The following is a 115,343-nucleotide window of genomic DNA, read 5'->3' as shown; positions in this document are numbered from 1 at the left end:
TCCTGATGGACGCTCCGTCTCCGGTGGACACGGTCCAACTGGAGCAGCTGCACATCAAGCTTGCGCCGAAGCCGCAAAAGGTCGGCAAGTAAGACGACAATCGATCACTAACAGGGCGGCCGCCGGCCGCCCTGTAAACCTCTAAAGGAGGCATAACGTTATGCTGCATCAATTCTCCCGCACGGAGCTCGCGATTGGGCCGGAAGGGCTGGACATCCTCAAGAACAGTACGGTAGCGGTGCTCGGCATCGGCGGCGTCGGCGCGATGGCTGTTGAAGCCTTGGCCCGTACCGGCATCGGCCGCATTATCCTGATCGATAAGGATGCGGTGGACATTACCAATATCAACCGCCAGATTCATGCCTTGACGACAACCGTCGGCCAGAAAAAAGCGGATTTGATGGTAGATCGGGTCAAACTGATTAACCCGGACATCGAAGCGGTCGCGCTGAACATGTTTTATACGGAAGAAACGTACGAGGAGCTGTTCAAGCATAAGCTCGACTACGTCATCGACGCTTCCGACACCATCATCTACAAGATTCATCTTATCAAGGAATGCCTTGCCCGGAAGATCCCGATGATCTCCAGCATGGGGGCGGCCAACAAAATGGATCCGACCCGCTTCAAGGTAGCAGACATCTCCAAAACGGAAATGGACCCGATTGCCCGGGTTATCCGGCAGAAGCTGCGCAAGGATGGCATCAAAAAGGGCGTCAAGGTCGTGTTCTCGACCGAACAGCCGGTCAAGCCGCGCGTGGATGTGACGGAGCAGATTGTTCCGGCCGACGCACCCGACCGCCGCAAGGCGAAGCAGCCGCCGGCGAGCAACTCGTATGTGCCGCCCGTGGTCGGTCTGATCATGGTCAGCGCATGCGTCAAGGATCTGCTGGCCGCCGGAGGCATTACGTACTAACCGGCATCCAATCATTACATTTCAGATGGCAGGGCGGACAGCCGTGAACGCGGCAGGTTCCGTCCTGTTGTCCTTAAGTAAGAGATTCTGGTCTAACAACAATGCAAGGCCCCACGCCGTGGGGTTATTTTCTGCTGTTACCGCCGAGGGCATAAATGCCCAAGGGTGTAGGGATACTGATTACGAAACCGGGGCAGCGGGTAATTTCACCCGGGCGCACTCTTTTATATAAATTACAGGAAAGTTTGAGGTTAATACATGAATATGACATTTTGGCGAAACCGGCTGGGGCTCGCCCCCGAGGACAATTGGAAACGGGAATGGGCGGCGGGCATCCTGTCGTATTTCGCTTCGGTATATATCGTGATGGTCAACGCGGCCATCCTGCATGATGCGGGCATGCCGCTGCGGGCGGCGATGGTCGGCACGCTGCTGACCGCGATCGCGGGCTGCATGCTGATGGCATTCGGCGGCAAATCGCCGATCATCGTCGTGCCGGGCATGGGCATCAACGCCTTTTTCACCTATACGCTGGTGCATAACATGAAGCTGGACTGGCGCGAAGCGCTGGCGGTCGTCGTCGTGACCGGCATCCTGTTTGCCATTGTGGCGTTTACGTCGCTGTACCGCATCTTGAGCGAAGCGATTCCCCATAATTTGCAGCATGCCATCACGGTCGGCATCGGGCTTTTTCTAACCTTTATCGGTTTGCAAAAAAGCGGGATTGTCATCGCACATAAAACGACGTTTGTCGCTATCGGTCATTTCAGTGATCCGAAGGTCATCACTTCCTGCGTGACGCTGATTCTGGCGCTCGTGTTTTTCCTGCGCGGGACGCGCGGGGGGATGCTGATCAGCATGATTGCCGGCACGATCCTGGCTTATGTCCTGGGAGCCGGCCATTCCGCCGATTCCATGGACAGCGGACCGATCTTCAGCGGATACGGCAGCGTGTTCGCAAGCATGGATTTCGGCAGCGTGATCGGCCTGGTCTTCTGGATCGCCGTATTCCTGCTGCTGTTGATCGTCGTCTTTGAAAATATCGGGCTGATCGCCTCGCAGACGATGATGGCCGGCCGGCCCGAACGCTTCAAGAGCAGCCTGCGGGCGCTCTCGCTCGGGAACATCGCCGCCGGGCTGTTCGGCAGCAGCCCGGTCGTGGCGGCCGCGGAGTCGAGCGCCGGGATCGCCGCAGGCGGCAAGTCCGGCCTGACTCCGTTCGTCACGGGCCTGCTGTTCGCGGCCACGTTCCTGTTCATCCCGCTGCTGGCCTACGTACCGGACAGCGCGATTGCCCCGATCCTGATCGTGATCGGCGGCCTGATGGTGCAGAGCATCCGGGACATGGATCTCGGTGATTTGTCGGAGCTGTTCCCTTCGTTTCTGATCATGGTGATGATCCCGTTCACGTACAGCATCGTCGACGGCATGGCCTTCGGCTTTATCGCGTATCCGATCGTGAAGCTGGCGCTGGGTCGGGGCAAGGAAGTGCCGACGGCGCTGTACGGCATCGCCATCCTGTTCGTGGCGAATTTTGTGGTGCACGCCTTGATGGGGTGAATTGAACACGAAAACCGGCTGGGTGATCCCGGCCGGTTTTTATTAATATTAAAGATGGTTTCAGTTCAGGAAGCCCTCCAGCGCAGCCGTCGGCTTGCCGTCCGAGCCCCAGGCGCCCAGATTATAACCTCCGTTATAGCCCGGCGGCGACTCGGGTTCCCAATAGAACACGCCAAGGCCTTTGCCGCCCGAAATATTGCGGACCTTCGTTTTGATCGTGCTGACGAAGTTTTTGGCGACGGCCGGCTGGCTGTAGTCCAGCCCGATCTCGCAGATCATGACGCTTTTGCCGTAGCGGGAGATGAGGTCGTTCGCATTGCTGATCGTCTGATCGACCTTTGTCGACCAGTCCGAAGTGGACGGGTAAAGCGACATGCCGATGTAATCGAAGGTAGCCCCATTGGCGATCAGCCCGCCGATATTCCAGACGAACAGCGCATTGTCGTTGCCGCCGGCAATATGGACGATCGTTTTGGTTGAGGAAAAGACGCTTTTCACCGCATTGTTGCCGGTATTGATGAGCCAGGCGTAATTTTTCATGTTCACGGATGCCTTGCCGTCTTCCCACAGCATGCCGTTGTTCGTTTCATTGCCGATCTGCACCCAGTCCGGTGTAACCCCGGCGCTCTTCATCGTGTTCATGACGTAGACCGTGTGGCTCCAGACGGCGTCCATCAACTGCGTAAAATTGAAGCTCTGCCAGGCGTACGGCTTGGTCTGCTGGCCGGGATCCGCCCAGGAATCGCTGTAATGGAGCGTCAGCATGATGCTCATGCCCGCCGCTTTGGCCCGTTTGGCCAGCGCAGCCGCTTTGTCTGCATTCATATACCCGTTTGCGTAATCGCTCATGTTCGGATTGACCCACACCCGGATGCGCGCCGAGTTGATCTGGTAATCGTTTTTCAGAATGTCGAAAATATCGCGGACCTTTCCGTTTTTGTCCTTCCAGGTGTAGCCCTGCGCCTCCAGCCCGGCCACCCAGCTGATATCTGCCCCTTTGGCAAACGCCGGCGCCGCCTCCGCCCGCTTCGTTCCCGCCCCGGAGAGCGTGGAGAGCACCAATACCAGAGCCAGCAGCGCGAGCCATACCGCGCCTTTGCGACTTGCAGTCTTTATCATTCCTTTACCTCCCATGGATTTGATCGGCGTTACCCCTATAATGTAAACGCTTTATTCGATCGATTGCAGGGAGGCGTTCAATGGTTTTGTATATTTTTCCAACGAAAAAAGAGCGGATTTATAGTTTTCTGGAGTAGTAAGCCAGCAAAGCGAAGAAGACGATGATTACAAAGAATAAGGCGCCAAGCAAGCTGAAGAAAACGACGGAGTCGAAAAAGCCGGCTACGACCGCGGCCAGTGCCAGCCCTACAAGAATGACGGCCAGACCGAGAGTAGCGGCATTCTGGAAAATTTGTCCCGACCGCTCGTCGGTTTCTTTGATATACAGCCGTTTGAGCGCGGCTTCGTCTTTGCGGGCTTTCATATACTTGCCGATATAAAGGATCACGAACAGCTCAAGACCGACAAAGACGCCCGTGTGGAAGCCCTTGATGAAACTCGGCAGATCCGGGAGCAGGTTTCGGGTGAGCAGGAGCGCCAGATAGATCATGGCGGAGCCTATGGCCAAGAGAGACAGGTTGTTCGTGCGGTTGCGCAATTTCATTTTGTATTTCTCCATTTACATTTCCTCCAGTTCGCTGAAATCAAAGACCTCTTCGATGGTCAATCCGAAATACTTGGCGATTTTGTAGGCAAGCACCAGGGAAGCAGTGTATTTGCCCACTTCAAGCGATGTGATGGTCTGCCGGGTAACGCCTACGGCAAGCCCAAGCTCCTCCTGGGACAGCTTGTGCTGCTTGCGCAGCTCGGGGATACGGGTCTTCAAGCGATCACTCCTTGCAATGTTTGCTTTGCATATTTAGCATAATTCGCTTTGCATTAATTGTCAAGCACACTTTGCATTTCGGATGCTATATGGCATTATTTGTCTTGTTGTGATATGATGGATTTCCTTTGTTTTACGAGGACGATTCAGGCAACCGGATTAAAACTTTGGCGATTGATTGAATTTGAAATTTGAATAGAAGAATCGAGCAACGAAGGGGAAGTTTGGAACTGTAGGAGCGCCAGCGTCCGCCTTTGTTTCCGGATGTCTACCGCGAGCAGCGGGTAATCCAGGAAATCTGGAAACAACAGCGGCCGGAAGTCCAAACATTCACCGCGGTTGCGACAGACTGATTACTTCAAATTGATTTTTCAATCTTTTAAAGAGTTTTGCTGCGAAGCCAATTCAGGAAGCGGATGCTTCACAAAACTTTTAGGAGGTAACTGAAATTGGACAACAACTTTCAAAGTGCCTATCAAGAGGAGAAGGAACGACTAGCCGGTACGCTGAGGGAGATTGACAGTGTGCTGGAGAGGCTCCGCGGCATTCCCGTTTATACGGGCCATGATTACACAGAACAGGTGCTGGAGGATGCCCGCGAGCAGCGGCGCAAAGATCTGGCCAAACTGAAGCCGCAGCCGTATTTCGGCCGGCTGGATTTTCAGGAGAACGGCGAAGAAGAGCCGAAGGCGCTGTATATCGGCAAAATCGGCGTCGACAGTGAACAGGTAAGCGACCGTCCGCTGGTGATCGACTGGCGTGCTCCGGTAGCGAGCCTGTTTTATTCGTTTACGGGCGGGCTGGATGCCGCCGCCTACGAGGCGCCGGAAGGGCTGGTCGAAGGGCTGGTGTACCTCAAGCGCAACGTGGTGATCCGCCAGGAGATTCTCGAACGCGTCGCCGACACGTTTAACCGCGACAGCGATGCGCCGGCGGTATCCGACGAATTTCTGGTATACCGTCTTGGCGAGAATAAGGACAACAAGCTGCGCGACATCGTCTCCACCATTCAGGAGGAGCAGGATAAAATCATCCGTGCCGCCAAAAATACCGCACTGATCATTCAGGGCGTTGCCGGCAGCGGAAAAACGACCGTTGCGCTGCATCGGCTTGCTTTTTTGCTGTACCAATACAAGGAACAGGTGACGGCGGAGAAAATGATCATTTTCGCCCCGAACCGGATGTTCCTGGACTATATTTCCGATGTGCTGCCCGAGCTCGGCGTCGGCAACATCGCGCAAAGCACGTTCCCGGACTGGGCCGCCGGGGTGCTGGAGGTCGAGCTGCCTGAACAGGATACGCAGCAGACCCTCAATGCCTGGTTCGAGACGGAGGGCGGCATGCCCGAGATTACGGACGAAACGCCGGGCCGCTTTAAAGGCTCTACGGCGCTTATGGGCGTCATCGAGGACGCGGTTAAGGGGCTGGAAGCGGAAGCGGTGCCACCGGGCGATTTCAGCCCCTGGGACGGCGCCTTGCTGCGCCGCTCCATGATCCTGAAATGGCATAATGAGGAATACCGCCCGTATCCACCAGCCAAACGCAAGGAGCGCGTCATGGCGCGGCTGCACCGCTGGATCGAGATGGAGCTGAAGAAAAGCCCGTCGCTGGCGGCGCTCAAGGACCGCAAGAAAAAAGCGGCGGCCCGGGAGAAGCAATATGCCGCCAAGTGGCCGAAATACGAACCGCTGACGATCTACAAGCAGATGTTCGGCGCGGTCAAGGCGCCGGAAGGTATAGCGGAGGCGGCTTCAGCCGTCATCCCGAAGGCGGTGCAGAAAGAGACCGCTGCAGCGCTTAAGAAGGGGCAGATCCGCGAAGAGGATTTGCCGCCGCTGCTGTACATCCATTACCTGCTCAACGGCGGTGAAGGCACGTTGCGCTTCGACCATATCGTCATCGACGAAGCGCAGGACTTTTCGCCGTTCCAGATTGCGGTGCTCGATCTGTATGTTAAAGGCCATTCCTTCACGATTCTCGGCGACCTGTCGCAGGGCATCCATGCCTACAAAGGCGTTCATGCCTGGGAAGAGATGCAGGCGCTATTCGCGCCGGAGCATACGGCGTACCATGCGCTGACCCGCAGCTACCGCTCGACGATGGAGATCATCGACTTCGCCAATGTCATCCTGGCGGAAGGCGTGCACAGCCCGCTGCTGGCGGTGCCGGTGTTCCGCAGCGGCAACCCGGTGCGGGTGCTTTCCTTCGCGGAAGCCGCCCCGGCCGGGGCGGAAGAGACGCGGCTTGCGGCCGTACGCGGGGCGCTGGCCGAGCTGTCGGGCGACGGGCGGGAATACCGCACCGTCGCCGTCTTGACGCGCACGCTTCGCGAAGCTGAGGCTCTGCATGCGGGGCTGGCCGACCAGTACGCCGGCCTAAATCTGATCGACGGCCGGATGACCGAATACCGCGGCGGCTTGTCTGTGTTGCCGGTTTACCTGTCCAAAGGCCTTGAATTCGATGCGGTCATTCTGGCGGACGCCGACAAAGGCCATTACGGCGAAGCCGCCTGGGACGCCAAGCTGCTGTATGTCGGATGCACCCGCGCGCTGCATGAATTGTGGCTGCTGCACAGCGGGAATTTGCCGTCTTATGTACGCCCGCCTTCCGGTGAAGAACGATTATAACTGTTCTTGATCTTGTAACCCCGTCGTGGCTATGGCTTAATATAAAGTGTCCGGCCGGGCAAGATTACTTCTGGAAGGAGGCTGAGTGAAATGATTTCAGTATATGAGGTGGTTTCCGCCTAACAGCGGAAATCCTGTGTTATGAGGAGGCCGCAAGGCCTCCTTACTTTAAAATAAGCTGCGGACATGAAGCCGCCGGAGCAAGGTCGCATTTCTGGTGTAGACGCTTGCGCTGGGGTTTAATATAATGATTGTATAGGTTTTCCAAAATCCAATTCGAAGAAAGGAGGCAGGTGACATGATTAACATGAACAGCGGAGTGTCGAACGAACCCGGAACACACCTGTTGAAGGAGGATTCACTACGTGAGTTACGTAAACGGAAGGGATGTGCTCCCCCCTGGCCTTCTGGAAGAACTGCAAGGCTACATACAAGGTGAGCTGCTTTACATCCCGAAAAAAAGTGAACAAAGAGTCAAATGGGGCGAAAACAGCGGCACGCGCCGGGAGATCGCGGTCCGCAACGAAGAAATTTTCTGCAGCCACAAGAGCGGCTGCTCGGTGAACGAACTGCAGAAACGCTACCATTTATCAGAAGAAAGCATTCGTAAGATCATCTCAAAAATGCGGCTGGCGATGAACCGCTAGCCCTTCCTTTTGAACAAAGAGCATGACTCCGCCGGTGGGGGCGAGGCCATGCTCTTTATTCATTCGCGGGATACAGAAAGCAAGCCGGCTCAACCCCGGCTTGCTTTCTGCCATTTTTGCAGCCACTCCAGCTGGTCGTCGACGAAACGTTCATCCACGCAGTCCAGCCCGTAAATCTCGATGATGGTGGCCTGAAGCTGGTAATGCATCAGCGCAATCAGGTCGAAGATGGCCGCCCGCATCCGCGCGGAGATCTCACGGTGCTGCGTATATCCGCTCAGAAAACGCTCCAGAATGTCGCGGGTCTCCGCATAATCCTTTTCCTCAAAGCGGAAATAGTCAGTGCAGTTGCAGACCAGTGCAATGTCGTAGAGCGGGAACGACCGGCACGAGGTGTCGAGGTCCAGCAAATAAATATCGCCGGAAGCCGTCTGCAGCAGATTGCCGCGGTTTAAATCCCCATGGCAGTAGCCGTAAGGCAGATGCTTCACCCGCGCCCAAAGCTCGTTTCCGTAGTTGGCATATGCCTGCCATTTAGGTTCGGGATAATTCTTTTTCTTCAAAATCCCGAGGTACCGGTCCAGGAAAAAATCTTTGCCCCGCTCTGTCAGCGGACCGCTGTACCCCTGCATCAGCGCATGAAAAACGCCCGTCAGGCTGCCGATGCTTTCGGCATGCTGATGAATATCCGGCTCTGCGCCCTCCAAATATTCGTAGACCACGAACAGATAACGCCCTTGCGCCGTCTCCGCAATGCTATACGGGCTCCCCGTTCGTCCGGGAATGATGGCCGGTACCGGAAATTGATGACGCCGAAGGTACAGATGAATGCCGATCGACTGGATTGCGGTTTCCAGCATTTGCGGGCGGATGATTTTGAGAAAATAACGCTGATCTCCGGACCGGATAAGATAGGACAGGCTGCCGCCGTCGCGGAACCAAACCATATCATGAAACCCGGAACGATGCTCCCGGTTCAAGTGCTCCAATATTTGCGTCTCTGTAAACATCGTATCCCCCATCATTCCCCAGCGTTATGCGGTGCGTTTTATAGCTGTTGCAGGGAACTATTCGCTGCGGGAACTGCCAGTTCCTTCCTGCGGGTCTGGGCAAGCTGCTCGCATTCGCTGAAGGCAAAATGCCGGCAGCCGGCGCATTTCGTTTCGTTCAGCTTCGTCAGGGCAAGCGTGATGGCTTCCCCGGTTTTTGAGAAAAAGTACTCCGGCCCGATAAAGGCTTCAAGCCCGGTTTTGCGCAGCATCTCCAGCGGCTGATTCTGGATTTCCGAAATGAGCACTCGTCCGCCGTGTTTGGTGAATGATTTGACCACGCCTGCAAAATAGGATTCTGCCGTCGTATCCATATACGGAACATTGCTCATCCGCAGAATGAGCACCTTCGGTTTGCTGCGGAGCTCAGCCTTGATCGATTGCTCGAACATCTCGGCCACGCCGAAGAACAAGGCGCCTTCTATCGTATAAATGCTGATCTGCGGGCAGTTATGCTGCTCATGGACCATGCCGGCGGAGACGCGCTTGTCGGCAGGATCCGGCAGGCCTTTGGCTGTGACGAGGAACCCGCTCATATTTTTGATAAAAACGGCTGCGGACAGCAGCAGGCCGATCTCGACGGCGGTGGTCAGATCCAGCAGCACGGTGAGCAGGAAGGTGCAGACGAGAACGACGGATTCGGCATTCTTCATCCCGAGGATATGGGCGAATTCCTTGCGTTCGCTCATGTTCCAAGCGACCATCATCAGGATCGGGGCCATACTGGCCAGCGGAATTTGCGAAGCGTATGGCGCGAAAATCATCAGCACCAGCAGCACGACGACGCCGTGGATGACGCCCGAGAGCGGCGAGGCCGCGCCGTTCTTGATATTGGTCGCCGTACGGGCAATCGCTCCGGTGGCCGGGATGCCGCCGAACAGCGGCGTGACGAGATTGGCGATGCCTTGGCCGACCAGCTCTTTGTTGCTGTTGTGGCGCGTGCCGGCCATCCCGTCGGCGACGACGGCGGACAGCAGCGACTCGATGCCGCCGAGCATGGCGATAATGCACGCCGGTCCGAACAGCCGGCGGATATTATCGAAGGACAAATCCGGCAGATGCAGTCCTGGCAGGGAGCTGGAGATGGCCCCGTACGCCGAGCCGATGGTGGCGACCCGGTCGGGGAAAAATACCGTTGCCGCCACGGTAGAGACCAGCAGCCCCACCAGCGATGGCGGGAACTTCGGCAGTACTTTCGGCATCAGCAGCAGGACGGCAAGGCAAATGCCGGCGGTCAGGACGCTGTATACGCTCGTCGTTCCCAAATGCTGACCGATTTCTTTCATATTCGGTAAAAACTTTTCATGCTTTTCAAGATTGCGCAGCCCAAGAAAATTGGCGATCTGCCCCGAGGCGATGGTCACGGCGATGCCGGTGGTGAAGCCGATCGTGACCGGACGCGGGATGAAGCGGATCAAGCCGCCGACTTTGAACAGCCCCATCAGCACGAGCAGAATTCCGGCAAGAAAACCGGCCGTCAGCAGGCTTTCATAGCCGTATTGCATGACGATTGCGAAGAGAATCGGCACAAACGCGCCGGTCGGCCCGCCGATCTGGAATTTGGAGCCACCGAACAAGGAGATCAGGATGCCGGCTACGATGACGGTGTACAGCCCGTATTCCGGCTTTACGCCGGAAGCAATGGCAAACGCCATCCCCAGCGGGATGGCGACGATGCCTACGATCAGGCCCGATATGATGTCTTTCCGTAAAGCGCGGGCGTCGTAGCCCGAAAATCTGCTGTCTAGTTTCATTCTCCATCCCCACAATTTCAAATATCTGATTATTTGAATATATACAACATGAATATTAAGGTCATCGCCCTCCGCTGTCAACGGTTTAACGTATATTTTTACATTTAAATGCGGAATCTTTCGTGCAGAAAAAAAGGGCGGATGATCCGGCTTACGCTGGTCATCGCCCCTTCTAGGTCATGTCTTGATTCTTGATATTCTCCAATAGCGAAATGGCATTAATGAGATGATTGTCGAAAATTTTCTTCGCCACCGTCAGCAGATCCTTGATCAGCGGATCCCTCAGCGAATAGATGACCGAAGTACCGTCCTTCGTGCCGACGACAACGTTTTTGCTGCGGAGCACCGCAAGCTGTTGGGAGACGGCCGAGCCTTCGCTGCCGAGAATGGTCTGCAGCTCGTTGACGTTTTTATCGCCCTCAGACAATAATTCAAGGATGCGGATTCGCAGCGGATGGGCCAGCGCTTTGAAGAAATCGGCTTTGAATTGCTGTATTTCCTGCAACATGTAGTTCTCCTCTGACCTTTGAAGATTTAAATATATGGTGTTAAGTATAATGGCTGCCCCCCATAATATCAATCTTTAACACTAGCCGCTTCTGGGGCGGAACCGCGCATTGTGGTATGATAGAGGAAGGGCCGTTTTGCCCGGATACCAAGTTTCGGCAAGGAAGTGACTGGCATGGATTTGTTTTCATTCGGCGAAGATACGGGCGGCGGGCGTCTGCTGGCAGACCGGATGCGCCCGGAGAATCTTGATGAATATATCGGACAGGAGCAGATCGTAGGCAAGGGAAAACTGCTGCGTAGGGCCATCGAAGCGGACCAGGTCTCTTCGATTTTGCTGTATGGCCCCCCGGGCTGCGGCAAAACGACGCTGGCTCATATTATTTCCCATCATACGCGCGGCGAGTTTGTCCGGCTGAACGCGGTCGAAGCTTCGGTCAAAGATGTACGCGAGGTTATCGAGCGTGCGGAGACCAACAAGGCGCTGTACGGGAGCAAGACGATTCTGTTCCTGGACGAGGTGCACCGTTTTAACAGCTCGCGCCAGGATGCGCTGTTGCCCGCCGTCGAGAAGGGGACGATCATCTTTATCGGCGCGACGACGGAGAACCCGTTCCACTATGTGAACGGGGCGCTGCTCAGCCGCTCCACGCTGTTCCAGTTGGAGCCGCTGACGAGCGAACACAGCATGGCCGCCATGCGCCGGGCGCTGGCCGACGAGCAGCGCGGCCTCGGCTTCATGCAGCTTGAAGCCGATGACGAGGCGTTGGCGCATATCGCCGCCATGGCCAACGGAGACATCCGCCGCGCGCTGAACGCCCTGGAGCTGGCGGCGATGACAACGCCGCCGCGTCCGGACGGCAGCGTGCACATCACGCTGGCCGTGGCGGAGGAGTCGATCCGCCGGCCGATCGTCAAAGCCGACGAGTCCACGCAATACGACGTGCTGTCGGCTTTCCATAAATGCATCCGCGGCTCCAGTGACGCCGCGTTGTTCTGGTTTCTCTACGCCGTCGAGAAGCTCGGCATGGACCCGATGACGTTCATCCGCCGGCTGATCGCGGCCAGCAGCGAGGACATCGGGTTGGCGAACCCGCAGGCGATGATCCAGGCGGTCGGCGCGCTGGACGCGTACCGCAACAACGGCTGGCCGGAGGCGCGGCTGAATATCGCGCAGGCGATCCTGTTCGCGGTGGAAAGCCCGAAATCCAACGCGGTCGCCATGGCGATCGATAATGCGCTGGGCACCATCGAGGAGCTGAAGTCGGCCGAGGTTCCGCTGCACCTGCGGGACACGCACTATAAAGGCGCGGTGAAGCTTGGCCATGAAGGTTATTTATATCCGCATAATTTTCCGGGACATTATGTAAAGCAGGAGTATTTGCCCAAGGCCATTTCCGGGCGCAAGTTCTATGAAGCGACCGAACAGGGCAACGAAGCGAAAATCCGCCATAACCAGCAGCTGCGCCGCGGCTTGTAGCAAGCTAACACCCAATAACAACCAGCTCACTTCCGATGGAAGCAAGGGCTGGTTATTTTATTTTCTTCATTTCTTATTATTTTCTCGATTACTAATTTCAGGCATTTAAACAGAGTGAATTAATAGGAATAATCCTATACAAATGCTTATTCTTAAAATATAATGGGAGGTAATTACAAAAAAAGGATGAAGTTTAAAAGTGTAATTTCCTTGAATTCTCAGCATATATCTTTGGATGACAACTAGCGTAATGTAAAAGAATGTATTGACGTAAGAATTATTAACATGTAATATAAACGATAATTTAGACAGTAAGGCTTGGCGGGCTTTGAAAAATGCAGGAAAGGCGGCTTCTAATTGACCTTAGGTTAATTATCTCGGATTTTGTCGGTTTCTGTAGAAGGATTACGGTACCATCATCAAGTTATATTATGTTACATAATCAGTGAGACCCAGCCGTAAGCAAATCCTGCACGATCAAAGCTTTAGGAAAGCCAACCTTCTTGCACCGCCTAAACCACAAACTCTTCGACTTCTTCAAGGGGGGGACATCCACTTACCACGAGAGAAAAGCAATGCCACTGGATGCCGCGCAGCTTAGAACTCTTCATGATCATGTCCAGTATACCGGAGTTGCAATCCGTAACTACTAAGGAGGAGTAATAGGAATGGTAAAAAAGAGAAACTGGTGGTCTATTCTACTTATCGTATCGCTTATTGGAATCCTGTTTACAGGCTGCAGTACCAACAACAATGCCTCTAACGGCAATACTCCAGCCGAAAGCGCCGCACCGACCGAAAGCGCAGCGCCGGAAGCCACCGAAGCCCCTGCTGCCGATGCACCGGTAGACGGCGGATCGATCGTCCTGAGTTCCTTCTCCGACATTGTCAACATTAATCCTCTTCTTATCGGCGATACTTCTTCGGGAGACGTTGCCAACTTCCTGTTTGCCAGCATTTACGATATTGACCGTTCCGGTAATATTGCCGCCGAACCTTGGTCGCTGGCCGCGGAACTGCCGCAAATTTCCGAAGACGGATTGACTTACACCGTAAAATTGAAAGATACGATCAAATGGAGTGACGGCCAGCCGATCACTGCCGATGACATTGTTTATACCGTTCAAACCGCGATCAATCCGGAAACCGGATCGCCGCTGATCAGCTCGCTGGATAAAGTGAAGAAGGTTGAGAAGGTAGACGAACACACGGTGAAGTTCACCTTGTCGCAAGTCTACGCGCCTTTCCTGTACTCACTTAGCATGACTCCGGTGCCTGCGCACATCCTGAAGGATGTCGCTCCGAAAGAAATTCAAACGAACGCTTACGGTACCGATCCTGCGAAAACCGTAACCAGCGGCCCATGGAAATGGACGGCCTGGAAGCAAGGCGAAAGCCACACGCTGGATGCCGATCCGAACTATTGGGGTGAAGTAAAGCCTCATATCGCGCAAATCGTGTATAAAATTTATGCCGACCAAAATACCGAAGTTCAAGCGCTGCTGAAAGGCGACGTCGACCAAGTGAGCGCCGTTCCAGTAACGCAAGTGGATGCAGTCAAAGCTAACGACTCTATTCATGTGATCCAAAAACCGGGTCCAACCTATGAATACCTTGGCTTTAACTTTGACGCCAACAACTTCCCTGACAAATATGGCTTATTCGCCGGACAAAAGACCAGACAGGCGATTGCATACGCTCTGAACCGCCAAGGCATGGTCGACAACATCCTGAAGGGCGTAGGTGCTCTGATGAATGCTCCGTTCCTGCCGGATACCTGGGCTGACCCGGGCGATGCTGCCGTAAACTACGAATACAGCGCCGATAAAGCGAAACAGCTCCTGGCTGAAGACGGATGGGTTGCCGGCAAAGACGGCATCCTGACGAAAGACGGACACCGTTTCTCCTTCGAGCTTCAATACAACGCCGGCAACAGCCGCCGCGAGCAAGTGGCCGCCGTTATCCAGCAAAACCTGAAAGACGTAGGCATTGAAGCGACGCCAAAAGCGATCGACTTCTCGGCCTGGATCGACCAAAACGTAACGCCGGGTAAATATCAAGCCATCCTCCTGGCCTGGTCCCTGAACAACCCGGATCCTGACGCAGAAAGCATATTCTCTTCCAAATACTTCCCGCCGGCCGGCCAAAACAGCGGCTGGTACAAAAACGAGAAGCTGGATCAGCTCTGGATCGACGGCTACTCGACGGTTGACCAAGAGAAACGCAAAGAAGTGTACAAAGAGCTGGGCAAAGAAATTTCCACTGACTTGCCATACGTATTCCTCTACCAATACGGATCCGCTATCGGCACAGGCCCTAGAGTTCACTGGGCGGAAGAAGACGCGCCGGAGCCATCCCTTGGCTATGGCCAGTACTTCCATGCTATCAAATGGTGGGTAACGGACTAAGACCAAACCAGCAGAGAAATAGAATGACGGGAGGGGAAAGAGTAATCTCTTTCCTCTTCTCCTTTTCTCACTCAAGGAGAGAATTCTTATGCTAAGCCTGCGATCTCTAGGAGGAAGTTTATGACAGAATATTTAATCCGCCGCGTGCTGCAATCGGTATTGGTCATCTTTTTGATTACCGTACTGACCTTTTTGCTCATCCACGCTGCTCCGGGAGGGCCAACCAAGGTGATGCTGTCGCCGGGCATGTCTCCCGAAACCTTTGAGCAGCAAGCCAAAAACCTGGGTCTCGACAAGCCGGTCCCGGTACAGTATGTCCGCTGGATTAGCGGTTTGCTGAAAGGCGATCTCGGTTATACCTTCAAGAACCATCTGGCCATTTCCGATCTGCTCTGGCCGCGCATCGCGAATACCTTTATTCTGATGGGAGCCGCCTGGCTCGTATCGCTCATTATCGCGATTCCATGGGGAATCTACAATAGTACCAAGGTTTACGGATTGTCCGACCAGACGGCCTCGTTCATCTCTTATCTCGGATTCGCGATGCCGACGTTCTGGTTCGGGATTCTGCTCCAGCAGTGGCTCTCGCTGAAGCTTAACTGGTTCCCGTTATCGGATATGCATGCCAGGGGCAAGGAAGGAAACCTAAGCGACTTGTTCATGCATTTGGTGCTTCCTGTAACCGTGCTGTCGCTCGGTTTTCTTGCTTCCTATATGAAATATGCCCGGGCAAGCATGCTGGAGGTGTTGGATCAGGATTATATCCGGACCGCCCGCGCAAAAGGCGTAAAGGAACGCAAAGTGGTGTTCCGCCATGCGCTTCGCAATGCGCTTATTCCTATTATCACGATTCTGGGTCTCGACCTGCCGATTCTGGTAGCCGGCGCGGCCCTTACCGAAAATGTGTTCAACTGGCCGGGTATGGGCCGCTGGTTCGTAGAAATGGCGACTGCACGCGAATATTCCGCATTGATGGCGGTTACCATCGTGACTTCGGTTGTGGTCGTCATCGGCAATCTGCTGGCGGATATTCTCTATGCCGTGGTGGATCCGCGCGTGAAGCTGGGCAAGCAAGGAGGTAAGGCCGCATGAGTGCTGACAATACACAACTTACCGGCGGTTTTGCCAATCCGCAGGTCGGCGCGCCGGAACCGGTCTCCGGAAGCAAGCTGGAAACGGCAGATCCCGGAAGACCTCCGGGTCCATGGAAGACGTTATGGAAGAAGTTTTCGCGCAATCCTTATGCGATGAGCGGCCTTGCGGTTCTGCTGTTCTTCGTCATAATAGGAATTCTTGCACCGGTTCTTACCAAATATGATCCGGCGGCCATTGATCTGATGTTTGCCAACCTGAAACCGGGCGCTGCAGGGCATTTGCTTGGCACGGATGAGTTGGGCCGTGACATTCTGACCCGGCTTCTCTATAGCGCCAGAATTTCCTTGTCCATCGGCTTTTCCGTAGCCTTGGCTTCGGTGGCAATCGGCTCGGTCATCGGCGCCATCTCCGGGTACTTCGGCGGTTGGGTGGATACGGTATTTATGCGGATCGTTGACGTGATGAACTCGGTCCCTACCCTGTTCCTAAACATTCTGGTGCTTGCGATCTTCGGCTCCAAGATGGAATATATGATCATGATTCTCGCGTTTACGAGCTGGATGAGCATTGCCCGACTTGTACGGGGCAACTTCCTGCAGCTCCGTGAAATGCAGTATGTGGAGGCTGCGAAGGCCATCGGCGTTTCGAGCTGGGGCATTATTTTCCGCCATCTACTGCGTAACGCCAGCTTTCCGATTATCGTCAACGCCACGCTGATGGTCGGCGGCGCGATTTTAAGCGAGTCGGCGCTCTCCTATCTGGGTTTGGGCGTACAAACGCCGGCGACCAGTTGGGGCCTCATGCTCAGCAACGCCCAGGAGTTCATGCTGGTTGATCCGATGCAGGCCGTTTATCCGGGGCTTTGCATCCTGCTCGTCGTGCTTGCGGTTAACTTCATCGGCGACGGCATCCGCGATGCGCTGGATCCAAGACAGCAAGTGACCAAATCCCGGAGGAGGCTCGACCAATGGCGGAAAAACTACTTGAAATCCGGAAAATGACCGTCGGTTTCGTAACCGATAAAGGACTCGTTAAAGCAACCGATCAAATCTCCATCGCGGTGGACAAAGGCCAAACCGTGTGCCTTGTCGGCGAATCCGGCAGCGGAAAGAGCGTCACCTCGCTCGCGATCATGCGGCTGATCGAATATGCCGGCGGCATCGTGGTGGAAGGGAACATCAAGTTCAATGGCCAGGACCTCGCTGCAGCGAAGCAGGAGGAGATGCGCAAAATCCGCGGCGACCGGATCGCCATGATTTTTCAGGATCCGATGTCTGCGCTCAATCCGGTATTTACCGTAGGCGAGCAGATTGCCGAAAGCCTGCGGCTGCACCAGAACAAAAGCCCGCAGGAAGCCATGAAGATGGCGATTGAGCTGCTGAAGCTGGTAGGGATTCCGGCGCCGGAAATCCGCGTTAAACAGTACCCGCACGAATTGTCCGGCGGGATGTGCCAACGTATCGTCATCGCGATTGCGCTCGCCTGCAACCCGGAGCTGCTGATTGCCGACGAGCCGACCACGGCGCTCGACGTGACCGTACAAGCGCAAATTCTCGACCTGCTGCGCAAGCTCCAGGCGGAGCTGGGCATGTCCATTCTGCTCATCACCCATGACATGGGGGTTGCCGCCGAAATGGCCGACCGGATTGCCGTCATGTATGCCGGAGCCATCGTCGAGGAAGGCAGCGTGGAAGAAATTTTCGACCATCCGAGCCATCCGTATACGGTGGGGCTGCTTCAGTCGATCCCGGGCTTTGAGGGGGAACGGGGCGGGGAGCTGCATACGATCCGCGGAAGCATCCCGCCGATCGGGCAGCTCCCGACGGGCTGCCGGTTTAACCCGCGTTGTCCGCATGCCATGGATATTTGCCGCTCACAGGAGCCGCCAAGCTTCATGGTAGCGGATGATCATCCTGCGGCCTGCTGGCTTTTTCAGGATAAGCCGGTTCAGGCTGATGACAAAGACGAGGTGAGACAAGCATGAGCAATGTAGCGGCAAATGAAACGGTCTCTGCCGAAACGCTGGTAGAGGTTAAGGATATCAAGAAGTATTTTCCGATCCACAAAGGGCTTTTGAACCGCGTGGTCGGCCAGGTGAAGGCGGTGGACGGGGTATCGTTGTCCATACGCAAAGGCGAAACCTTTGGGCTTGTCGGCGAATCCGGCTGCGGCAAATCCACCTTCGGACGCGTGCTGCTGCGGCTGCAAAGCGCCACCGAAGGAGAAGTGTTGTTCAAGGGCCGCGACATTCACGCGCTGAAGGGCCGGGAGATGCAGAAGCTGCGCGAAGAGATGCAGATTATTTTCCAGGACCCGTTCGGTTCCCTGAATCCGCGCTTCCTCGTCAAAGACATCATCGGCGAGCCGCTGCGCATTCATCAGAATCTGTCCGCCAAGTGGATCGACGCCCGGGTGGTTGAACTGATGGAGCTGGTCGGCCTGGATGCCAGCCGCCGGAACCGCTACCCGCATGAATTCTCGGGCGGCCAGCGCCAGCGGATCGGCATCGCGCGCGCGATTGCGCTGAATCCGCAGTTCATCGTTGCGGACGAAGCGGTATCCGCGCTGGACGTATCGGTGCAATCCCAGGTCATCAATCTGCTGATGAAGCTGCAGAAGGAGCTCGGCCTCACCTTCCTGTTCATCGCGCACGGTCTGAATGTCGTCCGGCATATTTCGGACCGGGTCGGCGTGATGTACCTGGGAAAAATGGTCGAGGTTGCCGTGACCGAGGAGCTGTTCCGCGCGCCGCTGCATCCGTATACGGCGGCACTGCTGTCGGCGATTCCGAAGCCGTCGCCAAGACGCGGCTCGGAGCGAATCGTGCTGCAGGGAGATGTGCCGTCGCCGGCTAACCCGCCGTCCGGCTGCCGCTTCCATACCCGCTGTCCTTTCGTGCAGGAGAAGTGCCGCTCGCAGGAGCCGGCGCTGGAAGAAAAGTTGCCGGGACGGATGGCCGCCTGCCACTTCCCCCTGGTCTAATCCATCGCTATATGAAGAGAGCCGCTCCAAGCCGTTTCCGGCCGGGGGCGGTTTTTTTTGCCCCGGATCAACGCAGAAGTCTCCCGTAGATGAAATTTGGATGCTTCCCCGGGCATTTGCCCCCTGCCGATTGGGGCTAATTGTACGTTCAGCGGCGCAGATGTACCTACCCAAGGGCTGGAAAAAACACTAAGATCGACTCGTGTAGAAAGCGCTGTCACACCGTTAGTCGGCCTTTGATTTGTAAACGTTTCCCGGGAAATGAAGCGGATAGGCCAAACGTAAGAGTACGACCTCAAAACCAATAACCAGGGGGCGGGAGTATTTGAAGCGGACGAGGAGAAAGCTGGGTTACACGCTGTTGATTTTCATTACCGTAGTTGCGCAATTCGGGTTTGCGGGAACCGGCCGCCATGTAGCGGAAGCGGCGGATAAAGCGCTGGCCCAGAAGCCTTATATGGGCTGGAGCAGTTACAGCATGCAGGTATATGACGGGCCGCAGGGCAACTGGATTTCCGAGCAGAAGCTCAAGGCGATGTCCGATGCCATGCACGAAAAGCTGCAGTCGCACGGCTATGAATACATCAATATCGATGCGGGCTGGAACGGCAGCATGGACGAGTATGCCCGGCCGATTCCAAGCACGACGCTATATCCGAACGGGTTCGAGAATCTTATCGATTACATTCATAATAACGGCCAGAAAGTCGGGATCTATCTGATTCCGGGCATGTCCAAGGAAGCCTATGCGAAGAATCTGCCGATTTACGGTACGAAGTACCATATGCAGGACATCGCTTATCTGCCTTTGCAGAAGGCTGACTATTGGGATATCGGCTACAAAATCGACTTTTCAAAACCCGGCGCGCAGGAGTACGTCGATTCCATCGCCGACCTGATTGCTTCTTGGGGCGTCGACTTTGTTAAATTCGACAGCGTTACGCCGGGCTCCGGCTACAACAACACCTCGATCGACGCCCGGGGCGATGTCGCCGCCTGGTCGAAGGCACTGGCCAGACACGGCATCTGGTTCGAGCTGTCTTGGGCACTCGACCACAACTACGTCGACTACTGGAAGCAATACGCGAACGGCTGGCGGATCCAGTGGGATGTGGAAGCCTATAATCCGGAGGTCGGGTTGACCCAGTGGGCCAACATCGCCCGGTTGTTCCCGGACGCCGCGCTGTGGTGGCGGGATGCCGGTCCCGGCGGCTGGAACGACTTCGATTCCCTGAACGTCGGGAACGGCGCCATGGATGGTCTGACCAAAGACGAGCGGCAGACCGCAATGACGTTGTGGGCGATTTCCGCCGCCCAGCTGTATGTCGGCAACGACCTGACGCGGCTGGACGATTACGGGCTGAAACTGCTCACCAATGACGAAGTCATTGCAGTGAACCAGGCTGGACGCCCCGCGCATCCGGTATCAACCGAAACGCAGCAGCAGGTATGGTATGCCAACAACGGCGACGGTACTTACAATGTAGCGTTGTTTAACCTGGGCAGCCGCAGCGCGGAAGCGAAGGTGAACTGGAGCGACATCGGGCTTGACGGTCCGGCGTCTGTCCGTGACTTGTGGAGCCACACGGAACTCGGCACGTTTAATGATAGCTTCAGCGGCGGGATTCTGGAGCCGCATGCCTCGCGCATGCTAAAGGTAACGGCCAAAGGCGGCGTTTCCGCCGTCAATAACGACGACACCGGCATGCGTTATACCGGCGCTTGGTCGCGAGGCGGCGGCAAAGAGCAGACGGAAGCGAAACAGGACCTTGGCGTAACCATCACCGATACCTCAGCACAGGTTCCAACGGAGCCGGAACAACCCGGGAACGGCAACGGAGGAACGACGGTTACCCGTTCGGTCTACGTCAATGACACCGACAGCCGGATTCAATATTACGGTTCAAGCTGGAATTCGCAGTCAGGCCGCCCGACCGGCGATTACAAAAACGATGTTCATTATGCCGAGCAGGACGGCGATTATTTTAAATACACCTTTAATGGGACGGGAATCGACCTGCTGACGGAAAAGGATTCCTCGCAGGGCGATATTGAAGTCTATCTGGATGACGCGGTCACGCCGGTAACGGTCAATACCCATACTTCCGGCGAACGCGAAGTGCAGCAGGCGGTGTTCAGCGTCTCCGGCCTGCCGGACGGCGAGCATACCCTGAAGGCCGTCAAGGCGTCAGGCTCCTACATGCTGCTCGACGCGCTTAAGGTCACGGCGGATAAGCTGATCGTGCCGGCCGGCAGCAGCTTTGACAAAGAAATCAGCCGGCAGGCCGATTTGCAGGCGGAGCTGGTCCTCGGCGGCGGTTCCTTCCTTGGCCTTCGCAATGGCGATACGCCGCTGGTCCAAGGCACCGATTATGAATTAAGCGGCAGCAACGTTAAGGTTCTGAAAAATTACCTCTTGAAGCAGCCTTTCGGCGAAACGACGCTGGTCTTTGATTTCGAAGGGGGCGGCGGCGAGCTCTGGCCGATCGAGATCAAGACGAGCGCGACGGCGAGCAGTTCGATCACGCCAGGGGCTGGCAGCTTCGACAAAGCGGCTTCGCTGCAGCAGGACATTGCCATTGCCGTGGACTTGAACGGAAATACGCTGACGGCCATCGAGCATAACGGCTCGCCATTAAGCGAAGGCGATGATTATACGTTTGAAGACGGTACCGTTATCTTGAAAAAGGCGTATCTTGCCGCACAGCCCGTCGGCCAGACCGCTTTGACCTTCGTGTTCAGCGCCGGTGACCCGCAGATACTGACGCTGCAGATCACCAACACGAACACGGTGCGGTACATCGTGCTCAACAATGACGATTCGTCGATCAAATACACCGGCTCCTGGTCGCGCAACAGCGGCAGAACATTCGGCGATTACATGGATGACGTGCATTTTACGGAACAGAACGGTGACTTCTTCGAGTATACGTTCCGCGGCACGGGGATTCAGATGTATACGGAGCTGGATAACTCGATGGGCGATGTCGATATCTACGTCGACGGACATTTTGAACAGACGGTCAATACCTACAGCAGCTCCCGGAAAGTGCAGCAGAACGTATTCAGCGTATCCGGTCTGCCGGAAGGACTGCACACCTTGAAAGCGGTAAAGAAGAACGGCACTTACATGCTGCTCGATATGCTGAAGGTCGAGGTGCCGGACCTGATCAACCCGGTTGCCGCAAGCTTTGATAAAAACGCCTCCTTGCAAGAAGATGTGGAAGTGCTTCTGCTCCAGGAGCCGGGCATGTTCAAAGGCATCTCCAGCGGCGGCACTCCGCTCCTCGCGGGCACCGATTACACGCTCTCGGGGAACAAAGTAACGTTGAGTAAAACCTATCTTGCGGGCCAGCCGACGGGAACGCTGAAGCTGTCGTTCCTTTTCGGCGGGGACTATCAGAACGATGTGCAGTGGACGGCCGACAACGGCGATTTTGTCCAGTACACCTTCAAGGGTACCGGGGTTCAGCTCATCGGACCAAAGGGCCCGGCGCTCGGCGAGATGGAGGTTTATATCGACGGCACGCTGAAAGCGACGGTTGACGCGAATCACGCCGGCCGGCAAATCCTGCAGAACCTCTACAGCATTTCCGGGCTTGCGGATGGCCTGCACACGATTAAGGTGGCGAAAAAATCGGGCGAACTGCTGCTGATCGACCAATTGAAATATACGGTAGGTGCAAGCGGCAGTTCGCCGGGTACCCCGGATCCGGGCACATCGAACCCGGGCGGCCCGGCCGCCACGCCGGCACCATCGGCCACGCCGACGCCGACGGCCACACTGGCGCCAGGCGGCAACCCGCCAAGCGTAACGCCGGCTGCATCGCCCTACCTGAAAGGCTACGCGGACGGCCAGTTCAAGCCGGACCGGAACATTACGCGCGCCGAGATCGCTTCGATTCTAGCGAACGCCTTTGCAGGCAAAGAAGGCGGCAATGAAACCTCGTTCGGCGACGTGAGCTCCGGTTCCTGGGCGGCGGAAGCGATTGCCAAAGTAACCAAACTGGGGCTGATGCAAGGGTATCCGGACGGCTCCTTCCAGCCGGACCGGCCGCTGACCCGGGCGGAGCTGGCTTCGCTGATCGTTTCGCTGCTGCCTGAAGCCTCCGGCCAGGGCCAAGGCTTCACCGACATTACCGGAAGCTGGGCAAAGGCGGCCATCCTGAAAGCCCAGGCGGCGGGCATTTTGAAGGGGTACCCGGACGGAACCTTCCGGCCGGACCAGCCGCTCACCCGCGCCGAAACGGTGGTAGCGATGAACCGCGTGCTGGGCATTGCCAAGGCCGGCGGAGCCGCGGCTGTATTCAGCGACGTACCGGCAACGCATTGGGCGTATGCCGAAATCCAGGCGGCGACGGCTCCCTAAAGGCCCGGCGCATAGCGACATCCTAGACGGTTCCGCAGACAAAGGCTGCCGGGGACCCGGAATTCCGGGTCCCTTGGCGCCATTTTTCAGGGTGGACTGCTGCACGGCACCGGTAGGTGCTTTTTCACTTGTACCGGCAGAAAGGTGTTCCGGGAATTCGGGGCAGACAGCGGCGCCCGTTTGTATTACACTTTAAAAACGGGTAGAGACCCATACAGAGGCTGCCCGGAATTTCTAATAAAAGGCAGTGAACCTTTCGCTCCAATCGCTGCTTTTTATTAAATTCCGGCATGATCCGCTCCGAAAGAAATATACAAATATGATAGCGCTACCAAAAGGGGGAGGTCATTGAATGCTCAAATACTCCAACGTCTTCCGCAGGTTTTTAATCTCCTATGTGATCATTCTGATCATCCCGAGCATCGGCGGATATATGTCCTACCGCACGTCCATTACAGTCACGCAGTCGCTGTCCATCGAGAACAGCGTAACCCAGCTGCAGAAAAGCCAGGATATTCTGGAGCGGCGGATGGCCGAGGTCGAAGGCTTTACCCGGCAGCTGGCGATCAATAAACAGCTCAGCGTGCTGATGAACGAGCGGGACAACAACACCAATGTGTACGGAATCTGGAATACAATGCAGAATGTGTTGACCTCCGGGCAAACGAACGATTTTTTGCAGGACTATTATATCTATCTGGCCAATTACAATCTGATCCTGACTTCCGGCTCCACCTACCGGCCCGAGCACTTCTACGAGGTGTTTCATTACAACGATCTGTCTCTGGCACAGTGGCGCAAGGAATTCCTGGAGAAAACCCACCGCAGCGAAATCCGTCCGCTGAGCCCCTTTGTGGAGCGGAATATCCAGACTTCGGTCATTACGTATATGCAATCGCTGCCGCTGGACAGCTTCGAGGATTCCTCGCCTGCCGTCGTCATCGTCAACATTGATGAAAAAGTGATTGCCAGCATGCTGACGGGCCTGACCGAGCGTTACGGCGGCTGGGTGCACATCAGCGACGAGAACGGAAATACGATCGTTCAGCAGGGAGAGGACGCCCCGTACATCGGTAAGCTGGCGACCGATCCGGCGTTCGATGAGAACAAAGTCAGCCAATTTTACAAGGATGATCTCGTCATCACGACCCGTTCAACGAAAAACGGCTGGGTCTACCAGGCGGGCATTCCGCGCAGCGTGCTCCTGGAGAACGCCAACCGGATCAAGTTCAAGTCATGGGCAATCACGGGGGGAACCCTGCTGCTCGGACTTTTGGTCGGGCTTGTGCTGGCCTACCGGAACAGCGCCCCGATCAACCGGCTGGTCGGCGTCATGCGGGAGCAGTTCGGTAAAGAGGAGACGCCGGAGCGGGACAGCTTCGACTTCCTGAGCGGCAATATCGCCAATATGATTACGAAGAACAAACAGCTGGAGAGCGAGCTGGACCGCCAGCTGCCGCTGATTCGCGACGCCTTCCTAAAACGGCTGATTGCCGGGGAATTCGAATCGCGGGATGAAATTCTCTATGCGGCCGAGCAGGCGGACATTCAGCTCGGACCGGGCACCGGGTATACGGGCGTCATCCAGATCAGCGGGTATGCGGGCATGGACAGCGTCGAGATTCTGAACGAGCTGAACGCGTCAAGGCTGCTGCTCAAGCAAGCGCTCGCGGAGCGGGGAGAAGCGATTCTCACGACGGATATCGGTTCGGATAAGGTGGTCGCCTTGTTCCTTGCCGATGCCGCCGAAGGCCCGGTAGAGGAGCAGCGGGTGGAAGAGGCGATGGAGCGCCTGACCGCCTATTTGTTCGAGGAGTACAAGATGACGATCCAAGCCGGGTTCGGCGATCCTTTTACCACGGTTACCGAGGTCAGCCGCTCCTTCGAGCAGGCGAAGCAGGCGCTGGAGTATGCCGTTTACGTCAACCAAAAAGGGATGATGTGGAACCGCGAGGCCCAAATCGAGAACACGACCTATTATTATCCGCTCGATACGGAGCAGCGTCTGATCAGTACGGTCCGTGCCGGAGAGCTGGAGGAGGCCATGCGGATCGTCGATGTCATCATCGCCCAGAATCTTGGCCAGCGCGAGCTGTCCGTGGAGATGAAGCATCAGTTGGTCGGCGAGATGAAGGGCACTTTCCTGAAGCTGCTGGATCAGAAGACGTTCCTGGAATCGCCGCTGTTCGAAAACACCAAACGCAAAATCATCGAGATCGATTTCTCCGATCCGCTGGAAAGCATCCAGGAAGAGCTGCATGCCATTATGGAGGAAATGTGCGGCTTTGTCGTAAGCAAAAAGAAAGACGCGCATATTCAGATCATCAAGCAAATGTATCAGTATACCGCGGAAATGTACGCCGATGCCGAGCTCACGCTGTACCGTGTCGCCGAGCATGTCGAGCGGCCGGAGAAATACATCTCCCAGCTGTTTAAGGAGGTTACCGGCGTCAATTACTCCGACCATCTCGTTAAAGTGCGCATGGATCAGGCCGCTCTGCTGCTGAAAGAGAGCAATTATACCGTCGACGAGATCGCTGCGCGCGTCGGCTACAACAGCTCGCATTCGTTCCGCCGGGCGTTCAAACGCCTGACGGGCATCTCGCCCAGCACGTACCGGCAGTCGCATGTAGAATAAGATCCACACAAAGCACTCCCCCACAAAGCAATTGCCCGCAAAGCGGAGAGTTGGCTCCCAAGTTCATTCAGGTACTTGCGGGGGACCTAAATACTGTGAAAAGATGCGCTTGCAATAGAAAATGCTGTACTGCACGGCTGTACCGTCCCCAATGGACGGTGCAGCCGTTTTTTACTGCGCGGGGACGGGCCACAAGCCGAAAAATGGCTGTACCGCCGAGTTTTGCCCCCTCTGAAACGGGCGATCTGTACGCCAAACCGCTCAAGTGTACCTATTCAAAGGCGGGAAACATCCACTATGATGAGCTCGTGTAGAAAGCGCTATCACACATTACCGGCAGTTTATCAGGGGGGATTATTCTGGAGAAACCACTTACTACTCACCATACGGCAATGCCCCACAGAAGGGGCGAAGGGATTCTGGCAAGAACCGGAAGAAAAATAATGAAGCACTGGCAGCTGCATTTGCTGGTCATACCGCCAATCCTGTTCTTCCTTATTTTTAAATATTATCCGATGCTGAACGCGGTGCTTGCCTTCAAGGATTACAACGTCATTAAAGGCATCTGGGGCAGCCCGTGGGTCGGCTTCAAAAACTTCCAATTGTTCTTCGAGAACCCGATGTTCTGGACCTTGCTCAAAAACACACTGAAGCTCAGCGGCTACCTGCTGCTGGCCGGCTTCCCGATTCCGATCCTGCTTGCGCTCATGATCAACGAGATCCGCGGCGGACGGTTCAAGCGGTTCGTGCAGCTCGTTTCGTTCGCGCCGTATTTCATCTCGACCGTGGTGATGGTGTCCATCATCATGCTGTTCCTGGCTCCCCGTCTCGGGTTCGCCAACATCGCGCTGAACTTTTTCGGCATGGACTCGATCAACTTCCTGGGGGAACCGGGCATGTTCCGTTCCATCTATGTATGGTCGGATATTTGGCAGACGGCGGGGTATAGCGCGGTGATTTATCTGGCGGCGCTCGCCGGGATCGATCCTACGCTGTACGAAGCGGCCAAGGTGGACGGCGCCTCGCGGTTCCAGAAGATCCGCCACGTCGACCTTCCGGGGATCGTGCCAACCATCGTCATCATCCTGATCCTGAATGTAGGCAATGTTATGGCGCTTGGATTTGAAAAAGTGTATCTGCTGCAAAATCCGCTGAACATCGCGAATTCCGAGATCATTGCGACCTACGTGTATTCGATCGGCCTGCTGAACGCGAACTACAGCTTCGCGACCGCCGTCGGCCTGTTCAACTCCGTGATCAACCTGATCCTGCTCGTTACGGTCAACGGAGTCGCCAAACGCATCACCAACAACAGTATCTGGTAGGAAAGGAGTTCCTGTATGGCAGCTACGGCAGCAGTCCCTAAAAAAATCAAAGAATCGGCGGGCGACCGCATTTTTCTGACCGCCATTTATATCATCCTTACGCTGGTGGTCATCGCGATCGTCTACCCGCTCGTCTTCATCATCAGCAGCTCCATCAGCAGTCCGGCCGCGGTCACGTCGGGCAAAGTGTGGCTCTATCCCGTCGACATTTCGTTCAAAGGCTTCAGCGTTCTTTTGAAGACGCCTGAGATTACGACCGGGTATCTGAACTCCATCTTCTATACGACCGCCGGTACGCTGATCAGCGTGGCGCTGACGATCATGATTGCTTATCCGCTGTCGCGGCGGACGTTCTTCGGGCGAAATGCGCTGATGATGGTCATCACCTTCACGATGATCTTCAGCGGCGGCCTGATTCCGACGTACATGGTGGTCAGGGAGATGCATCTCATCGACACCCGCTGGGCTTTGCTTATTCCGAACGCCATCTGGGTGTGGCAGGTGATCATTGCCCGCTCGTTTTTTCAATCCTCGATTCCGGAGGAACTGCTGGAGGCCAGCGAAATCGACGGCTGCAGCGACCTCAGGTTTATCCGCAGCGTGGTGCTGCCGCTCTCCAAACCGATCATCGCGGTGCTTGTCCTGATGTACGCGGTCGGACAGTGGAATTCTTATTTTGACGCCCTGATCTATTTGAAGTCGGCCAATTTGTTCCCGCTCCAGCTCGTGCTGCGCAGCATCATTATCATGAACAACAGCTCCGGCAACATGGATGCGATGGCGATGGTCGAACGGCAGCAGCTGTCCGAGCTTCTGAAATATTCGCTGATCGTCGTGGCGACGCTTCCGGTGCTCATCATCTATCCGTTCGTGCAAAGATATTTCGTGCAGGGGATGCTGGTCGGTTCCGTGAAAGGCTGAGTCGTTGCCCGTAGCCCTATGCCCGTAACCATTTTAAGGGGGTGATCGCCCGCGGTTTACGGCTGGACAATGCTTGCAATACCCGTCTAAACTAAAAAAGGGAGTGATGCGATTTGAAAAAGAAACTGTTAAGTCTGCTATCGCTGGTCATGGTCTTCACCATCGTCATCAGCGGCTGTTCGAGCAACAACAAAAACGGCGAGAACAATGCCGCAAGCACCGGAAACGGCACGGAGGCCACGCAGGCCGCCGACGCCAAACCGGTGGACGTCAGCGTCTTCGCGGTCCAGGAATCGGGCATCGATATTCCGACCAACAAATTTACCCAGTTCGTGGCCGACAAGTTCAACATCAAGTTCGACTGGCAGATCAACCCGTCCGACGGTGCTAAGGAAAAACGCCAAATCTCGCTGGCGAGCGGCGACTATCCGGATGCTTACCTCCTCACCGCTTACATCGATGAATTCTCGCAAGCCGATGTGCTGAAATACGGCAAGCAGGGCGTACTCATTCCCCTGAACGATTTGATCGACCAATATGCGCCGAACATTAAAAAGGCGATGGAAGAATCGCCTGAACTGAAAACGCTTTATACCGCTCCGGACGGCAATATTTACGGCCTGGGCGCCTATACCGAATGCTTCCACTGTTCGTATCCGAACAAAATGTGGATCAACACCGAATGGCTGAAAAAGCTCAACATGGAAATGCCGAAAACGACCGACGAATTCAAAGCGATGCTGGAAGCGTTCAAAACGAAAGATCCGAACGGCAACGGCAAAGCCGACGAAGTGCCGCTCAGCGGCTCCACCGAAGACTTCGGCGTGCGCATCGTTCCTTATCTGATGAACGCCTTCGTGTATGACGATGACCGCAACTACCTGAACCTGAAGGACGGCAAGGTCGTATCCGCGGCCGTGACGCCGGAATGGAAGGAAGGCTTGACGTATATCCGTTCGCTGTACTCCGCAGGACTGATCGATCCGGGCGCATTTACGCAAAATGCCGAAGCGTTCAAAAAGATCGGGGAAAACGCCGATGCGGAAATTCTCGGCGCCGGCGCCGGCATGCACCCGGCCATCTTCATCAATATCGATCCGGGCAATACCCGTTCGGCGCACTACAATCCGCTTGCGCCGCTTACCGGCCCGGCGGGCATCTCCTACGCGACGCATGATGCCGGCGGCGTATCGCCTGGCGCGAAGTTCGCCATCACCAACAAAGCCAGCAAAGAAGCGCAAATTGCACTGATCAAGATGGTCGATTACATGTACACGCCGGAAGGCCAAACAAACGCGGCCAGCGGGATGAAAGGCATCGACTGGGAAGATCCGGCTCCGGGAGACGTGGCGCTGGGCGAAGGCGTAACGCCGATGGTCAAAACGATTCCGATGAAGGAAGGCGAAGCGCCGCGCAACGCCGGCTGGAGCGGCATGGGCCATTTCTACATGCCGAAGGAATACCGCGATACCTGGGTACAAGGCACCGATATCTTTGCATCCGACGGCTACGAACGCAGATTGTACGATGCTTCTCTGCTGTATCAGGGGCATGAGCCGAAAGAGCTGTTCCCGATCTGGTCGATCTGGATCGACCCTAGCGAAATCGACGAAGCCAGCATGCTGCAAACGAACCTCAGAAACTACATCGAGCAGAACGAACTGCAGTTCATTACCGGCAATAAGGATCTGAACAAGGACTGGGACGCATACGTCAAAGGCCTGAAAGACCTGAAGCTGGACCGTTACCTGGAAATCCTGCAAAAGGCTTACGATTCGTCAGCGAAATAAAAACTTGGATAGAAAGCCTGGGCGGCGGGGAACCGTGCCTGGCCGCTTGACCGATGCCGGCCCGTTGCTGAAGGCCGGCATCGCTGTTTCCGGGCGGGTGCAGAAGACCCGGGCAGTAGAAATGACGGAAGCGATACGGAGGAGAAAAACATGCTTGAACACAGTGGAAGAGGGGCTTTTATCGCAGAGCGCATAGGACTTCCCCGGTTCCGCGCAAAGCTGCGGCAAACCGGAAATGGAAAGCTCCGGGCGGCCTTTCTGGGCGGCTCGATTACCGAGGGCGCCGGCGCTTCGGAAGCGGAGTCGGCCAGCTGGCGGGCGCTGACCGGGCAATATTTACAGGATACTTATTCTGAACAACAGTTCGAATTTATCAATGCAGGCGTAGGCGGAACCAATTCTACGCTCGGGGCGCACCGGTTCGAAGAGCATGTGCTGCATGGCGGCGCCATCGACCTGCTGTTCGTCGAGTTCAGCGTGAACGACGGCGAAGACCGGACCGAATCGGTCCGCGGAATGGAAGGCATTGTCCGTAAATGCCGCCGGCTTGCGCCGGAAGCGGACATTTGCTTCGTTTATACCGCGGCCCCCAAGAATCTGACGAGTCCGCTGCCTTTTAATATTGCGGTCCACGAAGAGGTCGCCGGGCATTACGGCATTCCGTCCGTCAACTTCGCCCTCCGCATCTACGAAGGGACGCAGACCGGCGAAATCGACTGGAGCCTCCTGGCGCCGGACGGTTATCATCCGCAGGATGCCGGACACGCGCTGTATGCCGGCTATATGCGGGAATATTTAACGTCGGCGCTTGGCGAGGAGAAAAATGAGCGGGCGGTGCGTGTGGTTTGGCCGATTGCGCCGCTGGATCCCGGCAATTATGAATTCGCCACGATGCTGCCGTACGCCGCCGCCGGGTATTCGGCAGAATTCCGGACAGCGGAGCTGCTTCCGGACGAGCCGCTGATGAACTGGAGATTCTCCACGGAACACCGCGCAGCGGAGTTGCCCGGGGCTGAATTCTCCTGGAGCGCCACCGGGCAAAGCGCAGGCGTCCTCCTGTTATACGGTCCGGATTCCGGTATTTTTGAATATTCCGTTAACGGCGAGCCATTTACACAGATCAACTTGTTTGACGACTGGTGCCTGAACGCCTACCGTCCCATTCCGGCACTGTTCCCGGTACGGGCAACACGCGGACCGTTGGCGGTCGTGATCCGCAGCACGGAGTCAAAGGATGCGCGGAGCAAGGGAACGGGCCTGCGCGTCCTGAAGCTGTTGGTCAACTAACGGGATCGCAGCAGAAAGGAGGAATCTGCGATGTGCGGAACGGGGAATGAAATGCTCCCGCTCGTGCTTACGCTGAGCGATTTTGGCATTCTGCCGGACAGCGATATGGATGCGCAGCCGGCGATGCGGCTGGCGCTGGAAGCGGCTGCGATGGCCGGCGGGCCGGTGGTGCTGGACTGTCCTCCGGGCGTGTATCAATTTTATCCCGAAGCGGCGATCCGCTTGCCATACCATATCTCCAATACAGCCAGCGAGGAAGAACGGCGGGATGTGCTTAAGACGATCGGACTACACTTCAAGGATTTGCGGCATCTGACGCTGGAGGGAAACGGCTCGCTGTTTATTTTCCATGGCAAACAGACCATGTTTGTACTGGACGGCTGCATTGGGGTAGAGATCCGCAATGTGTATGTGGATTATGCCTGTCCGACCGTAACGGAAATGACAGTTATCGATGCCGGCGACGGCTATTTGGACGTTTCAGTGCATCCGGATTCCCGCTATGAACTGAGCAACGGGCGCGTGGACTGGGTCGGTGAAGGCTGGCGCTTTACGGAAGGGCCGATGCAGGTATACGACCCCGCCGGTAATATCACCTGGCGAACCGACAACCGGCTGGAGCGCGCGAGTTATGCCGAAGAACTGGAGCCGGGACGCTTGCGCCTGCATGTAGATCCAGGGCCGGATATTGCAGCCGGAATGGTCCTGCAGGCGCGGGACGGCATCCGCGATCAGGCCGGTGTCTTCATTACGGGCAGCACAAATATCCGCTTTACGGCCTGCGGCCTGCATTTTATGCACGGGCTCGGTATCGTCGGCCAATTCAGCCGCGATCTGAGCTTCCGGCAGCTGGCGCTGGCGCCGCGCCCGGAGACCGGGCGTACCGTGGCCGGCTTCGCCGATTTTATTCATCTCTCCGGCTGCCGGGGCAAAGTGGAGATTACGGATTGCCGGTTTACCGGCGCGCATGACGATGCGGTCAATGTGCACGGCACGTATTTGCGCATTGTCGGACGCCCTGCGGATAATCAGGTTCGCGTGCGGTTTATGCACCCGCAGACGTATGGCTTTCAGCCCTTTTTTCCAGGGGATCAGATCGAATTCGTGGCGGCGGAGTCGCTGACCGCTTATGCGGAGGGCCGGGTGGAAGCCGTACAATGGCTGAATCCCCGCGAGCTGCTGCTGACCCTGGCTTCGCGGACCCCGCAGGACATCGGGCCGCAAGATGTGATCGAGAATGTAACGTGGACGCCGGAGGTTGAGATCCGAAACAACTCATTCGAGCGTATACCGACGCGCGGCATTCTGATTTCGACCCGGCGCAGGACAGTGATTGCCGGGAACCGTTTTGAACGCATGCGGATGAGCGGAGTGCTGATTGCCGGGGACGCCGCTTCCTGGTATGAGTCCGGCGGCGTGCAGGATGTGGAGATTACGGACAATGTCTTCATTGAATGCGGCGGCATCGGCCAGCCGGTGATCAACATCGCGCCGGAGAATTCCGTACGGAGCGACGGAACGCCGGTGCACCGCAACATTGCGATTTGCGGCAACGATTTTAAACTGAGCCACTCTTGCATCTTAAACGCCAAAAGCACGCAAGGGCTTTTGTTCAGGGACAACGCCATTTGGGTGGCGGAACAGGCACAGCTTCCGCAGCCGGAAGAAGCCTTCCGGTTGACGGCATGCCGCAATACGGAGTTTAGCGACAACCGCTGGACCGTCAAGGGTGAGACCGTTTCGCCATGGCCTGAACAGCGCTAGTGAACCACGCTAAGCATCAGAGAAGACTTACGTCATCGGGAGGAAAGAAATCTATGAAGCTTATATATGATAAGCCCGCCTCGGTCTGGACGGAAGCGCTGCCGGTCGGCAACGGCCGCCTGGGCGGTATGATCTATGGCGGTGTGGAGCGGGAGGTCGTTGGCCTGAACGAGGACACCCTATGGTCCGGTTATCCTCGGGAAGGTAACAACCCCGGCGCACAGGAAGTTCTGCCGGAGATCCGCGAGCGGGTACGGCAAGGGCGCTACATCGAGGCCGATGCGCTTGGCCGGCGCATGTTGGGGCCATACACTCAGTCCTATCTCCCGTTCGGGGAGCTGCTGATCCGTTTCGAGCACGGAGACGTGAGCCGCGATTACCGGCGTACGCTTGACCTCGAAGATGCCATACACCGTGTTGCCTATGCAGTGGGCGGCGTAACGTATACGCGCGAAATGTTCGCGTCCCACCCGGATCAGGTGCTGGTGCTGCGGCTGGCGGCCGGCGCCCCCGGCAAGCTGAATTTCCATGCCCGGCTGGACAGTCCGCTGCGCCACCATACGCTGGCGGACGGCAGTGCCTTTGTCCTGCGGGGCACTGCGCCGGAGCATGTGGACCCGGGTTATTTCGCCACGGATGATCCGATCCGCTATGGCGATCCCGGGCAAAGCGAAGGTATGCGCTTTGAAGGCCGGATCGCCGTCCGGACGGAAGACGGCGAGGTTACCGTGGACGGGGACGGCATTCGCGTCCACGGCGCAAGCGCCGCGGTGCTGGTCTTCAGCGCGGCGACCAGCTTCAGCGGCTTCGACCGGCTGCCGGGCAGCCAGGGCCGCGATGAATCCGCGCTGGCGGCGGCGCTGCTGGAGCAGGCGCTGGCCCGGCCGTACAGCGAGCTGCTTCAGCGGCATCTCGCCGACTACCGGCCGCTAATCGGCCGGGTGAAGCTGAAGCTCGGCGATTCGCCTGCACCGGAGGACATGCCGACCGATCAGCGTATTGCGAAGCTGGGGGCGTTGGATCCCGGGCTGGCCGAGCTGCTGTTCCAATACGGCCGTTATCTGCTGATCGCCAGCTCCCGGCCGGGCACGCAGGCGGCCAATCTGCAGGGCATCTGGAATGCCGCCACCCGGCCGCCGTGGAGCAGCAATTATACCCTTAACATCAACACCGAGATGAACTATTGGCCGGCGGAGGTCTGCAACCTCGCCGAATGCCATGAGCCGCTGCTGTCGCTGATCGGCCGGCTCGCAGAGAACGGCGCGCGAACGGCTGCCGTGAACTATGGGGCCCGGGGCTGGACGGCGCATCACAATGCCGACATTTGGGGGCATACGGCCCCGGTTGGCCATTACGGCGACGGGGACCCGTCCTGGGCCTTCTGGCCGATGGGCGGCATCTGGCTAACCCAGCATTTATGGGAACATTATGCCTTCGGCGGCGATGAAGCCTACCTGCGTGACTATGCCTACCCGGTGATGAAAGAAGCGGCGCGGTTTGCCCTCGATTGGCTGCAAGATGACGGGCTGGGCCGGATGGTGACTTCGCCTTCCACCTCGCCGGAGCATAAATTCCGTACGCCGGAAGGCACGGCCGCGATCAGTGCCGGAGCGACCATGGATATCGCGCTGATTTGGGAGCTGTTCACGAACTGCCTGGAGGCGGAGGCTGTCCTCGGCGGCGACCCCGAGTTCCGCGCCGAAATAGAGCAGGCCAGAGCGCGGCTGCTGCCGCCGCAAATCGGCCGTTACGGCCAACTTCAGGAGTGGGCGCAGGACTTCGAGGATGAAGATCCTCACCACCGGCACACCTCCCATCTCGTCGGCGTCTATCCGGGACGCCAGCTCTCGCAGGAGGAGACGCCGGAGCTGTTCCGGGCGGCCCGGGTCTCGCTGCAGCGGCGCGGTGACGAAAGCACCGGCTGGAGCCTCGGCTGGCGCATCGCCCTGTGGAGCCGGTTCCGCGACGGCGAGCGCGCGCTGGCGCTGCTCGCCAACATGCTGCGGCTCGTCCGGGACGACGGCCGCGAGGTGTACAGCCACGGCGGGGGCGTGTATGCCAATCTGCTCGGGGCGCATCCCCCGTTCCAGATCGACGGCAACTTTGCCGCCTCGGCCGGGATCGCGGAGATGCTGCTGCAATCGCATCTCCCGTGGCTGGAGCTGCTGCCGGCCTTGCCGCAGCGCTGGGAGAGCGGCCATGCCGCGGGGCTGTGCGCCCGCGGCGGCTTCGAGGTCCATCTCCGCTGGAGCGGCGGCACGCTCGCCGAAGCGGAGATCGCCTCGAAGCTGGGGGCAGAATGCCGCGTTCGCGCCGGCATTCCGCTGGCTGTGACCTGCGAAGGACGGCAGGTCGCAGCCGAGACGGGGCCGGACGGCGTGCTCCGCTTCGCCACCGAACGCGGCAAGCGGTACGTGCTTGCCCCGGCAAACGCCTGATACCCGCTGCTCGTGGAGCGGGACAAAGCCTGTACATGTTTAGGAGGATGCAGGATGAACGAATATAAATTATGGTATGCCAAACCAGCGGAGAACTGGTCGCAGGGACTTCCGCTCGGCAACGGCAGAATCGGGGCCGTCGTCATGTCTTCGCCGCTGCGCGAGGTGTGGGAGATGAGCGAGGTGACCTTCTGGTCGGGCCGGGCAGAAGCCGTTCCCGGCCACGGCCGGGGCAAGGCAGCGCTGGCCGAGATGAGGGAGCGTTTTTTCGCCGGCGATTATGCCGGAGGGGACCGGCTAGCCAAACAATATCTGATGCCGGTCAAACCGAATTTCGGCACCCACTTGGGTTTATGCCGGATCACGCTTGATTTTGCGGATATCCATAGACCGCGCCTTGCCGGAGACGATTTCCGGCGGGAGCTCGATCTGGGTCAGGCGCTGGCGCGGAGCGTCACGCGGACGAAAGGCGGCTGGCTCAAGCGTGAACTGTTCGCTTCCCATCCGGGAGATGTGGTAGCGGCACGGATTTGGGGGGAGTCGCCGGGAAGCGTCTCGTTTACGCTCAAGCTGGAGGGAATCACGGAGTTGTTCGAGGCGCGGGCTGCTGCGCCGGATACGCTGGAATTCAGCGCCCAGGCGACGGAACGCGTCCACAGTAACGGCGAATGCGGCGTCCGGAGCCAAGGCCGGCTCAAGGTCGCGGCCTCCGGCGGCCGCGTGGAATCAAGCGCAGATGGGCTGAAGGTTACCGGTGCGGATGAAGCATGGATTTACTTTGCCGTGGCTACCGACTACCGGAAGGATGAAACGAACTGGGCTGAAGAGAGTAAAGCGGCGCTTGCCGCAGCCTTGGACAGGGGCTATGAACGGCTGCGCGGGGAGCATATTGCCGACCACCGCCGGGAATTCGGCAAAATGGATCTTGAACTGGGCCAATCTCTGCAGGCCGGCCTGCCGACGGATGAACGGATGCGGAAGCTGCGCCTGCGAGAAGGGGAGGACCCGCAGCTCTTTGCTTTGTTTTTGCAGTACGGGCGTTATTTGACGATTGCCGGCTCGCGTGCCGATTCTCCGCTGCCGCTGCATCTGCAGGGCATCTGGAATGACGGGGAAGCTTGCCGGATGGGTTGGAGCTGCGATTATCATCTCGACGTGAACACGCAGATGAATTATTACCCTACCGAGGCCATCGGCCTTGGCGACAGCCATCTGCCGCTGATGGCGTACATTGAGGATCTGGCCCAGGCGGGCCGGGCAGCGGCACGGGATTTTTACGGCTCCCCGGGCTGGGTAGCCCACGTATTCTCCAATGCATGGGGCTTTGCGGCTCCGGGCTGGGATACGTCCTGGGGGCTAAATGTCACCGGCGGCCTATGGCTGGCAACGCATATGATGGAGCATTTCCGCTACAGCCGCGACGGGGAATTTCTGAAGAATCACGCCTATCCTGTGCTGAAAGAGGCGGCGGTTTTTTTCCTGGACTATATGGTCCTCCATCCGAAATACGGGTGGCTCGTCACCGGGCCGTCCAATTCGCCGGAAAACCACTTCTATCCGGACGGGCCGGAATCCGGCGTTCAGCAGCTCTCGATGGGCACGACGATGGACCAGGAGCTGGTGCGCGAGCTGTTTGAATTTTGCCGGGAGGCCGCCGAGCTGCTCGGCGTGGACGAGGATTTCCGCAAGAAGCTGGAGGAGGCGGTCCGCAAGCTTCCTCCGCTGCAAATCGGCAGCCGCGGACAATTGCAGGAATGGCTGGAGGATTATGACGAGGCGCAGCCGGAACACCGTCATTTTTCGCATCTGTACGCGCTGTATCCCGGCACCCAGATCACCCCCGAAGACACCCCTGAGCTCGCCGCGGCCATGCGGGTAACTTTGGAAAACCGGATGGCGCAGGATGAGCTGGAGGATGTGGAATTTACCGCCGCGCTGTTTGCGCTCGGCTTCGCAAGGCTGCATGACGGAGAAAAAGCGTTCCGCCATGTGTCCCACCTGATTGGCGAGCTCTGCTTCGACAACCTGCTGTCCTTCTCCAAATCGGGAATCGGCGGGGCGGAGACGAATATCTTCGTCATCGACGGCAATTTCGGCGGCACGGCGGCGATGGCGGAAATGCTGCTGCAAAGCCATGCCGGAGGCATTCATCTGCTGCCTGCGCTTCCCGTTGCCTGGGGGACGGGCAAGGCGGCGGGGCTGCGTGCCAAAGGCAATGCCGAAGTCGACATCGCCTGGGCGAACGGAGAACTGACCGGAGCGGTGATCCGGACGCAGCTTGCCGGGCCGGTAGCGGTGTGCTGCGGTGGACGGAGAACGGTGCTGGCGACGGAGGCGGGCGGCGTATACACGCTGAACGCGCAGCTGCAGCTTCAATGATCCGATTCCCTATTATGAACAAGCAGGCGGGTTCCCGGGCGGGATCCGCCTGCTTTTTCTTGCGGCCGCATTCCCGGCTTGGTTAAGCAGCGCTCATCCGCTACGTGTTCCTGGACGAAAATCGAGCTTGCGGACATCCTTCCGTTCCGATTGGGGGTATCCGCCGCGGGAGGCATCCGCTTACCGGTACCCCCGCAGCGGTAAAGTACGTCTCCCTGCGGGAGAAACGTACGCCCAAAGCCCAAGTGTACCTTTACGGTACCCGGAGCAAGACGCTACCATCGTTATAGAAAGCGCTAACATCACGGAATATAGGCTACAGCAATGAAGGGGGAACATGATGAAGACGCTATATTTGCTCAGCAACGCTCATCTTGATCCGGTATGGCAATGGGAATGGGAGGAAGGCGCGGCTGCCGCCGTATCCACGTTCCGGGCGGCTGCCGGATTTTGCGAAGATTATGACGGATACATTTTTAATCACAACGAAGTCATCCTGTACCAGTGGATCGAAGAATACGAGCCGGCGTTGTTCGCCCGCATTCAGCGGCTGGTGAAGCAGGGCAGATGGCATATCATGGGCGGCTGGTATTTGCAGCCGGACTGCAACATGCCGTCGGGCGAATCGTTCGTGCGCCAGATGTTGGCGGGCCGGAGCTATTTCCGCGAAAAATTCGGCGTGCGGCCGACGACGGCGATCAATTTCGACTCCTTCGGCCACAGCCGGGGGCTGGTACAGATTATGCAGCAGGCGGGCTATGACTCGTACATCTTTATGCGTCCCGACGAGCATGCGGGGCTGCCCGGGCAGGATTTCATCTGGGAGGGATTTGCCGGCAGCCGCGTGATGGCGCATAAAATCGGCGAAGCCTACCATTCGGCACTCGGCAAAGCCGACGAGAAGATCGCCGCCTGGCTTGCCAAACACGCGGAGGAACCGATCGGCCTGCTGCTGTGGGGCGTCGGCAACCACGGCGGCGGGCCGTCCCGGCTTGATTTGGACCGCATTGCGGCAAGAATGGAGCGGCCGGAAGGCTTCCGGCTGGTGCATGCGACGCCGGAGCAGTATTTTGCCGCGCTGCCGGAAGCGAAGGAGCTGCCGCGGTACGCGGGGGATCTCAATCCCCGGTTTGTCGGCTGCTATACTTCGATGATCCGCATCAAGCAGAAGCACCGGCAGCTCGAAAACGAGCTGTTTATGACCGAGAAGATGCTTGCCGCAGCCCGGCTTCACGGCTTGCTCGCCTATCCGGCCCGCGATTTGGAGGAGGCGCAGCGCGACCTGCTGACATCCCAGTTCCACGATATTCTTCCGGGAACGTCGATTCAGCCTGCCGAGGAAGCTTCGCTGCTTCAGCTCGATCACGGCCTGGCGATTACCGCGCGGCTCAAAGCGCGGGCGTTTTTCGCTTTGGCCGCCGGACAGCCGCAGGCCGCGCCGAAGGAATATCCGATCCTGATTTATAACCCTCATCCGTATCCGGTTCGCGGCATCTTTGAATGCGAATTCATGCTGGAGGACCAGAACTGGCTGGAGCAGTTCTCGAATCCGGTTGTATATCAGGGCGGCAAACGGATTCCCTCGCAGGCAGAGAAGGAGCACAGCAACCTGAATCTCGACTGGCGCAAACGGGTTGTGTTCCAGGCGGAGCTGGCGCCGGCTTCGATGAACCGTTACGATTGCCGGATCGAGCTGCTGGATCGCAAGCCGGTACCGGTGCTGCAAGCGCAGAATGGCGTTTTTCACTTCCGCACGGAACAATTGTCCGTCAAGATCAATGCCGCGACCGGTTTGATGGACGAATATTCTGCAGGCGGGGTGTCCTATCTCCAGCCGGGCGCTTTCGCCCCTCTGGCCGTCGCCGACAACGAAGACCCGTGGCGGATGGACACCGATGAATTCCGCGAGGTTGTTGGCCGGTTTACGTTGATGGATGAACGGGAGGGCAGCTTTTTTTCCGGCGTGAAGGAGACGATCCCTTCCGTTCGCGTCATTGAAGATGGCGAGGTGCGGACGGTTGTCGAAGCCGTGCTGCATTATAATGATTCGCGCCTGTGCCTCACCTATAAGCTGCCGAAGCAAGGCACGGAAATCGAAGTCTACGCCCGCGTCTACTGGAATGAAAAAGACCGCATGCTCAAGCTGTCGATCCCGACCGTCCTGAGGGATGCCGGGTATGCCGGCCAGACCGCATTCGGCGTGCAGGAGCTGGCAGTGAACGGCCGGGAGGCCGTCGCGCAAAAATGGACCGCCCTGCAATCCGCTTCGCAAGGGCATATGCTGACCGTGATCAACGACGGGATTTACGGCTCCGATTGCTGCGATGGCGAAATTCGCTTATCCCTGCTGCGCGGGGCCGGCTATTGCGCCCACCCGATCGGCGACCGGCCGATTCTGCCGCAGGACCGGTTTTTGCCGAGGATCGACCAGGGCGAGCGCTGCTATACCTTTTGGTTGAACGCCGGACCGCTGGAAGAGCGGTCGCGCCAGGTTGACCGGGAAGCTTTGGCGCATGGAGAGCGCCCGTTTGCGCTGTCGTATTTTCCGTCGGGGGAAGGAGAGCTTCCGGGAACGGCAATCGAATTGAGCGATGAAGCAGTGCAGCTAAGCGCCTTCAAAAAAGAGCAGTCCGGAGAAGGTTATATCGTGCGCCTGTTCGAGCCGACCGGGTATCCCCGTGGCACGGAATTGACAGTACCGCTGCTCGGCGTCAGGGAGAATGTGGAGCTGAAAGGGTTTGAAATTGTCACTTTACGGATCGATCCCCGGAACGGGACGGTCACGCGAGTCGGCATTTGCGAAGAATCAATCAATGATGGAGGTATGACTGCCCATGGCCAAAACTAAACCGAACCAAGCGAAAACGAACCGCCCCAATCCGAACCCTTCAGGAACAGGCCAAGCCAAAAGGCCCCATCCGAAACCGGCACGGACATCCAACCGTTTCTTCGTGATTGCCACCCTGGCGGTCAGCGTCGTTGTGCTGGCGGTTTCGCTGGTCTTTCTGAAGAACTCGGAGGCGTCCTCCGGGCTGTCCGATTTGCCCAACTATACGGAAATTCGCGGCGATTATGATGCCAACGGGCTGAAATACGAGAAGCAGCCCCATCTCGGTGAAGCCTCGGCCAAAGTAAAGGTCATCGAATTCGCGGACTTCAAATGTCCGGCCTGCAAGAAGTGGAAGGAGACGTACTTCGAGCAGTTTAAAAAGGACTACGTCGACACCGGCAAGGTGGAGCTTTTTTTCGCCAATTTTGCGTTCATTGACCGGGATTCCATCATGGCCGCCAGTGCCGGAGAAGCGATCGCCGCGCAGAATAACGATAAGTTCTGGGAGTTTATGAGCAAGCTGTACGACCATCAAGGCGATGAGACGAAAATTTGGGCCACGCCGGACTTCCTGCTTGATTTTGTGAAAAAGAACATTTCCGGCATCGACCAAGACCGCTTCGCCGCCGATCTCAACAATCACACCTATATGCTGGCGGTCAAAGAGGACTTTAAAACAGCGGGCAATTACGGGGTGAACGGCACGCCGCAATTTATGGTGAACGGCAAGCTGGTGAAGGGCGGTGCGTACGCTGATCTGACGGCGGCGATCGACGCCGAGCTGGCGGCGGACGGGAATTAAGGCACGGGTATGCCGTATGGGAGAAGCTTGAACATTTAGTAGGAAAACATCCCTCTAATTTCAGCGAAACCTCTGGTTTTTGCGATTTAGAGGGAGATCATCCCACTAATTCGGCCAATATTCTCACTTTGCCAGGTTTGTGACCCAATTAGTAGGAGGAAATCCCACTAATTGATCTAGCGAGATCGTACAATTAAAATAGTGGGATGTTTTCCCACTATTTTCTGCAGGAATGCGGGAGAGCCGGAGAAGTAGCGGCGAATTTTCCATGCGATCCAATGTGCGTAAGCGTGTGCGTCAAATATGTATGTTAAGCAAGCAAATCTCCTAAGCAAATGTTCCAAGCAAATGTCTTAGTCGCATATCTCAGTGCATCTACTTTGGCGCGTTACCAACACCGCTATCTAGTAGCTCTCTCAAGCTCTCAATAGTTCTCCCAAAAGCTCTCTCAAATAGATCGCTCCAATACTCTATCAACCAACTCTATCGCATCAAGCAAACTTTCTTGAATTCATCACTATAGTTACATATCCCTAGCGGACCACTCAACTTCATCTCTACTTCGCCTCCCAATCTTCAGCGGGACGGAGTTCAATCATGTCTTGCCCGCAACAGACACAAAAAAGCAAGCCCGCCCGGGCTTGCTTTTCGTATCTGTCGGTCGGATGCCGGACCGCGGTTCAGATGGGCGTTAGGAGAACGACTGAATCTCTTCCTGCCCGCACCATCAATCGGACACAGCTTACTGCGCCAGCGGTACCAGCTTTTCCGCCTTTTCGATCGTGCCGCCGCCGAGGCATTCTTCGCCGAGGTAGAACACGACGGCCTGGCCCGGAGTAATCGCTTTTTGCGGCACGTCAAACGCCACATGCACCGTACCGTCCGGCTGCGCGGTCAGCGTGACGCCTTGGTCCGGCTGGCGGTAGCGGAACTTGGCGGTGCATTTCAGGGTGCCGCCTTCCGGCATCGCTCCGGAAGTCCAGCTCAGGCTGGAGGCGATCAAGCCGGTGGAGTACAGGCTGTGATGCTTGTCGCCTTGCACGACGTACAGAATGTTGCGTTCCAGATCCTTTTCCGCGACAAACCACGGTTCGCCGTTGCCGGAGCCGCCGATGCCGAGCCCTTGGCGCTGGCCGAGCGTGTAGTACATCAGCCCGTCATGCCGGCCTTTGGTTTCGCCGGTCGCGATGTCGATCATCTCGCCGGATTGCGCCGGCAGATATTGGCTCAGAAATTCGCGGAAATTGCGTTCGCCGATGAAGCAGACGCCGGTGCTGTCTTTTTTCTTCGCGGTATACAGTCCGGCTTCTTCGGCGATGCGGCGCACTTCCGGCTTCGGCAGATGCCCGATCGGGAACATGGCCTTGGACAGCTGATACTGGTTGAGCGCATTGAGGAAATACGTTTGATCCTTGTTGCTGTCCACGCCGCGTAGCAGCTTGTACACGCCGTCCTCTTCGACGACGCGGGCGTAATGCCCGGTAGCGACATAATCGGCCCCGAGCTGCAGCGCTTTGTTCAGGAATTCCCCGAACTTGATTTCGCGGTTGCACATCACGTCGGGATTCGGTGTGCGTCCGGCTTTGTATTCGTCAAGGAAGTAGGTAAAGACCTTATCAAAGTATTCCTTCTCGAAGTTTACGGTATAGTAAGGAATGTCGATCTGCTCGCAGACGCGGCGGACATCCTCGGCATCGCTCTCGGCCGTGCAAACGCCGAATTCGTCGGTGTCGTCCCAGTTTTTCATAAAAATCCCGATGACGTCGTAGCCCTGCTGCTTCAGCAGAAGCGCCGTAACGGAGGAATCGACTCCTCCGGACATGCCGACGACGACACGGGTATCCTGATTCGCTTTGGTCAATGGTATCACCGTTTTCTATGCAGAAAATACCGGAATGCGAGACACACCCGGCTCATTCAACATTATATCATACCTGTCCATACCTCAAACGGCGCGTTGCCCCAAAAAACGCGTTTAGACCGCTTTCATGGGCAATTTTTTTGCTTTTGTCCTTCCACCGCGAACAAATTTGCAAAAAGTTAGGCATTTCGCTCCAAATTGAATAAAGGATATGGTAACATAAGCAGAGAGCGAACATCGGAATACATTGAAATGGACATACTGCAATATATTTGAAAGAGGTGCCCCTTTGAAAATATCGACAAAAGGACGTTACGGATTAACCATCATGATGGAGCTGGCCCATAAATTCGGCGAAGGACCGACTTCCTTGAAGAGCATCGCCGAGAAAAACGGCCTCTCCGAGCATTATCTGGAGCAGCTCATCGCGCCGCTGCGCAATGCCGGGCTCGTGAAGAGCATCCGCGGCGCTTACGGAGGCTACATTCTGTCCCGCGAAGCCGAAGGCATTACCGCCGGAGACATTATCCGCGTGCTTGAAGGTCCTATCTCGCCGGTCGATTTCACCGAAGAGGATGACCCGGCCAAACGCGATTTGTGGCTGCGCATCCGCGACAGCATTGCGGGTGTCCTGGACTCGACCACACTGAACGACCTGATCACCTTTCAGGACGACCATCATGCGGACGACTATATGTTCTATATCTAGATAAGCACAAGCCAAGGCTCCCCAAGGGAGCTTTGTTGCATTTCTACCTATTCATAGGGTTTCTTTTTTGAGAATGATTACAATATTGTGTTTTTTATCCGGTAGCAAACCGCTGGGTGCAGCGGTATAATCGAATAGCTTGCAACATGTTGAATTCCTGAATTTAACTTTCAAGAAGTGGAGAATAGGGCGATGAAACCGATCTATCTGGACCATGCCGCCTCCACGCCGGTTCATCCGGAGGTGGCGGAGGTCATTTACCATATGCTGACCGGGCAATACGGCAACGCCTCAAGCGTGCATCAATTCGGCCGGGCAGCCAAAAAAGTCGTAAACGGGGCGCGCGATGAAATCGCGGGCTTGCTTCGCTGTGCGCCCGATGAATGGGTGTTCACGAGCGGCGGCACCGAAAGCGATAACCTGGCGTTATTCGGCGCGGCTTATGCCGGAGCAGTGAGCGGCAAGGGCAAACATGTGATCACGACGGCGATTGAGCATCATGCTGTACTACATAGCTGCGAAGAGCTGGAGAAGGAAGGTTTCGAAGTTACCTATCTCCCCGTGGACCGGACCGGCCGCGTCAGCGTCTCCGAGGTGGAAGCGGCACTGCGCGAAGACACGGTGCTGATCAGCGTGATGTTTGCGAACAACGAGGTAGGCACCGTGCAGCCGATCGAAGAGATCGGGCGGCTCGCGGCAGAACGCGGCATTCTTTTTCACGTCGATGCGGTACAAGCTCTTGGCGCGCTGAAGATCGACCTGAGCGAACTTCCTGTCGATTACATGAGCTTTAGCGCGCATAAGCTGGGCGGTCCCCAGGGCATCGGCGGACTGTACGTCCGGCGCGGCGCCCCGCTGCATCCGCGTTCGCATGGCGGCTCGCAGGAGCGCGGCAGACGGGCCGGTACGGAGAGCCTCGCTGGGACGGCAGGTTTCGCCAGAGCCGTGCGGCTTGCGGTGAACGGCCTGGAAGCGCGGCGGGAGCATGCGTTTACGCTGCGCCATACGCTGCTTGAGCTGCTGAATAACAGTTTGGGTGAGGATGGATTTGTGATCAACGGGAATGAAACCCACTTTTTGCCGGGCATACTAAATGTAAGCTTCCCGGGGGTTCGCACGGACATCATGCTGATGAACCTCGATATGGAAGGGATCGCCGCTGCCAGCGGTTCCGCCTGTACGTCGGGTTCGCTCGAAATTTCATATGTGCTGAAGGCGATGCAGCTGCCGGAGCAACTTTTGGAATCGGCGATTCGTTTCAGCACCGGCCTGGGTAATACTAAGGAAGAAATTGAGTTTGCCGCAAAGAAACTTGAAACCATTGTGAAACGGCTGCGTACTAAAGAATAGGCTCCGCTTTCGGCCGCTTCGGTTCCATGATTTTTGGGCGTAAGGAGCTTGAACAGCCATGAAACTTCAAGATATGATCGGGCTTTCCGTCATCGAAGTCGAAGAAGGTCATGAAATTGGCAAAATTGCCGACATCATGGTCGATTCAAATTGGACGATTACGGGTATTGAACTGGAAAGCAAATCGTTCTTCTCCAGCCATGTGAAAGTTGTGGCATGGGAAGAGATTGTTGCTTACGGCGAAGATGCGGTGATGATCCGCAGTGCAACGTCCGTTGTGAAGGCTGACGCCGACGATGTGCCCCATACATTTCTATTAGGGAAAAACAAGCTGAAGGATTTGCAGGTAATCACCGCTTCCGGAACCATTCTGGGAAGAATATCCGATGTTTATTTTGACCAGAAATTGGGAAATACATTAATAGCGCTGGAAATCAGCGACGGGCTTGTAACGGATTTAATCGAAGGCCGCAAATGGCTGCCTTGTTCGGAGGAAATGTCCATCGGAGAGGAATCGGTTCTGGTTCCCGCGATGAGCGAAGAACGGCTACAGAAAGCCATTAATATTGTTAACGGATAGGTGGAATGTATAATATGAAGTGTCCAAACTGCGGTTCCAAGGATATCGGCAAGATTGGTTCACATCAGTTTTACTGCTGGGGCTGCTTTATCGAGCTTACGGTGAACGGTGAAAAAATGTCGGTTTACCAGGTGGAAGAAGACGGAACGCTCAGCTCGCTGGACGATCTGTTCTCGGGTGAGGAAATCGCCCAGGATTATCCGCAAATCCACGCCTCCTCCTAACAGAAGTTATTAGATCTGTGACCTGACCGATACATAGACGGGCGGACGAACGTCTGTTTTCTAAATAAAGAAGCGCCAATTTCCTTACGGCAAGACTTTGCCGGGGGTTATTGGCGCTTTTTGTTTTTTTCTGAATCTCATCCAGAGTTTCGCCTTGTTGGGATTAATTTGCGGCCGGTTTACGCATACTTAGGTACGAAGCAAGTCCAGTCCGGAAGAACCGCAGGAGGGGAACCCAATGGGGCAATGGCTTGAAGGCAAGTGGCTGCGCGGGATGGTCGGCGTGCTGCTGGGCCTGATGATCTTGTATTTGATTTGGCAGCTCCGTCCGATGCTGGGCGGGATTTTTTCGTTTCTGAAAGCCATTCTGGCGCCGTTTCTGGCGGCGATGATTCTTTCGTATGTGCTGAATCCGGTGGTAACCATGCTGTCCCGGCGAAAAATGCCGCGCGGTGTTGCTGTTCTGCTCATCTATACCGTTTTTTTGATGGCGCTTGCGGTAGTGGCGGTCAACCTGATCCCGATGTTCATGGAACAGCTGGCGGAGCTGAACGAGCATCTGCCGGAAATGACGCTGCATGCGCAAGGTCTGATGAAAGGCATGAATTCCCGCCTCATTCCGCCGGGAGTTTCCCTGGGGATGAACAACTGGTTTTATCAGCTGGAGAACCGGCTGGCGCAAGGCATCTCCCATTTTCTCGACCATATCGGCTCGACCATCGGGATGCTGTTCGACGCATTTATCGTGCCGTTCCTGGTGTTCTATATTTTGAAGGATTTCGCGGTGTTCGAACGGATCATTGTATCCTGCCTGCCGCGCTCGCGCCGCAAGTCGATCCTCAAAATGCTGCGGGATATCGACGATGCACTGGGCAATTATATCCGCGGCCAGTTCCTCGTCTGCCTCATCATCGGCGGGCTGGCCTATATTGGCTACATCCTGATCGGTATGCCGTATGCTCTGCTGTTTGCAAGCGTGGTCGCGGTATTCAACATCGTTCCCTATATGGGACCTTTTCTCGGGGCGGCTCCGGCGATCGTGATGGCTTCGACGGTCTCGCTGCGCCTGGTGCTGCTGGTAGCGGTGGTGAATACCGCTTGCCAGACGCTCGAAGGGAACGTCATCTCCCCGCAGGTGGTGGGCAAAAGGCTGCATCTGCATCCGCTGCTGATAATTTTCGCGCTGCTGGTCGGCGGCGAGGTCGCGGGAATACTGGGGCTGATCCTGGCCGTTCCGTGCTTTGCGGCGGGAAAAGTCGTGATCCAGCATCTGATCTCCTACTATATCCGGCGAAAACCGGCCTGATTGCGCGGAATCATCCGCTTTCCTGGGGGAGGTTAAGTGAGGAAGAGAGGTCAGGAAAAAAATAAAAAATAATTCTTGACCGTTCAGTCCGAAAATGCTAAGATGAACTCATCAAGCGAAAGGAGCAAGGGAAATAAGGAAGAAGTAATGAAGCAGATATTTTTTTTAAATATTCCGGACTGAACAGTCAAATTAATCGGAGGGATTATCTATGTTGAATCAACAAACTACTGAAAAGCAAGAAATGCAGCAAGCCATTCGCGAGCAAGCGCAAGAAACATTCCGTAACCACCTCAAATATTTATCCGGAGGCAATATCGAAGCTTGGGTCGGCCTATGGCAGGAAGACGGCGTGCTGGAGTTCCCGTACGGACCGGCAGGGTTCCCAGACCGCAAGCAAGGCAAAGCCGAGCTCTTCGAATACATGCAGAACTTCCCGAAGCACTTCGAAGTGGAATTCACGGATCTTGTCTTCCATCCGGCACAGGATCCGGAGCTGACGATCGCGGAATTCAAGTCCGTGGGTAAGCACCGCGAGACTGGCAAGCCCTATAACCAAACCTACATTAGCGTTGTACGTACGAACAATGGGCTTATCGAAAGCTATCGCGATTTCTGGAATCCGCTGGTTGCCATCGAATCTGTAGGCAGTGTAACTGATGCGGTGCGGTTTTCCGAATAGATTCATGGATCTAATTCTTGACTGAACGATCTGTTAAGGGTAGTATGGGGACGAGGAAAGGAGTGATCCCACATGGCAAGAAGCAAAGAATTCGACATGAACCTGGTCCTGCATAAAGCGATGGAAGTGTTCGGTCATTACGGATACGAGGGAACGTCTCTTCCCATTCTACTTGAAGGGCTGGGCATCGCTCGGCAGAGCCTATACGATACGTACGGCACGAAGAAGGATCTCTTCATCAAGGCCGTGAAGCATTACGTAAATGAGAAATCATCCGCTGTTGTCGTTCATTTGGAGAAATCGGAGTCCGTCAAGGAAGCGATCCATGCGATCTTCCGGGAAATCGTCTTTGTCCTTCAAGATGAGGAGCGGCGCAAGGAATGCTTTATTCTATACAGCGCCATCGATCAAGTCCCTCACGAGCCGGAGATTGCGGCCTTGTTCGAAGAGGATCGCACTCGACTAGAGCGTGCTTTCTATGAAGCGCTGGTAAGAGCCAAACAGAAGCAGGAGCTGAACACCGATCAGGACCTCCAGTCGTTGGCCCGGTATTTGTACCATTCGCGATATGCCTTGACGCAAGTGGCCAAGTTAACAAACGATCCTAAGGTGCTCGAAGAAATAACGACAATTACTCTGTCGACGCTGGAAGGCTGACTAGAGGGCTGGGGTGTTGCTCACCTCTCTGCTGCCCTTATCAGATCGTTCAGTCAAAAATATTATTTTTAGACCAAATAGTCCGAAAATGGAGGATGTAAAAATGAATAATGGCCGTTTCAAAGGGTTAGCGCTTCTTGTGCTCGCCATCTCCCAATTAATCATGGCGCTGGATTATACCATTATTTTTGTGGCAATGCCTTCTCTTGGCGAAGAACTGGGCTTCTCCGCCAACCATCTGCAATGGGTCGTAAGCGCGTATTCCCTGGTGTTCGGAGGGTTCCTGCTCATCGGGGGAAGACTCTCGGACTTGATGGGCAGACGGAGAATGTTTATGCTCGCCATGTCCCTGTTCGGATTAGGCTCGCTGCTTGGCGGGCTGGCTGATTCCCAGCTCATGTTGATCATTGCCAGAGGCTTGCAAGGTCTTGGCGGTGCCTTATTGTCGCCGGCAACTCTATCGCTGATTATGTCTAACTTTGAAGAGGGGGCTGAACGAAACCGGGCGATGGGCATTTGGGCTGCCATGGGTGGCGTAGGTATGTCGCTCGGCTTGCTGCTCGGTGGCGTACTCACCAGCTTTATCGGCTGGGAAGCGACGTTCTTCGTTAACGTGCCGATTGCTCTCCTCACCCTCTTTCTTGCTCCATTTGTGCTTAAGGAAAGCGCAACACCGAGCGGCCGCAAGCATTTCGACATCGCTGGAACGTCTACGGTTACCGCCGGAATGCTTCTCGTCGTGTACTATCTGATTCAGTCTCCTGTGGCGGGCTGGCTTAGCCCGAGCACCTTGCCATTCGTTATCATTGGAGCAATGCTTTTGGCCGCATTCGTCGTCATCGAGAAGCGCTCCAAAGAGCCGCTGATCAACTTCCGCATGTTCCGCAATCGTAATCTGAGCGGTGCCGCGCTTGTCGCGTTTCTTTTCTCCGCCTCGTTCGGCACGCTATACTACTTCCTGACGTTGTATACCCAGAACGTTCTGCATTTCTCAGCCATTCAGTCCGGGTTTACTTTTCTGCCGCTCACCCTTAGTGCATTCCTGGGAGCCAAACTCATCACGCCCATGCTGGCTAAGGTCGGAGTCGCTGGGACCATCGCATCGGGGATGGCGCTTGGAGGCATCGGCTTCCTGCTCTTGACCCAATTATCGGCTTCGGGCAACGCCTGGGGCGTAATTCCTGGTACAATTATCATTGGCCTCGGGCAAGCGCTTGTCTTTACAACCATGTTCATTGCAGGAAGTACGGGAGTCGATCCGAGTGAACAAGGGGTTACCTCCGCGGTAATCAACACCGGTCAGCAAATCGGTGGAGCCGTCGGGCTTGCAGTGATTATGGCTATTATCTCTGCTACCATGGGTTCTGACACAACGATGGAAACGATGAGTCCGGCTGCGCTAAATTCGTCTATCCATACTGCATTTATTGCCTCGGCAGTGGTTACGCTGATGGGTATATTAGTTACGTTCTTAGCCTTGAAACGAGCAGGAGGGGCTTCGGCAGAAGAAGGGAAGGTCATCGTAACACACTAATTTAATAGAACTGGGGGAATATCGACTCAAAATGACAAAAAGAATAGGCTGTTTGCATGCCCATTACTCCAATATTGAATATATGGAGCAGGCATTTGCTGAATACGACGTTGAATTCGTTCATTTTGTTGACCCTGCCTTAGTCATCAGAGTATCTTCCGATGAACATTTTAGTATGGAGAACGCCCAGGATCAGGTCCTGCGGCAGGTGGAGTGGATTGCCGGGAGCAAGGTGGATGCAATCCTCATTACCTGCACCAACTATATCGCTTTGCTCCAGGAAGACCGGCTCTCAACATCCATCCCGATTATAAAAATAGATGAACCCTTTTTCAGCTACCTATGCGCTCAGGAGCAGCCGCAAATCTTGCTTTTCACAAATCCTGCTACGGTTGAAGGCACAATGAATCGGCTTAATCGTTTTGCTCATGCACATGGGAAATCACCGCAGATCGAAGTTCAAATGATTGAAGATGCTTTTTCACTCCTCATGCAAGGCAAGAAAGAGGTTTACCTTAACGTGCTATCCAGGTATATGAAAGGGCTGATTGAATCGGAGAGCAACGGCAATGAGGCTGTGGCTGTGGCTGTCGCCCAGTTGTCTATGGTTGAAGCTGCCAGAACTATTTATAAGGAAACCAAGGTTAGGATCGGGAATCCCTTAGAGCCGCTTGTGGCGTATATGGAAGAGAACTTGCATTTAAGTTACCGTCAGAAAATGGCGTAAATCATAGCGGATTGACTGAACACGGCGAAATGATTATAATACAGTGTAATATTATGATTCCTGATGATGAATAACTGTTCGATGATGAGGAGTATTATTTCGTTGTCCGATACTGCAGAGAGCCGGCGGTGGGTGCAAGCCGGTGTACGGAACGATTGAACTCGCCTCGGAGTAACGCGTCAGCTTGCCGGCATTTACGGGCCGCAGGTGAAACGCCGTCGGTTCACCTCCGTTACAAGGTGTTCAAGTGAACGGCCGGATAAAGCATATCCGCCGTTAACTAGGGTGGTACCACGGGAACTTAAACCTCTCGTCCCTAGCGACATTCGCTGGGGATGGGAGGTTTTTTTGCGTACATTCATATCAGCGATTTCATGTAAAAGCAAAGCTACACTCCAAGGAGGAGCAGACGTATGAGCGACAACCAAACAAACGTCCCGGCGGGCGGCTACCGCGCGCAGGTCATTGAACCGAAATGGCAGAAATACTGGGATGAGCACAAAAGCTTCAAAACCGGCGAAGATCCGGCCAAACCGAAATTTTACGCCCTGGATATGTTTCCGTATCCTTCGGGAGCGGGGCTGCATGTAGGCCATCCGGAAGGATACACGGCGACGGATATCGTCTCCCGCTTCAAACGGATGCGCGGCTACAACGTGCTGCACCCGATGGGCTGGGACGCTTTCGGCCTTCCCGCCGAACAGCATGCGCTGGACACCGGGCAGCATCCGCGCGAGATTACGTTCAAGAATATCGACAACTTCCGCCGCCAGATCAAATCGCTGGGCTTCTCTTACGATTGGGACCGCGAGATCAGCACGACCGACCCGGAATACTACAAATGGACGCAGTGGATCTTCATCCAGCTGTATAACCGCGGCCTGGCTTATGTAGCCGAAGTGCCGGTCAACTGGTGCGAAGCGCTGGGAACCGTGCTGGCGAATGAAGAGGTCATCGACGGAAAAAGCGAACGCGGCGGCCATCCGGTCGTGCGCAAGCCGATGCGCCAATGGATTCTGAAAATCACCGAATACGCGGAACGCCTGCTGGAAGACCTGGAAGAGCTGGACTGGTCCGAAAGCATCAAGGATATGCAGCGTAACTGGATCGGCAAATCGACCGGAGCCGAAGTGAATTTCGCGATTGACGGACATGAAGCCGCATTGACCGTGTTTACGACCCGTCCGGATACGCTGTTCGGAGCGACCTACTGCGTACTGGCGCCGGAACATGAACTGGTAGATGGGATTACGACCGAAGCGCAGCGTGCAGCAGTCGCGGAATACCGTGAAAAAGCTTCCCGCAAGAGCGACCTCGAACGTACCGACCTGGCTAAGGAAAAAACCGGCGTCTTCACCGGCGCTTATGCGATTAATCCGGCAAACGGCGCGAAGCTGCCGATCTGGATTGCCGATTACGTGCTGGCCGGCTACGGTACCGGCGCCATTATGGCCGTTCCGGGCCATGACACCCGCGACTGGGAATTCGCCAAGCAGTTCGGACTGGACATCGTCGAAGTGCTGGAAGGCGGCAATGTGCAGGAAGAGGCGTATACCGGCGACGGTACGCATGTGAACTCCGGCTTCCTGAACGGCATGGGCAACGAGGAAGCGATTACCAAGATGATCGCCTGGCTGGAAGAGCAGGGCAGCGGCAAAGGCAAAGTGACCTACCGTCTGCGCGACTGGCTGTTCAGCCGCCAGCGGTATTGGGGCGAGCCGATTCCAATCCTGCATCTGGAAGACGGCACGATGAAGACGGTGCCGGTGGAAGAGCTGCCGCTCATGCTGCCGGATGTCGACGCGATCCGTCCTTCGGGTACCGGCGAATCGCCGCTGGCCAACGTGACCGATTGGGTCAACACGATCGATCCGGAGACGGGCATGAAAGCACGCCGCGAGACGAATACGATGCCGCAATGGGCCGGCAGCTGCTGGTATTACCTGCGCTACATCGATCCGCGCAACGACAAGGAGCTGTGCTCTCCCGAGAAGCAAAAGGAATGGCTGCCGGTCGACCTCTACATCGGCGGCGCCGAGCATGCGGTGCTTCATCTGCTGTATGCCCGCTTCTGGCATAAAGTGCTGTACGATCTCGGCGTGGTGGACACGAAGGAACCGTTCCACAAGCTGGTGAACCAGGGCATGATCCTGGGCAACAATAATGAGAAAATGAGCAAATCGCGTGGCAACGTCATCAATCCCGACGATATCGTGGAAGCTTACGGCGCTGATACGCTGCGCGTATATGAAATGTTCATGGGGCCGCTGGAAGCGACCAAACCTTGGAACGAAAAAGGCGTTGAGGGCATCCACCGCTTCCTCGCCCGCGTATGGCGCCTGTTCGTGAACGAGGACGGCAGCCTGAGCGCGAAAATCACCGAAGACGGCGGCAGCGACGAATTCAAACGGACGTGGCATAAAACTTTGAAAAAGGTCACGGAAGATTTCGAACAGCTGCGCTTCAATACGGCGATCAGCCAATTGATGATTTTCATCAACGATGCTTACAAGCAGGAAAGCCTGTCCCGCGAGTCGGCAGAGCATTTCGTGCAAATGCTGTCGCCGCTGGCACCGCATATCGCCGAAGAGCTGTGGTCGCTGCTCGGACATGAAGGCGGCATCTCGTATGTCGCCTGGCCGGCGTACGATGAAGCCTGGACCATCGATGCCGAGGTTGAAATCGTGGTGCAGGTGAACGGAAAAATCGTGCAGCGCGCCATGATCCCGCAGGACATGGGGCAAGAGGACATGCAGAACCATGCGCTTTCGCTGCCGAACGTACAAACCGCCACCGCAGGGAAAACCGTCCGCAAAATCATTGCGGTTCCCGGCAAGCTGGTGAATATCGTCGTGGGTTAAACGAAGCACGTTTAAAACCCGCAGCCGGAGAAATCCGTGCTGCGGGTTTTATTTTTCCAGTTACGGGCGCTGAAGGGCTAATGCAGGCAACGCGGGGATTACCGGTCCAGCCGGCTGCGGACAATATCGTTTTGGCCAAACAGGGCGTCCAGCTTGCCCACGTCCTCTTCGTATTTATCATGCGTGGTCGTAATAAGACGTTCGAACACCCCCTCCAGGCTAATGCGCAAATGGTTCAGCGCCTCAGCCGTAATGCCCCCGGGGACGGCGACCCGCTCCTGCAGCTCCTGCGGGCCGAATCCGCCTTCGGTCAGCAGCTTGCCGGTCCCCAGCAGCATTTCGCCGGCAAGACGGGTAATCAATGCTTCGTCAATGCCGGTCGTTGCAACAGCCGCTTCGATCCACCGCTCGAGGAAATGGCTGATAAACGCCGGGCCGCAGCTGGAGAAATCCGAGGCAATCCGCGTATGGGCTTCGGGAATTTCCAGGGGCACGCCGATGTGAGAGAGCAGGCTGAGCAGCTCCAGCTTGTCTTTTTTCGTGATCCGTTCGCCGAATATGCAAAGGGTCGTCCCGCTTTTAACGTTGTGGGTGATGCTGGGAATGATTTTGGCGATTTTGGAAGGCAAAGCGCCTTCCAGATGATGGAGCTGGACGGGGCTTGTAATGGAAACGATGATCTGCTCGCTGTGCAGGCAGGACGCGATCTCGTCGGTCAGGGATTTGAATTCCAGAGGTTTGACGCATAGGAAAAGGATGTCGCTGCCGGCCGCCGTCTCCTTGTTGGCGCCAAGGGTAATGCCGGGATGCCGTTCCTGGAGGGCCAGCAGCCTGCCCTGGCTGCGGTTGCTGGCGAGCACGTCGCATGGCGCAAGCGCTCCCGATGTAAGAAAAGCGTCAATGAGCAGACCGCCCATGCTGCCTGTTCCGATAAACCCCACCTTCATCCTGCAGACCTCCTTTCTGATGTGGCTTTGCTTGCAGGAATACTCTTCGTTAAATGTATGCGCAGCCTACTTGGACCAATGACAAGTAGATTGCAAAAAATTGTATAAAATTTCAGGATAGGGAGGATTGTGGATGGAACGAAAAACGCTGATGACGGGAATTGCCGCGCTGCTGCTCGGCGGCGGGCTGGTGTGGGGCGCGGATCACGCCGGGCCGCAGGGCATCGCCGGCTGGACGACGCTGAATTCCGTTATGGAGCAGGCGCTGGATACGGCGCAAGCGGCAGAAGCTGTGCCGTCCGCCGCTGCGGAAGGTGCAGGGGCGGGGAAGGCGGCGGTAGCGGCTGAAAGCGGCGGGACTGCCGCGGCCGGCAATGGTGCAGCGCTGGGAACGGGGAGCGCTGCGGCTTCCGCCGCCATGCCGTCCGCGAGTGCTGCACCGGGGGGTGCTGGCCAAGCCGTATCGCCTGGTGCAGGGACGGTCAACGTCAATACTGCAGGCGTCAAGGAGCTGATGGACCTGCCGGGCATCGGGGAGAAGAAAGCGCAGGCCATCATAGATTACCGGAACCAGCAGGGCGTGTTCCGCAGCATTTCCGATCTCGGCAAGGTCAAAGGCATCGGTCCGAAAATGCTGGAGAAGCTGAAGCCGCTGGTCGGCTTTTAACTCGACTCTAGTGGGGTGGGCGGCGATATGCTAAAATAATGAGCAATATTACAGGAAAATGGAGATAAGCCAATGACCGTAGCCTACCGCAAAAACTGGGATACCTATTTCATGGATATCGCCTGCATGGTCTCCACCCGCTCCCGTTGTCCGCGCCGCCATGTCGGAGCCGTGCTGGTGCAGGGGAAAAAGCTGCTCGGAACCGCCTACAACGGCGCGCCCATGGGCGTGCCCGATTGTTCCGAAGCGGGCTGCATGCTGTCAGAGCAATATGAGCGCGAGATCGTGGACGGCGTGGAGACGATGGTCAAAAAGCAGCGCTGCATCCGCACTATCCATGCCGAGCAAAACCTGCTGCTGTTCACCGACCGGGTCGACCGCGAGGGCAGCACCGTTTATGTGACGGATGAGCCATGCTGGACCTGTGCCAATATGCTGGCCAACAGCGGGATTGTTGAGATCGTCTATCTTCGTCCTTATAAAAAGGACAAGGAGAAGGTGGAGGCCATGCTCGCCTCCAAAGGCATCATCTTCCGGCAGCTCGAACATTACGAGCCGCCTAGAGAAACAATGATTACCGTTTCGGATTAAACTTATACGGGATGAACCATGCCGGGGAAGAACCTCTGCACGCGTGAAGCATACGCGGGCAGAGGTTCTTTTTGCGTCCCCCAACCAAGGAGGAGAAGAGAATGAAGGGAAGACCGCTGCTGATGTTTACAGCCTGTTGGGTCGCCGGAACCGCCGCCGGCCGGCTTTCATCCGGCGAGATGCTGGTATATGGCTTGGCGGGCGGTGTACTGCTGATTGTCCTGCTGGCTTGGCAGCAGGACACAGGCTGGAAGCCCGCAGCCTTATTCATGCTGGCGCTTGTCGCCGCAGCGTTGTATTGGGAATGGACCGACAGCCGCAATGCCAGCAATTTGCCGGAGAGTCTAGGCGCGGCGGAAGCGGAGCTGAACGAACGGCAGGTAACGGCGGAGGGCGTCATTGTCTCCGCAGTAGAGCGTGATGGCGATAAGGTGGAGTTTACGGTAAAGCTGAGCGCGCTGCGGGATGCCGGCGGAGGAGAAGCAGCCGGAACGCCGGAACCCGCGAGTGACAAGGCTGCGGGCTCCGCATCCGCGGAAGTGTCAGGTGCAGGAGCTGGCGCCGTACCCGATGCTGCGGCCGCCGGCGGCGAACGCGTCCTGGCCCAGATCAAGCTGGGCGCGGAATCGGAGATTGCCGCAGCGGCGGCTTGGCGGCGGGGGGACCGGATCCGCCTGGCCGGGGAACTCCGGCAGCCAGCGGAAGCCCGCGACTTCGGCGCCTTTGACTATCGCGATTATTTACATACGCGGCGGATTCATTGGCTCTTGAAGGGCAGCGGAGCGGCAAGCGTACAGGTTACACCGCCTGCGGCATGGAACAGCACCTTGATTTTACGCTGGAATGACGCTGCCCGGGCGGCGCTTGGCGCGGAGATGGACCGGCTGTTCTCCGGCGTGCATTCCGGTTATATGAAGGGACTGGTCATCGGGATTCAGGACGATCTCGACCCGGCCACGTTCCGGGAGTTTTCGCAGCTGGGACTGACGCATATATTGGCCATTTCGGGCATGCATGTCGCTGTGTACGTCGGGGCTCTCCTGTATATTTTGCGCCGCTGCCGGCTGACGGAGGAAGCCGCATTAACCGTGGCGTTCCTGCTCGTTCCGGCGTATGTGCTGATGTCCGGCGCAGGGCCGTCGGTCGTGCGGGCCGGAATCATGAGCATGATTGCGCTGGCCGCCGCGCGTTTCGGAATTTTGAAGGATGGCCTGAATATTCTCGCTGCCTCGGCGCTCTTTATGCTGATCTGGAATCCTTACCTGCTGATGAGCGTCAGCTTTCAGCTCTCCTTTCTGGTGACCGCCGGGCTGATGGTTTATGTGCCGCTTGCGGCACCGCTGCTGCGGAGCCTCCCGCGCTGGCTGTCGGGCGCGATGTCCGTTACGCTGGTGGCCCAATTCGTCTCGTTCCCGCTGACGGTTTATTACTTCAACCAGTTTTCCCTATTCTCATTTGCCGCCAATCTGGTGCTGGTGCCGTTTATCACCTTCCTGGTGCTGCCACTTGGGACGCTGGCGCTCTTGTTAGGCCGTTTGTGGGAAGGTGCCGCCCGCAAAACAGCCTGGCTTGCGGAGCGGCTAAACGACGGGACATTCCGCTTCGTGGAATGGCTGAACGGCTGGAGCGGCGGCGTGCTGATCTGGCGTTCACCGTCGCTGCTCTGGATTTGCACCTATTATCTGCTTCTCTACGGCCTGTTATATACCATAAATCAGCGCAGAGAAGCCGACGAGGTGCCGCTGTTTCAAGAGGATGAGACCAAACCGCTCACCCCGGCTGCCCAAGCGGCGATGGGGGGAAAGAAACAATCCCCTGCTATGCCCGGATTCGTATCCGGAGGAGCGCTGGGTAACCGGGGAGGACTGCTGCTGACGCTCGGCTTTGCCGCATTGATCGGGCTGCTGTACTGGGGCTACCGGACCGATCAACCTGCAGGCATCGGGCGGATCAGTTACATCGATGTCGGGCAAGGCGACAGCATCCTGATTACGACGCCGGGCGGCGCCCATGTGCTGGTCGACGGCGGCGGCACGCTGAGCTTCGGCTCGCGGGAGGCGTGGCGGGAGCGCCGTGATCCATATGAGGTCGGAGCCAAGCTGCTGGTGCCGTTGCTGAAGCAGCGCGGCATTCACCGGCTTGACGCGGTAATTATGACGCATGGCGACCAGGACCATGCAGGCGGGCTGCAGGCGGTGCTGGAGAGCATTCCGGTATCCGCGCTGCTGTTCAACGGCACGCTGGCGGATACGGCGCCGTATGCCAAGCTGATGCGCACCGCTCTGGACCGCGGCGTCCGGCTGTATTCGGTACACGCCGGGCTTGCCTTAACGCCGGATGCGGACACGAAGCTGTCGTTTCTATGGCCGGATACGGCGCCGTCCGTTACGGCTGCAGACGCTGCACCGCCGATCGAAACCGTGGGAGACCAGAATCATCAGTCGGTTGCGTTCACGCTTGAGATGAACGGACACCGTTTTTTATTCACCGGGGATATGGATGAGGCTGCGGAGGACGCGGTGCTGGAAGCGGCAGTAATAAGCAACGAATCCGGTGATTCGTCCATCGACGTGCTCAAAGTGGCACATCATGGCAGCAAATCGGCTACGGGTGCCGAATGGCTGAAGTATTGGAAGCCGAAGGCCGCGGTCATTTCCGCGGGCGTAAACAATCTGTACGGCCATCCGCACGTGGAGGTGGTGGACCGGCTGGAAGCGGGCGGCACGGTTATTTTTCGCACGGATCAGGACGGAGAGATCCAGATGGATGTCGGGAAGGAGGGAATCCGAATCAGATGTAAGCTGGGGGGAGAAGTTGGTACGGCTAATGAGGTACGGAACGCAGACGGTAAGGATGAATGAAGTTTAGCGTAAACGGTGGTGCCGAACCTTGGCACTACGCGCTGCAGCTCCATGGAACAAGGTTATTGTGCGGGACTGCGGGAAGGCACTCTTTTTCACAGCGATGTTCTCGGCCGGGCTGTAAAATTTATGATAAAAAATGGAACCGAATCGGCGCTGCGGAGTCCTATTGAGCAAGAGGTGAAAAAGATGCAGAGTGAGGAACTGCCCTACGTAATGGCTGCCGCGTTTACCGCCGCACCGTCGCTGCGGGAGATGATGGAGGATTACGGGCCGGATGTGTGGAACTATGCGTTTTTTCTGACCCGCAGTCGGGAGATGGCGGATGACATCAGCCAGGAGGTTTTTTTGAAGGCGTACCGCAGCATCGGCAAATATCGCGGGGAATCCAGCTTGAAGACATGGCTGCTGACCATTACCCGCAACACATCGTTCAGTGCCAGACGGAACAGCTTCTGGAAGCGGTTTGCGCCGCTGGGTGATCACCAGACGCAGCAGACAGCTTCAGCTGAACATGAGGCCATGGGAAATGCTTACACGAACCGGATCTGGGAGCTTATTATGAGCTTGCCGGACAAACACCGCGAGGTGCTCGTGCTGGATCTCCACCACGGTTTTTCGATTGCCGAAACGGCGAAGCTGCTCGGAATAGCCGAGGGTACGGTCAAATCGCGCCTTTCCAGAGCCCGGGATAAAATCAGAGTGGCGATCAAGGAGGAGAACCTATGAGCCTGAATGTAACGCAGCAGCCGCAGATGAGTTCCGATAAGGACTGGTATGAAAAAGCGGGGCGTATGCCGCTGCAGGAGAAAGGTTTTTCCCCGGAACTGATGTGTAAAATCGTGCTGGCGGAGGAGAACGGAGCGCGGACCGGACACCGAAGATTCGGCTGGAAAATCGGCCGCGCCCTGGCGCTCGGCAGTTGCCTCGCGGCGGTGCTGGCCGTGTTGATCATTTGGCCGTTTGGCGAAGGCGGGGCACCTGCCGGCAACAATACCGGGGCGGCCGCCGTTCAGCCGTCAACGGCTCCCGTAGCCCAGCCCGGCAAAAGTGCGAATAAATACAACCCTCCGCCGGGGTCAGCGGAGTTCGAGATTGACGGACAGAAATATTACATGCCGCTGCCTTCGGACCGGGAGCAGGCCCGGGCAACAGCCGTAAAAACATCTGCAGGAATTGTCTGGTCCTCCCCGCCGCCAGTGGCCGATTACCTCAAACCGGGCTACACGCATCCGACCGAGCCATACAGCTTGTATCTTAGCCCCGCCGGTCAGCCGGAGCTTTCCGCAGATACCGCGCAGCGGGTATACACCTATCCTCTATATGCAGGCAGCGCACAGACGTTTAATGTTTTGGGTTATTTGGGCGGAGCGAAGGATTATCTGTTGATTGCGAATGTGACGTATACGATTGGGGAAAAAGCGACTTACGGGGATGTAGTCCTTTCTGTCATGAATATTGCCGATTTCGCAGCAGGGAAAAACGTGAAGCCTGAGCCGTTAGTGACCCTGGATAGTCACTGGCAAAAGGAACTTCGGACCTACCGATCCTTAATTGGCCTCGACAAAGAACATGAAGAAATGGTGTTCGTGACTTACACTAAGGAACCGGGAGCGGCGTATACACCGAAGGTGACGCTTTTTGATCTCGGTACCGGAGTCTCTCGGGAGATCGAATCCATCGTGCAGGTAGAAATGCAGGGCATTCACGGCACAGCCGTTTTTGAAGTCGATGGCGAGAAACGAAGCGCGGATGTTGAGATGCTGACCGGAGAAGCGTGGACAAAAGAAGGCGGCTCGTAATCTTAGCGAGCGAGAATAAAGTTTACCAAGGACAGAAATGCTGGAACATTTACTAAAAAACCGCTATACTTTTTGTAAACTATTTTAGCAAGAAGTGGAGCGGACGCATGAAAAAGCTGACGATCGAGGATGTGGCCCAAAAGGCGGGCGTCTCGAAAAGCACGGTATCGCAGTACCTGAACAATCGTTTCAAATATATGAGCGAAGCTACGAAAAACCGGATCGCCGAGGTCATCGAGGAACTGAATTATCAGCCGAACGGCCTTGCGCGAAGCCTGAAGCAGAACCGCACCCATATGGTCGGCATCATCGTCGCCAACATCGATTATTCCCTGTCCATCGGCTGTATCCGGGCGATTGAAAGCGAGCTGCAGCGGCATGGCATCCAGGTCATCATCGGCAACACGGACGAGAATCCCGAGCATGAAAAAAAATACATCGAGACACTGATCGCCCGTCAAGTCGACGGGCTGATCGTTTTTCCGGCCGGCAGCTCCGGTGCGGTATATGACAAGCTGACCGAGGCGGCTTACCCGCTCGTGTTCATGGACCGGCTGGTGGATGGCGTGAACGCCCACAGCCTGCTGCTGGACAACGAATATGCGGTCCGCCTTGGCGTGAAGGAGATGAAGCGCCACGGCCATGAGGCGGTGGCGTTGTTGTCCCTGCCGCTTGGCGAACATGCCATTACGCCGCGCAAGGAGCGGATCAGCGGATTCCGCCGCGTGGTGGAAGAAGAGGGACTTGTGCGCAGCGAGGAATATGTCGTAAGCGTGCCGCGGGAGGAGATTTCAGCGGCGCTCGGCCGGCTGCTCCGGCTGCCGCAGCCGCCGACGGCGCTGCTCGCGGCGAATGACCTGGTGCTCGGCGAGATTTTAAAATACGCCAACCGCGAGGCGATTGCGATTCCCGGCGAGTTATCCGTCGTCGGCATCGACGACGCGGAGTTTGCCCGGATCTATAATCCCGACATCACCACCATCCGCCAGCCGGCCCATGAAATGGGCATGCAGGCAGCGCGGATCATGCTTGGTTTAATTGAAGCGCGCGATGCCACCGTGCCGATCACGTACCGCTTCCCGCCCTCTCTCCAGCCCGGGCACTCCGTGGCCGCGCCGCGGAAAAGGTAATTTTCTGCGATACCCTTTTGCTGAAGGAGCGGAATGATTCTAAGCGGAGGCGTACGAGATGGAGAGGGACCATGCTGGAAAGTAACGCAGAGCACGCCGGGGTGCGGCTGCGCTCAGCAGCATCAACGGAAGCTGCGTTTAAGAGGGCTTCGCGGGGATGTCTTCGGTGCTGGTACCAATGCTGATGCTAATGGTGGCTTTGCACGCTGGGTACTGTCATACCCGTACAGGTTTGCTGCTCGATAGTAACTTCTGCACTGGTGTTACTGCTGCTCGATAGTTACTGTCATACTAGGACAGTTTGCCGTTCGATAGTAACTTCTGCACTGGTTGCTACTGCTGCTCGATAGTAACTTCTGCAACAGGTGTTACTGCTGTCGATAGTTACTGTCATACCCGTACAGTTTGCCGCTCGATAGTAACTTCTGCACTGGTTGCTACTGCTGCTCGATAGTTACTTTGCTAGTACCGTCTCAAAAGGAGCGAAGGTAAACAAATAGAGCCCGGATGTTTCTCATAACGGACATGAGACTCGTTATTTTTAGTATTTCGGTGTTTTCGGCCGATTAACGGACACCAGAGCCGTTATTTAGCCTGAAATGCATCAAAAACATCGGTTTTCGGTATAATAACGGCGCTCAGGTCCGTTAAACCGGGAAATAGCGGGAAAATGGCCCAATAAGGGCCTGTCATGTCCGTTAGGACAGTGAGGGTTCAACGTTCAGCTTCGTTAGAGGGCGCCCTCTGATTAACGCCAAAAGACCAGCTCTCCTTGAGGAGAAGCTGGTCTTTTATGTACGCGGCCCCGGCGGCGCCACAGCCTCTCTACCACGCGGCCCCGGCGACGCCACAGCCTCTCTACCACGCGGCCCCGGCGACGCCACAGCCCCTCTTCCGCGCGGCCCCGGCGACGCCACCGCCCCTCTTCCGCGCGGCCCCAGGGCCGCGCACGCTTCCGCGCCGGCCGCCACGAGGCGCCGTGCTACGCGCCGGCCGCCACGAGGCGCCGTGCTACGCGCCGGCGCCCATAAACTGCGCCAGCCGCTCCCGCGACGGCAGGCCGTCCATGTCGCCCGGCGACATGACGGCGAGCGCGCCGATGGCGTTGCCGCGCTTCACGGCCTCGGCCAGCGGCAGCTTCTCCAGCAGCGCGCTGATGACGCCGACGGCGAAGCCGTCGCCTGCGCCGACGGTGTCGACCACTTCGGCTACCTTGAAGCCGTCGACATACCCTTCTTCGCCGGAGGCGTGGCGGTAGTAGGCGCCTTCCGGCCCCAGCTTGATGACCACCAGCGTAACGCCGCGTTCCAGGTAGAACGCGGCAATCTCTTCCGGAGTCTCAAGGCCGGTGAGGATTTTGCCTTCGCCAAGGCCTGGAAGAAACCAGTCGCAATGGCCCGCCAGCTCGTTGATGGTCGCCACCATCGTGTCGGTATCCGGCCACAGCTTGGTCCGCAGATTCGGGTCGAGCGAGACAGTTCGGCCCTGCTGCTTCATGAAGTCCATCGCATGCAGGCAGAACTCGAGGCATTGCGGCGACAGCGCCGCGGAAATGCTGGTCACATGCAGATGGCCGGCGGAGGAGAAGTAAGCTTCGTCGAAATCCGCGAGGCCGAGCTTCGATGCGGCTGAATTTTTCCGGTAATATTCCACCTTGGGATCGCCGGTCAGCACCTTGGACTTCAACAGCATGCCGGTCGGATAATCCGCCGTCGTCGTAATGCTGTCCGTATCGATGCCTTCCCGCTGCAAAGCCCCAAGAATATAGGTGCCGAAGCTGTCCTCGCCAAGCTTGGTGACATAACCGGTCTTATGGCCGAGCCGCGAGAGCCCGGTCGCTACATTGCTTTCCGCCCCGGCCAGCGCCTTCGAAAAGGAAGTAGCTTCATGCAATTCGCCGGCGGTATTGGCGTAAAACATCGCCATCGGTTCGCCGAATGTCACGACATCCAGTGGTTTGTTCATCATTGATCCTCCCCGGGGAACTTCTTCCCCGTCTATATGGTATGTACTTTGAAGGTATCACATAAACCGGTTTTGTACAATGATGATCTCGATTTCAGACAATGCTCAGCTAATCCTCCAATTCGCGAAATTTAGAAAAAACCTTTGAATTAAAGGGTTTTATCCGAGGATTTTAATTAAATCTGAAAATAAGGTTGACTCCGGTCGCGGATGAATTTACTATCATTATAGATAAGAAAACGCTAATTATTGCAACTTTAATAAAAAAGTTTATCTAAAGGTTTTTGCCAATCGATTATCATCCCCAGAGAGGAAGTTACCCGAATGAAAAAGATTAAAGTGCTGCAAAACATGTCCACCGTCGGCGTCGTGGCCGTCATCCGTGCGGACCATGCCGACGATGCATACCGGATGTCCGTCGCCTGTATTGAAGGCGGGCTGACCAATATCGAGGTTACGTTTACGACGCCGGAAGCGGATGTCGCCATCAAGCGGCTGGTGGCTGATTATGGCAGCCGTGCGGTGATCGGGGCAGGAACGGTGCTTGATCCGCTGACGGCGCGAATCGCCATCCTGGCAGGCGCGGAATTCGTGGTCAGCCCTTCCTTTGAAGAAGAAACGGCCAAAATGTGCAATCTTTACGGCATTCCGTACATGCCCGGCTGCATGACCCTAAATGAAATGAAAGAAGCGCTCAAGCTCGGCGTTGATGTGCTGAAGCTTTTCCCCGGAAGCGCCTTCGGCCCCGATTACGTCAAAGCGGTCAAAGGCCCGATGCCGCATGTCAACATCATGCCTACCGGCGGCGTCGATTTGAACAACATGGAGAAATGGATCGCGGCGGGCTGCATTGCGGTCGGCATCGGCGGCAACCTGACCGCTCCGGCCAAAGAAGGCCGTTACGACAAGATCACCGAGCTGGCAGCGCAATATGTGGCGAAGTTCAAGGAGATCAAGGGTGCATAAATGTTCTCTGAATAGTCTCTATATATTAGAAGCGGGAGTTCTGAGCGAACTTCCGCTTTTTGCATGGACCGCCCAAGTTCGATCCGGCACCTGGACAGGTGTTCGGTGACAGCTTTGGCAGTGCTTTTTCTTGTATCCGCAAAAATTCCTTCATATAATGAATACCATTAGCCATCAATTAAAAAGGGCGTGAACTCAAAATGGTATCTTTCAAGCGGTTAAACGAATGCGTTCTGGATGAAGCGGTGGAGGCGTGGAACGAAGGGTTTGCGGGGTATTTTTTGGACATGACGATGTCGCCCGAGGCGTTTCTGAACCGTTTGACGCTGGAAGGGCTGTCGCCGGCCTTGTCTTTCGCGGCGTATGATGATGGCCGTCCGGCCGGAATTGTTTTGAATGGCATCCGGGAGATTCAGGGCATCCGGGTGGCGTGGAACGGCGGGACCGGCGTCGTACCGGAGTATCGGGGTAAGGGGATCAGCCGGGCGCTCATGGATCATGCTCTCCAGATATACCGTGAAGAGAGAGTGCAGTTGTCCACGCTGGAAGCACTCAGTCCAAATGAACGGGCCATCCGTTTATACAAGAGCAAAGGATATGATACGGTGGACCGCATTTTGTACATGGGTTATGATCAGGCTCTTCCGAAGCTTGACGGCGTTGAAACAGACGAGTATTTGTACCGGCACGGGACGCCGCAGGATATCAAAGCCTACGAGGCGCTTATGCCCTGGCAATCGCAATGGGCCAACTTCCGGCGGGACGGGGAGGCATTGCTGGTGCATGAAAAAGGACATGTCATCGCCTACGCGCTGTTTAAACGCACCTACGATGCGGATGGCGAGAATAACGGAATTTCCGTCGGCCAGGTTCGGATTTTAGAACAGAGGGCGGATCAGGAAAGACTTTTACGGTCCCTGTTGTCCAAAATACTGCAGCCCGAACGTGTTTCCTTTAAGCGGACCTTTCCGGTGCTTGCTTCCAACAGGGAGGTACTGCATAACCTGAAGGCCTTGGGCTTCGAGGAGAAGCTGTCCCAGGTGTGGATGTCCCTTGCGTTACAACCGTAAACGTCTGAATCCAGATAAAAGTGTACCCGCAGCCAGCCGGGATGGGTGGTGCGGGTACTTTTTTTCTATACCGTATCCAGATAAGCAATGCCCAGCGCGCCGGTCACGGGGTTACGGTAGGTTTCGCAGACGACGCCGAACACCTCGCCGATCAATTCCTTGGTCAACACCTCATCCGGGGCGCCGCCGGCAACGATGCGGCCCTGCTTCATGACATAGAGATAATCGCAGTATTCGGACGCCAGCGGGAGATCATGCAGCGCGGCCAGAATACCGATGCCCTGCTGCTTCACGATGTTCAGAATTTGCAGCTGATATTTGATATCCAGATGGTTGGTCGGCTCGTCCAGAATCATGAATTTCGGCTCCTGCGCCAGTACGCGGGCCAGAATGACACGTTGCTTCTCCCCGCCGGACAACGAATTATAGCTGCGCTGTGCATAATCCGTTAGATGAACCTTGTGCAGCGCAGCATCCACCAGCTCCCGGTCGGCACTGCTGTCGGTCTCGAGCAGCCCCTTATGCGGCGTTCTGCCCATCATGACCATTTCCCGGACCGTAAAATCAAAGCTCAGCTCATTGAACTGGCCGACGACGCCGAGCTTTTGCGCGACCTTGCGCGGGCTGGCCTTTACCACATCCAGCTCGGACAAGAATACTTCTCCATGCCGGGGTTTGACCACTTTGTAGATGCTTTTCAGCAGCGTGGATTTGCCGCAGCCGTTTGGGCCGATCAGGCCGACGAACTGCCCGCTCTCCACTTTCAGCGATACTTCCTTGACGATATCGGCGGCAGCCAAAGAGACGCTTAACCGTTCAACGTTTAAGTTCATCAGGATTTGCCTCCAAACGCATAGCCTTTTTTTATCAGCATGTACATGAACATCGGCGCCCCGATCAGGGCGGTAATAATTCCGATTGGAAGCTCGACGTTCGGAATGATCGTCCGGGCAATCACGTCCGTCCAGATCAGGAAAAACGCGCCCGAAAGCGCGGCCACAGGCACCAGCCTGCGGTGGTCGGAGCCGACCACGCCGCGGACCAGATGGGGAATGATGAGGCCGACAAAGCCGATCATGCCGCAGCTGGCAACCATGACGCCGGTAATCAGCGCGGTCAGAATCATATAGGCTCTGCGGTATGCGCTTAAATTAATGCCTAGAGTTACAGCGGCCTCGTCGCCTAGCAGCATCGTATTCAACACGCGCGACTGCAGCAGGAAAAAGAGGAGCGCGAGCGTAACGGCAACGGCGATGAGCGGCAGCTTGTCCCAGCTGGCGGCGGCGAGGCTGCCCATGGTCCAGAAGGTGACCGTCTTGATTCCTTCGGCATTATTGGCGAAATACACGATAAAGTTGGCAAAAGCAGTGCAAAGCGCGTTGATGACCATGCCGGCCAGCACCAGCTTAACCGAGGTCATCTTCCCGCCGGCACCGGCCAGCACCAGAACCAGCAGCGAGGCGCCGACCGCTCCCGCAAAGGCCCAGAAGGCGACCCCGGTCTGGCCTAGCAGCCCCATCGTGCCGAAGCCGACCAGGATGGCGAATGTAGCTCCAAGCGATGCGCCGGAGGAGATCCCCAGGATGTAGGGATCGGCCAGCGGGTTCTGCACGGCGGCCTGCATGATGGTTCCGCACAGCGTAAGGCCCGCGCCGACGAACATTGCGAGAATGACGCGCGGGAAACGGATTTTCCAGATAATATCAACGAAGGAGCCCTTGGTCAGCTCCTCTGTATTCCCTATGCTGATGCCTGTCATATGATGGAGCAGAATGCGGTAGGATTGCGAGACGGGAATATCGACCTGTCCGAATGAGACGGCAGCCCCGGCCGATAACAATACGAGAATCAACAGCCCGAAGACAATGGCGGAAAAACCGAATGAGCTATGGACGACGGACCGGTCAGCTCTGGCTTGCGGTAAGGAATTCACTTGCACTGCGGAACCAGCCTCCTTTGGAATGTGGCATATTTTTGAATATAAATCACATTGAGAATGATTGTCAATGAGAATTATTATCATTGACATGAGCCCCATTCATTGCTTATTCTTACGCTTGTACTCATCGAAACCAACGAAACATGGGAAAAGGGGCTAAGAACAATGAAAAATCGAATCAAACGATATGTGCCGCTGCTTGCGGTTTTGCTCATGGCAGTCCTGCTGGCGGCCTGCTCTTCGAACGCATCCGAACCGGCTGCAACCAATCAGGCTGCGGCGGATACCGCTTCCGGAAATTCGGAAAATAGCGCAGCAAACGGCAGCGCCAACGAGACGGCTGCACCGGCAGCTGAAGCAAAAACCGTCTATCCGTTAACCCTCGACAATTACACCAAAAACGGCGAAGGCGCGGAATGGCAGACGAAGACGCAGACGTTTGATAAAGCGCCCGAGAAGGTCGTCGCCAATACGCAGGGGGCCGCCGAACTGCTGATCAAGCTGGGCCTGACCGATAAAATCGTCGGCGTCGCCGCATTATACGGTCAAGGGGATCCGGCTGTAGCCGAGGAATTCAAGAAGCTTCCCGTCATTTCCAAGGACTATGCGAGCAAGGAGCTGGTGGTCGGAGCCAGTCCGGACCTCGTGATGGGACGCGGCGATCTGTTTGCGGACGCGGATTGGGGCAGCGGAACGGTCGACGGCCTGAACGAGCTGGGCATCAAGACCTTCGTGCAGAGCACCAGCGTCAAAGGCGCAACGCTGGACAGCTTGTATAAAGACATCGAGCAGCTGGGCCAAATTTTTGACGTACAGGAAAATGCGGCTGCATATACGGCTGAATTGAAAGACCGCGCGCAAAAGCTCAGAGACCAGGCCGCAGTGATCGGCGATAAGATCTTTGCTTATGTTTCGGACGGCGGCGACGGCGCGATCGCGACTTACAGCGGAAATACCGATACGTTTGCCGGAGACGTGCTTGGCCTGCTGGGCTTGAACAATGCTTTTGCTTCCGTCACCGGGGATATCAGCAAAGAGCAGCTCATTGCCACCAATCCGGATGTGCTGCTGCTGTCGGCTTATACCGGCGGACCGGATTCCGCGCAGACGCTGAAGGCATTTTATGCCGACCCTTCCCTGCAAAGCCTGGATGCGATTAAAAATAAAGCGATCTACGTCATCGATTTCAACCAGTTCTGGGGCTACAGCTATTCGATCTTTGACGGCGCCGAAAAGCTGGCAACGGAACTGGCAGCGAACAAGTAACCGTGAGAACCGGGCGCCGGTAAAATGATCAAGAGCAGACGGAAAGACGCACTGTGGCAGGATATGCCGCAATTGCGGGATACCGTCTGCTTTTTTCACCTGGAGAGACTGAGAGCAGTTTTTGAAAACTGAAAATTTATCTTTTGAAAGTTTAATTGAAACAATTTAAGATATATGGGTATGGATGAAAAAGAGACGACATGGAGGAATTACAGTGGAACTGGGGATTAGCAGCTTTGTCGAAACCACGCCGGATGTGGTTACCGGAGAGACAATGAGCCACGCGCAGAGGATGCGCGAGGTGGTGGAGGAAATCGTGCTCGCCGACCGGGTAGGGCTGGATGTATACGGGATCGGGGAACATCACCGGCCGGATTTTGCGGCTTCCTCGCCTGCCGTTATTATGGCCGCCGCGGCATCCCTGACCACAAACATCCGGCTGACCAGTGCGGTGATGATCCTGTCCTCCTCCGATCCAGTGCGTGTGTACCAGGATTTCGCCACGCTGGACGGCCTCTCGGACGGCCGGGCGGAAATTATGGTCGGCCGGGGCTCGTTTACGGAATCCTTTCCGCTGTTCGGATATGATTTGAAGGATTACGAGGAGATTTTTGCGGAGAAGCTGGATCTGCTCCTGCAAATCCGCGAGTCGGAGCGCATTACCTGGGAAGGTAAATACAGACCGGCGATCTCAGATCTGCCTGTCTATCCGCGCGCGGTGCAGCAGCCGCTACCTGTATGGATCGGCAGCGCCGGCAGCCCGGAATCCGCGGTCCGCGCCGGAGAGCTTGGCCTGCCTTTTGCCCTTGCGATCATCGGGGGCGTGTTGCCTTCGCAATTTGTACGGCATGTGCAGCTGTATAAAGAAGCTGCGGCCAAGGCGGGGTTTGACCCCGCGAAGCTGCCGGTCGCCTCGCATTCCCATGGGTTTATTGCGAAGGATACGAAGACGGCGCTCGAGAAATTTTTCCCGTCCACGTATGCCCGAACGAACTTCCGGGCGCAAGAGAAAGGCCTGCCACCATACAGCCGCGCGGATTACGATGCCGCCTGCAGCTTCGACGGCGCGCTGTATGTAGGCGATCCGGAGACGGTCGCGAATAAAATTATCTATCTCCGCAAGCAGATCGGCATCACCCGCTTCCTGCTGCATGTTCCGCACGGCACGATGCCGCATGACGAAGTCATGGAGGCCATCCGGCTGCTGGGCACCGAGGTCGCGCCGCGCGTGCGCGAGGAGATCACGCGCTGGGAAGCGGCGGAGGAGTAGGAGCGGGAGCTGTTACGTACACTAAGTAAACGAGCGTAGAGTAGGGTCCCCGGGGGGGACGTTGTGAATAAAGCGGAAGTTCCATGCGAGCTTCCGCTTTTTCATGTCATTTTTGTAACAAACTTAGAATAAACAGGATTTGAATGATAGAGCCTTCCCTAGTATGATTAATAAGGCTGAGTCGGCATACAGCACACCGGATTACATAGAAATCGGCTGTTGCCATCGAGGGGGAATCCCGCGGCGAACCAAACGGTTACAGGCAATATTTGGGGTAGAAAAATAATGATTACAGATTGCAACAATATCGCAGTCTTACCCGTCAGTAAGATTGCAAGAGAGGGGGAACCTTCGTGGTGGAGCAGGGACTCATCAGAGCCGCTCAAGCGGGCGATCGCGACGCTCTAATCACCCTATTGCGAGAAATTGAAGGACAGGTGTACAAGACGGCCTTCTACATTTTACGTAATGAACAGGACGCCTTGGACGCCTCACAGGAGGCGCTCATCAGAGTCTATACCAAAATTGGTTCCTACGAGGAAAAGGCCCAGTTCAAAACCTGGGTTCAGCGCATCGTGACCAATATTTGCATCGACAAGTTCCGGCGGACGAAGCCGACGGTTTCGATCGACGAACATGAGATGGTATTCAAAGATAAACAAAACGTGGAACGCGAAGTCATGTCCGGCTATTTGGCGGAGGACATTCGCGAAGCGATCGACCAGCTGCCTGAACAACAGCGCACGGTGGTTGTATTGCGTTATTTGCAAAATTTTTCGTACGGGGAAATAGCGGACAGCCTCGATTTGCCGCTGAACACGGTGAAATCCTATTTGTTCAGGGCAAGGCAGCAGCTGCAGACTAGACTTCAAGAGTACCGGAAAGGGGGTGTATCGGGATGAATTGCACGGAGGTGATGGAATGGATGCAGCGCGATATGGATCATGACTTAAGCCCGGACGAGAAAATCGAAATGTTCCGGCATCTGGACGACTGCGCTTCCTGCGCCGAGCTGTACGATCAGCTCACCATGCTGTCCTCTGAACTGGAGCAATTGCCCGAGGTCAAACCGCCGTTCAGTCTGGTGGACTCTATACTACCGAAGCTGGATGAACTGGACCGGTTAGCCGGGAAGCCGGGGGACGGGGGAGAACCTGCCCCGAATGTCGTTCCGATGACACGCGCAAACACAAAGAAACCAACCAAAGGATCCTGGGCCTCGACAGTAGCGGGACGGACGGGAATCGGAGCTGCCGCCGCTGCGGTGATCTTATTCTTTGCTTTCCTGAATATGCCCGATAAAATACCGAATGCCGACATGGATGTCGCCATGTTCAGCAGCCAAGATAACAATGCCGCCAATGATGCGGCGACTGCGGATTCCGGCGCTGCACCGGCCCAGGAATCATCGGCTGCAGATACCGGTGCGGCAGATAGCGGCCCAGAGATGAGATTCTCGACCGCTGCCACCGATCCGGCCGCGACCGCTGATGCCGGCGCTGCCGATAGCGCCCAAACGCCGCTTGCGGCGGCAGTGACGCCGGACCCGGCGACATCCGAAGGGCCCAAAGCTCCGATGATGAGCAAAAAAGCCGCTGCCGACGTTCCGGCAGCCAGCGCTGCGGCGACTGCCACTGCAGGTGCCGGTGGTAACGCCGCGGCCAATGCCGGGGGCAACGAAGCGCAGGATTATGCCGCCGACACGCGTTCCAGCGGCGACAGCGATATGGCTGCGGCGAGCGAAGCGGCGACGATGCAAGCGCCAGCCACGGACACACCGGGGGTGATGGGGATTTTGCCGACGCTGACCCAGCAGCATCCAAGCTTATGGACGACGCCGGATGGACGCCATGCCGCCGGACTTATCGGCCAGCAGCTCGTGATCTACAGCCTGGAGTCCAAGACAACCGAGGATGGGCGCAAGGCGATGACATCGCTGCCCTTTAAAGGCACCTGGGTTTCCGGCGAGTGGTCGGCGGACAGCCGGCAGTTCACTTACGTGACGGATCAGGACGGCACGCAGGTAACGGAGGTATACACCCTTCCGGCCGATGCTTCACTGGCGCCGTCTCCTACTCCGTAAGCTTATGCTGCGCCGATGCAATTAATTGCCGGCCGGTGGAACATTTTCCGGCTTGGCGAATATACTGAAGCAAGAGGACAGGAACGTAACACTCTCCAACACATCGGTATGACCGGCGGACGGAAAGTTTCTAGGGCTTCTCCCTCCGTCGTTTATATAGATGCGCTGCCGAAACGGAGCAGCTTTGGCCTTCATGCCGAAGCTGCTCCGTTTTTGTGCGGGTATAGGTTTGGCGTCTGATTTTTGTTACACTATAACGAGATGAAACGAAAGGAAGTGACGGGATGGATGCCAAAGCGGCAGCCAAGGACATCAAGCAGGGCAAAATCTCCCCGCTGTATGTGCTCTACGGCAGCGAAACCTTCCGGATGAACGAATTTGCGGCAATGCTGGAGGCGAATCTGATTCCCAAAGAAGACCGCGATTTCGCGGTCGTCCCGTTTGATTTGTCGGAAACGCCGGTGCAGGCCGTCGTCGAGGAGGCGGAGACCGTTCCGTTCATGGCGGAGCGCAAATTACTGCTCGTGCAGGACTACAACGTGTTCATGGCGGGGAAAGATAACGGTAAAGTCGAGCACCGGCTTGAGGTGCTGAGCGAATATATGTCGGCTCCGGCCGACTTCAGCGTCATCGTGTTCATGGTACATAACGACAAACTGGATGAGCGCAAAAAAATCGTCAAGGCGGCTAAAACCGCCGGCACCGTATTGGCTTTTAATCCCCTGGGCGCGGAAGAACTGCTGCGTTGGGTGGAAAAAGGCTTCCGCGACCGCGGCTGTACCGTGGCGCCGGGCACGCCGGAAGCGCTGGTGGCCAGCGCGGGTACGGGGCTGCAGACGCTGACGGCAGAGATCGACAAGCTCAGCCTGTTCGCCGGGTCGGGCGGGACCGTCACGCCGGCCGCCGTGGACAGCCTGGTGCACCGCGGAACGGAGCAGAATGTATTTAATCTGGTGGAGGATATCGCCAATCTGCGGCTGGATAAGGCGCTGAATACGCTCTACGAGCTGCTGAAGCAGCGCGAGGAGCCGATCAAGATTGCGGCGCTGATCGCCCGCCAGTTCCGGATTATCCTGCAGGTGAAGGAGCTGTCAGCCCAGAGTTATGCGCAGGGGCAAATTGCCTCCCAGCTGGGCCTGCATCCCTATGCGGTCAAGCTGGCCGGCGAACAGTCCCGCCGGTTCGAGACCGGAAGGCTGCGGGAGATACTAAGCGCCCTCGCGGATCTTGATTACCGCATGAAGACCGGTGCCGTGGATAAAGTGCTGGGGCTGGAGATGTTTATGCTGCGGCTGGGCGCTTAACGGCTCAAGAGCCTGAAACCATAAAACCCCCGCTCCTTCTGCAAGCTTGCAGGAGAAGCGGGGGTTTTATTTTTCCAGGAAATGACCTCCGAATAAATGGGCACAAAAAAACCTGAGCCGTTTGCTGCGCAATGCTCAGGTTCTTCAATGCTCAATATGGATGATCGCGTCCGGCAAGGGATTAGCCTTGAGCCTTCAGAGCGTTCAATTTCTTCGCCAAGCGGGATTTTTTGCGGGCAGCCGCATTTTTATGAACCAGACCTTTAGTAGCGGCCTTGTCCAGCTTCTTCGAAGCAGCTTGGAAAGCAGCTTGAGCAGTTTCAACTTCCGTACCAGCCAGTGCTACATCAGCAGCTTTAACAGCTGTACGAAGCGCGGATTTTTGGGAAGCGTTCAGGGCACGGCGTTTTTCGCTAGTAGCAACGCGTTTCACCGCGGATTTGATATTTGGCATAACATTCACCTCCTGAAAGACATTCGAGATCATTCACATGATTCACAACTTAAAATAGTTTAGCACGGCTCCCTCCAAATTGCAACTATAAAAGCTTTAGAGAATGTCTTTTGCATAATCCCCGCCCATCTCCCGCAAACTATCCGTAAAATTGTAAAGGAGGCTGGTTCAGCCATGCAACCGGATCTTCAGCTGTACTCGGTTCGAACGGATTTGGCGGTGGAAGCGAAGGAGCTTGCCCAGGGTCCGCAAAAAACGCCTATTCCCGGCGTTGACGAAGTCGTGGAGGAAGCGAACGGGATTAAAGTTACCCGTCTTAGCGTTACAAATGACGCCGGGTCGCAAAGAATCGGCCGGGCCATCGGCAATTATGTGACGCTTGAGGTTCCCGGCCTGCGCAACGGCGATTCGGGTCTTCAGCAGCAGGTGACAGAGGTCTTCGCCAAGGAATTTGAAGCCTTTATGTCCCGCATCGGCATCCATCAAAATTCTTCCGCGCTCATCGTTGGTTTAGGCAACTGGAATGTCACCCCCGACTCCCTGGGGCCGCTGGTCGTGGAGAACGCGCTGGTGACGCGGCAGTTTTTCGAGCTTGTTCCCGACCAGGTCTCCCCCGGTTACCGCAATGTCAGCGCCGTCGCTCCGGGCGTGCTGGGCCTCACGGGCATTGAATCGAGCGAAGTCGTGCAAGGCATCGTCGACCGCACCAAACCGGATCTGATTATCGCCATCGACGCCCTCGCCTCCCGCTCGCTCGAACGGGTGAACACAACGATTCAAATCGCAGATATCGGCATTCATCCCGGCTCCGGCATCGGCAACAAACGGCGCGGGTTGACCAAAGAAATTCTCGGCATCCCCTGCATCGCTATAGGTGTGCCTACGGTCTGCTATGCCTCCACGATCGTCAACAACGTGCTGGAGATGATGAAAAATCACTTCGGCCAGGTAGCCGGCGGCCAGGCGCATGCGAAGGAAATCATGGGTATGCTCGACCAGATCTCCGAGCAGGAACGGCTGTCACTGGTCAAAGAAGTGCTCGAACCGCTCGGCCATGACCTAATCGTGACACCGAAGGAAATCGACGAGTTCATTGAAGAGATCGCGAACATCGTGGCCAGCGGCCTGAACGCCGCGCTGCATGAGGCAGTCGATCCGGGGAATGTCGGGGCGTATACGCATTAACGGCTGACGGATGCAGCCCCCTCCCCTTCTTGCGCATTCAGCCTGATGCTCCCTTTTACCGGGAATTTGCGGGAGTTCCCTCTAATGATCTTTAGCGGGAGGCGGGTTAAACAAATAGCGGGATTTATCCCGCTATTTGTTATGCGCTGAGACCAGGCAATATCGTTGCGATTCATCCCCGCCCCCTCCCCTAATGTAAATATGAGCGCCTCTTATTGCATTTTATCGTCTATCGATTTTTCGTCATTCTATTTCTCTCATTTTGGTTCTACCTCCCTCTATCCGCTCATAGAGTTGAAATATAAGAGATTACGAGAGCTAGAGGAGGACTACACGATCATGAACAGAAAATGGTTTCGGCTGTGGAACATCGGACGGGCGCGCGGAAAGCTCCTTGATGTTCTGGCGCTGGGGAGAACGCTGCTGGTGCTGGCCGGCGGTTCGCTGGTCTTTTTTATGCTGCTGGGGGCCGGTGGTATCGCTGGACAGAAACTCAATTCATCGCCGGCTCCTTCCATGAAAGGACTCGCGGCATCGCTGTCCAGCGGGTTCTTCATGGAGCTGCTTGGCATGGAGCTGCCGCATTTGCCCAAAGGTGAACAGCCATCCTCCTTCTCGGGTCAAAAGGTTACGTCGTTCGTATTTCGCCTGCTGACGAGCGTCGATCCGGGCGATCCCAAAACGCTGCTGTCCCGCGAGGTGCCCGGCCTCGCCGCGGACGACCCGTTCCTCGTGCGCTCCGGCTCCGGCGGCGGCACGGACAGCGCGCCCGCGGATTACCATCCGGGCGCAAGTGAAACCGCCGCGGGCACAGACAAGCCCGCGGACAGCGGCGCCGCGCCGGGTGGCGGCGCGGCGGACCCCGGCCAGGCGGCTGGCGGCCTGGCCGAAGGCGGCGAGCCGGCCGGCGGTACGCAGGCCGATGCGCCGCAGGGCACGGCCGCCCCGGATGCCGGGGGCGGCGGGGATTCCGGCGCCGGAGAAGCGCCGGGCAAGAGCAGCGGCACCGGGACGGGCGCCGCTGATGGTGGCGGCAGCACCGCCGAGCCGGGCGGTGCCGCCGGGGACAAAGATACGTCGGTGAAACGTATCTTAATCTATCACTCGCATCCGCGGGAGGCGTATAATCCGCTGCTCGGCGTGCAAAGCGACAATCCCAGCTCCGCCGATCCCGGCAAAAACGTCATGCTGGTCGGCTCCTACGTCAGCAAACGGCTGGAGCAGCTAGGCATTGGGACCGTCCATGCCGAGGAAGATTACGCGACGAAGGAAACTGATTACAACTGGAATTTTTCCTATAAATATTCCCGCATCACGGTGAAGGCGGCAATGGCGGCCCATGAGGGAATGACCGAGCTGATCGACATTCACCGCGACTCGCAGCGGCACGGGAAAACGACCGCCGTCATTGACGGGAAAAGCTATGCACAGGTGTATTTAATCCTCGGCTATGCGAATAAAAATTGGAAGAAAAACGAAGCGTTCGCCAATCAGATCCATAACGAGCTGGAGAAACATTATCCGGGGCTGTCTCGCGGCATCTGGGGTAAAGCGTCCGGAAACGGCAATAATGGGGAATATAACCAGACGCTTTCGCCGAACAGCGTGCTGATTGAGGTTGGCGGCATCGACAATACGGAAGAAGAGCTGAAGCGGACCGCGGAAGTGCTGGCCGATGCCATCGCCGAAGTGTACTGGAACAGCCATGATGCGGAAAAAGCGGACGCGTCAGCGTCAGGCGCCAACTAAACGGGAGTCCGGTGCGGCCGGAAGGGATACGCGGACAAAGGAGTGTGATCCAAATGTCGAAGCTTGGAAGGAAAATTGCGGCGGTTGGCATTTGGGCGGGGATCGGCATTCTGGTCGGATTGCAGTTCGGCGGGAGCGGGGGGAGCGGCTCCGCTTCCGCTGCATTGCCGCAGACGGGCGGGCTGTCTGCATCCGTCAATGCGAACGAGGAGGTTCAGCTTCTGCCTGTAGCCGGCAGCGGCAAAAACGGCCAGCCGTACATGTACGTCCCGGTCAAAATCGACCCTAAAACCGGAGCGTATACGGTGGTCCAGCCGACGCCGCAGCAAAATACGGCCAACCCGCACGGCGATTTGAGCCAGCAGGGGGTTGCCGATGCCGGAACGGAAAATCAGCCGCAGCAGGAGGTCGAAGGAGACAGCACGCTGTCGCCGGAGCAGATTCTCATACCCGATGGGCAAAAGCCGACGGTGGATGTGCTTGCCGACAAGACCGCCGGCCTGCTGCAGCAGGTATCGCAGAAGAGCATCCGCTGGGTGGTCTCGCTGTTTGACGCGGCGGAATAACGGCCAGCGTAATTTGTTGGAGGCTCTCGAGGCGTTAAAATCCTGGAGCCCTGAATTCTACACCATTGCCTGATTGCATTTTGTACAGCAGATTGGTGCTAAATCCGCCAAAAACTTGTTTCCGCTGCATTTTGTACAATGGATTATCTTAAAAATGCTCATTTTCGCCCAGAATGAGAAATTCTGCTGCATAAAATGCAACGGGGGAGGAAAAAAGGGGCGATTTCGCCGTAACTATTGTACAAAATACAATAGGCGCGGACGACGCTGGACTACGGCGCAGCCATCCTCAATGGAGCGGGGGGAGGGCTGCGCTGTTTGCCATGAACGTGAGAAGGCGAATGGGGAAAGTCGCAGCTTAAAGCTTATTCGCCTCGACATTCATCATCGGCCCGTTATTTTCCTTCGATGTTCACCTTAAGCTCGACGTGGTCCGCTTCGGCGCTTACCTCCAGCCCATTTTTTCGCCTCGCCGTTCCCCTTCTTGCCGGCACTATTCGCCCCGCAATCTGCCCATGTCCGGGATTTATCTGCCCCGCATTTCACCTTCTTGCGCTGCAGGATTGCTGGGAAAAGCCTGTACTGCTATAATAAATTGATTACACTAGGCTGTTTGTGGGGGTAAGGAATTGACTGACGTTCAGAAAAGACAACAACAAATTCGCAATTTCTCGATTATTGCACATATAGACCACGGCAAATCGACCTTGGCGGACCGGATTCTGGAGTATACGGGCGCGCTCAGCTCCCGCGAGATGCAGGAGCAGGTGCTCGACCAGATGGATCTGGAACGCGAACGGGGCATCACCATTAAACTGCAGGCCGTACGCCTGACTTACCGTGCCGATGACGGACAGGACTATTTGCTGAACCTGATCGACACGCCGGGGCATGTCGACTTCACGTATGAAGTCTCCCGCAGCCTTGCCGCCTGCGAGGGCGCATTGCTCGTAGTCGATGCGGCGCAGGGCATTGAAGCGCAGACGCTGGCGAACGTATACCTGGCGCTCGACAACAATCTCGAAATTCTGCCGGTAATCAACAAAATCGACCTGCCGAGCGCGGACCCTGAGCGCGTGAAGCAGGAGATCGAGGATGTCATCGGCCTGGACGCCAGCGAAGCCGTGCTTGCTTCGGCCAAAGCCGGCATCGGCATCAAGGAAATTCTGGAGCAGGTGGTCAAGCAGGTGCCTGCACCGACCGGCAGTGCCGAAGCGCCGCTGAAAGCGCTGATTTTTGACTCCCATTACGATCCGTACAAAGGCGTAATCGTCTACGTCCGCGTCATCGACGGCTCGATTCGCGCCGGCTCCAAAATCAAAATGATGGCTACGGACAAAACCTTCGAAGTTATCGAAGTCGGCGCTTTCATGCCGCGTATGAGCATTGTAGACGAACTGAACATCGGCGATGTCGGTTTTATCGTCGCCGGGATCAAGCATGTCGGCGATACCCGCGTCGGGGATACGGTTACGGATGCGAAGAATCCGACGCCGGAACCGCTGCCGGGTTACCGCAAGATCAACCCAATGGTATATTGCGGCCTGTACCCGATCGAATCTTCGGATTACAACGACCTGCGCGAAGCGCTCGAGAAGCTGCAGCTGAACGACGCGTCGCTCAGCTTCGAACCGGAAAGCTCCAGCGCCCTCGGGTTCGGCTTCCGTTGCGGCTTCCTGGGCCTGCTGCACATGGAGATTATTCAGGAGCGGATCGAACGCGAATTCAATCTGCCGCTGATTACGACGGCGCCGAGCGTTATTTACCGGATCAAGCTGACCAACGGCGAAACGATCCAGATCGACAACCCGTCGCATTATCCGGAGATCGGCACGATCGACTACGTCGAAGAGCCTTACGTCAAAGCGGCAATCATCGTCCCGAACGACTACGTCGGCACCGTGATGGAGCTGTGCCAGAACAAACGCGGCGAATTCGTCAATATGGAATATCTCGATTCCAACCGGGTTACGATTACTTACGAAATTCCGCTGTCGGAAATCGTCTATGACTTCTTCGACCAGCTGAAATCCGGCACCAAAGGATATGCCTCCTTTGACTACGAGATTTCCGGCTACCGCCAGTCGAATCTGGTCAAAATGGATATTCTGCTGAACGGGGAACAGGTCGACGCCTTGTCGTTCATCGTTCACCGCGACCGCGCTTACAACCGCGGACGCATCATCTGCGAGAAGCTGCGCGGCATCATCCCGCGCCAAATGTTCGAAGTGCCGATCCAGGCTTCCGTCGGCACGAAGATCGTTGCCCGCGAGACGGTCAAAGCGATGCGCAAGAACGTGCTTGCGAAATGTTACGGCGGCGACATCTCCCGTAAACGCAAGCTTTTGGAGAAGCAAAAAGAAGGCAAAAAGCGCATGAAACAGGTCGGCAGCGTCGAGGTGCCGCAGGAAGCGTTCATGGCTGTGCTGAAGATCGACGAATAGTGCGGAAATGTTGGGCAAGGGGAGCCGTCGGGCTTCCCTTTTCTGGCTTTTTCGGCAGTAATAGATTACAAACACAAAGGAGACAGCTATGACAAACTTGCATAATGGCCGTCCCCCTGAGGCGGTATACATTCATATTCCGTTTTGCACCAATAAGTGCTTTTATTGCGATTTTAATTCCTACGTGCTGAAGGATCAGCCGGTGATGGACTATTTGCGCGCGCTGGACCGCGAGATGGAGCTAACTGTACAGCAGACGCCTCCCGGCGTCATCAAAACGATCTTTGTGGGCGGCGGCACGCCAACCGTGCTGAAGCCGGACGAGATGGCGTATTTTCTTGCATCTGTACGGCGCCATTTTCCGCAGTGGGATGCCAACATCGAATTCTCGATGGAGGCCAATCCCGGCACTACCGACATCGACAAGCTCACCGTGATGAAGGAGGGCGGGGTCAACCGCGTCAGCTTCGGCGTGCAGGCGTTCCAGAACGATCTGCTCGGCGGCATCGGCCGGATCCATAACGTGGACGACGTCTACCGGAGTCTGGACAACGCCCGCAAGGTTGGGCTGGACAACCTGTCCATCGACCTGATGTTCGGCCTGCCGAACCAGACCGTGGACATGCTGGGAGAGAGCATCCGGCGCGCGCTGGAGCTGGATCTGCCGCATTATTCGATCTACAGCCTCAAGGTGGAGGAGAATACGCTTTTCCATACCTTATTCAATAAAAATAAACTGCCGCTGCCCAGCGAAGAAGACGAGCTGCAAATGTACCTGCTGCTGATGAACGAGATGGAAGCCGCCGGCTACCGGCAGTATGAGATCAGCAACTTCGCCAAGCCGGGCATGGAGAGCCGGCATAACATCACCTATTGGCGCAATGAAGATTACTATGGACTTGGCGCAGGCGCGCATGGTTATGTGGGACGGCAGCGGCATATGAACATCAAAGGCGTCAATCCGTACAACGAAGCGGCGAAAAACGGCCTGCCGCGGCTGGACAGCTTCCCTATCACGAATGAAGAAGCGATGGAAGACTTCATGATGGTCGGCCTGCGCATGCGTGAAGGCGTTACGGATGCCGCGTTCCGGGCTCAATTTGGGCTTTCTTTGGAAGACATTTTTGCCGCGCCGCTGCATAAAATGCTCAAAGCGGGCCTGCTCGAGCAGGAGGGCGACCGCTACTTCCTGAGCAAGCAGGGGATATTGTTCGGCAACGACGTATTCGGCGAATTTGTCGGTCTTTTGACAGAGATTTAATTTTAAAATACCCCTTGAATTGTAATACACCATGCTGTATATTTATTCGTATTAACGGCTAGGGGTGAGTTAGAGTGCTTGTCAAAACGGAGAAGTTCCGCGAATCGGCGACTGCCGGTCAGGTGATATGCAGAAAAGCTACAGTGGAGGATATTGAGCCGCTTTATTTATTGATCGAGGAGTATGCGCGTCGCGGGATTATGCTGCCCCGTTCGCGAAAGGCGCTGACTCGCCAGATTGACTCGTTTGTCGTTGCCGAAATTGGCGGCAAGTTCATCGGCTGCGGCTCGCTGTTCCGTTTGGGCAATGATCTGGTAGAGGTGCGTTCCATCGGGCTTCTGGATGAAGGCAAGAGCTTGGGAGCCGGCTCGAAGATTCTGGATCTGCTGACGGAAGAAGCGAGACGCCAGGGCATTCCGAAGATCATGGCTTTGACCTATGCGGTTGATTTTTTTGTGCGCAACGGCTTCAAGGTCGTCGACAAAGAGATTTTTCCGGAGAAAGTATGGACGGACTGCGTAAACTGCTCGAAGCAGAATGCCTGCGATGAAATCGCCGTGCTGAAGCGGCTGGACTGACATATACATTAATATTGCATAAGTAGAACTCCTATATCAGGGTACTTTCAATAGTATAAAATAAACCACGATTCGCTGCGGACGGTTGCCCGGGGATCGTGGTTTTTTTGTTTAGGACAGCTATAATGATTTTGCGAATTCCGGATTCCCGCAAACTGCTTGGCTAGGCCTCGAAGCCGGCGCTCCGCCTTGTAGGGAGATTTATGGGGCATAAATCCGCTTGCGCTGCTGCTCCACCAGTTCAGCCAGCGCAGGGGTGGCCAGTCCGCCGGGGTGGAAGGCCTTACGCATGGGGCTGTAGGTTAAGGTGATCGCCGTTCCGTCGTCTAAGCCCAGCTGCAGCCAATAATCGTATCCAACGGTGCCCTTGGGCAGCTTGGATATTTCATCGTAGGTCATGTTTTTCAGCTTTGGATATTCTTCTATAAAGATGGCGGCGCTCTCGGGCGTAAAATCCTTGAGCGGCTTTCCGTCCATGCCGCTGATAAACCGCACGGTATTGATTTTGCCTGCGATATCCAGCAAATCGTTAACTGTCTCGGCCTGGGGATTGGAGTTGGCCAGAAAAAGCCGGTCGCCCGCCCATAACCTCGCCGTCTCTTTGTATCCCTCGACCCGATACAGCGTCGTTCCGACTTCGAGTACTGTGGCGTCCCCGTTGCGAAGCGTTTTGCGCGGGCATTTATGGTCCGCCTTGGTGTACTTGATATGGCCGACCGCCTCCCCCTTCGGAAGATTGGCCGTCTCGCTGCTGCGGGTATCCTCCCCGAAAATCACACCGTTCCATTGCAGGATGGAGAAGTATTCGGACTCGCCCAAGTAACACTCGGAGGTTTCGCGCAGGCCCAAACCGCACCTGTACAGGAGCAGAGCAATCAGCATGAAGCCGAGCACGCTACCAACGATCCGATAGCCGCGATTTTTTCTCATCTGGACTTCCCCCTTTATTTTACTGACGCGGAAGAGGGCGAATGGTTGCGGCGTTTTTTCCAGAAGTATGCAAAAAATGACTATAAAAACAAGCGCTCTGCGGCGGCCCAACCTGCTGAACTGACTTGACAACGTGAAGTCGATTTTGGTATTTTTGTAGTAGTGGTTAGCACTCGTCTCTAGTGAGTGCTAACGAAATGGGCCGGACGGCCGGTTAGGGAGGGAATTAAATGTTAACGGAACGCCAGCGAATGATCCTGAATGCCATAGTTGATGATTATATTTCTTCCGCCGAACCGGTGGGCTCCCGCAGCATTTCCAAACGGGGCGATGTCGGTTACAGCCCGGCTACGATCCGCAATGAAATGGCCGATCTGGAGGAGCTGGGTTATCTGGAGCAGCCGCATACGTCGGCAGGACGGATTCCATCCCATAAGGGTTACCGCTATTATGTGGACCATCTCGTACCCTGGGGTTCGGCGGAGCCGGCCGACATGGGCACGATCCGTTCTTTTTTTGCCGAGAAGCTCAGTGCGGCCGAACAGGTGATGCAGCATGCGGCGATGATCCTGTCCAATATGACGAATTACACTTCCATCCTTCTGGGACCGGAGGTATTTCATACATCCCTGCGCCACTTTCAACTGCTTCCGCTCGATGACCATACGGCAGTGGCGATTATCGTTACCAGCACCGGCCAGGTGGAGAACCGGACGGTAACCATCCCGCCCGAGCTTTCCTTATCCGAGATGGAGAAAGTAGTCAACCTGCTGAACCACAAGCTGGTCAATGTGCCGCTCTACAAGCTGAAGAGCCGGCTGTATTCGCAGGTGGGCGAAGAGATGCAGCGGTATATCTCCCATTATGAAGATATTATGCAGATGCTGGGCACGGCGCTGGAGGGCGACCATGAACAGCGCATCTATTTGAGCGGCGCTACCAATATGCTGACCCAGCCGGAGTTCAAGGACGTCGACAAGGTCAAGCATATTCTCGACCTGCTGGAAGAGACGCCGACGCTGCTGAAGATGCTGACGCCCGAGCCCGGCGGTGCGGGAATACAGGTAAGGATCGGGACGGAGAATAAGCACGAAGCATTCGCGAACTGCAGCCTGATCACCGCCACCTATTCGCTCGACGGCAAGGCGCTTGGCAGCATCGGCATTCTGGGTCCTACCCGCATGGAATACGCCCGCGTGATGGGCATTTTGGGCACCTTATCCCGAGATTTGACAGCGATGCTGGCGCACTGGTATAAGTGAACAGTGTGAGCATGTACGCGAGTAGGCTATTTTAAGGAGGTGAAGACAACTTGAAAGAGGAACAGGTTCAAGATACGAATGATTTGCAGGACGAAACGATGAACGATAACCAGGCGGCTGAAGAAGCGGAAGCCGCAGAAGATACAGGAGCGGCGGCAGAGGAGATCAATGTCGGGGAGGCTTCGGCGGAGAGCGGCGAAACCAAACGGCTGCAGGAGCTGGCCGATGAATTCCAGGCGCGCGCGCTGCGCGTGCAGGCCGACTTCGACAACTTCCGGCGCCGTACCCAGAAAGAGAAGGAAGATCTGGCGCAATATGCGACCTCCAAGCTCGTCGGGGAATTGCTTCCGGTGATGGACAATTTCGAACGCGCGCTGTTAACCGCACCGGCTACGCCGGAGCTGGAGCCCTTCACCAAAGGCGTGAACATGATTTTCCGCCAGCTTGAAGGGGTACTTAAGTCTGAAGGGCTTACGGCGATGGAAACGGTGGGACAGCCGTTTAATCCCGAATTCCACCAGGCGATCATGCAGGTCGAAAGCGACGAGCATGAAGAAGGCATCGTCACCGAGGAAGTTCAGAAGGGCTATTTGCTGAAAGACAAAGTCCTTCGTCCGGCGATGGTTAAAGTAAGCATGTAATTTTATTAATGCATAGATCAAGCGGAGCAGCGGCTCCCTATCATGTACCTGAGGAGGCAATTTACAGTGAGTAAAGTTATCGGTATTGACCTTGGAACCACCAACTCTTGCGTTGCCGTCATGGAAGGCGGCGAAGCCGTAGTCATTCCGAATCCGGAAGGCGCGCGCACAACCCCTTCGGTTGTCGGCTTCAAGAAAGACGGCGAGCGGATCGTCGGCGAAACGGCAAAACGCCAGGCCATCACGAACCCGGACCGTACCATTTCTTCGATCAAACGCCATATGGGCACCAGCCATAAAGAAACCATCGACGGCAAGGAATATTCCCCGCAAGAAATTTCGGCCATGATCCTGCAAAAGCTGAAATCCGACGCCGAAGCTTATCTCGGCCAGCCGGTTACGCAAGCGGTTATTACCGTACCTGCGTATTTTAACGACGGTCAACGTCAAGCGACCAAGGATGCAGGCAAAATCGCCGGTCTGGAAGTATTGCGTATCGTCAACGAACCTACGGCTGCCGCGCTGGCTTACGGCATGGAGAAATCCGAAGACCACACGATTCTCGTGTTTGACCTTGGCGGCGGTACATTCGACGTCTCGATTCTCGAACTGGGCGACGGCTTCTTTGAAGTAAAAGCGACCAGCGGCGACAATCACCTCGGCGGCGACGATTTTGACCAAGTCGTGATGGATTACCTCGTTGCCGAATTCAAAAAAGAGCAAGGCATTGACCTCAGCAAGGATAAGGCGGCTGTACAACGTCTGAAGGATGCTGCGGAAAAAGCGAAAAAGGAACTGTCCGGCGTATTGACGACGACCGTCTCCCTGCCGTTCATCACCGTCGTTGACGGCGTACCTCAGCACTTGGAGGTTAACCTGACCCGCGCGAAGTTCGACGAACTGACGAATCACCTGGTAGAGCGCACGCTGGGACCTACCCGCCAGGCGCTTAGCGACGCAGGCATGACGCCAGCCGACCTGAACAAAATCGTGCTTGTCGGCGGCTCCACACGGATTCCTGCCGTACAGGAAGCCATCAAAAAGCTGACCGGCAAAGAGCCTCATAAGGGCGTAAACCCGGATGAAGTGGTTGCCCTTGGCGCAGCCGTTCAAGCGGGCGTATTGACCGGCGACGTGAAAGACGTCGTTCTGCTCGACGTAACTCCGCTGTCCCTCGGCATCGAAACCGCCGGCGGCGTGTTCACGAAGATGATCGAACGCAACACGACGATTCCGACCAGCAAATCGCAGGTCTTCTCGACGTTTGCCGATAACCAGCCAAGCGTAGAAATCCACGTGCTGCAAGGCGAACGCCAAATGGCGAACGGCAACAAAACGCTCGGACGCTTCATGCTGAACGAGATTCCGCCGGCACCGCGCGGCGTACCGCAAATCGAAGTTACCTTCGACATCGACGCCAACGGGATCGTTAACGTGTCGGCTACCGATAAAGGCACGAACAAGAGCCAAAAAATCACAATCACTTCCTCCAGCGGCCTGAGCGACGCGGAAGTCGAACAAATGATGAAGGATGCCGAGCTGCACGCCGAGGAAGACCGCAAGCGCAAAGAATTGGTGGAAGCGAAAAACTCCGCCGACCAGCTGGTCTACTCCACGGAAAAAGTGATTAAGGATCTGGGCGACAAAGCCGACGCTTCCGACGTCGAAAAAGCGAACGCAGCCAAAGACAAGGTCAAAGCTGCGCTCGAAACCGACAACCTGGAAGAAATCAATGCGGCAACCGAAGCGCTGACCGAAATTGTACAACAGCTCTCCGTGAAGCTCTACGAGCAAGCGCAAGCGGCTCAAGATGCCGGAGCAGCCCAAGGCCAAGGAGCTTCCGAAGGCGCGAAAAAAGACAACGTCGTTGACGCCGATTACGAAGTGGTTGACGAAGACAAGAAATAAGGATACCCTTAAACGATATATTTCAGTATAGGGAAGGTCAAAGCCGGGTTTTCCCGCGCCTTGGCTTTCCTTTCTGTGTATGGAGGTGAGAGCAGTGGCAGATAAACGCGATTATTATGAAGTCCTGGGCGTCGGCAAAGACGCCAGCGACGAGGAGATTAAGAAGGCTTACCGCAAGCTGGCGCGCCAGTACCATCCGGACGTCAACAAAGCAAGCGACGCCGAGGCGAAGTTCAAGGAAGTCAAGGAAGCGTATGACGTCCTGAGCGACGGCCAGCAGCGCGCCCGGTACGACCAGTACGGACACATCGACCCGAACCAGGGCATGGGCGGCATGGGTGGTTTCGGCGGCGGCGATTTCGGAGGGCTTGGCGATATTTTCGATATGTTCTTCGGCGGCGGCGGACGCCGCGATCCGAACGCTCCGCAGCGCGGCGGCGATTTGCAGTATACAATGACGATCGAGTTCAAGGAAGCGGTGTTCGGCAAAGAGACCGACATCAATATTCCGCGCACCGAAACCTGCGATACCTGCTACGGCTCCGGCGCCAAACCGGGCACCAAACCGGAAACCTGCTCCGTCTGCCACGGCAGCGGCCAGCAGGAGGTCGTGCAGAACACGCCGCTTGGCCGGATGGTCAACCGCCGTCCTTGTTCGCATTGCGGAGGCAGCGGCAAAATCATCAAGGAAAAATGCTCCACCTGCGCCGGCAACGGCCGCGTGAAGAAGCAGCGTAAAATTCACGTGCGCATTCCTGCGGGCGTGGACGACGGCGCGCAGCTGCGTATGAGCGGCGAAGGCGAAGGCGGCCTTAAGGGCGGCCCGGCCGGCGATTTATATATCGTCATCCGCGTGAAGCCGCATGATTTCTTCGTGCGCGAAGGCGACGACATCATGTGCGAGGTTCCATTGACCTTTGCACAGGCGGCGCTCGGCGACGAGATCGAAATTCCGACGCTGAATGAAAAGGTGAAGCTGAAAGTTCCGGCCGGCACCCAGACCGGCACCTTCTTCCGGCTCAAAGGCAAAGGGGTTCCGCATTTGCGCGGCTCCGGCACCGGCGACCAGCATGTGCGCGTCATTGTAGTGACGCCAAGCAAGCTGAGCGATGAGCAGAAGGATCTGCTGCGCCAATTCGCGTCCTTGGACGGCGAACATACGCATGAGCAGGAGCAAACGTTCTTCGACCGTATGAAACGTGCGTTCCGCGGAGATTGATCATTAAATGTTACATTGTATTCGTAAAAGCCGCGTCTTTCGGTGGAAGGCGCGGCTTTTTTGCGTGCTTATCCGCATATTTCGGGCATCGGCAAAGCAGACTAGAAGAAGTGCATCTGCACCTGGCAACCGAGTGAGAAATGAGGAGAACCCATGTCCGACAAAAGCATACTTGCCTATTTCAAGGCACCTGAAAATGCCGAAGGGGTATCCCGCAAGCTGCAGTCGCTGCGCGTCACGGAGATGTCCATCGACCGGCTCAACCGGTCCTTGATGAGCGGGATGCAGGCCGGAGCCGATGCGGTCACCGGCAATCTGGCTGATCCAGAGCAGCCGGCTTCTGAGGAAGCCCGCGAAGGTAACTGGACCGACCTGAGTGCGGTGATGACCGTTTCTGTACCTGCTGCTGCATATCAACAGGCGCTTTCCATTATTGAAGAAGCCGGCGGCGTTCTGTAGGCGAGCCGGAAAGACGAACAGAAGGAGCGGATAATGATGGCCCAGGATCGAGAGAACTCGCAAATTCTCAGCAAGATGGAAAAACAGAAGCTGCTGTACGGCGCCAAAGCAGAGGATGTCGAATTTGCCGCCGAAGAAGCGGACCGGGACGATCTGGAAGCGCTGGACCGCGCGCAGGAGGCCGACAAACGGCAGCTGCAGGAGATAATCAAAAAGCAATAGATGCACAGGCAAACGGCTCGTCTCCCGGAATGCGGAGGCAGGCCGTTTTTTATTCTTTCATCCGCCTCGCCAAAATAAAGATCAGGAATAGCGAGACGGCGACGATCAGCACATTGAAGGAAGTTTTGCCGAAATTCGGGTAGGGCGGCGGAGCGATTTGAGCGCGGAAGTTCACGATGTTGAATATAATCAACCGGCTACCTGTAATTGCGGACCGCCGGAAAAGCTGCGGCGGCGCATACGGCAAAAACCAGCAGCAGAATACCGAGGCCGGCCATTACCGGAGCGGGAGTGAGCCGGTCGGACAAGATCGAAATGGCGGTTAGGCCGACGGATGGCGCAATCCCCATCACCGAGCCGAGTACGCCGAATACCCGGCCCTGCAGCTCGCCCGGAACCTCCTGCCGTAAAATAATTTGTACCAGCATGGTACTGAACGCAAAGACGAAACCGATCAAAAGAATCACCGAAATCGCCGCGACCGCAGAGGAACAGCGCGACAGCGTCAGGTAAAGCGGGCCCAGCGCGAGCATGCTGCCCATAGCAAGCCGGCCGCGCCTGCGGAGCGAAGGTCCGAAGACGACGATTATCGCCGAGCCGGCCATATAGCCTAGCGGAATCGAAGCTTCCATCAAACCGAACTGGAAGGGCGAGGCCCGCCACACCGTAACGGCCATCACTTGGGTTAGCATCATCGACGGCATGAAGAACAGCGTAAGCAGGGGAAGCAGCACCATCACGGCCCGGGAAAAAGGATGCTTCCATGCGTACTGCACGCCGTCCGCCAGATCGCGTAGGAAGCTGTGCTTGACCGGCGGTTCCTCTGCGGATACGTACCGGGGGGCGGGCGGAACGCTATCTCCATGGCTTTGTGTCAGCGTGGGCAACGACCGGGTGAAAAAGACGAGCAGCGCCGACAGCAGGAAGGCTATGCCGTCGATCAGGACGGCACCGGCTGCTCCGAAAGCGGCGACGAAGATGCCGCCCGCCGAAAATCCGGCGGTGCGGCAGAGGTTCTCCGACAGATTCAGCAGGCCTACGGCTTGCTGAATCTTATCCTTGCCGACGACGGTGGTGACGGAGGCCTGGTAGGCGGGCGACTGAAAGAGCCCGGAGACGGTAATGAGCCCGTGAAGCGCCAGGATGGCGGCGAACGGAGCGCCCTGCGGCAGCGCCAGGATGAAGGCGGCAGCCAGTACGAAGGCGCTGCTGGACAGGTCGGCGGTCAGCATGACGGACCGCCGGTTCCGCCGGTCGGCGGTCGTCCCGGCGACCGAGCCGAGCGCGAAGCTGAGCAGGAGGCTGGCGACTGTAAAGCAGGCCATCATTTTCGCGCTTCCTGTCGTTTGCAGGATCCACAGGTTTAGCGCGATGCTGTAAAACGTATTGCCGAAGGTGACGATGGAGAAAGAGCCAAGCAGGAGCAAGAAACGGCGGTTGCGCCGGAGGGTCTGCGGCAGTTTCTGGGCATCTCCTGCTGGGAAGCTGCCAGGTGAATATTCATCGGAAACAGCAGTTGTTTCACTTGCGGCGGCGTGAGGCGGGTTTTTCGTTTTCGTGGCTGTTGCTTCCGGCTGGATTCCGTGACTAGAAATATGGTTCCTGATTTGGCTTTTGGGTTCTGGCGCTAACCCGGACATTGGCATTCGCTCCTTTAACTTAATCGTTTAAGTAGAGTTACAAAAAAATATAGCTTCCACCCGTTCGGCTAACCTGCCCGTTGTTCGCTCTGGATTTTACGGAAATCAGGGATCCTATTTGCTGCAAGGTTTTTGAGCATGTTAGCCGGACGTACATGGCAATCAGCGGACAAAATGCAGATTATCGGCACTGATCTGTTCGGGATGGTGCAGCAGCGTTTCAAGCAGCTTGAATGCCGTTTCGCTTTTGTCCTCCCGGAAAGCGTAGGTCTTTGCAGCCTTCCCCAGAATCGCCGGGCAATCGCCGGTTGGTATAACCAGCAGCGAAGACGCGGCGTCGCTTGCGGCAACCGGGCATGCCAAAAACTCGTTGATCACCACAACGGCATCCCAGTGTGCTTCACGAATCTCTGTAATTACTGCATCAAGCTGCCGTTCATCCGCGATCGTGTAAATGTTCGAGGATGGAAGCCCCGAGCTGTCCGCAACGAGCCGGTTCAGCGCGGTGTTGTGATAGCTGTCGGCGATCAGGCAGACGTTTTGACCGTTCCTGCAGGCTTCATCTTGCATCACGCCGGCAAGCGCCGACCGGTAATCGTATACGACCTGGTGGAACAGGGGATCGTCGATCAAGCCGTCCACGACTATGAGCGGAACGCCTTCCACGAACCGGCGGGAGACCGGGTAAAACGCATCTTCGGGCATGTCGACCACAAGGACCGCATCGAGCCTGCGCAGCGCAATAATGTCGAGCAGCGCCGGCCCGTGTCCGATGCTGAGGAGCAGTACATGATAGCCTGCCGCGGTCAGCCGGCGCTCCAGGCTGCGGATGAACGCGGACTGGGCCTGCTGCCTCCAAAACGGATCGCCGGGGGTACTGTGGATCAATAATCCGACCAGCCCGGTGCGGCGGCTTCCCAGCGAACGGGCGGCCAGATTAGGCACATAATGCAGTTCCTCCGCGATTTGCCGGATCAGCTCCTGCGTTTTGGGCGGGATACTTTGTCCAGCGACCCTATTTAGTACGTAGCTGACGGTAGCCACGGAGACGTTCGCCCGGGCCGCTATATCTTTTAACGTCGTTTTTCGCACAACAGCGCCTCCTGATTTTTACACTCTCGAATGCTCCTTTTTTTACCAGACTAACACCGGTACAAAATGGCTGTCAACGAAAAACTTAATCGTTTAAGTTAACGGGTTCCAAAAAGCGAAATATGATAGTATGGTAGAATGCTTATATATGATGTCTATTTTAAAACGTAAGCGGGAAAAGGGAGTATCATGAGGATCATTATTTCGCCTGCCAAAAAAATGAAGACCGACACAGACTTTATCATGGAGTGCGGGACACCGCATTTCCTGACCGATTCGGAGCGTCTGTTGTCTTTACTGAGAAAGCTGAATTACGAGGAGCTGAAAACCCTCTGGAAATGCAATGATGCGATCGCGACCCTGAACGCTGAGCGGATTCGGGAGATGGATCTGAACCGCAATCTGACGCCGGCCATTTTCTCCTACGAAGGCATTCAATACCAATACATGGCACCGGGCGTGCTGGAAATGAAGGGGCTGGAATACCTTCAGCAGCATTTGCGGATTTTGTCCGGTTTTTACGGCGTGCTGCGGCCCTTTGACGGCGTAGTCCCGTACCGGCTGGAGATGCAGGCCAAGCTGGCCGGTCCCGGCTTTGGTTCGTTATATGCGTTCTGGAACCGCAGATTGGCGGAACTGCTTTTTGCGGAAACCGACTGCGTTCTGAACCTGGCTTCCAAAGAATACAGCAAATGCATTGCCCCTTATTTGAACGGAAACGTCCGGATGGTGACCTGCGTCTTCGGGCAGGAAACGAGCGGCAAGATTGTTGAAAAAGCGACCATGGCCAAAATGGCGCGCGGGGAGATGGTGCGTTATCTGGCCGAGCGGCAAATCACAAACTTGGAAGATATTAAGGGCTTTACGGGACTGGACTTCGCTTTTGCACACGAGCGGTCCGACGAACGTACTTTTGTGTTTGTTCAAAGGCGTACGCGCGGGAACAATGATTTTTGAGGCAGTCCTCCTTTATATTTCCCCGGATGACTCGGTGAACTTTTCTATGCTATCCTTTGTTGATGAATATGACTGTCGGTTAATGCTTAATATGGAGGGCTATTATGTCAAAAAATTATGAATTTCTTATAAATGCACATCCAAACATATACAATAAAATGTCGTATAGAGAAATGAAAGTTTATATTTCTGAACCAGAGGAAGGTGTTAACGAAGAGACAGGGATTCTATTAATTATTCCTGGTTTTGGAGCAAACGCCAATTCAAATGTTTATAAAAAAATGCGCTCCATTTTTGCAGATAAATATAATCTAGTAACCATTCAATGCGATTATTTTGGTTGGGAATTTATGCAAGCGGAAATTGTAAAAGAATCTTTATCGAATTTCAACGATATGGGATTAATGCAGGCGCTTGATAATATAACCGCAGTTATGATTGTTGCCGAAATTATTAAAGATAATAATTTGAAATTCAATGCCAATAAAATTATTGCCTACGGACATTCGCACGGCGCGTACTTAGCTTATTTGTGTAATATGTATGCGCCAGATTTGTTCTCTTTAATTATTGATAACTCTGCATGGTTGCTCCCCTCGTATATAAGATCCAACAGGTATCTATATATCGATGGAGATCCGCTTGTATTTAATTATTACGCCAAATGGGTGATTAAGGATTATCAGATAATAAATCTACCTTTTTTATATAAAAATTATGCCAACCGTTGCGTTATACACTCTTTTCACGGAGATAATGATAATTTAATTTCTCTAAATGAAAAGAGGGATTTTTGCCGAATGATTCAAAATTGTTTTCTCCATGAAATTACAAGCGAAAAAGTGGATAATATTATTTTTAAATCCAATACTCACGGATTAAATGCGGATTTTTTATTGCTTTATGATCAGATCATGTCCAATGTGGATATTAAGTTTAATAAGGAAAGTAATTTTAATTTGAAGAATCATAAAATAGAAACTTCCAAATTCATCTATTCCTTTGATTACAGCAATATTATTCCTTTATTAAAGGTAGAGGAGAAATAAGGAAAAGCTGAACAAGCGACAAACCACCGATATGAACAAAGGTTAATGCAACGGGTTCCGATAAAAGGCATCGTGATGATAAGCTGCTCCTTCCATCCCTGTTCAGGCAGCCACGATCGTCTGTTGTCGGCGCCCGTTGTATTTTTGTGCAATGGATTGGTGATTTTCAGCCGTAATAACGTTTTGCTGAAATTTATACAATGGAATCCCGTAAAATGGCCTGAAACTAGCGTTGCTGCCAAAAACGATTGCATAAAATGCAATGGAAGCATATACGCAGCCATAACCGTCCGAATTTCTTTATTTTTCTCCTCTCGCCAAATCCCCGCGATGATCTTTCTTGCACCAATATCCACATGACTTTTTTATCGCCGCTCTCCTATACTTCCTCTGCTTTACTTTTGGGCTTACTGCGAGGGATGCACTGTTGATGTTTATGCCGTACGTGATGATATGTTCAAAACCCGGCAAATTTGGCGCAGCAGGGGGAAGAAATGGTATACTTTTGAAAGCTCACCTTACAATGTGAAATGAACGAAATTTTCAGGAGGTTTTTATTAGCAATGTTATGGCATGAAGTAACGGTACATACGACGGAAGAAGCGCAGGAGATGATCTCGAACCTGTTGTATGAAGCCGGGGCGGGCGGCGTTTCGATTGAGGAGTCCGGCTCGCTGAACAAACAGCGCGATACGCGGTACGGCGAATTATACGATGAACCGCTCAATGATATCCCGGAAGGCGAAGCTGTGATTAAAGGGTATTTTGCGGAAGCGATGCCGATGGATGAAGTAGTGCAGGAGCTTGCGCCGCGCGTCGAGGAGCTGCGTACGTTCGGCATTGATCCCGGCAAAGCGCTGATTTCGTGGAAAACGGTTGACGAAGACGAATGGGCCCATGCCTGGAAGCAATATTTCAAACCGCTGCGGGTATCGCAGCGCTTGACGATCAAGCCGACCTGGGAAGAATATACTCCGGCAAGCTCCGAAGAGAAAATCATCGAAATCGATCCCGGCATGGCCTTCGGCACGGGTACCCATCCGACGACAGCGCTGTGCTTGCGCGCGCTGGAGAAGCAGATCGCCGGCGGCGAGGAAGTCATCGACGTCGGTACCGGTTCCGGCATCCTGGCCGTCGGTGCGGTGCTGCTCGGCGCCAAATCGGTGCTTGCGCTGGATCTGGATCCGGTAGCGGTGGAGAGCGCGCGTGAAAATGTGGCGCTGAACCGGATGGAAGGATCGGTCATCGTCAAGGAAAGCGATCTGCTCTCGCTGCTCGGCGGCGAAGGGGCGCAGGACACGGCAGCGGGCGAGATGTGGCCGGCGGCCCGGGCGGGTTTTGCTGGCGCTGGCGCGGATGAATCCGCAGAAGACGGCGAAGGTAACGACGCCTCCGCGCTTGGCGTCACGCTGCCGGTGAAGCTTGTGGTAGCGAACATTTTGGCGGAAATTCTCGTGCTGTTTACGGACGATGTGTTCCGGGCGCTGCAGTCCGGCGGCATCTACATCACGTCGGGCATTTACAAGGACAAGGAAGAACTGGTGGCATCCGCGCTGCGGGCCTCCGGATTCGAGATTATGGAAATTTCCCGCGAAGAAGATTGGGTGGCGATTACTGCCGGAAAGAGGTAACTCATGGATTTTTTGAATAAACTCATCATCATTCCTATGGAGCAGCTGCCTTTTTACCTGCTCACCCTGCTGATCGCTTTTACGGTGCATGAATTCAGCCATGCCTATTTTGCCAACAAATTCGGCGATCCGACGGCCCGCCTGCTCGGGCGGATGACGCTGAATCCGGCGGTTCATTTCGATCTGTTCGGCATTATCCTGCTGCTGGTCGGGGGCTTCGGCTGGGCGCGTCCGGTTCCGGTGAACCGCGACAATTTCAGCCGGCCCCGGCTGATGGGCATCGTTGTCTCCGCCGCAGGCCCGATCAGCAACCTGCTGCTCGGCATCGTCGGTGCGGCGATTTACGCCGGGCTGGCGGCGGGCGGCGTACTGGATTCGATCTCGAACGACCGTCTGCTGCAGGCCATCTACTGGTTTTTCGGCCTCTTTATTCAAATGAACTTTTTCCTGTTCCTGTTTAACCTGATCCCGCTGCCGCCGCTGGACGGATACCGTATCGTCGAGGATGTCGTTCCGCGCGGCATCCGCGGCCGATTGCAGCAGGTAGAGCAGTATGCCGTGTTTATTTTCCTGCTGATCCTGTTCATTCCTGGCCTGCGTGCGTACACCATTACGCCGCTGAGCCATGAGGCTTCGCGGATGAGCAGCAACTTCGTGCAGCTGTTCCTGAATTTGTTCGGGATGTAACGGCCGGGCCGGGTAGTCATCCGCCGGTAATCGTTGTAGAATGTTAGATGGTATTTTGAAGACGGGATGTTGATAGATATGCAGCGATATTTTATAACGCCGGAGCAGTTCGGCGAAGATTCGGTGGTCATCGGCGGCGAAGACGCCCGCCATATCGCCAAAGTAATGCGCGGCAAACCCGGGGATAAGCTGATCGTAAGCGACGGCGTTTCGCGCGAAGCGCTGGCGGAGATCACGGAGATCGGACCGGGTGAGGTTACGGCGGCGGTTGTCGAGCTTCTGGCAATGACGCATGAACCGCGGGTTCAGATTACGGTAGCGCAAAGCCTGCCGAAAGGCGACAAGCTGGAGACGGTGATCCAGAAATGCACCGAGATCGGCGCGGTGGCCTTCGTACCGTTTTTGTCTGAGCGCACCATCGTGCAATACGACGAGCGCAAGGAAGGCAAACGCCTGGAGCGCTGGCGCAAGATCTGCAAGGAAGCGGCCGAGCAGGCGCACCGGAACATCGTTCCGGAGGTCGGGCAGCCGAGAAGCTGGAAGCAGCTGCTGCAGAGCTTCGGGGAATACGATGCCGTTTATTTTTGCTATGAAAAAGAAGAAGGCTTGCAGCTGCGCAGCGCCGTGGCGCCTTGGCTGAACGGGCCCGGCGCGGATAAAGCCGGCCGCGTCATGGTCGTCGTGGGTCCCGAAGGGGGCTTCAGCCTCGAGGAATGCGCGGCCGCCGAAGCAGCGGGGGCGGTATCCGTCGGGCTCGGCAGACGCATTTTGCGCTGCGAGACCGCAGGCATGGTCGCCTGCGCCTGCATCCTTTACGAATCCGGAGAAATGGGGGAAGCTTAGAAAATGCCATCCGTAGCATTTTATACTTTAGGTTGTAAAGTCAATTTCTACGACACTGAAGCCATCTGGCAGCTGTTCAAAAATGAAGGCTACGAGCAGGTCGATTTCGAAGGACCCGCCGACGTTTATCTGATCAATACGTGTACGGTCACCAATACCGGCGACAAAAAGAGCCGGCAGATGATCCGCCGCGCCGTGCGCCGCAACCCGGAGGCCATTGTTGCCGTAACCGGCTGTTACGCGCAAACCTCGCCGGGCGAGATTCTGGATATCCCCGGCGTCGATCTGGTCATCGGGAACCAGGACCGCGAGCAAATCATGACGCATGTCCGTAACATTCAGGAGTCCCGCCAGCCGGTCAACGCCGTTCGCAATATCATGAAGACGCGGGAATTCGAAGAGCTGGACGTCCCCGGCTTTGCCGACCGCACGCGGGCTTTCCTAAAAATCCAGGACGGCTGCAACAATTTCTGCACGTTCTGCATCATTCCGTGGTCGCGCGGGCTGTCGCGCAGCCGCGATCCGAAATCCATCGTCGCCCAGGCCCATCAGCTGGTGGAAGCGGGCTACAAGGAATTCGTCTTGACCGGCATCCATACCGGCGGCTACGGCGACGATCTCGATAACTACCGCCTGGCCGATCTCCTTTGGGAGCTGGATAAGGTGGACGGACTGGAGCGCGTGCGCATCAGTTCGATCGAAGCGAGCCAAATCGACGAGCGTCTGCTGGAGGTACTGAACCGCAGCTCCAAAATGTGCCGCCATCTGCATATTCCGCTCCAGGCGGGCCATAACGAAGTGCTGAAGGCGATGCGCCGCAAATATACGACCGAAGAGTATTACGCCAAAATGGAGCTGATCCGCAAAGCGATGCCGGATGTCGGAATCACAACGGACGTTATCGTCGGATTCCCGGGCGAGACCGAAGAAATGTTCCGGGCCGGTTATGAATTCATGAAGGCGGTCAATTACTCCGAGATGCATGTGTTCCCGTATTCCAAACGGACAGGCACGCCGGCCGCGCGCATGACGAACCAGGTAGACGAGGAGATCAAAAACGCCCGCGTGCAGCAGCTGATCGATCTTTCCGAAGAGATGCAGCTTGCGTATGCGCAGCGTTTTGTCGGACAGACGTTGTCTGTGATCGCCGAACGCTCCGTCAAAGGGGCGCCAAGCCGCTTCACGCAGCACGGCTTCAGCGACAATTACCTGCAAATCTTCTTTGACGGAGACGATTCGCTGCAAGGCGAGCTCTGCCAAGTGAAGGTGCTGGAAGCGGGCGTTAACGAATGCCGCGGCGAGCTGGTCGGGACAGGCTCAACCGGACTGAAGCTAATTGCAAATTAAGGGAGGACGGACCTTTTTCCTTCGCGGGAAAGGGTCCGTTTTTATGTGCGTTTATTGTAGTTAGAAAGTCCTGTTTTCCAAGGATCCGGCATTTGGGGTAAAACCCCGTTCGGCTTTTGTCGATATAAAAGGAAGAGTGTGGCAATAGGCCGCAAGACAAATTTGCATCCTAAGGAGAGAACCAATGACTGTGCACAGGAAATTGACGAAGATGCTCCTCACTATGATATTGCTTGTAGTTGCTGCTTTCCCGGGAGCGGCCTTCGCCGCTACAGGCGATACGGTATCCATTGATTTTGACAGTTCGGCTAAAGTGGAGCTGACGGTCGGCCAGACGCCGAAGCAGCTGAAAGTGTATGCGACGCTGGAGGGCTCGTCCTCGAAACGGGACGTAACCGCTGCAGCCGTATGGTCTTCCTCGAAAACGGAAGTCGTGAAGGTCCTGAACGGTCTGTTGACTCCGGTTGATTCCGGAACGGCGATCATTACCGCGACCTACAATAATGCAGTAGCGACGCTGGAAGTGTCCGTTACTTATCCGTATAAGGATTTGAAGCTGACGCCGAAGAACGAAGGAAGCTATAAGCTTGGCGACAGCGATGACACGCTGCTGGTCAAAGCGGAGGCTACCGGCGGAAAGACGGCTTCAACGGTAAATGACGTCACGGAAGACGCGGCGTGGAGCAGCTCCGACAGCAAGGTCCTGACCGTGGATGACGGCCAGATTACGCTGGTGGGCGAAGGTACGGCAACCGTAACCGCGAAATACAGCGGCCTCACCGCTACGTTCAAAGCGACGGTGAAGCTGCCGTATTCGGCCCTGGTGCTGAAGCAGAAGGACGGAAAAGAAGCGAAGGAATTGGAACTTGTCGTGGGCGACTCTTCGGTTCAACTGACAGCTACGTCTAAGGCTACCGCCGAAAGCAGCGAAGTTCCGATTACCGATGATGTGGAATGGAGCAGCTCGAGCGAATCCGTTGCGACGGTGGAAGACGGTAAAATTACGGTCGTTGGCACAGGCAAAACGGTCATCAAAGCCAGCTACCTGGGCGTTTCCAAGACCGTAAACGTATACGTACGCGCGCCTTATGAGGCGATCCTGCTGGAGCCTGCGGATGACCAGTCGCTGTTCATTGGCGAAAGCCTGAATGTGAAAGCGCTGGTGCGCAGCGGCTCTGATGTAAGTGAAACGGTTTCCGGCGTTGCGACCTGGAGCTCGGACAACCAGTTGGCGGCGACCGTAACGGCAAACGGTTTGACGGGAGATGCCGGCGTGGCTTCTGTTACCGCCAAAGCTGTAGGGACTACGACGATCAAAGCCGAATATCTCGGTGTAAGCAAAACCTTCAAAGTCACCGTGTACCCGACGGTAACCAAGCCGGCGCTCGACAAAACGGAGCTTGAGGTCTATACCGGAGATTCGACAGCAACGCCGAAAGTAAGTGCGACCAAGCTGGACGGTACGAAGCTGGATATCAGCTCGGAGATTGAATGGACTTCGGCGGATGAAAATATCATCACCGTGGAAGACGGCAAACTGGTCGCCGGTAAAGCCGGAACGGTTACGGTAACCGGTACGGTAAAAGCGGGCGAGGCGACGACTCCAGCCGCAATCCGCGGACAAAAGGTCGAACTCAAAGTAACCGTGCAGAATAAGGTGCTGGTGCTGATCGGGCCAGAGGATGCGCTGGGACTCGTCATCGGAGAAGAAAGCGCACTGCCGCAGGTCAATGCCGTTCTGGAGAACGGCGAAGAGTTGGATGTTACGGACACGATTACCTGGACTTTAAGTGGAACGAATGCCGTTCTGAAGATCACCGATAAAACCAAAACGATCAAAGGCCTGGTCAAGGGTTCGGCTTCGCTGAAAGGCACCTATGCCAACAAGACCATCACCGTACCGGTGACGATCGAACAGAAGGTTGTGAAGCTGACGGTAGACCCGACAGTGCTGGAGATGAACCTTAAGACTTCGAAAACGATCAAAGTCACAGGCACGTTCTCGAACGGCAAAACGGCAACCTTCTCCACCGCGATGAACTGGGTTTCCTCCAATGAAGCGGTCGTTACGGTCAAAGGCGCCACGGTAAAGGCCATCGGCGAAGGCACCGCGACCCTGACGGGATCGTACCAAGGCATTACGGCTTCGGTCAAAGTGACCGTCGTTCCAAAGCTCTCCAAGCTGACCGCGAGCGAAACGCGCCTTGCGCTTGGCATCGGAGCAGGCAAGTCGGTTACGGTAACGGCGCTTTACGATACAGGTAAAACAGCCGATGTTACGGGCGCGCTGACTTGGACCAGTTCCAAAGCGACGGTAGCCAAAGTAAGCGCGAACGGAATGATCACCGCTGTCGGCAAAGGCACGGCTTCCATCAAGGGCAAGCTGGGCACGAAGACGGTAACGATTTCGGTTACGGTAAAATAAAGCAGGCAGCCGATCCGGCTTGCCGCTGTTATCACACATATTCAAAAACGGCTGACCTGGACGCGGGGCGTCAGAACGCAGCCGTTCGAAAAGGGGCGCACCCGGCCATCATGGCGGGGGCGCCTTTTTTGCGATACCCGCAGACCCTAATCGGGAGATCGCATTAGAACATTGGCGCGGTTTGAAGTATAATAAAACAGCGATTGGACCGCCGGGCAAAGCGGCGGTCAGGGCTGCAGGCGCCGCTCAAGCCGGGACCAGAGCGGCAGGTAACAGAGCGGGAGGGCACCCAGCGAGCAGACGACGTTGAAGATCGTCTGCGCGTGAGCGAGCTGGGCCGCAGGCCCGCCGCCCATTCCGGCCGCGAGCGTTTGCAGCGGACCGGTGAAGGGCAGGAACAGGAGCGCGCCGGCGACGTTCAGCGCGACATGCGAGCCGGCAACGAATTTGCCGGCGGCGGACCCGCCGATCGCGGCGATGACGGCGGTGACGCAGGTGCCGACGTTCGCGCCGAGCACGACGGCGACCCCCACCTCCGGCGGCATCACGCCGGAGGCGGCCAGGCCCATCGCCATGCCAATGACGGCCGCGCTGCTGTGCAGCATCGCGGTCAGGCAGGCCCCGGCGATGAGGCCCCACCATGCGCTGGTTGCGGCCCGCGCCGCGAACCAGCGGAACAGCCCGCTCGCTTCCAGCGCGGGCCCGATGGATTGCATCACCGCGATGCCCCACAGGACCAGCGCGAAGCCGGCGACGGCCAGGCTCGCGAACTGCAGCGGGCCGGAGACGCGGCGTAAGCGCTCCGCCGCCGGCCCCGCCGGCGCGGGCAGCTCGCCGAGCACGACGGCGGCCGCCCACAGGCACAGCGAAGCGGCCAGCAGCGGGCCGGACAGGCCGGCGATGTTCAGGCCGATCAGCTCCGTCGTCAGGCAGGTGCCGATATTGCTGCCGAGAATGATGCCTAGCGTCCGGGCATAGGTGAGCAGCCCGGCGTTAACCATGCCGATGGTCAGCACGGTCACGGCGGTGCTGCTCTGCAGCAGCGCCGACAGCGCGGCGCTGACGAATGTGCCGCGCAGCGGCGTCGAGGTTGCCCGGTGCAGCAGCTTGCCAAGCATAGGGCCGGCCAGCCGCGACAGCGCGGTCTCCATCAGCTTCATGCCCGCCAGGAAAATGACGAGGCCATATACGACAGGGAACAGCAGTTCACGGATCATAAGGACAAGCTCCTTTGAACGGGGGTTGTACACCAATATATGAATGTGGCGCAGAGGACATGTGCGCAAATCATGGACAACATAGGAGTTGAAGTCATTGGCATCGGTAACACTTGAACGAAACCGTAAAAAAAGACTGGAGCAAAGCCATCCTTGGGTATACGCCAGCGAGGTAGCGCAGACGGGCGGCAATCCGCAGCCGGGTGCGCTGGTGGATGTACTGAATCATCAAGGCCGCTATCTGGCGACCGGGTATTACAATCCCGCTTCGCAGATCCGCGTCCGCATCGTCTCGCAAAGTCCGCTTGAGGCGATGGACACCGCCTTTTTCACCGAACGTTTCACGGATTGCCTGCGGCACCGCGAACGTTTCCTGCCGGGCGCGGACGCCTACCGCTTCGTCTACGGCGAAGCCGATTTTTTGCCCGGCCTTATCATCGACCGCTTCGGCGACGTGCTGGTCGTGCAGCTTCTGACGCTCGGCATGGATCAGCGGCGCGCCGAAATCGTCGAAGCGCTGGTCGCGGTGCTGAATCCGCGCGGCATTTATGAGCGCAGCGACGTGTCCGTGCGCGAGCTGGAAGGGCTGGAGCAGCGCACCGGCGTGCTGTACGGGGAATGCCCGCGCCACATTACCGTAAGCGAGAACGGCCTGAAGCTGATCGTCGATATCGTGGAAGGACAGAAGACGGGCTATTTCTTTGACCAGCGCGAGAACCGGGCGTCGATCGCTCCCCTGATGAAGGGCTGGGGCGGCCGCAGCGGCATTACGCTGCAGACCGTAGAGACCGAAGGCGGCGCGCCCGAGACGCTGCCGGTGAACAAAAGCGGCAAGCCGGTCACGTTCCCGTACTGGGACGGCGCAACCGTACTGGAGTGCTTTTCGCATACGGGCAGCTTTACGCTGCATGCCTGCAAATACGGCGCGAAGAAAGTCACTTGCCTCGACGTATCCGCCCATGCCATCGAAAGCGCCAAAGCGAACGTGGAGCTGAACGGCTTCAGCGACCGCGTGGAGTTTGTGGTGGATGATGCGTTTGCATATTTACGCAATCAGGTAAAAGGGCTGGAAGAGCGGGCGGAACGCGCCGGAAGCGCGGAAGCCAAGCCGGATAAGGCAGCGGCCAAAGCCGATACGTCGAAGCCGATGACGGCCGGAGGCGGACGCACTTGGGATGTAGTTATTCTCGACCCGCCGGCGTTTGCCAAAACGAAAAGCGCGGTGGCCGGCGCCTGCCGCGGTTACAAGGACATTAACCTGCACGGCATGAAGCTTGTGAACGAAGGCGGTTATCTGGTAACAGCCAGCTGCTCGTACCATATGCAGCCGCAGCTGTTCCTCGACACGATTGCCGAAGCGGCCAAGGATGCCGGCAAAGTGCTGCGCCTGATCGAATGGAAGGCGGCGGGCAAAGACCATCCGCAAATTCTCGGCGTGGACGAAGGCCACTATTTGAAATTCGCGATTTTTGAGGTGCGCAGCAAAAAGTAGCGGCGTGAACGTTCCGGGTCGGCCATTCTGCATGATGCCGGTCATCTCTCTCGGTCATTCCGCCCGATGCCGACTATGCACCCAACCGTATACCCATTAGTGGGATTTCCTCCCTCTATTTCAGCCGAAACTCGCTATTTCACACGATTAGTGGGAAAAATGCCTACTAAATAGAGCAGAAACGTGATTCTGTCGATTTTGGCCCGAATTAGGGGGACAATTTCCCACTAAATGATGTACCGCCGGTATGCGGGAAAAATAGTGTGACATTTTCCCGCTATTTTGAGGTGAAAGGTCCGGACCCGCGTTGAAAAAAGAACCTTCTATTAAGCCTCTATACAGGTATTTTTCCATACAGCGCCATAGAGCTGTCTCAATAGCCATGAAAAGGCTGGTTGAGGCAGCTTTTTTTATTTCTTGCAGCATCTTAATGCAGCCGGGCATGCGCCTAAGTAATAGTTACTTTGGAGCCATCCCCTTTTTTACTGCAAACAACCGCCGCAGTATCCCCCGCGTGTCTCTGCACATGCCTGAAGCGGGCGGCCCCGATCAGCACGGCCCCCATAGCCGTAATGCTCCCGATGAAGCCGAACACCGGAACAGGCGATGCTGCGCCGAACACCCCCAGCAACCACGCTCCGAGCATCGGACCCAGCGTGGTCCCGATTTTGACGAACTCCGAGCAGCCGAAATATAAACCCTTATGCGCAGCGGGAGACAGCTCATCCACCAGAGCATCGAACCGTGCGCCGATCAGCAGCTCACCCAGGCTGAACACCGCAATGAACAGCAGCGGCATCACCGGCGATACCGGCAGGACGAAGAACAGAAAGCTTGCGGCGATCAGCAGATTGCCGGCGAGCACCACGTTAAACGGATTCCAGCCTGAAATCCAGCGGAGGACAGCAAACTGCGCAGCCAGGATAACGACTGCGTTCAGCGACAGGATCAAGGAATACATCCGGGCGCCATCCGCTAAACCGGGAGCGGCAGCCAAATATTGCGACACGGTTCCGTTCAGCTGCGAGTATCCAAAGAAGGAGAAGCTCATGCCGGCCAGCAAAAGCAGAAATACCTGATCTTTGCGGATGGCCGCCAGATCCCGGAAGCTGCGGGAATGCGGAGCGGAAGCAGTCATTTGGCGCCGGCCTTCATGCCGGAAGAAGAAGAGCGTCGAGACGCCGTACAGAATATAAAGCGAGCCGAGGATGACATAGGGGAAGAGCGTCAGCTTCAGGTTAAACAAGAGGCTCAGCAGCGGCCCGGCGAAAGCGCCCAAATTAATCGCGGTGTACCGCAGATTGAACACAAGCAGCCGGTGTTCCGGAAGCGTTTCGGCGGACAATGCCTTTTTGCTGGCCGGCTCGAAGATGGAGTAGCATAACCCGTTCAGGCCGTTCAGCAGCAGATAGGCCGGGAAGCCGTCCGCGAAAAAAAAGAGAATGAACACCGCTCCCCAAACCACGGGGACAAAAGCGATGATTTTGCGCAGGGGAAGCCGGTCCGCCAGCGCTCCGGCGAAGCCGCTGAAGACGACGTTCACGAGCGGATTGGCGCTGAGCACGCAGCCGGCCAGAAAGATGGAGATTTGTTTTTGCCCCGTCAGGAAGACGGCTAAATAAGGGACGCTCATAAACAGTGCGGTTCTTGTAAAAAAAGTGCCGGCCCAAATATTCCATACCCTGCTGTTCAGTTTCCGTGATTGCTGCAAGCCCATTGCATTTCATCCTCCATGTCTTGTCGTTTGATTTGTGCCGAATGTAGCATACAATGGAAAAGGCTTCTGAAAAATGTGCCGGATACTCACACGTGAAGCGGAGGAGTGGAGCGATGATTTTAGGGCCGATGATCAAGCGGATCCGTACATCCAAAGGCATCAAGCAATCGATTCTGGCGGACGGCATTATGAGCCGCAGCAATCTCTCGCGGTTTGAAGGCGGCAAATATTATCCCGGATACGACAAGCTGATCCTGCTGCTGGACAAGCTGGAAATGTCCCTGGACGAGCTGCTGTTCCTGCATTATGGTTACGCACAGCCGGTAAAGCGGACGCTGCATCTGAACCTGGTCGAAGCGGCGAACCGCTATGAATTCGACAAGGTGCAAGCGTTCAGCTACGAGTGCCGGGCTATGTATGAGCAGACGCGCACCGAAGCTTTTTACCATTTGTATCTGCTGGGCCAGGGGTTCCTGCTTCAGCACCGCCGGGAGGATGAAATCAAGCGGCTGAGCGAAATTGCGGAGCAAATCAAGCCGTATCTGCTGGGGGTCGATATTTGGCATCTCTATGAGTTCAAACTGCTTAACAATTTCATGTTCACGCTCGACAGCGCCGACGCGGTTTTTTTCGGGCTCCGGGCCGTGAAGGAATTCGATAAATATCATGATTTTGCCGAGGCCCGGACGATCCAGCAGCATTTGATGCAGAATATTTCGCGCGTCTGCCTGAATGAGCGCAATTATGAACAAAGCCTGTTTTTTCTGCAAAAAGCGCTGCCTTTGGCGGACAAAACCAACCTGCTCTACGATAAAATCATCACGCTCGTCTATTACGAAATTACACGGCTCTGTCTCAAGCAGAAATTACACGGCTCTGTCTCAAGCAGAAGGACAGTAAGGCGGAACTGATGAACGTTCTGAATCTTCTCCGGCAACTGGAGTTCCAGGATACGTATGAGGCCATGCTGCAGGTGTGCCGGAGGCATTTGGCAGAGATTTTTTGAACAAGCGGAACCCTTGGCGGAGCGCAAGGATATGCAAACAATGGCAAACGTATGTTCCAGTTTCCAGAGTTGTGCTATAATGTTGGGACGAATATATGGGATGAAAAAGAAGGAAATTTGCTTATTTCACCTGACGGAAGGAGCATCTGGCATGTCGGTCAACTTTTTGCTGGGCCGCTCGGGCAGCGGTAAAACGACGAAAATATGGGAGGCCGTGTCTTCCCGCCTGGAAGCGGAGCCGCTCGGCAAGCCGATCATCGTGCTGGTGCCGGAGCAGGGTTCATTCGGGGCGGAGCGCGGGCTGCTGGCGACGGGGAACATCAAAGGCAGCATCCGCGCGCAGACGCTCAGCTTCTCGCGGCTGGCTTACCGGGTGAAGCAGGAGACCGGCGGCAGCGGCAGCCTGCCGATCAGCGAGGAAGGCAAAAAGATGCTGATCTACAAAATTCTCGGCCGCCGCAAAGAAGAGTTGAAGCTGTTCGGCGACTCGGGCGACCGGCCGGGCTTCGTGGAGCGGCTGAGCGCGCTGCACACGGAACTGAAGCGCTGCTGTCTGGGCGCAAAGGATGTGGAAGCGCAGCTGGCGAAGCTCGGCGAAGTGTCCAGCAGTCCCATTCTGGCGGTCAAGCTGGAGGACCTCCAGCTGGTGTTCGGCGAACTGGAGCAGGAAATCTCCCAGCTCTACATTGACGAGGAAGACCGGCTGGCCGAACTGGCCGGAAATATCGGCCGTTCCGAATATCTCCGCGGCGCCGAAATCTGGGTGGACGGGTTCCACGGATTTACGCCGCAGGAATTTTTGGTGCTGCGCGGGCTTATGCAACAGGCGGCAAGCATCACGTTCGCGCTTACGCTGAACCGCTCCTATGCATCGGGTGAAGCGCCGCATGAACTGGACCTGTTCCATCCGGCGGCCATCACCTATCTGAAGCTGCGCGAAATGGCGGAGGAGCTCGGCTTGGAGGTCTGGGACGAGCTGCTTAGCCCGCAGGTGCTGCCGCGCTTTGCCGGCAGTCCCGCGCTCGGACATCTCGAAGCCGGTTTTCAGCGCCGCTATAAATGGGGCGGCGAGCCGGCGGAAGCGGCCGCAGCGATTACGATACAGGCGGCGGCTTCGCGCCGCGCCGAACTGGAGGGCGCGCTGCGGGAGATGATCCGGCTGGCCCGGGACGAAGGCGCAAGGTACAGCGAGATGGCCGTGTTCATGCGGAACATCGGCGACTACGAGCAGCTTGTCGCCCCGGCGTTCCGCAGCTACGGCGTGCCGTTTTTCCTCGACCAGAAGGTGGGCGAGCTGCATCATCCGCTGGCGGAATTTATCCGCGCGGCGATGGATACCGTCCGCCGCCGCTGGCGGTACGAGGATGTGTTCCGCTGCGTGAAGACCGGCCTGCTGCTGCCGCTGGACGGCAGCCTGACGCAGGCGGATATGGACGAGCTGGAGAATTACGTGCTTGCCTGCGGCATCCACGGCTACCGCTGGACGGACGGGCGGCCGTGGAAAGGCATTCCGAGCCTGTCGCTGGAAGGCGGCAAGGCGGCGGATGAGGCGATGCTGGAGCGGATGGAACGCTGCCGCCGGAGCATCGCGGAGCCGCTGCATGCGTTTGAGCGGAAAGTGAAGAAGAGCCGCCGTACCGGCCTTGATTTCTGCACCGCCGTGTACGAGCTGCTGGAAGATATCGGGGCTGCGGCGCATGTGGAGCGGCTGGGCACGGAAGCATTGGCGTCCGGCCGCACCGGGGCCGCCCGAGAGCACAGCCAGATCTGGGAAGCGGCGCTGAACCTGCTGGACCAGATCGCGGAGATGATGGGCGGCGAGCCGATGGAATTTGAACTGTTCTCCGGTGTGCTGGAGACCGGCCTTGCCGAACTGAAGCTGGGACTGGTGCCGCCTGCGCTCGATCAGGTACTGGTAGGGAGTATGGACCGTACCCGCGTTTCGGGGATTAAATACGCTTTCCTGCTGGGCTTCAACGACGGCATCGTTCCCGCCCAGTTCAAGGAAGACGGCATTTTGTCGGAGGGCGAGCGTTTGGCGCTGCAGGATGCCGGTCTGGAGCTGGCGCCGGGCATTTCGCGCAAGCTGCTGGACGAACGTTTTCTGATCTACAACGCCCTGACGACGGCCAGCGCGAAGCTGTGGATCAGCTATGCGGCCGCGGACGAGGAAGGCAAAGCGCTGCTCCCGTCCGAAATCATCCGCCAGGTGCAGGGGATGTTCCCCGGGGCGCTGACGGAGCAGGCTCTCGGCGGCTTCCCTTCGGCACTGCCGGCAGGCAGCGAAGAAGCGGACCCGCGGCCGCATCTGGATTACGTCGGCCAGCCGGAGCAGACACTGCGCATGCTGCTGCTGCAGCTCCGTCAGTGGAAGCAGGGAGCCGACATCCCCGGCCTTTGGTGGGATGTATACAACTGGTTTGCCGGAGCAGACAGCGGCCGCACGGAGGACCTCCGGCTCCGCCTGAATTCGCTGTTCTACGCCAACCGGACAACCCCGCTGAAACGCCGCACCAGCCGGAGCCTCTACGGCGGCTCGACGCTGCGCGGCAGCGTGTCGCGCATGGAGAAGTTTGCCGGCTGCGCGTTCTCCCATTTCGCCGCCTACGGCCTGCGGCTCAAGGAGCGGCAGCTGTACCGGCTGCAGGCGCCGGACATCGGCCAGCTGTTCCACGCCGCCCTGAGCGAAATGGCGAAATCGCTGCAGCAGGAAGGCCGCGGATGGGGCAGCATGTCGGCGGAGGAATGCCGCAGCAAAGCCGGAGAGACGGTGGAGCAGCTGTCCCCGCTGCTGCAGGGCGAAATCCTGATGAGCAGCAAGCGGTACAGCTACATCAAGCGCAAGCTGAAGAACATCGTCGGCCGTGCTTCCGTCATCCTGGGCGAACACGCCCGGCGGGGCAGCTTCGAGCCGGTCGGACTGGAGCTGGATTTCGGTCCCGGCAAAGATCTGCCGCCGCTGCGCATCGCGCTGCCGAACGGCTGCACGCTGGAAGTCGTCGGGCGGATTGACCGGGTCGATATGGCCGAAGGCGCGCAAGGCGTGCTGCTGCGGGTCATCGACTATAAATCCAGCCAGAAGGATCTTAAGCTGCACGAGGTGTATTACGGCCTGTCGCTGCAAATGCTGACGTACCTCGACGTGCTGCTCACCTATGCCGAGCAGTGGCTGGGCCGCGCCGCGCTTCCGGCAGGAACGCTTTATTTCCATGTACATGATCCGCTGCTCACCTCCGCCAACGGGATGAACCGGGAACAGGCCGATCAGGAGCTGCTGAAGCGGTTCAAGATGAAGGGGCTGCTGGCGGCGGACCGCGAGACGGTGACGCTAATGGATGCCACGCTCGACAAAGGGCATTCCTCGATCATTCCGGTTGCGCTCAAAAGCGACGGCAGCTTTTACAGCAGCGCGTCGGTGGCGACGCCCGGCCAGTGGAACGACCTGCTGGGCTCGGTGCGGGAGACGATGACGGAGATCGGGACCCGGATCACGGAAGGGGATGTCTCGATCCGCCCTTACCGGATTCAACAGGAGACGGCCTGCACGTTTTGCGCCTTCCGTCCGGTCTGCCAGTTCGACGAGAACATCGAGGGCAGCGGCTACAACAACCTGGGCAAGCCGGGCAAAGACATGATTTGGGATATGCTGTCCCGCAAAGGAGGAGAGAAGCCGTGAGCATGCAGAGAGAAATAGAACCGAAGCCGGAGGGCAGCTTCTGGAGCGACGACCAGTGGCGGGCCATTGCCGAAAGCGGCGACGATATTCTCGTTGCGGCGGCGGCGGGCTCGGGCAAAACGGCGGTGCTGGTGGAGCGGATTATCCGTAAAATCAGCAGCGAAACCGGCGGGTTCAGCGTAGACCGGCTGCTGGTCGCCACGTTTACGAAAGCGGCGGCTTCGGAGATGCGCCAGCGCATCCGCGAAGCGCTCGAAACCAAGCTGGAGGAAGACGGGGAGAACGAGCATTTGCGCCGTCAGCTGGCGCTGCTGGGCCGGGCGTCGATTACGACGCTGCACTCCTTTTGCCTGGAAGTGATCCGCAGATACTATCAGCTCATTCCCATCGATCCCGGTTTCCGCATCCTGAACGAACATGAAGCCGAGATGATGCGCCAGGAGCTATTGGAAGAGCTGCTTGAGGAAAAATATGCCGGTCTGGATGAGGATGAGGAGGACAGCGACTTCGTGCGGCTGGCCGACTGGTTCAGCGGCGAACGCAGCGACGACGCGGTGCATGCGCTGATTCAGCGGCTGCATGACTTTGCCCGCAGCCATCCTTGGCCGGAGCAGTGGCTGCGCGATACGGCGGCTACGTTTGCCGTGCCGGATTTGGAGGCGCTGGGCGGCACCGTTTGGGTCCGCAGCATGCTGCAGGACGCAGCTCTGACGCTGGACGGCGCCGCCGCGCAGCTTCGCCAGGCGAAGGAGCTCGCACTGCGTCCCGGCGGCCCCGCGCCGTACGCGGACAGTGTGGCATCCGACCTGGAGATGGTCGAGGCGTTCATTGACAGTCTCGCCACGCGCCCGTGGACGGAACTGTACGATATTTTTATGGAGATATCGTTCGTCAAGCTGAAGCCCGTTAAGAAGGACTCCGCCGACCCTGCTTTGCAGGAGGCGGTCAAGGACATCCGCGAGCAGGTGAAGAAGCAGCTGCTGGAGCTGCAAAAAGCGCTCTTCGGCCGCCCTGCAGCTGCCTATCTGGCCGAGCTGCATGAAGCCGCGCCGCTGATGCGCGAGCTGGCCGAGACGGTCATTTTGTTCGGAGAGCGTTACCGCCAGCAAAAAATCAGCCGCGGGCTGGTCGATTTCAGCGATCTGGAGCATTACTGCCTGCAAATTTTACGGCGTGAAGGCTCCACACCGGAACAGTCCGAGCCTTCCGACGCCGCGCTGGAATACCGGGCGCTGTACGACGAAGTGCTGCTCGATGAATATCAGGACACCAACAGCGTGCAGGAGGAGATCGTGCGGCTGATTTCGCGCGGAGCTCCGGGCAACCGGTTTATGGTCGGCGACATGAAGCAGAGCATCTACCGGTTCCGTCTGGCGGAGCCGGGTCTTTTTCTCGATAAATATTTGAGCTTCGGACAACGCGGCGGCAAGGAACCGGAGGAACGCTCGCCTGGGCTTGTGATCGATTTGGCGCGCAACTTCCGCAGCCGCCCGGAGGTCGTCAATGCCGTCAATATGATTTTCCGGCAGGTGATGAACAGCATCGTCGCCGAGATCAGTTATGATCCGCGGGCCGAGCTGGTGTACGGCGCCAATTTTCCGGGTGCGGAAGCAAGCACGCAGGATACGTATTTCACTCCAGAGCTGCTCTTGATCGACCGGGGCGCTTCCGGCGGGGAACGTACGGAAGAGGCGGGCGAGGACGGGGAATCCGCTGCGCAGGAGAGCGAAACGACCGAAGCGGAAACGGCGCAGCTTGAAGCGCGGGCCATCGCCCGGCGCATCGCGCAGATGACAGGCATGACAGGGCAGCCGCCGCTGCTTATCTACGATAAGTCGCTCAAGATGATGCGTCCCGTCGTGTTCGGCGATATCGTCATCCTGCTGCGCTCGGCGAGAATCTGGACGCCGACGATCATCGAGGAACTGCGGCTGGCCGGGATTCCGGCCTTCGGCGAGCAGAACAAAGGGTATTTTCAGGCGACCGAAGTCGAGGTGGCGCTGGCGATCCTGCAGACGATCGACAATCCCCGCCAGGACATCGCGCTGGCCGGCGTGCTCCGGTCGCCGGTCGTCGGCTTAAGCGAGGAAGAGTTGTCTGCAGTCCGTCTGCAGGCCGGAGGGACGTATTACGACGCGCTGCTCGCTGCGGCGGGGAATAGCGAATCCCAAGAGCCGGGGCCGGAGACAAGCTTGGAAGGGCTGCAGGCCGGAGCGGACGGATTCGATTTATTCGGCTGGAGTGCCGCAGCGGAAACTGCGGGAACAGCGGAAGAAAGCGGACCAGCGGCGATGGCAGTTGCGGCGGAAGAAAGCGAGCCTGGGGCAACGCCGGACACAGCCGCTCCGGTGGCGCCGGCGCTTCGCGGGAAGCTGGAGCATTTTCTGGCGAAGCTGGAAGCATGGAGACAAGCCGCCCGCGAAGGCAGCCTGCCGGAGCTGATCTGGCAGGTCTATAACGAAAGCGGATATCTGGAGTGGGTCGGCGGACTGCCGGGCGGACTGCAGCGCCAGAACAATCTTATGGCGCTCTACGACCGAGCGGTCCAGTTCGAGAACGACACGAACTCCCGCGGATTATTCCGGTTCCTGCTGTTTATAAACCGTCTGCGGGAGAACGGCGGCGATCTCGGCGTGGCCGGCGGAACGGGCGAGGAGGCGGGCGGCGTCCGGATTATGACGATCCACAAGTCAAAAGGGCTGGAGTTTCCCGTCGTCTTCTTGGCCGGCATGGCGAAGGCCTTTAACCGTCAAGACCTGCATTCGCCGTTTCTGGTGCATAAAGAGCTGGGCTTCGGTCCGCGTTTTGTCGAGCGGGATACCCGCGTGACGTACCCGACGCTGCCGTACCTGGCGATCAGCCGCCGTTCGCGGCTTGAATTGCTGGCGGAAGAAATGCGCGTCCTGTATGTCGGACTGACCCGGCCGCGCGATAAAATGATTCTCGTCGGCACGGTAAGGGATTTGCCGCGTGCTGCCTCCGCATGGGCGACGGTACAAAGCCGCGAGGAGCTGCTGCTGGAAGGCCATCTGCTGGCCCGGGGCCGCAGCTATCTCGATTGGGTCGGGCCGGCGCTGATCCGCCACCCGGGCGCAGCGATCCTGCGCAAGCTGGCCGGTGCGGAAGGTCCGGTGTCGACGGCGCTGCACGGCGACCGCTCCAGCTGGAGCGTCGCTGTGGCGAACGCCGGAGAGCTGGTCTCCGGTGCGGCGCCGGCGGATGATGCCGGCAGCGCCGAACGCCAGGCCGCGCTTGAGGCGCTGCGCGGCAGCCGGGCGCTGCCGGAGCTTGGCACGCCGCTGGCAACGGAGATCGCGCGGCGGCTCGCGTGGCATTATCCGCATCTGGCGGAAGCGCAGACGCCTGCCAAAACTTCCGTCACGGAGCTGAAGACGCTGATCAACATGCAAGAGCAGCCGTCGCTTGATTTGCTGGAGGAGGGCGGCGCAACCGTAATCCGGAAGGATCACGCTGCGCCGGAAGGACTAAAGGCGGCGGCCGGCGCAAACTCCGCGCCGGGCGGGTTCACGCTTCAGCTCCGACGCCCGCAATTCATGGAGAAGCGGGGATTGTCCCCCGCGGAGCGCGGGACCGCATACCATACGGTCATGCAGCATCTCCCGCTGGACGGGCAGCTTGGCATTGATCGGCTGGAGCAGACTGTGGCTGGTCTCGTGCAGGCCGCGATCCTGCGCCAGGAGCAGGCCGACGCCGTGGATCTCGGAGCGATACATGCCTTCTGCGGGAGCGAGCTGGGCCGGCGGCTAATGTCTGCCCCGTGGAAACAGCGGGAGCTGCCGTTCAGCTACATGGTGCCGGCAACAGAAGCCTTCGGCAGCCCCGATCCCGCTGCGCCTGATGCGCTCAAGCTAGGTACGGCAAGCAGCGGCAATGTCATGATCCAGGGGGTCATCGACTGCCTGTTCCGCGAGAACGGCCGGCTTGTTTTACTGGACTATAAAACGGATACCGTCCTGGAACATAAAGGCGGCATCGCCGCACTGGCCGAGAAATACCGCTTCCAGCTGGAGCTGTACGGCAAAGCGCTGCACGATATTTTGGGCGAGCCGGTCAGCGAGATTTGGCTGTACTTTTTCGACGGGGGCGTTTCGGTGAAGCTGTAAGCAGCGATTCCTAGGGCTTTCTTTGCCTGGGAATCTATTAAATTCTAAAATTAGAGTTTGGGAGATTTCGTGCAATCGAACGTTTGGAATCCAGCGCAGTTCAGCCGATTGGGCAGACATAGCGATGCTCACGGTGCCGTGAATCTATCGAACAAATATTAAAAAATAAATGTCAAAATGCCGCTGCGGCGGCGGGGGAAAGAGGGAGAGACGATATGCGTATTTTGCATACGGGCGACTGGCATCTGGGCCGGACGCTGGAGGGTAGAAGCCGGCTGAAGGAGCAGGAGCAGTTCGTGGACGAGCTAGTGGACATCGCCGATTCGTCGGGCGCGGACCTGATCATGATGGCCGGAGATGTATACGATTCAGTGAATCCGCCGGCCGCGGCGGAGCAGCTATTCTACGAGGCAGCCGCCCGCCTGACCGATAAAGGCCGCCAGCTGGTCGTCATCGCCGGCAACCATGACCAGCCGGAACGGGTCTCCTCGGTCTCCCCGCTCGTCCGCAAACGCGGGATTTCCCTGGTCGGGCTGCCGGTGGCCGACCCGGTAAGCGTGCATATCGCCCGTACCGGCGAAACCGCGCTGATTGCCGCCCTGCCTTACCCTTCCGAAGCGCGGCTCGGCGAGCTGCTGGCCGGCGACAGCGGGGAAGAGGAGCTGCGGCTGGCATACAGCGCGCGCGTCGGCAAGCTGATGAAGCTGCTGGGCCAGCCGTTTACGCCGCAGACGGTCAATCTGGCGATGAGCCATATTTACGTGCTCGGCGGCGTAGAGAGCGACTCCGAACGCCCGATCCAGGTCGGCGGAGCGTATACGGTGGATCCTTCGGCGCTCGCCTGCGGCGCGCAGTACACGGCGCTCGGCCATTTGCACCGTCCGCAGAAGGTCAAAGGCGAGGGCATGATCCGCTACAGCGGTTCGCCGCTGGCGTACAGCTTTTCGGAGGCGGGACAGACCAAATCTGTTGCTTTGCTGGACATTGCCCCCGGCGGGGAACCGGTATTTGAAGAAATCTATCTGCGCAGCGGGCGGCCGCTGGTCAACTGGAAATCCGCCGGCGGGCTGCAGGAAGTATACGGCTGGCTGGAAGAAGGACGGGATCTGGACGCTTTTATCGATCTGGAGCTTCGTCTGACCGAGGCGATGTCGATGAACGACATCCAGAAGCTGCGGAAGCTGCGGGAAGGCATCGTCCACATCCGCCCGGTTTACCCGCAGATGGAGCAGGAACTGGAGGAGCTGTCCCGGTCGCGGATGCCGGTGCAGGAGCTGTTCCGCAAATTTTATCAGCGGCAGACCGGCGGCGCGGAACCGGAGGACAGCCTGATCGAGCTGTTCCTGGATTTGGCGGCGGAGCATGAACCGGGAGAAGGAGAGGAAAGCGCATGAAGCCGATCACGTTAAAAGTAGCGGGGCTGCAAAGCTACCGTGAGCAGCAGACTATCGATTTCGAAGGCCTGACCGAGACGGGGCTGTTCGGGATTTTCGGGCCGACCGGCAGCGGCAAATCGAGCCTGCTCGATGCCATTACACTGGCCATGTACGGCAAAGTGGAACGGGCGGCGGGCGGGACGCAGGGCATCATGAACCATTCCGAGGATCAACTCGGCGTGGCCTTTACCTTCGAGCTGACCTCCGCGGCCGGTCCCCGCCGCTTCCGGGTGGAGCGCAAATTCAAACGGACCGGCGAGCAGTCGGTCAGCAACACGATCAGCCGGTTCATCGAGGTACATGCCGACGGGGAAGAAGTGC

The 115,343-nt window shown here is 56.7% G+C and carries 88 protein-coding genes and 1 other annotated feature (2 of these 89 cut by a window edge); of the genes, 70 read left to right on the top strand and 18 right to left on the bottom strand.

The features are described from left to right. The 3 genes from aspS to BMW84_RS10990 form a co-directional block, all read left to right on the top strand. Positions 1-92, top strand: the final stretch of a protein-coding gene (aspS, locus tag BMW84_RS11000; protein ID WP_091067701.1) for an aspartate--tRNA ligase. Its footprint begins 1,687 nt before the window's first position; the window shows 92 of its 1,779 coding nt (coding positions 1,688-1,779); its start codon lies beyond the left edge, outside the window; its stop codon occupies positions 90-92. A gap of 68 nt (positions 93-160) precedes the next feature. Further along, on the top strand, positions 161-916 hold the full coding sequence (locus BMW84_RS10995) for a tRNA threonylcarbamoyladenosine dehydratase (RefSeq protein ID WP_091067699.1): 756 nt from the start codon (positions 161-163) through the stop codon (positions 914-916). Positions 917-1,174: 258 nt separating this feature from the next. Continuing rightward, positions 1,175-2,476: an NCS2 family permease gene (locus BMW84_RS10990; RefSeq protein WP_091067696.1), complete on the top strand. Its 1,302-nt coding sequence runs from the start codon at positions 1,175-1,177 to the stop codon at positions 2,474-2,476. 60 nt (positions 2,477-2,536) lie between these two features. On the opposite strand, the gene BMW84_RS10985 is transcribed toward BMW84_RS10990, so the two are convergent. The 3 genes from BMW84_RS10985 to BMW84_RS10975 all read right to left on the bottom strand — a co-directional run bounded on the left by BMW84_RS10985 (position 2,537) and on the right by BMW84_RS10975 (position 4,361). Continuing rightward, positions 2,537-3,595 (bottom strand): glycoside hydrolase family 53 protein, encoded by a 1,059-nt coding sequence (locus tag BMW84_RS10985; protein ID WP_091067694.1) that lies wholly within the window; start codon positions 3,593-3,595, stop codon positions 2,537-2,539. Positions 3,596-3,713: 118 nt separating this feature from the next. Continuing rightward, positions 3,714-4,154: a hypothetical protein gene (locus BMW84_RS10980; protein WP_091067692.1), complete on the bottom strand. Its 441-nt coding sequence runs from the start codon at positions 4,152-4,154 to the stop codon at positions 3,714-3,716. Beyond that, the gene (locus tag BMW84_RS10975) at positions 4,155-4,361 is read right to left on the bottom strand and encodes a helix-turn-helix transcriptional regulator (protein WP_091067690.1); all 207 of its coding nucleotides are present in this window, start codon (positions 4,359-4,361) and stop codon (positions 4,155-4,157) included. A gap of 449 nt (positions 4,362-4,810) precedes the next feature. Between BMW84_RS10975 and BMW84_RS10970 the strand changes: the two genes are divergently transcribed. Both BMW84_RS10970 and BMW84_RS10965 read left to right on the top strand, forming a co-directional pair. Beyond that, positions 4,811-6,988, top strand: a complete 2,178-nt coding sequence (locus BMW84_RS10970; RefSeq protein ID WP_091067688.1) for a HelD family protein — start codon at positions 4,811-4,813, stop codon at positions 6,986-6,988. Positions 6,989-7,353: 365 nt separating this feature from the next. Then, entirely contained in the window at positions 7,354-7,635 is a 282-nt protein-coding gene (locus tag BMW84_RS10965) for a CD3324 family protein (protein ID WP_091067686.1), read from the top strand. A gap of 89 nt (positions 7,636-7,724) precedes the next feature. Here BMW84_RS10965 and BMW84_RS10960 read toward each other — a convergent pair whose 3' ends face one another. The 3 genes from BMW84_RS10960 to BMW84_RS10950 form a co-directional block, all read right to left on the bottom strand. After that, positions 7,725-8,645, bottom strand: coding sequence for a phosphotransferase enzyme family protein (locus BMW84_RS10960; protein ID WP_175498737.1), 921 nt, complete (start codon positions 8,643-8,645; stop codon positions 7,725-7,727). Between the two features lie 38 nt (positions 8,646-8,683). Continuing rightward, entirely contained in the window at positions 8,684-10,438 is a 1,755-nt protein-coding gene (locus BMW84_RS10955; RefSeq protein ID WP_091067684.1) for a SulP family inorganic anion transporter, read from the bottom strand. A 172-nt stretch (positions 10,439-10,610) separates the two neighbouring features. Further along, the gene (locus tag BMW84_RS10950) at positions 10,611-10,946 is read right to left on the bottom strand and encodes an ArsR/SmtB family transcription factor (protein WP_091067682.1); all 336 of its coding nucleotides are present in this window, start codon (positions 10,944-10,946) and stop codon (positions 10,611-10,613) included. 174 nt (positions 10,947-11,120) lie between these two features. On the opposite strand from BMW84_RS10950, the gene BMW84_RS10945 reads away from it, so the two are divergent. From BMW84_RS10945 to BMW84_RS10865, 17 genes are all read left to right on the top strand, one after another. Then, positions 11,121-12,425, top strand: coding sequence for a replication-associated recombination protein A (locus BMW84_RS10945; protein WP_091067680.1), 1,305 nt, complete (start codon positions 11,121-11,123; stop codon positions 12,423-12,425). A 668-nt stretch (positions 12,426-13,093) separates the two neighbouring features. After that, entirely contained in the window at positions 13,094-14,833 is a 1,740-nt protein-coding gene (locus BMW84_RS10940) for a peptide-binding protein (protein ID WP_091067677.1), read from the top strand. Positions 14,834-14,953: 120 nt separating this feature from the next. Continuing rightward, positions 14,954-15,925 carry an ABC transporter permease gene (locus BMW84_RS10935; RefSeq protein WP_091067676.1) on the top strand — a complete coding sequence of 324 codons (972 nt, stop codon included), beginning with the start codon at positions 14,954-14,956 and terminating at the stop codon, positions 15,923-15,925. After that, positions 15,922-16,929, top strand: a complete 1,008-nt coding sequence (locus tag BMW84_RS10930) for an ABC transporter permease (RefSeq protein WP_091067674.1) — start codon at positions 15,922-15,924, stop codon at positions 16,927-16,929. The genes BMW84_RS10935 and BMW84_RS10930 overlap by 4 nt, the downstream gene beginning before the upstream one ends. Beyond that, positions 16,896-17,912, top strand: a complete 1,017-nt coding sequence (locus BMW84_RS10925) for an ABC transporter ATP-binding protein (RefSeq protein ID WP_091067671.1) — start codon at positions 16,896-16,898, stop codon at positions 17,910-17,912. Before BMW84_RS10930 ends, BMW84_RS10925 begins: the two co-directional genes overlap by 34 nt. After that, the gene (locus tag BMW84_RS10920) at positions 17,909-18,910 is read left to right on the top strand and encodes an ABC transporter ATP-binding protein (RefSeq protein WP_091067669.1); all 1,002 of its coding nucleotides are present in this window, start codon (positions 17,909-17,911) and stop codon (positions 18,908-18,910) included. The genes BMW84_RS10925 and BMW84_RS10920 overlap by 4 nt, the downstream gene beginning before the upstream one ends. Positions 18,911-19,235: 325 nt before the next feature. Next, positions 19,236-23,279, top strand: a complete 4,044-nt coding sequence (locus BMW84_RS10915) for a X2-like carbohydrate binding domain-containing protein (RefSeq protein ID WP_091067666.1) — start codon at positions 19,236-19,238, stop codon at positions 23,277-23,279. Between the two features lie 352 nt (positions 23,280-23,631). After that, positions 23,632-25,917 (top strand): helix-turn-helix domain-containing protein, encoded by a 2,286-nt coding sequence (locus BMW84_RS10910; protein ID WP_175498736.1) that lies wholly within the window; start codon positions 23,632-23,634, stop codon positions 25,915-25,917. Between the two features lie 392 nt (positions 25,918-26,309). Then, positions 26,310-27,242, top strand: coding sequence for an ABC transporter permease (locus BMW84_RS10905; protein WP_254772920.1), 933 nt, complete (start codon positions 26,310-26,312; stop codon positions 27,240-27,242). 15 nt (positions 27,243-27,257) lie between these two features. Further along, positions 27,258-28,163 (top strand): carbohydrate ABC transporter permease, encoded by a 906-nt coding sequence (locus tag BMW84_RS10900; RefSeq protein ID WP_091067661.1) that lies wholly within the window; start codon positions 27,258-27,260, stop codon positions 28,161-28,163. A gap of 149 nt (positions 28,164-28,312) precedes the next feature. Next, a complete protein-coding gene (locus BMW84_RS10895; RefSeq protein WP_091068288.1) occupies positions 28,313-29,953 on the top strand; it encodes a type 2 periplasmic-binding domain-containing protein in 1,641 nt (546 codons plus the stop codon). 150 nt (positions 29,954-30,103) lie between these two features. Beyond that, on the top strand, positions 30,104-31,240 hold the full coding sequence (locus BMW84_RS10890; RefSeq protein WP_091067658.1) for an SGNH/GDSL hydrolase family protein: 1,137 nt from the start codon (positions 30,104-30,106) through the stop codon (positions 31,238-31,240). Positions 31,241-31,270: 30 nt separating this feature from the next. Next, positions 31,271-33,004 (top strand): right-handed parallel beta-helix repeat-containing protein, encoded by a 1,734-nt coding sequence (locus tag BMW84_RS10885; protein ID WP_091067656.1) that lies wholly within the window; start codon positions 31,271-31,273, stop codon positions 33,002-33,004. A 53-nt stretch (positions 33,005-33,057) separates the two neighbouring features. After that, positions 33,058-35,442 carry a glycoside hydrolase family 95 protein gene (locus tag BMW84_RS10880; protein ID WP_091067653.1) on the top strand — a complete coding sequence of 795 codons (2,385 nt, stop codon included), beginning with the start codon at positions 33,058-33,060 and terminating at the stop codon, positions 35,440-35,442. 54 nt (positions 35,443-35,496) lie between these two features. Beyond that, on the top strand, positions 35,497-37,821 hold the full coding sequence (locus tag BMW84_RS10875) for a glycoside hydrolase family 95 protein (RefSeq protein ID WP_091067652.1): 2,325 nt from the start codon (positions 35,497-35,499) through the stop codon (positions 37,819-37,821). 340 nt (positions 37,822-38,161) lie between these two features. Further along, entirely contained in the window at positions 38,162-40,669 is a 2,508-nt protein-coding gene (locus BMW84_RS10870; RefSeq protein ID WP_091067649.1) for a glycoside hydrolase family 38 N-terminal domain-containing protein, read from the top strand. Beyond that, positions 40,656-41,453 carry a DsbA family protein gene (locus tag BMW84_RS10865; RefSeq protein ID WP_091067647.1) on the top strand — a complete coding sequence of 266 codons (798 nt, stop codon included), beginning with the start codon at positions 40,656-40,658 and terminating at the stop codon, positions 41,451-41,453. The genes BMW84_RS10870 and BMW84_RS10865 overlap by 14 nt, the downstream gene beginning before the upstream one ends. Before the next feature lie 742 nt (positions 41,454-42,195). Here BMW84_RS10865 and mnmA read toward each other — a convergent pair. After that, on the bottom strand, positions 42,196-43,314 hold the full coding sequence (gene mnmA / locus BMW84_RS10860; protein WP_175498735.1) for a tRNA 2-thiouridine(34) synthase MnmA: 1,119 nt from the start codon (positions 43,312-43,314) through the stop codon (positions 42,196-42,198). Between the two features lie 289 nt (positions 43,315-43,603). Here mnmA and BMW84_RS10855 point away from each other — a divergent pair, with 289 nt between their 5' ends. From BMW84_RS10855 to leuS, 10 genes are all read left to right on the top strand, one after another. Next, entirely contained in the window at positions 43,604-44,023 is a 420-nt protein-coding gene (locus BMW84_RS10855; protein ID WP_091067645.1) for a cysteine metabolism transcriptional regulator CymR, read from the top strand. Between the two features lie 192 nt (positions 44,024-44,215). Continuing rightward, complete coding sequence (locus BMW84_RS10850) at positions 44,216-45,373, top strand: cysteine desulfurase family protein (RefSeq protein ID WP_091067641.1); 1,158 nt, start codon at positions 44,216-44,218, stop codon at positions 45,371-45,373. Between the two features lie 58 nt (positions 45,374-45,431). Beyond that, on the top strand, positions 45,432-45,953 hold the full coding sequence (locus BMW84_RS10845; RefSeq protein ID WP_091067639.1) for a PRC-barrel domain-containing protein: 522 nt from the start codon (positions 45,432-45,434) through the stop codon (positions 45,951-45,953). Between the two features lie 14 nt (positions 45,954-45,967). Continuing rightward, positions 45,968-46,177 carry a hypothetical protein gene (locus BMW84_RS10840; protein WP_091067636.1) on the top strand — a complete coding sequence of 70 codons (210 nt, stop codon included), beginning with the start codon at positions 45,968-45,970 and terminating at the stop codon, positions 46,175-46,177. Positions 46,178-46,415: 238 nt separating this feature from the next. Beyond that, complete coding sequence (locus tag BMW84_RS10835; RefSeq protein WP_091067634.1) at positions 46,416-47,483, top strand: AI-2E family transporter; 1,068 nt, start codon at positions 46,416-46,418, stop codon at positions 47,481-47,483. Between the two features lie 211 nt (positions 47,484-47,694). Next, on the top strand, positions 47,695-48,165 hold the full coding sequence (locus tag BMW84_RS10830; protein WP_254772919.1) for a nuclear transport factor 2 family protein: 471 nt from the start codon (positions 47,695-47,697) through the stop codon (positions 48,163-48,165). A 72-nt stretch (positions 48,166-48,237) separates the two neighbouring features. Then, complete coding sequence (locus tag BMW84_RS10825) at positions 48,238-48,822, top strand: TetR/AcrR family transcriptional regulator (RefSeq protein ID WP_091067632.1); 585 nt, start codon at positions 48,238-48,240, stop codon at positions 48,820-48,822. Positions 48,823-48,925: 103 nt separating this feature from the next. After that, on the top strand, positions 48,926-50,356 hold the full coding sequence (locus BMW84_RS10820; protein ID WP_091067630.1) for an MFS transporter: 1,431 nt from the start codon (positions 48,926-48,928) through the stop codon (positions 50,354-50,356). 31 nt (positions 50,357-50,387) lie between these two features. After that, complete coding sequence (locus tag BMW84_RS10815; RefSeq protein ID WP_091067627.1) at positions 50,388-51,083, top strand: hypothetical protein; 696 nt, start codon at positions 50,388-50,390, stop codon at positions 51,081-51,083. Between the two features lie 72 nt (positions 51,084-51,155). Further along, positions 51,156-51,404, top strand: a binding site (T-box leader). A 92-nt stretch (positions 51,405-51,496) separates the two neighbouring features. Beyond that, positions 51,497-53,944: a leucine--tRNA ligase gene (gene leuS, locus BMW84_RS10810; protein ID WP_091067625.1), complete on the top strand. Its 2,448-nt coding sequence runs from the start codon at positions 51,497-51,499 to the stop codon at positions 53,942-53,944. A 98-nt stretch (positions 53,945-54,042) separates the two neighbouring features. On the opposite strand, the gene comER is transcribed toward leuS, so the two are convergent. Then, on the bottom strand, positions 54,043-54,891 hold the full coding sequence (gene comER / locus BMW84_RS10805) for a late competence protein ComER (protein WP_091067622.1): 849 nt from the start codon (positions 54,889-54,891) through the stop codon (positions 54,043-54,045). Between the two features lie 133 nt (positions 54,892-55,024). On the opposite strand from comER, the gene BMW84_RS24485 reads away from it, so the two are divergent. The 6 genes from BMW84_RS24485 to BMW84_RS10775 all read left to right on the top strand — a co-directional run bounded on the left by BMW84_RS24485 (position 55,025) and on the right by BMW84_RS10775 (position 61,942). Next, positions 55,025-55,558: a ComEA family DNA-binding protein gene (locus BMW84_RS24485; protein ID WP_139209612.1), complete on the top strand. Its 534-nt coding sequence runs from the start codon at positions 55,025-55,027 to the stop codon at positions 55,556-55,558. Positions 55,559-55,630: 72 nt separating this feature from the next. After that, complete coding sequence (locus BMW84_RS10795; protein WP_091067620.1) at positions 55,631-56,149, top strand: deoxycytidylate deaminase; 519 nt, start codon at positions 55,631-55,633, stop codon at positions 56,147-56,149. Positions 56,150-56,250: 101 nt separating this feature from the next. Next, positions 56,251-59,010, top strand: a complete 2,760-nt coding sequence (locus BMW84_RS10790; RefSeq protein ID WP_091067617.1) for a ComEC/Rec2 family competence protein — start codon at positions 56,251-56,253, stop codon at positions 59,008-59,010. A gap of 189 nt (positions 59,011-59,199) precedes the next feature. Continuing rightward, a complete protein-coding gene (locus BMW84_RS10785; protein ID WP_091068278.1) occupies positions 59,200-59,739 on the top strand; it encodes an RNA polymerase sigma factor in 540 nt (179 codons plus the stop codon). Next, positions 59,736-60,812 (top strand): hypothetical protein, encoded by a 1,077-nt coding sequence (locus BMW84_RS10780; RefSeq protein WP_091067614.1) that lies wholly within the window; start codon positions 59,736-59,738, stop codon positions 60,810-60,812. Before BMW84_RS10785 ends, BMW84_RS10780 begins: the two co-directional genes overlap by 4 nt. A gap of 107 nt (positions 60,813-60,919) precedes the next feature. After that, positions 60,920-61,942, top strand: a complete 1,023-nt coding sequence (locus BMW84_RS10775; RefSeq protein ID WP_091067612.1) for a LacI family DNA-binding transcriptional regulator — start codon at positions 60,920-60,922, stop codon at positions 61,940-61,942. A gap of 1,011 nt (positions 61,943-62,953) precedes the next feature. Here BMW84_RS10775 and BMW84_RS10770 read toward each other — a convergent pair. Beyond that, complete coding sequence (locus BMW84_RS10770; RefSeq protein WP_091067610.1) at positions 62,954-63,907, bottom strand: sugar kinase; 954 nt, start codon at positions 63,905-63,907, stop codon at positions 62,954-62,956. A 324-nt stretch (positions 63,908-64,231) separates the two neighbouring features. Here BMW84_RS10770 and BMW84_RS10765 point away from each other — a divergent pair, with 324 nt between their 5' ends. Then, entirely contained in the window at positions 64,232-64,873 is a 642-nt protein-coding gene (locus BMW84_RS10765) for a bifunctional 2-keto-4-hydroxyglutarate aldolase/2-keto-3-deoxy-6-phosphogluconate aldolase (RefSeq protein ID WP_091067607.1), read from the top strand. 200 nt (positions 64,874-65,073) lie between these two features. After that, positions 65,074-65,943: a GNAT family N-acetyltransferase gene (locus BMW84_RS10760; protein WP_091067606.1), complete on the top strand. Its 870-nt coding sequence runs from the start codon at positions 65,074-65,076 to the stop codon at positions 65,941-65,943. A 65-nt stretch (positions 65,944-66,008) separates the two neighbouring features. Here the strand turns inward: BMW84_RS10760 and BMW84_RS10755 are convergent, their stop codons facing one another. After that, positions 66,009-66,776 (bottom strand): ABC transporter ATP-binding protein, encoded by a 768-nt coding sequence (locus tag BMW84_RS10755; RefSeq protein ID WP_091067602.1) that lies wholly within the window; start codon positions 66,774-66,776, stop codon positions 66,009-66,011. Further along, entirely contained in the window at positions 66,776-67,882 is a 1,107-nt protein-coding gene (locus BMW84_RS10750) for a FecCD family ABC transporter permease (protein WP_254772918.1), read from the bottom strand. Before BMW84_RS10750 ends, BMW84_RS10755 begins: the two co-directional genes overlap by 1 nt. Before the next feature lie 165 nt (positions 67,883-68,047). On the opposite strand from BMW84_RS10750, the gene BMW84_RS10745 reads away from it, so the two are divergent. The 5 genes from BMW84_RS10745 to holA all read left to right on the top strand — a co-directional run bounded on the left by BMW84_RS10745 (position 68,048) and on the right by holA (position 73,805). Further along, positions 68,048-69,148: an ABC transporter substrate-binding protein gene (locus tag BMW84_RS10745; protein WP_091067597.1), complete on the top strand. Its 1,101-nt coding sequence runs from the start codon at positions 68,048-68,050 to the stop codon at positions 69,146-69,148. A 214-nt stretch (positions 69,149-69,362) separates the two neighbouring features. Beyond that, positions 69,363-70,418: an LLM class flavin-dependent oxidoreductase gene (locus tag BMW84_RS10740; RefSeq protein WP_091067594.1), complete on the top strand. Its 1,056-nt coding sequence runs from the start codon at positions 69,363-69,365 to the stop codon at positions 70,416-70,418. A gap of 353 nt (positions 70,419-70,771) precedes the next feature. After that, positions 70,772-71,320: an RNA polymerase sigma factor gene (locus BMW84_RS10735; RefSeq protein ID WP_091067591.1), complete on the top strand. Its 549-nt coding sequence runs from the start codon at positions 70,772-70,774 to the stop codon at positions 71,318-71,320. Continuing rightward, positions 71,317-72,501 carry an anti-sigma factor family protein gene (locus BMW84_RS10730; RefSeq protein WP_091067589.1) on the top strand — a complete coding sequence of 395 codons (1,185 nt, stop codon included), beginning with the start codon at positions 71,317-71,319 and terminating at the stop codon, positions 72,499-72,501. Before BMW84_RS10735 ends, BMW84_RS10730 begins: the two co-directional genes overlap by 4 nt. Before the next feature lie 284 nt (positions 72,502-72,785). Further along, positions 72,786-73,805 (top strand): DNA polymerase III subunit delta, encoded by a 1,020-nt coding sequence (gene holA / locus BMW84_RS10725; RefSeq protein ID WP_091067586.1) that lies wholly within the window; start codon positions 72,786-72,788, stop codon positions 73,803-73,805. 181 nt (positions 73,806-73,986) lie between these two features. On the opposite strand, the gene rpsT is transcribed toward holA, so the two are convergent. After that, on the bottom strand, positions 73,987-74,259 hold the full coding sequence (gene rpsT / locus BMW84_RS10720; RefSeq protein ID WP_091067583.1) for a 30S ribosomal protein S20: 273 nt from the start codon (positions 74,257-74,259) through the stop codon (positions 73,987-73,989). A 174-nt stretch (positions 74,260-74,433) separates the two neighbouring features. On the opposite strand from rpsT, the gene gpr reads away from it, so the two are divergent. The 6 genes from gpr (at position 74,434) to BMW84_RS10685 (ending at position 82,042) form a co-directional block, all read left to right on the top strand. Then, positions 74,434-75,444, top strand: a complete 1,011-nt coding sequence (gpr, locus tag BMW84_RS10715) for a GPR endopeptidase (RefSeq protein WP_091067580.1) — start codon at positions 74,434-74,436, stop codon at positions 75,442-75,444. A gap of 339 nt (positions 75,445-75,783) precedes the next feature. Beyond that, on the top strand, positions 75,784-77,193 hold the full coding sequence (locus tag BMW84_RS10705; protein ID WP_091067575.1) for a stage II sporulation protein P: 1,410 nt from the start codon (positions 75,784-75,786) through the stop codon (positions 77,191-77,193). A gap of 53 nt (positions 77,194-77,246) precedes the next feature. After that, a complete protein-coding gene (locus BMW84_RS10700) occupies positions 77,247-77,759 on the top strand; it encodes a hypothetical protein (RefSeq protein ID WP_091067573.1) in 513 nt (170 codons plus the stop codon). Positions 77,760-78,388: 629 nt separating this feature from the next. Further along, positions 78,389-80,203, top strand: a complete 1,815-nt coding sequence (gene lepA, locus BMW84_RS10695; protein ID WP_091067570.1) for a translation elongation factor 4 — start codon at positions 78,389-78,391, stop codon at positions 80,201-80,203. A gap of 88 nt (positions 80,204-80,291) precedes the next feature. Next, the gene (gene hemW / locus BMW84_RS10690; protein WP_091067567.1) at positions 80,292-81,464 is read left to right on the top strand and encodes a radical SAM family heme chaperone HemW; all 1,173 of its coding nucleotides are present in this window, start codon (positions 80,292-80,294) and stop codon (positions 81,462-81,464) included. 74 nt (positions 81,465-81,538) lie between these two features. Continuing rightward, positions 81,539-82,042, top strand: coding sequence for a GNAT family N-acetyltransferase (locus tag BMW84_RS10685; protein ID WP_091067564.1), 504 nt, complete (start codon positions 81,539-81,541; stop codon positions 82,040-82,042). 201 nt (positions 82,043-82,243) lie between these two features. Here the strand turns inward: BMW84_RS10685 and BMW84_RS10680 are convergent, their stop codons facing one another. After that, the gene (locus tag BMW84_RS10680) at positions 82,244-82,972 is read right to left on the bottom strand and encodes a hypothetical protein (protein WP_091067561.1); all 729 of its coding nucleotides are present in this window, start codon (positions 82,970-82,972) and stop codon (positions 82,244-82,246) included. A gap of 230 nt (positions 82,973-83,202) precedes the next feature. On the opposite strand from BMW84_RS10680, the gene hrcA reads away from it, so the two are divergent. The 6 genes from hrcA to BMW84_RS10650 all read left to right on the top strand — a co-directional run bounded on the left by hrcA (position 83,203) and on the right by BMW84_RS10650 (position 88,683). Then, positions 83,203-84,234, top strand: a complete 1,032-nt coding sequence (gene hrcA / locus BMW84_RS10675) for a heat-inducible transcriptional repressor HrcA (RefSeq protein WP_091067558.1) — start codon at positions 83,203-83,205, stop codon at positions 84,232-84,234. 50 nt (positions 84,235-84,284) lie between these two features. Next, a complete protein-coding gene (grpE, locus tag BMW84_RS10670) occupies positions 84,285-84,875 on the top strand; it encodes a nucleotide exchange factor GrpE (RefSeq protein WP_091067557.1) in 591 nt (196 codons plus the stop codon). Between the two features lie 66 nt (positions 84,876-84,941). Further along, entirely contained in the window at positions 84,942-86,783 is a 1,842-nt protein-coding gene (gene dnaK / locus BMW84_RS10665) for a molecular chaperone DnaK (protein ID WP_091067554.1), read from the top strand. Positions 86,784-86,877: 94 nt separating this feature from the next. Then, the gene (gene dnaJ, locus BMW84_RS10660; protein WP_091067551.1) at positions 86,878-88,002 is read left to right on the top strand and encodes a molecular chaperone DnaJ; all 1,125 of its coding nucleotides are present in this window, start codon (positions 86,878-86,880) and stop codon (positions 88,000-88,002) included. A 153-nt stretch (positions 88,003-88,155) separates the two neighbouring features. Next, on the top strand, positions 88,156-88,461 hold the full coding sequence (locus tag BMW84_RS10655) for a hypothetical protein (protein ID WP_091067549.1): 306 nt from the start codon (positions 88,156-88,158) through the stop codon (positions 88,459-88,461). Positions 88,462-88,497: 36 nt separating this feature from the next. Beyond that, on the top strand, positions 88,498-88,683 hold the full coding sequence (locus BMW84_RS10650; RefSeq protein WP_091068277.1) for a YfhD family protein: 186 nt from the start codon (positions 88,498-88,500) through the stop codon (positions 88,681-88,683). Positions 88,684-88,732: 49 nt separating this feature from the next. Here BMW84_RS10650 and BMW84_RS24780 read toward each other — a convergent pair whose 3' ends face one another. The 3 genes from BMW84_RS24780 to BMW84_RS10640 all read right to left on the bottom strand — a co-directional run bounded on the left by BMW84_RS24780 (position 88,733) and on the right by BMW84_RS10640 (position 91,415). Further along, a complete protein-coding gene (locus tag BMW84_RS24780; protein ID WP_175498733.1) occupies positions 88,733-88,876 on the bottom strand; it encodes a hypothetical protein in 144 nt (47 codons plus the stop codon). A gap of 4 nt (positions 88,877-88,880) precedes the next feature. After that, on the bottom strand, positions 88,881-90,323 hold the full coding sequence (locus BMW84_RS10645; protein WP_091067546.1) for an MFS transporter: 1,443 nt from the start codon (positions 90,321-90,323) through the stop codon (positions 88,881-88,883). A 162-nt stretch (positions 90,324-90,485) separates the two neighbouring features. Continuing rightward, complete coding sequence (locus BMW84_RS10640; RefSeq protein WP_091067543.1) at positions 90,486-91,415, bottom strand: LacI family DNA-binding transcriptional regulator; 930 nt, start codon at positions 91,413-91,415, stop codon at positions 90,486-90,488. A gap of 189 nt (positions 91,416-91,604) precedes the next feature. On the opposite strand from BMW84_RS10640, the gene yaaA reads away from it, so the two are divergent. The 7 genes from yaaA (at position 91,605) to BMW84_RS10605 (ending at position 100,354) form a co-directional block, all read left to right on the top strand. Beyond that, entirely contained in the window at positions 91,605-92,372 is a 768-nt protein-coding gene (yaaA, locus tag BMW84_RS10635) for a peroxide stress protein YaaA (protein WP_091067541.1), read from the top strand. Between the two features lie 104 nt (positions 92,373-92,476). Then, a complete protein-coding gene (locus BMW84_RS10630) occupies positions 92,477-93,421 on the top strand; it encodes a DUF2920 family protein (RefSeq protein ID WP_091067539.1) in 945 nt (314 codons plus the stop codon). A 563-nt stretch (positions 93,422-93,984) separates the two neighbouring features. Continuing rightward, on the top strand, positions 93,985-95,052 hold the full coding sequence (gene prmA / locus BMW84_RS10625) for a 50S ribosomal protein L11 methyltransferase (RefSeq protein WP_091067537.1): 1,068 nt from the start codon (positions 93,985-93,987) through the stop codon (positions 95,050-95,052). Positions 95,053-95,055: 3 nt separating this feature from the next. Then, positions 95,056-95,739: a site-2 protease family protein gene (locus BMW84_RS10620; RefSeq protein WP_091067534.1), complete on the top strand. Its 684-nt coding sequence runs from the start codon at positions 95,056-95,058 to the stop codon at positions 95,737-95,739. Between the two features lie 78 nt (positions 95,740-95,817). Then, complete coding sequence (locus BMW84_RS10615) at positions 95,818-96,582, top strand: RsmE family RNA methyltransferase (protein WP_091067531.1); 765 nt, start codon at positions 95,818-95,820, stop codon at positions 96,580-96,582. Positions 96,583-96,585: 3 nt separating this feature from the next. After that, positions 96,586-97,929 (top strand): tRNA (N(6)-L-threonylcarbamoyladenosine(37)-C(2))-methylthiotransferase MtaB, encoded by a 1,344-nt coding sequence (gene mtaB / locus BMW84_RS10610; protein WP_091067528.1) that lies wholly within the window; start codon positions 96,586-96,588, stop codon positions 97,927-97,929. A 223-nt stretch (positions 97,930-98,152) separates the two neighbouring features. Beyond that, the gene (locus tag BMW84_RS10605; RefSeq protein ID WP_254772917.1) at positions 98,153-100,354 is read left to right on the top strand and encodes an Ig-like domain-containing protein; all 2,202 of its coding nucleotides are present in this window, start codon (positions 98,153-98,155) and stop codon (positions 100,352-100,354) included. Between the two features lie 227 nt (positions 100,355-100,581). Here the strand turns inward: BMW84_RS10605 and BMW84_RS10600 are convergent, their stop codons facing one another. Continuing rightward, positions 100,582-101,571: a Na/Pi cotransporter family protein gene (locus BMW84_RS10600; protein WP_091067524.1), complete on the bottom strand. Its 990-nt coding sequence runs from the start codon at positions 101,569-101,571 to the stop codon at positions 100,582-100,584. A gap of 97 nt (positions 101,572-101,668) precedes the next feature. On the opposite strand from BMW84_RS10600, the gene BMW84_RS10595 reads away from it, so the two are divergent. Continuing rightward, complete coding sequence (locus tag BMW84_RS10595; RefSeq protein ID WP_091067521.1) at positions 101,669-103,063, top strand: class I SAM-dependent rRNA methyltransferase; 1,395 nt, start codon at positions 101,669-101,671, stop codon at positions 103,061-103,063. A gap of 448 nt (positions 103,064-103,511) precedes the next feature. Here BMW84_RS10595 and BMW84_RS10590 read toward each other — a convergent pair whose 3' ends face one another. Then, positions 103,512-104,780: an MFS transporter gene (locus tag BMW84_RS10590; RefSeq protein ID WP_091067519.1), complete on the bottom strand. Its 1,269-nt coding sequence runs from the start codon at positions 104,778-104,780 to the stop codon at positions 103,512-103,514. Between the two features lie 113 nt (positions 104,781-104,893). On the opposite strand from BMW84_RS10590, the gene BMW84_RS10585 reads away from it, so the two are divergent. From BMW84_RS10585 to BMW84_RS10565, 5 genes are all read left to right on the top strand, one after another. Next, the gene (locus tag BMW84_RS10585; protein ID WP_175498732.1) at positions 104,894-105,691 is read left to right on the top strand and encodes a helix-turn-helix domain-containing protein; all 798 of its coding nucleotides are present in this window, start codon (positions 104,894-104,896) and stop codon (positions 105,689-105,691) included. A 246-nt stretch (positions 105,692-105,937) separates the two neighbouring features. Further along, a complete protein-coding gene (addB, locus tag BMW84_RS10580; RefSeq protein ID WP_091067514.1) occupies positions 105,938-109,462 on the top strand; it encodes a helicase-exonuclease AddAB subunit AddB in 3,525 nt (1,174 codons plus the stop codon). 2 nt (positions 109,463-109,464) lie between these two features. Then, complete coding sequence (locus tag BMW84_RS10575; RefSeq protein ID WP_091068274.1) at positions 109,465-113,586, top strand: UvrD-helicase domain-containing protein; 4,122 nt, start codon at positions 109,465-109,467, stop codon at positions 113,584-113,586. Between the two features lie 215 nt (positions 113,587-113,801). Then, positions 113,802-114,980 (top strand): exonuclease SbcCD subunit D, encoded by a 1,179-nt coding sequence (locus BMW84_RS10570; protein WP_091067511.1) that lies wholly within the window; start codon positions 113,802-113,804, stop codon positions 114,978-114,980. Beyond that, positions 114,977-115,343 carry the beginning of an AAA family ATPase gene (locus BMW84_RS10565; protein WP_091067508.1) on the top strand. Its footprint extends 3,191 nt past the window's final position, so 367 of the gene's 3,558 nt are visible here — the first part of the coding sequence; its start codon is at positions 114,977-114,979; its stop codon lies off the right edge, out of view. Before BMW84_RS10570 ends, BMW84_RS10565 begins: the two co-directional genes overlap by 4 nt.

The sequence above is a fragment of the Paenibacillus sp. NFR01 genome (genome assembly GCF_900111565.1).
GTDB lineage: Bacteria > Bacillota > Bacilli > Paenibacillales > Paenibacillaceae > Paenibacillus_AQ.
This window is presented reverse-complemented; position numbering and strand designations above follow the sequence as displayed.

Excerpts from the sequence above, each read along its gene's own strand:
- BMW84_RS10995 (WP_091067699.1), top strand. The coding sequence starts at position 161 with ATGCTGCATCAATTCTCCCGCACGGAGCTCGCGATTGGGCCGGAAGGG.
- BMW84_RS10990 (WP_091067696.1), top strand. The coding sequence starts at position 1,175 with ATGAATATGACATTTTGGCGAAACCGGCTGGGGCTCGCCCCCGAGGAC.
- BMW84_RS10985 (WP_091067694.1), bottom strand. The coding sequence starts at position 3,595 with ATGATAAAGACTGCAAGTCGCAAAGGCGCGGTATGGCTCGCGCTGCTG.
- BMW84_RS10980 (WP_091067692.1), bottom strand. The coding sequence starts at position 4,154 with ATGGAGAAATACAAAATGAAATTGCGCAACCGCACGAACAACCTGTCT.
- BMW84_RS10960 (WP_175498737.1), bottom strand. The coding sequence starts at position 8,645 with ATGTTTACAGAGACGCAAATATTGGAGCACTTGAACCGGGAGCATCGT.
- BMW84_RS10955 (WP_091067684.1), bottom strand. The coding sequence starts at position 10,438 with ATGAAACTAGACAGCAGATTTTCGGGCTACGACGCCCGCGCTTTACGG.
- BMW84_RS10950 (WP_091067682.1), bottom strand. The coding sequence starts at position 10,946 with ATGTTGCAGGAAATACAGCAATTCAAAGCCGATTTCTTCAAAGCGCTG.
- BMW84_RS10945 (WP_091067680.1), top strand. The coding sequence starts at position 11,121 with ATGGATTTGTTTTCATTCGGCGAAGATACGGGCGGCGGGCGTCTGCTG.
- BMW84_RS10940 (WP_091067677.1), top strand. The coding sequence starts at position 13,094 with ATGGTAAAAAAGAGAAACTGGTGGTCTATTCTACTTATCGTATCGCTT.
- BMW84_RS10935 (WP_091067676.1), top strand. The coding sequence starts at position 14,954 with ATGACAGAATATTTAATCCGCCGCGTGCTGCAATCGGTATTGGTCATC.
- BMW84_RS10930 (WP_091067674.1), top strand. The coding sequence starts at position 15,922 with ATGAGTGCTGACAATACACAACTTACCGGCGGTTTTGCCAATCCGCAG.
- BMW84_RS10925 (WP_091067671.1), top strand. The coding sequence starts at position 16,896 with ATGGCGGAAAAACTACTTGAAATCCGGAAAATGACCGTCGGTTTCGTA.
- BMW84_RS10920 (WP_091067669.1), top strand. The coding sequence starts at position 17,909 with ATGAGCAATGTAGCGGCAAATGAAACGGTCTCTGCCGAAACGCTGGTA.
- BMW84_RS10910 (WP_175498736.1), top strand. The coding sequence starts at position 23,632 with ATGCTCAAATACTCCAACGTCTTCCGCAGGTTTTTAATCTCCTATGTG.
- BMW84_RS10905 (WP_254772920.1), top strand. The coding sequence starts at position 26,310 with ATGCCCCACAGAAGGGGCGAAGGGATTCTGGCAAGAACCGGAAGAAAA.
- BMW84_RS10900 (WP_091067661.1), top strand. The coding sequence starts at position 27,258 with ATGGCAGCTACGGCAGCAGTCCCTAAAAAAATCAAAGAATCGGCGGGC.
- BMW84_RS10895 (WP_091068288.1), top strand. The coding sequence starts at position 28,313 with ATGGTCTTCACCATCGTCATCAGCGGCTGTTCGAGCAACAACAAAAAC.
- BMW84_RS10890 (WP_091067658.1), top strand. The coding sequence starts at position 30,104 with ATGCTTGAACACAGTGGAAGAGGGGCTTTTATCGCAGAGCGCATAGGA.
- BMW84_RS10885 (WP_091067656.1), top strand. The coding sequence starts at position 31,271 with ATGTGCGGAACGGGGAATGAAATGCTCCCGCTCGTGCTTACGCTGAGC.
- BMW84_RS10880 (WP_091067653.1), top strand. The coding sequence starts at position 33,058 with ATGAAGCTTATATATGATAAGCCCGCCTCGGTCTGGACGGAAGCGCTG.
- BMW84_RS10875 (WP_091067652.1), top strand. The coding sequence starts at position 35,497 with ATGAACGAATATAAATTATGGTATGCCAAACCAGCGGAGAACTGGTCG.
- BMW84_RS10870 (WP_091067649.1), top strand. The coding sequence starts at position 38,162 with ATGAAGACGCTATATTTGCTCAGCAACGCTCATCTTGATCCGGTATGG.
- BMW84_RS10865 (WP_091067647.1), top strand. The coding sequence starts at position 40,656 with ATGGCCAAAACTAAACCGAACCAAGCGAAAACGAACCGCCCCAATCCG.
- BMW84_RS10850 (WP_091067641.1), top strand. The coding sequence starts at position 44,216 with ATGAAACCGATCTATCTGGACCATGCCGCCTCCACGCCGGTTCATCCG.
- BMW84_RS10845 (WP_091067639.1), top strand. The coding sequence starts at position 45,432 with ATGAAACTTCAAGATATGATCGGGCTTTCCGTCATCGAAGTCGAAGAA.
- BMW84_RS10840 (WP_091067636.1), top strand. The coding sequence starts at position 45,968 with ATGAAGTGTCCAAACTGCGGTTCCAAGGATATCGGCAAGATTGGTTCA.
- BMW84_RS10835 (WP_091067634.1), top strand. The coding sequence starts at position 46,416 with ATGGGGCAATGGCTTGAAGGCAAGTGGCTGCGCGGGATGGTCGGCGTG.
- BMW84_RS10830 (WP_254772919.1), top strand. The coding sequence starts at position 47,695 with ATGTTGAATCAACAAACTACTGAAAAGCAAGAAATGCAGCAAGCCATT.
- BMW84_RS10825 (WP_091067632.1), top strand. The coding sequence starts at position 48,238 with ATGGCAAGAAGCAAAGAATTCGACATGAACCTGGTCCTGCATAAAGCG.
- BMW84_RS10820 (WP_091067630.1), top strand. The coding sequence starts at position 48,926 with ATGAATAATGGCCGTTTCAAAGGGTTAGCGCTTCTTGTGCTCGCCATC.
- BMW84_RS10815 (WP_091067627.1), top strand. The coding sequence starts at position 50,388 with ATGACAAAAAGAATAGGCTGTTTGCATGCCCATTACTCCAATATTGAA.
- leuS (WP_091067625.1), top strand. The coding sequence starts at position 51,497 with ATGAGCGACAACCAAACAAACGTCCCGGCGGGCGGCTACCGCGCGCAG.
- comER (WP_091067622.1), bottom strand. The coding sequence starts at position 54,891 with ATGAAGGTGGGGTTTATCGGAACAGGCAGCATGGGCGGTCTGCTCATT.
- BMW84_RS24485 (WP_139209612.1), top strand. The coding sequence starts at position 55,025 with ATGGAACGAAAAACGCTGATGACGGGAATTGCCGCGCTGCTGCTCGGC.
- BMW84_RS10795 (WP_091067620.1), top strand. The coding sequence starts at position 55,631 with ATGACCGTAGCCTACCGCAAAAACTGGGATACCTATTTCATGGATATC.
- BMW84_RS10790 (WP_091067617.1), top strand. The coding sequence starts at position 56,251 with ATGAAGGGAAGACCGCTGCTGATGTTTACAGCCTGTTGGGTCGCCGGA.
- BMW84_RS10785 (WP_091068278.1), top strand. The coding sequence starts at position 59,200 with ATGCAGAGTGAGGAACTGCCCTACGTAATGGCTGCCGCGTTTACCGCC.
- BMW84_RS10780 (WP_091067614.1), top strand. The coding sequence starts at position 59,736 with ATGAGCCTGAATGTAACGCAGCAGCCGCAGATGAGTTCCGATAAGGAC.
- BMW84_RS10775 (WP_091067612.1), top strand. The coding sequence starts at position 60,920 with ATGAAAAAGCTGACGATCGAGGATGTGGCCCAAAAGGCGGGCGTCTCG.
- BMW84_RS10770 (WP_091067610.1), bottom strand. The coding sequence starts at position 63,907 with ATGAACAAACCACTGGATGTCGTGACATTCGGCGAACCGATGGCGATG.
- BMW84_RS10765 (WP_091067607.1), top strand. The coding sequence starts at position 64,232 with ATGAAAAAGATTAAAGTGCTGCAAAACATGTCCACCGTCGGCGTCGTG.
- BMW84_RS10760 (WP_091067606.1), top strand. The coding sequence starts at position 65,074 with ATGGTATCTTTCAAGCGGTTAAACGAATGCGTTCTGGATGAAGCGGTG.
- BMW84_RS10755 (WP_091067602.1), bottom strand. The coding sequence starts at position 66,776 with ATGAACTTAAACGTTGAACGGTTAAGCGTCTCTTTGGCTGCCGCCGAT.
- BMW84_RS10745 (WP_091067597.1), top strand. The coding sequence starts at position 68,048 with ATGAAAAATCGAATCAAACGATATGTGCCGCTGCTTGCGGTTTTGCTC.
- BMW84_RS10730 (WP_091067589.1), top strand. The coding sequence starts at position 71,317 with ATGAATTGCACGGAGGTGATGGAATGGATGCAGCGCGATATGGATCAT.
- holA (WP_091067586.1), top strand. The coding sequence starts at position 72,786 with ATGGATGCCAAAGCGGCAGCCAAGGACATCAAGCAGGGCAAAATCTCC.
- rpsT (WP_091067583.1), bottom strand. The coding sequence starts at position 74,259 with ATGCCAAATATCAAATCCGCGGTGAAACGCGTTGCTACTAGCGAAAAA.
- gpr (WP_091067580.1), top strand. The coding sequence starts at position 74,434 with ATGCAACCGGATCTTCAGCTGTACTCGGTTCGAACGGATTTGGCGGTG.
- BMW84_RS10705 (WP_091067575.1), top strand. The coding sequence starts at position 75,784 with ATGAACAGAAAATGGTTTCGGCTGTGGAACATCGGACGGGCGCGCGGA.
- BMW84_RS10700 (WP_091067573.1), top strand. The coding sequence starts at position 77,247 with ATGTCGAAGCTTGGAAGGAAAATTGCGGCGGTTGGCATTTGGGCGGGG.
- hemW (WP_091067567.1), top strand. The coding sequence starts at position 80,292 with ATGACAAACTTGCATAATGGCCGTCCCCCTGAGGCGGTATACATTCAT.
- BMW84_RS10680 (WP_091067561.1), bottom strand. The coding sequence starts at position 82,972 with ATGAGAAAAAATCGCGGCTATCGGATCGTTGGTAGCGTGCTCGGCTTC.
- hrcA (WP_091067558.1), top strand. The coding sequence starts at position 83,203 with ATGTTAACGGAACGCCAGCGAATGATCCTGAATGCCATAGTTGATGAT.
- BMW84_RS10655 (WP_091067549.1), top strand. The coding sequence starts at position 88,156 with ATGTCCGACAAAAGCATACTTGCCTATTTCAAGGCACCTGAAAATGCC.
- BMW84_RS10650 (WP_091068277.1), top strand. The coding sequence starts at position 88,498 with ATGGCCCAGGATCGAGAGAACTCGCAAATTCTCAGCAAGATGGAAAAA.
- BMW84_RS10645 (WP_091067546.1), bottom strand. The coding sequence starts at position 90,323 with ATGTCCGGGTTAGCGCCAGAACCCAAAAGCCAAATCAGGAACCATATT.
- yaaA (WP_091067541.1), top strand. The coding sequence starts at position 91,605 with ATGAGGATCATTATTTCGCCTGCCAAAAAAATGAAGACCGACACAGAC.
- BMW84_RS10630 (WP_091067539.1), top strand. The coding sequence starts at position 92,477 with ATGTCAAAAAATTATGAATTTCTTATAAATGCACATCCAAACATATAC.
- prmA (WP_091067537.1), top strand. The coding sequence starts at position 93,985 with ATGTTATGGCATGAAGTAACGGTACATACGACGGAAGAAGCGCAGGAG.
- BMW84_RS10620 (WP_091067534.1), top strand. The coding sequence starts at position 95,056 with ATGGATTTTTTGAATAAACTCATCATCATTCCTATGGAGCAGCTGCCT.
- BMW84_RS10615 (WP_091067531.1), top strand. The coding sequence starts at position 95,818 with ATGCAGCGATATTTTATAACGCCGGAGCAGTTCGGCGAAGATTCGGTG.
- mtaB (WP_091067528.1), top strand. The coding sequence starts at position 96,586 with ATGCCATCCGTAGCATTTTATACTTTAGGTTGTAAAGTCAATTTCTAC.
- BMW84_RS10605 (WP_254772917.1), top strand. The coding sequence starts at position 98,153 with ATGATATTGCTTGTAGTTGCTGCTTTCCCGGGAGCGGCCTTCGCCGCT.
- BMW84_RS10600 (WP_091067524.1), bottom strand. The coding sequence starts at position 101,571 with ATGATCCGTGAACTGCTGTTCCCTGTCGTATATGGCCTCGTCATTTTC.
- BMW84_RS10590 (WP_091067519.1), bottom strand. The coding sequence starts at position 104,780 with ATGGGCTTGCAGCAATCACGGAAACTGAACAGCAGGGTATGGAATATT.
- BMW84_RS10585 (WP_175498732.1), top strand. The coding sequence starts at position 104,894 with ATGATTTTAGGGCCGATGATCAAGCGGATCCGTACATCCAAAGGCATC.
- addB (WP_091067514.1), top strand. The coding sequence starts at position 105,938 with ATGTCGGTCAACTTTTTGCTGGGCCGCTCGGGCAGCGGTAAAACGACG.
- BMW84_RS10575 (WP_091068274.1), top strand. The coding sequence starts at position 109,465 with ATGCAGAGAGAAATAGAACCGAAGCCGGAGGGCAGCTTCTGGAGCGAC.
- BMW84_RS10570 (WP_091067511.1), top strand. The coding sequence starts at position 113,802 with ATGCGTATTTTGCATACGGGCGACTGGCATCTGGGCCGGACGCTGGAG.